We start from the raw sequence: 94,930 nt of genomic DNA on the forward strand, positions 1-94,930 counted from the left end.
ACCGTCGAGGAAGGCTATCCGCAATCATCCGTCGGCACCGAAATCGCCACCCGCGTCATGCAGCAGGCCTTCGATTATCTCGATGCGCCGATCCTGACGATTGCGGGCAAGGACGTGCCGATGCCCTACGCCGCCAATCTCGAAAAGCTGGCGCTTCCGAACGTCGGCGAAGTCGTCGATGCGGTGAAGGCTGTTTGTTACAAATAAGGGGAGGGTATCTCGATGCCGATCAATATCACGATGCCCGCCCTCTCTCCGACCATGGAGGAAGGCAATCTTTCCAAATGGCTGGTCAAGGAAGGCGATACGGTCAAGTCTGGCGATGTGATCGCCGAGATCGAGACCGACAAGGCGACGATGGAAGTCGAAGCCGTCGATGAAGGCACGGTCGCCAAGCTCGTCGTTGCCGCCGGCACCGAAGGTGTCAAGGTCAATGCGCTGATCGCCGTTCTCGCCGCCGATGGCGAGGATGTCGCCGCCGCCGCAAGCGGCGCGGGCTCGCCCGCTCCTGCGCAGAAGGCCGACGCCGCACCGGCCGCGAAGGCCGAGGCTGCCCCGGCCCCATCCGCTCCGGCTGCAGCACCTGTACCCGCCACGGCACCCGCATCGGTTTCACCAGACGGCAATCGCACCTTCTCTTCGCCGCTTGCCCGCAGGCTCGCCAAGGAGGCCGGTATCGACCTTTCGGCTGTCGCAGGCTCCGGCCCGCATGGCCGCGTCGTTAAGAGCGACGTTGAAGCCGCCGTTGCCGGCGGTGGCGCCAAGGCCGCCGCACCCGCAGCGTCCGCTCCGCAAGCTACTGCAGCTCCGGCTCCGGCCGCTGCAGCGTCGAAGAGCGCTTCCGAGGAGGCCGTGCTCAAGCTGTTCGAACCGGGTTCCTACGAGCTCGTGCCGCATGACGGCATGCGCAAGACGATCGCCCGGCGCCTGGTCGAATCCAAGCAGACGATCCCGCATTTCTACGTCAGCGTCGATTGCGAGCTCGATGCCCTGATGGCGCTGCGCGCTCAGCTGAACGATGCGGCGCCGCGCAAGGACAACGCTCCGGCCTACAAGCTCTCGGTCAACGACATGGTCATCAAGGCCATGGCGCTGTCGCTGCGCGACGTTCCGGATGCCAACGTCTCCTGGACCGACAACAACATGGTCAAGCACAAGTACGCCGACGTCGGCGTCGCGGTCTCGATCCCCGGCGGCCTGATCACCCCGATCATCCGCAAGGCCGAGCAGAAGACGCTGTCGGCGATCTCCAACGAGATGCGCGATCTCGGCAAGCGGGCCAAGGACCGCAAGCTGAAGCCCGAGGAATATCAGGGCGGCACCAGCTCGGTCTCGAACATGGGCATGATGGGCGTGAAGAACTTCGCCGCCGTCGTCAACCCGCCGCATGCGACCATCCTTGCGGTCGGCGCCGGCGAACAGCGGGTCGTCGTCAAGAAGGGTGAAATGGCCATCGCCACCGTGATGTCAGTCACGCTGTCGACCGACCATCGCTGCGTCGATGGCGCGCTCGGCGCCGAGCTGCTCCAGGCCTTCAAGGGCTATATCGAAAACCCGATGGGTATGCTGGTCTGACAGCTGGGCGGAGGCGGAAATGACCAAGACCGTTCTTTGTTATGGCGACTCGCTGACCTGGGGTTATGACGCCGAGACGATCGGCCGCCATGACTACAAGAATCGCTGGACGAGCGTGCTTCAGGCAGCGCTCGGCAGTGAGGCGCGTGTCATTGCCGAAGGCCTGAATGGTCGCACGACCGCCTTTGACGACCACCTCGCCGATTGCGACCGCAACGGTGCGCGCATTCTGCCGACGATCCTGCAGACGCACGCGCCGCTCGACCTCGTCATCCTTCTGCTCGGCACCAATGACATGAAACCGGTCGTGGCCGGCTCGGCTTTTGCCGCCTGCCAGGGCATCAGCCGGCTCGTGCGGTTGATCCGCAATCATGCCTGGCCCTTCGAGTTCGACGGGCCGGAGATCCTGATCGTGGCGCCGCCGGCGATCTGCGCGACCGGCAATGTGCCTTTCGCCGCATCCTTTCCCGGCGGCATCGAGGAATCGGCAAAGCTTGCAACGCTTTATCGCGATCTTGCCGACGAACTCGGCTGCGGCTTTTTCGACGGCAATTCCGTCGCCAGGACCACACCGATCGATGGCATTCACCTCGATGCGGAAAATACGCGTGCGCTCGGACGCGGGCTGGAATCGATCGTGCGGATGATGCTGGGGATCTGACCATGACCGCCTTCATCGCCCTGCGGCAGGCCTCACGGCGGGATGCCTCGGAGCTGGCGATCTTGGCGGATATTGCCTCGCACGGTTTTGCTTCCCGGCTCTGGTTCGCCGATGTGGCGAAAGGCATCAGCGACACGCCCTTGGAGCGGGGCCGGCTGAAGATGAGCGAAGAGGAAGTTGTCGGCGGCTGGCAGGATGCCGTCATCGCCGAGGCCTATGGCGAGGTCGCGGGTGTGGCGATCGGTCATGCGCTGCAGGAAGGCATAGGCGATATCGAGGCGACGATTCCGGCGACCAAGCCGATGCTCGCCTTGCAGAAAACGGTGGTCGGAAACTGGTTCGTCGGCAGTCTCGGCGTCTATCGCCATCTGCGCGGCATCGGCATCGGACGCAGGCTGCTGGAGGATCAGATCGACAGGGCCGATCGCCGCCCCGTCAGTCTCATTACCGCAAGTGATAACGAAGCGGCTTTGTCGCTTTATGGAAGAAACGGATTCCTGGAGGCTGCGCGCGCCGATGCCGTGCCGCTCTTCGAAAACAGCAAAAGACACGCGTGGGTGCTCATGACCCGCAGCGCAGCGTAACAAAGGCAGGAAACACATGGCTGAATCCTACGACATCATCATCATCGGCTCCGGCCCCGGCGGCTATGTTGCCGCCATTCGTGCCAGCCAGCTCGGCCTCAAGACCGCGATCGTCGAGCGCGAGCATATGGGCGGCATCTGCCTGAACTGGGGCTGCATACCCACAAAGGCGCTGTTGCGCTCGGCTGAGGTGCTCGATCACGCCAACCACTTCAAGGATTTCGGTCTCGTTCTCGAAGGCACGGTCAAGCCGGATGCCAAGGCCGTCGTCGGCCGCTCGCGCGCTGTTTCCGCCCGCCTGAATGCCGGCGTCGGCTTTCTGATGAAGAAGAACAAGATCGACATCATCTGGGGCGAGGGCAAGATTACCAAGCCGGGCGAAATCGTCGTCGGCAAGTCGTCGAAGCCCGCCGTCGAACCGCAGCACCCGCTGCCGAAGAACGTCAAGGGAGAGGGCATTTACGCCGCCAAACACATCATCATCGCCACCGGCGCCCGCCCGCGGGCGCTGCCCGGCATCGAGCCTGATGGGAAGCTGATCTGGACCTATTTCGAGGCGCTGAAGCCGGATGCGCTGCCGAAGTCGCTGATCGTCATGGGTTCTGGCGCGATCGGCATCGAATTCGCAAGCTTCTACCGCTCGATGGGCGTCGACGTGACGGTTGTCGAAGTCATGCCGACCATCATGCCGGTCGAGGATGCCGAGATCACCGCCATCGCCCGCAAGCAGCTTGAAAAGCGCGGCCTGAAGATCTTCACCAGCGCCAAGGTCACCAAGGTCGAGAAGGGTGCGGGCAGCATCACCGCGCATGTCGAGACGGCAGACGGAAAGGTCCAGCAGATCACCGCCGACCGGCTGATTTCCGCCGTCGGCGTTCAGGGCAACATCGAAAACCTCGGCCTCGAGGCGCTCGGTGTCAAGACCGACCGCGGCTGCGTCGTCATCGACGGTTACGGCAAGACCAATGTCGCCGGCATTTATGCGATCGGCGATGTCGCCGGACCGCCTATGCTGGCCCACAAGGCCGAGCATGAGGGTGTCGTCTGTGTCGAAAAAATCGCCGGCCTGCCGAATGTCCACCCGACCGACAAGGGCAAGGTCCCGGGCTGCACCTATTGCAATCCGCAGGTCGCCTCCGTCGGCATCACCGAAGCCAAGGCCAAGGAGCAGGGCCGCGACATCCGCGTCGGCCGCTTCTCCTTCGCGGCAAACGGCAAGGCGATCGCGCTCGGCGAGGACCAGGGCATGGTGAAGGTGATCTTCGACAAGAAGACCGGCGAACTGCTCGGCGCCCATATGGTCGGCGCCGAAGTCACCGAACTCATCCAGGGCTTTGTCGTCGCGATGAACCTGGAGACGACCGAGGAAGAACTGATGCACACCATCTTCCCGCACCCGACCGTTTCCGAAACGATGAAGGAAGCGGTGCTCGATGCCTATGGCCGTGTGCTGAACGCTTGATAATTTCCAAGGCCGCCCTTTATCCCGGGTGGCGTAAGGGCGGGCTCGCCCCCCGGGGTGGAGAAAACGAAAGGAAATCATCATGTCTATGGAGACGCAGGCCTTGCTGGTGTTTTTGCTGATTGGCCTGGTCGCAGGCTTCCTCGCCAGTCTGGTCGTCGGTGGCGGCGGCTTGATTAGGTGCCTGCTGAGCGGCATCATCGGCGCCTTTGTCGGTGGTTATCTGTTCAGCGCACTCGGCATTTCGCTGGGCATTGAAAACGCGCTGGTGGTGCAGATCATCCACGCCACCGTCGGCGCCATCGTCGTGGTGCTGATCGCCAGAGCGGTCGCTTGAGGCGCAACTGAAGGGCAGGGCAGAATGGAAAGTGTCGGCTGGATTTCGGCAATCATCATCGGCGGACTTGCGGGCTGGCTCGCCGGCAAGCTGATGGAGGCGCGATACGGGATTTTCCTGAACATCGTGCTCGGCATCGTCGGTTCGGTCGTCGCCAGCGCCGTCCTTGCCCAGTTTCATGTCGAAGTGGTCGGCGGACGGCTCGGTTATTTCGTGACGGGTTTCCTCGGCGCCTGCCTGCTGATATTCCTGGCGCGGCTGGTGCGGCGCTAAAGCGCGTCGCACTTAACTTGATTCATGCGATGCGCTTTAGCTCTTTGTTTTTGTGCATGTCGTTATCCGGGAACCGCCGCACACTTCCCGGCGACATGCATTAGATCCGGATGATTTGCCGCAAGGAGCGGTAGAAAGCTGATACTGCAATGGTGACCATTCTCGACACGATCAATCCCGACGCCAAGCGCGTGCGCCATCCCGAGAAGGCGCATCGGCCGGATACGGAAGTCATGCGCAAGCCGGACTGGATCCGCGTCAAGGCGCCGACCTCCAAGGGCTATGCCGAGACGCGCGCAATCGTGAAGGAGCATAAGCTCGTCACCGTCTGCGAGGAGGCCGGCTGCCCGAATATCGGCGAGTGCTGGGACAAGAAGCACGCCACCTTCATGATCATGGGCGAGATCTGTACCCGCGCCTGCGCCTTCTGCAACGTCGCCACCGGCAAGCCGAACGCGCTCGATATGGCCGAGCCGGAGAACGTCGCCAAGGCGGTCAAGGAGATGGGCCTATCCCACGTCGTCATCACCTCGGTCGACCGCGACGACCTGGAGGACGGCGGCGCCGAACACTTCGAAAAGGTGATCTGGGCGATCCGCGCGGCCTCGCCGATGACGACGATCGAGATCCTGACGCCGGATTTCCTGAAGAAGCCGGGTGCGCTGGAACGCGTCGTCGCCGCCAAGCCGGACGTTTTCAACCACAATATGGAAACGGTCCCCGGCAACTATCTGACGGTTCGCCCCGGCGCCCGCTATTTCCATTCCGTCCGTCTGCTGCAGCGGGTGAAAGAACTCGATCCGACCATGTTCACCAAGTCGGGCATCATGGTCGGCCTCGGCGAGGAGCGCAATGAAGTGCTGCAGCTGATGGACGATCTGCGCACCGCCGACGTCGATTTCCTGACGATCGGCCAATATCTGCAGCCGACCCGCAAGCACCACAAGGTCGAAAGCTTCGTCACTCCGGACGAGTTCAAATCCTACGAGACGGTCGCCTACAGCAAGGGCTTCCTAATGGTCGCCTCCAGCCCGCTGACCCGCTCCTCCCACCATGCCGGCGACGATTTCGCGCGGCTGAGGGCGGCGCGCGAAAAGAAGCTGCTGATGGCGGCGGAGTAAGATTTCGCGCTTGCTCATGGAAGCGGCTCCGGCGATCTTTCGCTGCGGTCAGACCGCTGGTAGACAATGCCTGCCAACCCTCTCTTTCGTCATGCTCGGGCTTGTCCCGAGCATCTGCCTTCAGTCGATAAGGCAGCAGATCCTCGGCACAAGACCGAGGATGACGCCGAGTAAGAGAGCAAGGTTAGTTAGCAAACTGACCGCAACGGTTTTCATCGCGTTTTTTCCCTGGGTTGCCGCCGATGAAAGACACATCCGATTTGAAAGCGACACTGACCGGAGCCGACCGTATCCTGGTGATCGGCTGCCCCGGCAGCGGCAAGAGCACGCTCGCAAAGCAGCTTTCACGAGCGCTCGAGCTTGATTACATCTCCATGGACCGCGACTTCTATTGGCTGCCCGGCTGGAGAAAGCGGCAGCGCGACGAGATCGATCGCCTGATCGCCACGGCCGTGGCGGAGAAACGCTGGATCATGGATGGCACCGGCCTCAGCTCCTTCCATCTCCGCCTGCCGCGCGCCAATGCTGTTATTTGGCTTCGGCTGCCCAGATCTGCATGCCTCCACGGCGTCGTCTCAAGAGCGTTTCGCTATTTCGGCCGCAACCGTCCCGAACTCCCTGCCGGCTGTCTCGAGCGCCTCTCTTTGGGCATACTTGCCTATATCTGGAATTTCGAGCGGGATGCCGTCCCTCTGATCGAGGCGGCACTTCGGGATGTCGCCGGTAAGCCGGTTCTTCAGCTAAAATCCCGTCGTCAGATGCGCGAGCTTCTTGATCTTCTCGGCCGGCCCGCTTAATTGCCGCCTATGCCGCAATTTGAAACCCATCGTCCCGTCCCGCACTCGCCCGATCAGATGTTCGACCTCGTTGCCGATGTCGAGCGCTATCCGGAATTTCTGCCGCTCTGCGAGGCGCTCGCCATCAGGAGCCGCAAGGAGCGCGACGGCAAGACCCTGCTCGTCGCCGATATGACGGTGGGATACAAGGCGATCCGCGAGACCTTCACGACGCAGGTGCTGCTGAACCGGGCCGAGCACGTCATCGAGGTCAAATATATCGATGGCCCGTTCAGATATCTCGACAATCGCTGGCATTTCGCCGAGACGCCGACCGGCGGCTGCACCGTCGATTTTTTTATCGACTACGAGTTCAAGAGCCGCATTCTCGGGGCGTTGATGGGCTCGATGTTCGACCGCGCCTTCCGCATGTTCACCGAAGCCTTCGAGACTAGGGCAAACCGGATCTACACGACGGCCTGAGGGGCTGTAGGCGATTCAGCCGGCGAGGAGCGAGTGCACCATTTCCAGCGCCGTGCGGACCGTTGCCAGCCGAACTTCGCTGCGGCCAATATCGCCATAGAGCATCTTTCGATGGATGAGCGCGCCGGCGCGTGACTTGGCGGCGAGATGCACGAGGCCGACGGATTTTTCCGCCGATCCGCCGCCGGGGCCGGCAATGCCGGTGACGGCGACGGCGATATCGGCGCGCGAGCGGCAGAGGGCGCCATGCACCATCTGCCGGGCAGTTTCCTCCGACACCGCCCCGAAGCGCAGCAGCGTTTCCGCCTGCACCCCAAGCAGCTCGATCTTGGCGGTATTGGTATAGGTGACGAAGCCGCGGTCGACGACGGCCGACGATCCCGATATCTCGGTCAGCGCCCCGGCGATCAGCCCGCCGGTGCAGGATTCGGCGGTTGAGACCATCAGCCCGGCAGCCGTGAAGTCACGGATGATCGTCTCCGCCGCTGACAGAATATCCTCGGGAAAAAGCCCCATCATTTCCCTCCGCGATAGACGACAGTCGCCGTGGCAATCGCCGCGATGCCTTCGCGCCGACCGACGAAGCCGATCGTCTCGTTGGTGGTCGCCTTGACCGAGCAGCGCTCGATATCGATGCCGAGATAATCCGACAGTTTCGCCCGCATGGCTTGGCGATGCGGGCCGACCTTCGGCGCTTCGGCGATCAGCGAGACATCGGCATTCATGATCGTGCCGCCGTGCTCGCGGACGATCCGGGCGGCATGCTCGATGAAGATCCGCGACGCTGCGCCCTTCCATTGCGGGTCGGACGGCGGGAAATGATCGCCGATATCGCCCGCACCGCAGGTGGCAAGCAGCGCGTCCGTCAGCGCATGCAGCGCGACGTCGGCATCGGAATGTCCCTTGAGCTTCTGGTCATGCGGAATGAACACGCCGCAGAGCGTGACGCCGTCGCCCGCTTCGAGCTGGTGCACGTCGTAGCCATTGCCGGTTCGCACATCGGGAAGCAGTGACGTTGACAGTTTGTCGTCGGCCATGGCGATATCCTTCTTGACCGTCAGCTTGACGTTGTCGGGCGTGCCCTCGACGATCGTCACCGGAATGCCCAGCCATTCCGCGATCGAGGCATCATCGGTGAAATCGCTTCGCCCGCTCGCTGCCGCTTTCTCATGCGCATCGAGGATCGTTTCGAAGGCGAAGGATTGCGGCGTCTGTGCGGCATAGAGGTGCTCGCGCGAAACCGTCGTCAGCACGGTGCCGGTATTGTCGGCGCGTTTCAGCGTGTCGGTGACCGGGATAGCCGGCAGCACCGCCTGCGCGCCGTCGCCGAGGCTCTCGGCAATGCGGTCGAGAAGCACGTGGTCGAAGAACGGCCGCACGGCATCGTGGATCAGCACATGGCTGATTTGCTTCTCCTTGAGATATCTGAGACCTGCCAGTACGGATTGCTGCCTGGTCGCGCCGCCATGCACCGTTTCGATCGGCGTTGCCGAGATGATGTGGCGGAAAGCTCTCGCAAACAGCGCCTCGTCATCGGGATGAATGACGACGACGATCTCGGTCGCCGCTTCCCATGTCATGAAGTTTTCAAGCGTATGCACGATAACCGGCTTGCCGCCGATCATGCGATACTGCTTGGGGCCTTCCTGAGAGGAGCCTGCGCGCTCGCCGCGGCCGGCGGCAACGATGACAATTCCAGCCGATATCGGTTGCTTAGAAGGCATTTGCAGCATAAATCCCCTAAAATATGCGGAATTGACCCGAGTGCTCTAACGTCTTGCTTTGGCCTTTTCCAGCATCTGCCCGAAAAATATCGATTTCGATCTCAGCCCCCTTGGCAAGCCGGGGAACAATGGCTAAAAATCATGCAGTTCCACAGTGTGCCCGAAAGATAATCATTTGATTTCCAAGGACCTCGCAGCGCCTTTCCGAGTAGGAGACGTCTCCGTGCGGAACCACGTCGTGCTGGCGCCGATGTCCGGCGTCACGGACATGCCCTTCCGCGAGCTCGCTTGGCGCTTCGGCGCCGGCCTCGTCGTCACCGAAATGGTGGCGAGCCGTGAACTGGTCAATGATACCGCCGAATCCTGGTCGCGGCTCAAGGCCGCCGGCTTCCGGCCGCATATGGTGCAGCTCGCCGGCCGCGAGGCGCACTGGATGGCTGAGGCGGCGAAGATCGCTGCCGATCACGGCGCCGATATCATCGACATCAACATGGGCTGCCCGGCAAAGAAGGTGATCGGAGGTTATTCCGGCTCGGCGCTGATGCGCGATCCCGATCATGCGCTCGGCCTGATCGAGGCGACGGTCAAGGCCGTCGACATTCCCGTGACGCTGAAGATGCGCCTCGGTTGGGACGAAAATTCCATCAACGCGCCCGACATCGCGTGCCGCGCCGAGGCGGCCGGTATCCAGCTGGTGACCATTCATGGGCGCACCCGCATGCAATTCTATGAAGGCCGCGCCGATTGGGATGCGATCCGCGCCGTCCGCGAGGTGATCTCCATTCCGCTGATCGCCAATGGCGATGTCGAAACTGCAGAGGACGCGCAGGAAATATTGCGCCGCTCCGGCGCCGATGCCGTCATGATCGGCAGGGGCTGTCAGGGCAGGCCGTGGCATGCCGGCGTTATCGCCGGTGGCGCCGAGCCGCACCGGCAGGAGATCGCCGATGTCGCCGTCGAACATTACGCGATGATGCTCCATTTCTACGGCGAGGCGGTGGCGGTTCGCCATGCCCGCAAGCATCTCGGCTGGTATCTCCAGCGTTTCGCCGCTGATCTCGCCGGTGGCGAAAAGGCAGCGATCATGACCTCACGAGATCCGCGCGAGGTGGCCGCGCGCCTTTACGATGCGCTGGCATCAACTGTTGTCGACAGCCGGGAGGCGGCATGACCAAGGATATGACTTCTCCGCCCGATCACGCCGGCGGAACCGTCGCCATGGCCGTGCTCAACGCCATCCAGAACCCTGTCGTCATGGTCGACGAATCCGGCTTCGTGGTTTTCGCCAATTGGGAGGCGGAGGCCTTCTTCGGCGCCAGCGCCCCGCATCTGGCGCGTTACCGCATCTCGACCTTCATTCCCTTCGGCAGCCCGCTGCTTGCCCTGATTGACCAGGTGCGCGAGCGCAAGGCCCCGGTCAACGAATATCGCGTCGACCTGAGCTCGCCGCGCCTCGGCCAGGACAAGCTCGTCGACCTCTATGTCGCCCCGGTGCTCAGCGAACCCGGCGCCGTCGTCATCGTCTTTCAGGAACGCTCGATGGCCGACAAGATCGACCGGCAGCTGACGCATCGCGCCGCTGCCCGCTCGGTCACCGGTCTTGCCTCGATGCTGGCGCATGAAATCAAGAACCCGCTCTCCGGCATTCGCGGTGCTGCCCAGCTGCTCGAGCAGTCGGCGGTCGACGACGACCGGGCGCTGACCCGGCTGATCTGCGACGAGACCGATCGCATCGTCTCGCTGGTCGATCGCATGGAAGTGTTTTCCGACGAACGCCCCGTCGACCGCATGCCGGTCAACATCCATTCCGTGCTCGATCATGTAAAGGCCGTTGCCAAGGCAGGTTTTGCCCGCAACATCCGCGTCACAGAGAGCTACGACCCATCGCTGCCGGCGGTCTATGCCAATCGCGACCAGCTCGTTCAGGTCTTCCTCAATCTGGTGAAGAACGCCGCCGAAGCGGTCGGCGACCGGCCGGAGGGCGAGATCATGTTGACGACGGCCTATCGCCCCGGCATCCGTCTCTCTGTTGCCGGCACCCGCGAAAAGATTTCGCTGCCGCTGGAATTCTGCGTTCACGACAATGGCCCCGGCGTTCCCGCCGATCTGTTGCCGCATCTCTTCGATCCCTTCATCACCACCAAGCCGAACGGCAGCGGCCTCGGCCTGGCGCTGGTCGCCAAGATCATCGGCAATCATGGCGGCATCATCGAATGCGACAGCCAGAACAGCCGCACGACATTCCGCGTTCTCATGCCGGCGTCCAAGGACGCCTCGCTCGAGGACGCCTCTATAGCAAGCTCGACAGGACCTTCTCGATGACAGCTACGATCCTCGTTGCAGATGATGATGCGGCCATCCGGACCGTGCTCAACCAGGCTTTGAGCCGCGCCGGCTATGACGTCCGCATCACCTCCAACGCCGCTACCCTCTGGCGCTGGATTTCGGCGGGTGAGGGCGATCTGGTCGTCACCGATGTGGTGATGCCCGACGAAAACGCCTTCGACCTGCTGCCGCGCATCAAGAAGGCGCGTCCCGATCTGCCCGTTCTTGTCATGAGCGCACAGAACACCTTCATGACCGCCATCAAGGCCTCGGAAAAAGGCGCCTACGACTATCTGCCGAAGCCCTTCGATCTGACCGAGCTGATCGGCATCATCGGCCGTGCGCTCTCCGAGCCGAAGCGCAAGCCGGCCAAGCTCGAAGACGATATGCAGGACGGCATGCCGCTCGTCGGCCGGTCGGCGGCGATGCAGGAAATCTATCGCGTCCTCGCCCGCCTTATGCAGACGGACCTGACACTGATGATCACCGGCGAATCCGGCACCGGCAAGGAGCTTGTCGCCCGCGCTCTGCACGATTATGGCAAGCGCCGCAACGGCCCGTTCGTTGCGATCAATATGGCGGCGATCCCACGCGACCTGATCGAATCGGAACTGTTCGGCCATGAGAAGGGCGCCTTCACCGGTGCGCAGACCCGCTCGACCGGCCGCTTCGAGCAGGCCGAAGGCGGCACGCTCTTCCTCGACGAGATCGGCGACATGCCGATGGATGCCCAGACCCGGCTGCTGCGCGTGCTGCAGCAGGGTGAATACACCACTGTCGGCGGCCGCACGCCGATCCGCACCGACGTGCGCATCGTTGCCGCCACCAATAAGGACCTGAAGCAGGCGATCAATCAAGGCCTGTTCCGCGAGGACCTCTATTACCGCCTCAATGTCGTGCCGCTGCGCCTGCCGCCGCTGCGCGACCGCGCCGAGGATATTCCCGATCTCGTGCGCCATTTCATCCAGCAGGCCGAAAAGGAAGGTCTTGGCTCCAAGCGCTTCGATCAGGAAGCGCTGGAACTGATGAAGGCCTATGCCTGGCCGGGCAACGTCCGCGAGCTGGAAAACCTCATCCGCCGTCTGATGGCGCTCTATCCGCAGGATGTCATCACCCGCGAGATCATCGACGCGGAACTTCGCTCCGATGTGCCCGACAGCCCGATCGACAAGGGGCCGATCCGCAACGGCTCGATGACGATCGCCCAGGCCGTCGAGGAGAACATGCGCACCTATTTCTCCGGCTTCGGGGAAAATCTGCCGCCGCCCGGCCTCTATGACCGTGTGCTGACGGAAATGGAATATCCGCTGATCCTCGCTGCGCTCACGGCAACGCGCGGCAACCAGATCAAGGCAGCCGATCTTCTCGGCCTCAACCGCAACACCTTGCGCAAGAAGATCAGGGAACTGGGCGTCTCGGTCTACAGAAGCTCCCGCACTGCCTGAATGAAAACTGGCTGAATGAAAACTGGCTGAATGAAAAGAGGGCGGCGGGCCCTCATGTTGCCCACCGCCCACTTCCTCCCGGCGTCCGCCGCCACGGTCGGGAGAGAATTGAATCTAGCTGAGCCGGGTCGCGGTTTATATCCAGGCGGACAAACAAAAGCGCAGTGTCATTCAATGGTCACAGAGCATTTGTGACATGCGGTTTGCCGCCAGGCGAATGTCATTGAAGTTGCTGCGCTCGTAGTCGCCGCGCCTGTGGATAAGCTGTGGATAATAGGTGGATGATCAGCGGGTGATAACGTCGCTGATCCACTTGCATGTTGCCAATCCGTTCCGAATCTCGTCATCTCCCTCTGCTGCTGTCGACCTCCGCCGCAAACGTCGTCGACTGCATGCTACGGGCGCTCCGACTCATGTCGTCGAGCGCCCTTTTTCTTTTCGGAAACTCCTCGCATATCGTCGCCCATGCCATAGATTACGCGAGTCGGTCATCGATCGATCGCGCGACGCCGGCGACGGGCCGGCACATTTTTTCGGGAGCTGCATGATGGAATATCGTCGTTTGGGAAAGTCGGGTCTGCAAGTGAGCGAGTTCTCTTTCGGCTCATGGGTCACATTCGGCAAGCAGGTCCATGGAGGCGACGCCGTCGAACTGATGAAGCTTGCCTATGACAACGGGGTGAACTTCTTCGACAATGCCGAAGGTTACGAAAGCGGCAAGTCGGAAATCGTCATGGGCGAGGCGCTGAAATCGCTTGGCTGGAGCCGCGACAGCTTCGTCGTTTCGAGCAAGGTCTTCTGGGGCGGCCAGAAGCCGACGCAGCGCGGACTGTCGCGCAAGCATGTGACCGATGCCTGCCATGCTGCATTGAAGAGGCTTCAGGTCGACTACCTCGACCTCTATTTCTGCCATCGCCCGGATATCGACACGCCGGTTGAGGAAACGGTGCGGGCGATGCATGATCTCGTCGTCCAGGGCAAGGTTCTCTACTGGGGGACCTCGGAGTGGTCGGCGCAGCAGTTGACGGAAGCCTACGCCGTGGCGCGCGACTTGCGCATCACGCCGCCGACCATGGAGCAGCCGCAGTACAACATCTTCGAACGTCAGAAGGTCGAGTCCGACTATCTGCCGCTCTATGACCTGATCGGTCTCGGCACCACGATCTGGTCGCCGCTCGCCTCAGGCGTCCTGACCGGCAAATACAATAATGGTGTACCGGCTGACAGCCGTATGAACCTGCCGGGATACGAATGGCTGAAGGAGAAGTGGTCGAGTGATGCCGGCCGCGAGCAGCTGAAACAAGTTGGTGAACTCGCAAAGCTCGCCGACGAGATCGGCATATCGATCACCCATCTGGCTTTGTTGTGGTGCCTCGCCAATCGCAACGTCTCCACCGTCATTCTCGGCGCCTCGCGCGCCAGCCAGTTGCAGGACAATCTCGCGGCGGTTTCGCACAGGCACAAGATGACGCCCGACGTGCTGAACCGGATCGACACGATTGTTGGAAACAAGCCGGAAGAACCCCGTCGTTTCTAAAGCCTGTGGCACAGAACGGTGCAGCGGTTTTGCGCGAACGACATGCATGAAAGCAGAGACCTGGAGCGCGAGAAGACCTGAAAAGGTCGCGACGCGCTTTAGGTGGAATAATCTTCCTTCGACGAGCTAGATCGAGCATCGTAGCGCGAACGGCGACGGGGCGTGCAGAGGCAGGGATGATGATGCGTTTTCTAGAAGTTTTCGCGATCGGAGGACTCATAGCGGCCGGGATTTTTCACGTCTGCATGCTCATCGCTTTCGAGCATTTGACAAGCAAGATCAACAAATACGGGCCGAACCTGGTCATTAAAAGGTCGAAGGCGCTCCCCAAAATTGACCCGAACAGCCCGTTTATTCCATCGGCGTTGAAGACTAGATTCCTGCTTTATAGGCAAGCTTGGGTGGTCGTTATAACGATCCTGATAATTCCTTTTGTTATTTACGCAGTGACGAAAGCCTATGCAAGCTAAGGCATTTTAGAGAGAAATGTATTGAGAGTTTTCCTGATTTTGCTGGCGGCTACCCTGTTCCTTATGGGTGCCTGGACCTTTATCCGGTTCAAAACGGCAGGACAAACATGGGAGGGCGTATATGACTGCAGTGATCGAGGGCCACTGAATGACGGTGAATTTATACGAGCAGCCGTATCGCAGAGCATCCAGGCCTCGAAAGCGTCGCCATTTTATCGACAGTCCTCAGGCTTGAGATCGAATTTAATATTTGCGGAGAAATTCATATTAGATAATCCCGGATGTTGCAGTATCTACCACGGAGATCCCAACGATTACTTCTCTCCTGAAGGATTTGAGGAGTATATGACGAGAACCGTGGCTAAGATTGTGAAAATTAAATTCATGAAAGAGGATCGATCCAATGGAGTGTATTTTGGAAGGACGGCGTCCTATTACGTGAAACTAGATGCTTGCGGAAATCAATTGGATTAGGCATGCGGAGATCGTCGTGATTGGTAGGGCTCGCGTGCAAGCTCCAACGCCTGACGTGCTGGACCGGATCGAGGGGATCGTCGGAAACAGACCGGAAAGGCGAGCTAACAACATGCATCAAAGGCAGAGCGGCATCAGGTCGATGGGCGCGGATCGTTCCCGATTCGCGCCTGTGCCACCGTTCGGCTTGTCGGATTAAGCGACCGCTTCCGCCTGACGAAGGAAGTTCTGGAGCTGGTCTTCTGGAACGAACGAACCGCCTGTCGTCCAGAGGATGTGCGTCGCCCGCGACATCTTCTCCTCGATGCCGTGTGCCGCTTGGAACCGCCGGCCTTCCTTGCTGCGCAAGAGGAAGTCCGGGCCTAGCAAGGCGGCGGCGGCCGAGGGCTCCAGCTTTTGCCTTTGGGTGGTCCACGCCATTCGAAGCAGCTTGAACAGATCGTCGTCGGCGGCGGTGTAGATGCCGGCGAGCATCTCGCGCATCACCGTGGCGACGAAGGCAGACATGCGGGCGACGGCCATGCCATCGGCTTCGGTCTTGTTCGTCAGGCCGACGTCGTAAACCGATACCAGCTCCTGCGAACCCGACATCATATGGACGAGGGCACAGGGCGACTGAACCGGCTCGACGAAGAACGCGTGCACGTTGTCGCCGAAGATCGCCTTGGCACCGAAGGTAACGCCGCCCGGCGCCCCACCGATACCGCAGGGCAGGTAGAGGAAAAGTGGGTTCTCCTCGTCGATGGTTATGCCACGCTCGTCGAGTTGCGCTGCCAGCTCCGACGCCGCCGCGCTGTAACCGAGGAACAGGTGCCGAGACTGCTCATCGTCGACGAAATAGATCGTCGGGTCGGCGTCGGCGATTTCGCGGGCGTTTTCGACCGCGGTCGTGTAGTCCGCCTCGTGCTGGATGACGTCTACCCCCAGCCGCCGGAGGCGCTCCACCTTCCAGGCCTTGGCGTCGGAAGACATGTGAACCGTGGCTTTGAAGCCGAGGGCGCGTGCGGCGATGCCGACGCTCAAGCCCAGATTGCCGGTGCTGCCCACCGCCACCGTATATCCGGAGAATAACGAACGGGCCTGTTCCGCTGCGAGCTTGCGGATGTCTTCAGCGTCGCCGAGCAGTCCGGCCTGACGGGCGAGACCCTCGGCAAACAGGAAAACCTCATAGACGCCGCCCCGAGCCTTGATGGAGCCCGCGACCGGCAGGTGGCTGTCGGCCTTGATGAAGACCTTGCCAAACTCTCTCTTTCGATAGCCGAGCGCCTCGCGCAGCTCCTTGAGTTCCACCAGTTCGGAGCGGATCTCGCCGTCCGAATCCTTAAGTTCCGGAAAGCACGCGGCAATGAGCGGCGCCAAGCGCTGCCAGTTCAGGCGCGCTCTGTGCACGTCGGCCGGCGAAACCGGCAGATCTGAAGTGTCGATCGCCTGTTTCCGATAGGCAGGATTGAGCCAGAGGGTGGGTCGGCCTGCAAGAACATCTTCCCGAGCGGGGTCGGCGGGCAGTATCGTCTTCATATGGATTTCCATTGCTTCGTGCGCCGCTGCTCTGCGCGGTCAGTGTTTCAGGACGCGTGCGAGGAAGGCGCGAGCACGGTCGTTTTTCGGATTGTCGAAGAACTCGTCCGGCTTTCCGACCTCGATGATCGAACCTTGGTCGATGTAGACGACGCGATCGGCGACCTCTCTTGCGAACCCCATTTCATGCGTCACGACCATCATCGTCATGCCTTCGGCGGCCAGTTCCCGCATGACGTCAAGGACTTCGCCGACCATTTCCGGATCCAGGGCGCTGGTGGGCTCGTCGAAGAGCATCAGATGCGGCTCCATGGCAAGCGAGCGTGCTATGGCCACGCGTTGCTGCTGGCCGCCTGACAACTGACCCGGATATTTGTCGGCGTGCGCCCTGAGGCCGACGCGGTCGAGAAGCTTCATCGCGGTCGCTTCGGCTTCTTCCCGCGACTTCTTGCGAACCCGCATCGGCGCGATGGTGATATTGTCCAGCACGCTCTTGTGCGGGAACAGGCCGAACTGTTGAAATACCATGCCGACGCCCTTGCGGATCGCCGCAAGCTCGCGTTCCCCGCCAAGCTTTCGATCCGCCTCGACGGGCATTTCGTAGCCGTCCACGACAAGGCTGCCGTTCTGGTACATTTCGAGGCCGTTGACGCACCGGATCAGGGTAGACTTTCCTGAGCCGCTGGCCCCCAGGATGACCATGACTTCACCGCGTGTGACGGCGAGATCGATGTCCTTCAGCACATGGTGAGCGCCGTAGAACTTGTTCATGCTTTTCATTTCGACGATGGCGTTCATCGTGATGTCTCCGTGTTGGATCGGCTCACCGGGTGCTCGTTGCCATGTGGTCTTCGAGCTTTCTTGCGGCATAGGTGATCATCGAGCCGACCAGGAAATAGGTGATGAGCAGGAACGAGAGGACTTCGAAGGTCCGGTCGCCATATTGCGGGTTCGCCAGGATCATCTGTCCTGCGCGGAGAAAATCCGTGAGCCCGATGATGAAGACGAGCGGCGCAGAGTTGAAGATGTCGAGCACGTTGCCAACCAGCGGAGCGACCACGACCCGGAGCGCCTGTGGCAGAACGATCGAGCGGTTGATGTCGAATTCGCTCATGCCGAGAGACCTAGCCGCCTCGGTCTGAGCGCGGGGAACCGCCTGAAGGCCGCTTCGCACGTATTCGGCGACGTAGGCGGAGTAGAAGATCGTGAAGCCGATCATGCCGCGCGCGACGTCGGCCAGTCCCCACTGCGGTGCAAGGACCGGCATGAGGATCCAGATCCAGTAGACGACGAGGATAAGCGGGACCGAGCGCATGACCTCGATATACCAGGTGCAAACGATCCGCAGGCTGGAGAGCCGGCTCTGCCGTCCGAACGCAAGCAGGATGCCGATCGGAAGGGACAGGACCGAAGTCACCAACGTCAGAAGGACACTGAGAAGAAGTCCGCCCCAGAGCCCCACGCCCGGAGGGGCCATCACTGCCACAACGACGATGAAGCCAGTGAACGCCGCGGCAGGCATCACCTTCCTGGATAGTGGCAGGTAGGACGTCAGCACCCAGCCCAGCACGGTCGCGGCGACGACGCCTGCGGCAGGCAGTGCATTGCCCAGATCGCCATGATCGACGATCAAAAGCAGCAACGGCACGAGAACCAGTACGAGACCGTGGTGAGGCTTGAACGAAAACACGCAGCCGAGGCCGGCGCCGAGTATCGCTCCGATGATCGCCGAAGCCGTCCATGCACGCCACGCCTGATCGGCGGGGAATACGCCGATCATCAACACCCGCAGGCTCGCTGCGATAATGTCCCACCTTGCCGTGGTGAGCGCCCAGTCAAAGATGGAATAGGCGAGCCAGAGAACGCTTGGAATGACCAGCAGCGAGAGGGCGACGTCGAAAGGTTTTCCAAAGAGGTTGTGACGGGTCCACTTTATGGAGGTGGTGATCATCGCGACACTCCCATTCGGTTGAGACGGCGGTTCGTCCAGTACACGGCTGAACTGATGATCCAGCTGAGGATCAGGTAGGACGCCATGACGATGATGATGCCTTCAAGGCTGTGACCGGTCTGATTGGCGATCGTTCCGTAGATGTTGAACAGGTCGGGATATCCGACCGCGATCCCGAGCGCGGTATTCTTGGTCAGGCTGATATACTGGTTGCCGAAGGAGGGGAGAACGACACGGAATACCTGAGGAAGGACGATGTCGTTGACGGTGTCGCGCCGGCTGAGGCTGAGCGATCCCGCTGCTTCCCACTGAGCCTTTGGAAGAGCGTCGATCGCGCCGCGGACGATCTCGGCGATGAAGGAAGCGCTGTTGACGACGACGGCAAGCAGGAGGGCCGCCATCTCAGGGCTTATGCTGGTTCCCCCGCTGGCCTTGAACTTGTTGGCGACAGGAAAATCGACGGCCATTCCGCCGGTCGCGATCAGCAGCCCGAAGCAGACGACCGCTGCGGCGATGCATATCCGCCGCATTCCACGGATGGGGTCGAACACCGCCCCCAGGACCGACACCCATGAGGCGATGGCGAGGATGAGCGAAAGGGTGGATGAGCCGCCGCTCCAGGAGAGGGTAGGAACGTATATGCCTTGCTGGCTGACGATAAGGCCGCCGTAAATCTTCGCTGCGGACGCCATCGGAGGAAAGCGCAGCACGACTGCGAAGTACCAGAAGACAAGCTGTATGAGCAGTGGTGTGTTGCGTACGAACTCCACGATCCAGAAACAGAGATTTCTCACCACCCAGTTGGTCGAGAGACGGCCGACGCCGAGCATCGTTCCGAGGATCGTGCTGAAAACGATCGCAAGCAGTGCGACCTTCACGGTGTTGAAGATACCTGTGACGAAAGCCGACGCGACCGACATGTCCGAAGAGAACTGGGCGAGGCTGGGGACGGCGCCTTGATCGGAGGTCAGCGTCCATCCTTCGCTGATGTCGAAGCCGGCAATGTTTGCCAGGAACGAGAAGCTGAACCGCATGCCCTTCTCGGAAAGGCCGGCCTTGACCGCGTATGCCAAGATGCCGAGCAGCATAACGACCAGGGCGACGATTCCCAGCTGGATCGCCTCGTGCCGGATGCGATTGCGCAGGCGCCGCGACGTCAGCCTATCACTCTCTGCCATGCCGTGCATCGCACTCGTTTCGTCGATTGTCATGTTCAGGCTCCAAGAGCTTGGGGGGCGAAACGTTGTGGTTCCGACCCCCGGCCGGCATCAGTTCCAGAGCGGCGAGTAGATGGCGCCACCCTGCGTCCACAAGGCGTTCGGCGTGCCCTTGCGGTCGAGATACATCTTGGTCTTCGGACCGAGGTTACGATCGTAGGCCTCGCCGTAGTTGCCGACGGCCTTGATCGCCTGAGCAATGAAGTCGTCGGAGAGGCCGAAGTCCTTGCCGTAGCCGCCGCCATTGCTGCCGAGGAACTTCTGAACGAAGGGGTCTTCGCTCTTCAGCTTTTCCGCCAGATTAGCCTGGGTAATCCCGGACTCCTCGGCCTGGAAGAGGCCGTATTCGATCCAGCGGAGCGCGTTGCGCCACTTGGAGTCGTTGGCAGCGACGAAGCCGCCGAACGGGGACTTGTCCAGCGTATCCGGGAGGATCAGATAGTCGGCTGGCTTCGGTGCGTTCCCCGCCCAGGCGGCAAGTGCGGACCGGTCGGTGCTCATCGCGTTGCAGCGACCCGAGTTGAGAGCGGAGAAGAGCTTTTCGAGGTTTTCGTAGGTCAGGACCTTGGAGTCCTTCCAGCCACGTGCCTTGAAGGCAGAAGCCAGAACGGTCTCGGTCGCCGATCCCTGGGTGGTGCAGATCGTTGCGCCATCAAGGTCTGCGAATTCCTTGATCCCGGCCTCAGTTTTCACCATAAGGCCGGTACCGTCGTAGAAGTTGATCGGCAGAAAATCGATCGCGATTGACGATTCACGCGCTGGTTTGATCGTGGTGTGGGCAAAGACCACGTCGACCTGACCGGTAAGCACTGCGTCAAAGCGGCTCTTGTCGGTCACCGTAATGAACTTGACCTTCGAGGCGTCGCCAAGAACGCCGGCTGCGACCGCCTTGCAGAAGTCGACGTCGAGCCCTTCCATCTGTCCAGTCGTGGTGTTGAGATACCCGAAGCCCGGAGCAGTATTGTCGGTGCCGCAGTTGAGCACACCGCGCTGCTTGACCGTGTCGAGAACGGAAGCGGAAGCATTGGCCGCCGTGAACGCAACGCCTGCGAAAACGCCGGCAGTCAGGATTTTGAGTAGTTTCATCGAAGTTCCCCTTTGGATCGCAGAGTGACGGTGACGCCAAATCAATGAGCGATGGCTCGATCGAAGGTTCGGTAAGACGCTAGTGGCGTTGTCGCCATTCTGAACGCGTCGTTCCCATATTGGCCAAGGTCTGGCGCGATCCCCGCTCCCAGTCCCATCAATTGGCAGACCGAAAGTAGGGGTGGGGTCTCTTCAAATCTACTTAATTCTCATGAGGTGATGCATTAGCAGATCTGTTGATTGTTGTGCCTCCATGCTACGCGGGTCTCTGATGCCGTCGTTAGCCACGCAGGCAATTGGAAGCGGGAACGTCGATATCGCGGTTTTCCAATACGGTTGGAACCACGCGCGCGGTCGACGCGCGAAACGATGCGGTATCGGTGAAGCGGCATTTATCGACGAGGCGCTCGCGGAGCGCTGACAGCGCCTCGATCAGGAGAGCGGCGGCTTCTCCGCCATCCGGTCCAGGAATGCTTGGAGAGCCGGGCTGCGCTTTTCCTCTTTCCGGAAGGCGAGAAATATCCTCCGGCGGATCTCCGGAACGAGCCTGCATACCCAGACGTCTTCGAGATCGTAGCTGGCGCGCAGGCCGGGCAGGATCGAGATGCCGTAGTTCTGCCGGATCAGGGCGATGGTCACCTCAAACCCTTTGCACCTCGCTACGATGTTGGGCTTGAAACCGCCTTCCTGGCAGGCATCCACCAGCATCCTCGTATAGGTGTCGGAAGCGGTGTCGATCGCCCACCGTTCCTCCCGAAGCTCGTGCAGGCCAACCGTCGGCCGCTCCGATAGCCTGTGATCCTTGGAGACCATGACGTTGAAGACGTCCTCCATGAGGAAGATCGTCTCGATGTTAGGGTCGAGTGCGCCGGTCGGCATGTTCAGGTCATCGATTATCGCCACGTCCGTCTGCCAGCTCCGCAGCGCGGCAACGCTTTCGCCGGGCTCCATTTCTTCGAACTGGACGGTGAGGTGAGGGTGCCGTTCGGCTAAATCGTAGACGACTTTCGGAATGACGGCGGCCGCTACGGAGGGAAACGCAGCCACCCGAAGCTCGCCGGAAACGACGCTTTTCAGTTCGGCGATGTCTGCTTTTGCGGATTCGATTTCGATGAGAATCTTCTCCGCGCGCAGCACGAGCTGCTGGCCGGCGGGTGTCATGACAACGCCCCGGCCGCGTCGCTCGACGAGCCGTATGCCAACCTCTTCTTCAAGCAGAGCGATTTGCTGCGACACGGCCGACGGCGAGATGTGTAAGGCTTCTGCCACCGCGGCCATGGTCTTGCGGATCGATAGTTCGCGTAGTGCCCGCAGACGTCCGACATCCATAACGACCTCCTCGCAGCTCCGAAATCATTAGCATGTCTGAACGTATAAGCAAATATTATTAACTTTTTCTGGTGTTTCGATCGATCTAGGGTCCGCCTCACGAATTCGAGGAATTGGAGAACTAGATGACCAACGCTGCAAGGGTGCATTTCAACACCACCGTAGAGGAGGCTGATCCACTCGTCGCCGATGCCCTCGCGTCCGAGCGGGCTCGCCAGCAGAACCAGATTGAGCTCATCGCTTCGGAGAATATCGTCAGCCGCGCGGTTCTCGACGCCTTGGGACACGAGATCACCAATAAGACACTCGAGGGCTATCCGGGCAATCGTTTTCACGGTGGCGGGCAGTTCGTCGACATTGCCGAGCAGGCCGCGATCGACCGCGCCAAGCAGCTGTTCAATTGCGGCTACGCCAACGTCCAGCCGCACTCGGGGACGCAGGCCAATCTGGCCGTCTTCTTCCTGCTTCTGAAGCCGGGCGAAAAGGTGCTTTCGCTCGACCTTGCGGCCGGCGGCCACCTGTCGCACGGCATGAAGGCGAACCTGTCGGGCCGCTGGTTCGACGCCAACAATTACAGCGTCAACCCGCAGAACGAGGTCATCGACCTTGATGAGATGGAACGCATCGCCGAAGAAATCCGCCCGAAGCTGCTGATCACCGGTGGTTCGGCATATCCGCGCGAACTCGACTTCGAGCGCATGTCGAAGATCGCCAAGAAGGTCGGCGCCCACTTCCTGGTGGATATGGCCCACATAGCCGGCCTCGTTGCAGGCGGCGTCCATCCTTCGCCGTTCCCGCATGCCGACATCGTGACGTGCACCACCACGAAGACGCTGCGCGGTCCGCGTGGCGGCCTGATCCTCACCAACAACGAGGAATGGTACAAGAAGCTGCAAGCCGCGGTATTTCCCGGCGTCCAGGGATCGCTGCACAGCAACGTTCTGGCCGCGAAGGCGATCTGCCTCGGCGAAGCCCTCCGCGACGACTTCAAGGTCTATGCTGGCCAGGTCGTGGCCAATGCGAAGGTCCTTGCCGAAACGCTTTCGGATCGCGGCGTTCGCATCGTTTCCGGCGGCACCGACACCCACATCGTTCTGCTCGATCTGTCGAGCAAGGGACTGATCGGAAAGCAGGCGGAGACACTGCTTGCCAAGGCGAACATCACCTCCAACAAGAACCCGATCCCCGGCGACAGTCCCCGTCCTCCGGAGTGGGTCGGCATGCGGCTCGGCTCGTCCGCAGCGACGACGCGCGGCCTGAAGGAAGAAGAGTTTCGGGTTCTCGGCCACGTCATCGCGGACCTCATCGACGCCGAAACGAAGGGTGAGGCGGACGAGATCGTCGGCGCGGCCAAGGCGAAGATCGCCGAACTGACAGAGAAGTTCCCGGTTTACGGTCACTAAGAATACGGAAATGCCGTGCCGGCATCTCGAAGTCCCTGCATTTTTTCGTAGACAGCTTGCTGGTCGAGCCTGGATGCAATGGAGCACCCCATGGGAATGGATAGATTCACACGCGCGGCGAACATCGACGGCAAAGAGTACGCCGCAGGGCTGCTCGAGCGCATCAAGGCCGACGTCGAGGCGCTGAAGGCAACGACAGGCGCCGTTCCCGGTCTCGCCGTCGTTCTGGTGGGGGACGATCCGGCAAGCGCAATTTATGTGGCTTCAAAGCAGCGCCAGACGGTCGCAGCAGGTATGAAGTCCTTCGAGTATCGGCTTGCTGCTGAAACCTCGCAGGTCGAATTGCTGGACCTCGTGCATCACCTCAACGTTGAGGCGGAAGTGCATGGAATTCTTGTACAGTTACCGCTGCCGGCACATCTCGATCCCGATGCCGTAATCCAGGCCATCAACCCCGACAAGGATGTCGATGGCTTCCATGTGTCGAATGCGGGCCGCCTTGCCACGGGCAACCCGGCGCTCGTTCCTTGCACCCCTCTGGGCTGCATGATGCTCATCAAGGATACGCTCGGCGACTACCTCTCCGGCCTTCATGCCGTCATCATCGGCAAGTCCAATATCGTCGGAAAGCCCATGGCGCAGATGCTGATGAATGCACACTGCACCGTCACGGTCGTTCACTCACAGACCAGGAACGCGGCAGAACTCTGCCGGGCCGCCGACATTCTTGTCGCCGCCGCCGGTAGAGCGGGCCTCGTTCGTGGCGATTGGATCAAGCCTGGCGCCGTCGTGATCGACGTCGGCATCAACCGCATCCAGGACGGCGAAAAATCGCGGATCGTCGGCGACGTGGCCTATGGCGAAGCCGGCCATGCGCGCGCCATCACGCCCGTGCCTGGCGGCGTGGGTCCGATGACGATCGCATGCCTGCTGTCCAACACGCTGACGGCATTCCGCCGCCACCACGCCATGCTCGCCGCGGCCTGAGAAGACGAACAAGGATAATCGACATGACCACCACGGTTCCTCGCTACGCTCTTCGTGTCGCATGCCCGTCGATCCGCGGCGTGACGGCCGCCATTGCCACCTATCTCTCGCAGAACGGTTGCAACATTTCCGACAGCGCACAGTTCGACGACGCGGACACCGGACGCTATTTCATGCGTATCGGCTTCCAGCCGCACGACGGACATACGCTTGACCAGCTTCGTGAAGGTTTCGAGCCGATCGCCGACAAGTTCGAGGCGAAAGCCGAATTCTTCGACGAGGGCGAAAAGAAAAAGGTGATCCTCATGGTGAGCCGCTTCGGACATTGCCTGAACGATCTCCTCTACCGCTGGCGGATCGGGGCGCTTCCGATCGACATCGTCGGCGTGATCTCGAACCACATGGACTACCAGCGGATCGTCGTGAACCACGACATCCCGTTCCACTGCATCAAGGTGACAAAGGAAAACAAGCAGGAGGCCGAGGGCAAGCAGATGCAGATCGTCGAGGCTTCAGGGGCCGAACTCATCGTCCTAGCCCGCTACATGCAGGTCCTGTCCGACGAAATGTGCCGCACGATGTCCGGCAGGATCATCAATATTCACCACTCCTTCCTGCCGAGCTTCAAGGGCGCCAATCCCTACAAGCAGGCGTTCGAACGGGGCGTGAAGCTCATCGGCGCGACGTCGCACTACGTGACGGCGGACCTCGACGAAGGTCCGATCATCGAGCAGGACATCGTCCGCGTCACCCATGCGCAGAGCGGCGAAGACTATGTCAGCCTCGGCCGCGACGTCGAAAGCCAGGTGCTCGCCCGGGCCATCCACGCCCACATCCACGGCCGGGTGTTCATCAACGGCAACAAGACCGTCGTATTCCCCGCGTCACCCGGATCCTACGCGTCGGAACGCATGGGCTGATTGCTGTATAGCAGCCAAGCTTTGAGTTCGATGAACATGGCGGTTCTGGTGCACCGCCCGATCTCTGATGGTCCGGGCAGGCCGGACTCCTACCCACGTTCCAATATTGCAACACGAGGTAAGTACCTTTCGAGTCTTGAGATCGAAACTCACAGCCCTAAAATCCGGAGCTGAAACACAGGGTCTTCAAACTCATGACCGACCATTCGATTGCGGCAATCCCATCAGACCAGCCGTTGCCGGCCGACGATCCCAATCGCACCCTAACAGTGGCGCTTCCGGACGATCCGGCGGTGCCACATATTTCGCAAGCGGGAAACATTTATACCGTCCTGATCTCCGGCGCGCAGACCGAGGGACGGTATTGTCTGATCGACATGCTGATTCCCGACGGCGGTGGCCCACCGCCTCACCGCCATCAGTTCGAGGAAATGTTCAGCCTCCTGGAAGGCGAGTTGGAGTTCACGTTTCGCGGCGAGACGCAAACCATCCGAGCACCTGCATCGATCAATATACCTGCCAACGCCCCACATCGGTTTGCAAACCGGTCGGGCAGGATGGCGCATATGCTGTGCATGTGCACACCCGCCGGGCAGGAGGACTTTTTCCTGGCGGTAGCGGATCGGATTTCCGATCGGCAGTCGTCGGCACCGACGCCCGACGCCGCCAGGCAGGCGGAGAAGAAGCGCCTCATGCAGGAGCTGGCCCCCAGGTACAGAACCGAGTTTCTGTAGAAAAATAAACGGGGTAGTCCCGGTGATGGGCAGCGGACGACCCGCAGGCCTATCTTCCAAAACAGCATCGAAATCCCTTGCGTCACTGCATGGTCGCGAAGGGTACGCGTGTGAGCAAGAAAGAGTGAACTATGACAAACGCGATCACAAACTTGGACGGATTCGGCTCCGTGACGGGAGTGCCAAAATTGCCGCAGGGCTTCCGCGACGTCTTTCGGAGCTACCGGGTGGAGGCGAACGGCATCGACCTGCATGCCGTGATCGGCGGGGAGGGACCGCCTCTTCTTCTGCTCGGCGGCTGGCCGCAGAACTGGTTCGCCTGGCGGTATCTGATGTTGCCGCTCAGCCGTGATTTCACCGTGATCGCGGTCGATCCGCGCGGTGTCGGTCTATCCGAAAAACCTGCCGACGGATATGACGTCGACACGCTGGCCGCCGATATGTTCGCACTGATGGACACGCTTGGTCATACCAGGTTCTCGATGGTCGGGCACGACGTCGGACTGTGGGTCGGCTATGCGATGGCGACCGACCGCCCCGACCGCTCCGAGCGCATCGAACGCATCGCGCTTGGCGAGGCCATCGTTCCGGGCTTGTCGCCATCGCCACCGCTGCTCAGCGACGATCGTTGGACGAGCGACTTTCTGTGGCACTTCAATTTCAATCGGGCGCTGGGCGTCAACGAGCGACTGGTCGAGGGACGGGAAGACCTGTATTTCGGCTATCAGTTCGACACCAAGGCCGGCTCCGTCGCCGCGTTTCCCGCCTATGGCAAGGAGTTCTACATTGAAACCCTTCGTCGGGTGCCCGGCGCACTGAAGGCCAGCTTCGACTACTATCGGGCGATCGATGAATCGATCCCGCAGTATCGTCGGCGCAAAACAACCAAGATTGAGGTTCCCGTCCTTGCGTTCGCCGGCGCCTTGGCCTGCGGGGATATGGTCGCGAACGAATTGCGTTCCGTGGCACTGAACGTCGAGTCGGCGGTCATTCCCGACTGCGGTCACTATCCGGCAGAAGAGCAGCCGGCTGCGCTGCTGGATGCCTTGCAGCGTTTCCTTCGGCTCCCTTCATCGTCATAAGTAGCCTCAGCGTCTGGTCGAGGGCGGAAATCCGGAATCGACCAGAGGTTATTTCGGTGATTGTCCGTCCCGGAAGGCCTCAGCGAATTCCGCCACGATCGCCTTGATCAGCCGCCCGGTGATTCGATCCTTCTGCCAAAGAGCGGTCATCTCCACGGGCGATGGCTCCCAATCAGGCAGGACGCGAACAAGTGCGCCCGATGTCAGTGCGCTCTCGATCATGAAGTTGGGCAGGTTGACCACGCCAAGACCTGCAATCGCCGCTTCGATGAGGATTGTCTGTCGGTTCGCTGCGAAGCCGATCCTGGGAGTGACGGTCGCTGTCAGGCCGTCACGACGGCGCAAATCCCATTCCACCAGGTCGCGACGGATCGCCAGAGCAGGGACATCCTTCAGATGGTCCGGCTCCTTGATTTCGCAATGCGCCGCCAGATATCCGGGGCTGGCTACCAGAGTCCGCGGCACGGTCGCGATCTTTTTGAACGCAAGTCCGGAGTCGGCAACCGCTCCCATTCGGACAACAAGGTCGTAACCTTCCTCGATCAAGGACACCCTGCGGTCGGCAAGTGTCATCTCGATGACGACGTCGGGATACCGAGCCTTGAAGCGGATCAAGGCCGGCGCGAGAACTTCCGTCGCCATGTCGGGTGGCAGGGAAAGCCGGACCGCCCCCGACAAGGCGACCTTCTCATCCTGGACCCCAGCGACTGCCTCCTCGGCCAGCAAGAAGGCGTCGCGGCTTCGGTCGTAGAGCTGCTGACCACTGTCGGTCAGAACGACGCCCTTTTTGGTCCGGCGTACGAGGCGGACGTTTAACGCATCCTCCAATGCGGAAAGGCGCCGAGACAGCGTGGCCTTGGAAATGCCCGTCGCTCGCTCCGCGGCTCCGAAGCCGCCAGCTTGAACAATACGAATGAACAGCGCGAGGCCGTCGAAATCTCCGAACGTTTTCATGTTTCAATTATGAAACATAACATCGGCATTTTTCAAGTCTCCCGCAATTATCGTTTCATTCGTAAATTCATAACCGAGCGATGACGCTCTTCAATGCCCAAGGAGATCACATCATGTCCCAGCTTTTCACCCCTGAGAATTCCGCGTTGCTGCTGATCGATCATCAGGTCGGCCCGATGAAACTGATCAACAACATTGACGTCGAGCAGGCCAAGCGCATGTCGCTGGCCCTGGCGAAAGCCGCCAAGATTCTCGGCATCCCCGTCGTTCTGACGTCGAGCCAGGAAGATCGTCTTCAGGGACCGCTGCTGCCGGAGCTGCAGGAAATCCTTCCGGAAGCCTTCGACAAGCGCGTCAAGCGCGAAGGCGTCGTCAATGCCTGGACCGACGCAAACTTCAAGGCCGCGGTAGAAGCGACCGGCCGCAAGAACCTGATCATGGCCGGCGTCACGACCGACGTCTGCCTCGTCTTCCCGGCGATCGACGCCGTCAGCGATGGCTACAACGTGCAGGCAGTCATGGACGCTTCCGGTTCGCCGTACGAACTGTCCGAAGACATGTCGCGCCGCCGTATGCAGGACGCAGGCGTCGTCTTGACGGCAACCAACACGATGATCGCGGAACTCGCCCAGAACTGGAGCACTCCGGAAGGGCAGAAGCTGATCCAGTTGTTGTTTACCGAGGTCCTGCCGCCCATCCAGTAATCCAAACCGAGCCGCCGAAGCCGCCGCTGAAGCAAGGAAAAAGAACATGACCATACATGCAATACCCATCTCAGGGACCGGCATCGTATCGCCCGAAACGCATCTGGTACGAGCACACGGTCCATTTCAGCTCCGCCGCATCCGTCCCGGCATCTCGTTCGGACAAGCTGGCGACGCGGGCTTCGGCGGACTTGGAGTAATCGACCACGCAAAGCTGCAACCCGGCCTTGTCGTCGGGATGCACGAGCATCGCAACGACGAGATCATCAGCTACATGCGCGCCGGTCGCATGAAGCACACCGACTCTGCCGGACGGAGCGAGGTCCTGTCTTCGGATCGTCTGATGGTGATGAACGCAGGCCGGGGCTTCTCCCACGAAGAGGAAGTCGTGGGCGCCGATCAAATCGAGATGCTGCAGATTTTCGTCAGGCCCGAGGCGTCGGACCTCACACCTGACGTTCAGTTCGTCGATCTTGACGAGTCCGGCCGTGACGGTTGGTGGCGCCTCCTCACGGGGCCGGTCGGTTCGACAGCGCCAACCGTCGTTCGTCAGGCCATCTACCTCTACGATACCCATCTGGCAGCGGACGGCACCATCGAACTGCCTTCATTGGAAGGCTTCGATCGCTGGTTCTACGTCTTCCGTGGAGAGGTCACTGCGGCGTCGCAGAAGGTCGGGGCGCAGACCGCGCTGATCGTTGGGCCGGACGACCCGCATTTCAACGTGACGGCCAGCGTGGATTCGGACCTGGTGGTCTTTCTCGTCGACCGAAACGCGAAATTCTCGCGTGAGGGCACCATCAGCGGATAAGACTGCGCCGCCCGCAAATGACTTCTCCGACATTGGAGCAGTCATTCCCTTGCTGGGATTTACCGCACCGGCGCCAGTCAATCTTCATTGTGATCCAAAAGGGAGCTTCCACTGCTGAGACACGGCGATGTCTCTGCCGAGGAACCGCTCGAACGCAGATGTGGAAGTGGAGTATGTGACCATGTCCGAAGGAACAGCCGTCGTCCCCGGAGCCGCAAACGGCACCGAACGGGCTTATACGAAAGTTCTCGTCCCGCTCCTGGTCGTCGCGGCCGTCCTCGTTCTTGTGGGGGTGAGTTCGCAGCGTTGGGACAAATGGACGGCTGGAGCGGACACCCAGTCGACCGACAACGCCTACGTCCGCACAGAATTGAGCCGCCTCAGCGCGCGCGTCGCCGGCAATGTCAGCTCGATCAATGTAAGCGACTTCGACCACGTGAAGGCTGGCGAACTCCTGCTTCAGATCGATCCCTCCGACTACGAGGCCAAGCGTGAACAGGCCAAGGCGGCGCTCGACGCGGCGATCGCACAGCTCGGCAACTTGGACAATCAGAAAAATCTGCAGAGGGCGGCGATACGGCAGGCCGAAGCACAGTCAACGGTCGCAAACGCGAACGCGGCTCTGGCGAAGATGGAGGCGGACCGACAGGTCGCTCTCATGCAAAAGGGAGCGGGAACGCAGCAGAAGAACGAACAGGCGCAGGCCGCGCTGCAGTCGACCGCAGCGACGGCTCTCGCGACCGATGCCGCCGTCGTGTCGGCAAAGGCCCAGCTCCAGTATATCGAGGGGCAGACGCTCCAGCTCGCCGCCAACGTGGAGGCGGCAAGGGCCGCCTTGAAGACGGCCGACCTTGCTTTGTCGTACACCAAGATCACGGCGCCGTTCGACGGCGTCGTCAGCGAGCGACAGGTCCATGTCGGCGACTACGTAACGGTCGGAACGAATTCCATCGCTATCGTCCTGCTGCCCGCCGTCTATCTGATCGCCAACTTCAAGGAGACCCAGCTCTCCCGAATGAAGGAAGGGCAGCCCGTCACCGTGACCGTCGATGCGCTTCCCGGCGAATCCTTCACCGGCAAGCTCACCCGACTTTCGCCGGCGTCCGGATCGCAGTTCGCGCTGCTGCCCGCAGACAACGCCACCGGCAATTTCACCAAGGTCGTCCAGCGGGTTCCGGTCCGCATCGACTTCGACGCCTCGCCGGTGCTCGAGCGCTTGCGGTCCGGGATGTCGGCGGTGGTTTCCGTATCTGTCGGCGAGCAGGGCTCCTGACGTCATGGGCTACATCTTTCGACTTTCGTTTCGCGGAACGGAGAGGACGACGCACCCTCCGATCCTTGCTGTGTGCGCCGTCCTCCTCGGTCCCTTCGTGGTAGGATTCCACAGCCGCCTGTTCGGAACCGGCCTCGTCGATCTGCGCGGAGAGTTCGGTCTCAGCGTCGACGAAGGCGCGTGGCTGAGCACGCTCGCGACGGCGCCCCAGATCGTGCTCGCCCCCGCCGTGGCCTGGCTTGCGGCAGCATATGGCATCCGCCGCGTCATGGCTGGCCCGGCGCTCCTGTACGCGGCGGTTTCGCTGGTGATCCCCATCGCACGGGGCTTCGAGTCCTTGGCGTTCCTTCATATCGTCCACGGCACGCTGCTCGGCGTCTTCGTTCCCGCGACGCTGATGATCATCTTCAAAAACCTGCCGATGAAATGGTGGATATCGGCGATTGCGATCTACGCGTTCCGTGGTGCGTTCACGGCAAATTCGGGGACAGCCCTGGTGGACTTCTACGTGCAGCATCTCGGATGGCAGTTCATATACTGGCAGGACGTCGTCCTCGCACCGATCCTGGCACTGCTTGTCTTCGGTGGGGCTCCCCACGAGCCCGTGAACCGCGATCTCGTCCGCCGGGCGGACTGGAGCGGGATGCTGTTCCTCGGCTCTGGGATGGCGCTGATATTCGTGGCGGTGGACCAAGGCAATCGACTAGACTGGTTCGCCAACGGCTTCGTCATCGCGTCTCTCGCAGGCGGATTTCTGCTCGTCGTCGCCTTCTTCGTCAACGAGCTTTTCGTCACGCATCCGTGGGCGAGTATCGGGGCGATCGGGGCGCGGAACGTCGTGCTGCTCCTCTCGATCGCACTGCTTTACCTGATGAGCGGTCTGTCGAACACGAGCCTGATCCCGAACTATCTCGCGACCGTCGCAGGGCTTCGTCCGGAACAAATCGGCCAGACGTTGCTCCATTGGACGTGCATTCCGCTGCTCGTCATGACGCCGATTGCGGTGTGGGCGCTGCATCGCACCGACGGACGGTTCTTGCTGCTGATCGGCCTGTGCTGCTTCGCGGCGGCGGCGTTCATCGGCACCGGTCTGACGGGCGACTGGAGCGGCGACAATTTCCGGACGATGTGCGTGCTTCAAGGCGTCGGACATATACTGACGTTCCTTCCGATCATCGTCCTCACGGTCGCGAACGGCGATCCCAAGAAAGCGATCGCCGTTGCGGCATATATCCAGGTGATCAGGCTGCTCGGCACGCAAACGGCGCAGGCCCTGATGACGACCTATCTGCGCAAGAGCGAGCAGATTCACTCCTATTTGACCGGGCTCAACGTCGAACGCGGTTCGGAAGCGTCGATATCCGCGCTGTCGGCGCTCTCCCAGAAGATGGCGAGTGCTGGACAGGCCATCGCGCCGAGCCGCGGCCTGACGGTGCTGGGGCAGCATGTGCAGAAGCAGGCAAACGTATTGTCCTTCATCGACGCCTTCTGGCTGACGTTCTTGTGCGCCGTCGGTGGCCTCGCCATCCTCGCCTTCGTCACCAAGGCGCCAAAGGGGCCGCTCACGGTGTAGCGTCTGGTAATGATGGAGCGTGCAGGAACCGGATGCCTGAGCTCGGCTTTTCCCACGACATGCGACGGCCCACGCCTATCCGCGGCTTGACAATGTGACGGGCCGCGTTGCATTTTCGCCACATTGCGTTGCTTAAAGGTCACGCAAGGGTTTTGGACATTCGCTCCCGATCGAGTCGTTGCAGCGCTGGCTTTCTTGAGCCGGCGTTCTTTGGTTTCGATCGGTTGGCGAGGGCGGCAGGTGCCGTCTGAAGAGAGGCCGAATGACGCAGGATGGGGTATCGCCGGCGGCGGCGGGCGAGGCGGTGACCACGGTGACCGATCGCCGCGCCCTTTTTGCCGTGCCAGGCCTGGTGCTTGCCGGCGGCGCGCTTCTCTGCGCCACGGCGACACTTTTCGTGCTGCTCGGCCTCACCCCGATCGCCCCGAGTTCGCACGTCGTCATCACCTCGGTGATCGTCAATTCCTTCTTCGTCCTGACGCTGCTGGCGCTGATCGCCCGTGAGGTGGCAAGGCTGCTCAAGGCGCGTACGCGGGGCAGGGCGGCGGCGCGCCTCCACATCCGCATCGTCGTGCTTTTCTCGATCGTCGCGATCACCCCGGCGATCCTCGTCGCCATCTTCGCCAGCATCACCCTGAATGCCGGTCTCGACCGCTGGTTTGCGCTGCGAACCCAATCGATCGTCAGCTCGTCGCGCAATATCGGCCAGGCCTACATGATGGAAAACGCCAGCTACCTGCAGGGGCAGACGGTTTCCATGGCCAACGACCTGGAGCGCAACCGTGCGCTCTACACTCTCGACCGGACGGGTTTTGCCGACCTGATGACGCGCCAGGCGAGGGGCCGCGGCCTGCTCGGCTCCTTCCTCGTCGAGCGCGACGGTTCGGTGATCGTTCAGGCCGACATCGCCACCGAAAAGCCGTTGCCGGCGATCCCGCAGGACGCGCTTGAGAAGGCCGCGGCCGGCCAGCCGACACTGATTCCGCCCGGCGTCACCAACCTTGTCGGTGCCATCATCAAGCTCGATGCCATCCAGGGCACCTTCCTCTATACGGTGCGCGCCGTCGATCCCAAGGTCATGGGCGCCATGCGCATGATGGAGGAGAACGCCACCGAATATCGGTCGATGGAAGCCAACCGCTTCTCGCTGCAGATCGCCTTCGCCGTGCTCTATATCGGCTTCGCGCTGATCGTGCTGCTCGCGGCGATCTGGACCGCGATCGCCGTTGCCGACCGGATCGTTCGGCCGATCCGGCTCTTGATCACCGCGGCCGACAGCGTGGCATCGGGCAATATGGATATCGTCGTGCCGGTGCATGCCGTCGATGGCGACGTCGCCAATCTGTCGCGCACCTTCAACAAGATGATCTCGGAAATCCGCACCCAGCGCGACGAGATCCTCGAAGCCAAGGACGAGGTCGACGACCGCCGCCGCTTCATCGAAGCGGTGCTGTCTGGCGTCACTGCCGCCGTCATCGGCGTCGAACAGGATCGCCGCATCGCCATCGTCAACAGTTCGGCCGAAACGCTGATGTCGCTGTCGGCCGATGAGATGCTCGGCAAGCAGCTGGTCGACATCGCGCCGGAGGTCGACCACGTGCTGACCGAGGCGGCGTCGCGTCATCGCGGCGATTTCCGCAAGCAGATCGCGCTGGTGCGCGGCGGGACTGTGCGGACGCTGAGCGTGCAGGTCACCCGCGAGGAAGTGCGCGATCAGAGCGAATCCTATGTGATCACGCTCGACGACATCACCGACCTGGTCATCGCCCAGCGCTCGACCGCCTGGGGGGACGTCGCAAGACGCATCGCCCATGAGATCAAGAACCCGCTGACGCCGATCCAGCTTTCCGCCGAGCGCATCCAGCGCCGCTACGGCAAGCAGATCGACCCGGACGACCGAACCGTGTTTGATCAGTGCACCGATACGATCATCCGCCAGGTCGGCGATATCGGCCGCATGGTCGACGAATTCTCCGCCTTCGCCCGCATGCCGAAGCCGACCAAGGAGCCGAGCGACCTGCGCGATATCTTGCGCGACGCGATCTTCCTGCGCGAGATGGGCAACAACCACGTCACCTTCGGGCAGGATTTCGGCGAGCAGCCGCTGGAGGGCCTGTTCGACAGCCGCATGCTCGGCCAGGCTTTCGGCAATCTGATCAAGAATGCCGTCGAAGCGATCGAGGCCGTTCCGATGGACGAACGCGACGAACGCAAGATACTCGTCCGAGCCACTTTCGACACCGGCCGCGACCGCTTCACCGTCGATGTCATCGACAATGGCCGCGGCCTGCCGGTGGAGAACCGCCACAGCATTCTGGAACCCTATATGACGATGCGTGAGAAGGGCACCGGCCTCGGTCTCGCCATCGTCAAGAAGATCATCGAGGAACATGGCGGGCAGCTTGAGCTGCACGATGCGCCCGCCGATTTTGACCGGGGAAGAGGGGCCATGATCCGCGTGCATCTGCCACGCCGGGATCCGACGCCTGCCTCTCCCGCAGCCAATGACAAGGAAAGCGTTTATGGCCTCTGATATTCTTGTCGTCGACGACGAGCACGATATTCGCGAGATCGTTTCCGGCATTCTCTCCGACGAGGGACACGAAACGCGCACGGCCCATGACAGCGACAGCGCGCTGGCGGCGATTTCCGACCGGGTGCCGCGGCTGATCTTCCTCGATATCTGGATGCAGGGCAGCAAGCTCGACGGCCTGTCGCTGCTCGACGAGATCAGGACCCGCCATCCGGAATTGCCGGTGGTGATGATCTCCGGCCATGGCAACATCGAGACCGCCGTCTCGGCGATCAAGCGCGGCGCCTTCGATTTCATCGAGAAGCCTTTCAAGGCCGACCGGCTGATTCTGATCGCCGAACGGGCGCTGGAGAATTCCAAGCTTAAGCGCGAGGTCTCCGAGCTGAAGCGCCGCACCGGCGACGCGCTGGAGCTGATCGGTACCTCGGTTGCCGTTTCGCAGCTGCGCCAGACCATCGAGAAGGTCTCGCCGACCAACAGCCGCATCATGATCCTCGGCGCATCCGGCTCCGGCAAGGAGCTGGTGGCGCGGATGATCCACAAGAAGTCGACCCGCGCCAGCGGTCCTTTCGTGGCAATCAACGCTGCCAACATCACGCCCGACCGCATGGAAGTGGCGCTGTTCGGCACCGAGGGAACACCCGGCCAGGCCCGCAAGATCGGCGCGCTCGAGGAAGCCCATCGCGGCATCCTCTATCTCGACGAAGTCGGCGAGATGCCGCGCGAGACGCAGAACAAGATCCTGCGCGTGCTGGTCGATCAGCAGTTCGAGCGGGTCGGCGGCTCCAAACGCGTCAAGGTCGATGTCCGTATCATCTCCTCGACCGCCTATAATCTCGAGAGCCGTATCGCTGAGGGATGGTTCCGTGAGGATCTCTATCATCGCCTCGCCGTCGTGCCGGTCCGCGTGCCGGCCCTGGCCGAGCGGCGCGAGGACATTCCCTTCCTCGTCGATCAGCTGATGCGGCAGATTTCCGAGCAGGCCGGCATCCGTCCGCGCCGCATCGGCGACGATGCCATGGCCGTGCTGCAGGCGCATGATTGGCCTGGTAATATCCGCCAACTGCGCAACAATATCGAGCGGCTGATGATCCTTGCCCGCACCGATGGGCCGGATGCGCCGATCACCGCCGACATGCTGCCGACCGATCTCGGCGACATGCTGCCGAAGGTTTCGGCCAAGAACGACTATCACATCATGACGCTGCCGCTGCGCGAAGCCCGCGAGATGTTCGAGAAGGATTATCTGATCGCCCAGATCAACCGCTTCGGTGGCAATATCTCGCGCACTGCGGAATTCGTCGGCATGGAACGTTCGGCGCTGCACCGCAAGCTGAAGTCGCTCGGCGTCTGATCTTTCCGGCGCGGCCGAGGCCGCGCCGCATTCCCTTATAGCTTTCCGCAAGACCAGGTTTCCCATGCCGAGAATTGCCTATGTGAATGGCCGTTACGTCAAGCATTCCGATGCCAGCGTGCATATTGAGGATCGCGGTTATCAGTTCGCTGACGGCGTCTATGAAGTCTGCGAGGTGCGCCACGGCTATATCGTCGATCTCGCCCGCCATCTGAACCGTCTCGACCGTTCACTCGGTGAGCTGCGCATCGCCTGGCCGATGGGCCGGGCGGCGCTGACGCAGGTCATTCGCGAGACGCTGCGCCGCAACCATGTCCGCAACGGGCTTTTCTACATGCAGGTGACGCGCGGTGTGGCGCGCCGTGATCATGTCTTTCCGACCGAGGGAACGCCGCCCTCGCTTGTCATCACTGCCAAGAGCACCGACCCTAAGATCATTGCCGCCAAGAATGCCAATGGCATCAGGGCGATCACCCTTGTCGACAATCGCTGGGACCGCGTCGACATCAAATCCGTCGGCCTGCTGCCGAATGCCATGGCCCGCCAGCAGGCCAAGGAGGCCGGTGCCCAGGAAGCGATCTATGTCGACGGCGACGGCATGGTGAAGGAAGGGGCGGCGACCAATGTCTGGATCGTCGATCGGGATGGAATGCTGGTGACGCGGCCGGCCGAACACGGCATCCTGCGCGGCATTACCCGCACCACCTTGATGGATGTCGCAGCCAGGCTCGGGTTGCAGATCACCGAGCGAAACTTCTCGGTTTCCGAGATGCTCGCAGCCCGCGAGGTCTTCCTCACCGCAGCCACAAGTATTTGTTTTCCGGTCGTTTCCGTCGATGGCCAGACGATCGCCAACGGTCATCCGGGCAGCGTTTCGCAGAAAGTCCGCGAGGCCTTTTTCGACGTTGCGGAAAAGATTGCGATTTGATACCAAGATTTGCTGGACGGGTGAAATGAGGCGCCGGTCTTGCGGGTGAGGTTGATTGATATTCTACCGGCCGGATCAGGTCGGCAATAAAGAAAGAAGCGGCGCGATGGCGGAACGTTCTCAGAATCTCCAGGATTTATTTCTCAATACTGTTCGCAAACAAAAGATTTCCCTGACAATCTTTTTGATCAACGGCGTGAAACTCACGGGCGTTGTTACGTCTTTCGACAATTTCTGTGTTCTTCTTCGCCGTGACGGCCATTCGCAGCTCGTGTATAAGCATGCGATCTCGACGATCATGCCGGGCCAGCCGATGCAGATGTTCGAGAGCGAAGAAGCAGCGTCCTAACAGGATCAGCCGTCATTTCGACACGCGATACCAAGAACGATTCGATCATCCCTGAGGCCGCCAAGCACAGGGACGACATGCGCGCGACCGTCGTCGTGCCGGTCCTGAAATCGCGCAGCCGCGGCGGCCAGAGCGAATCGGCTTCGACCCGCACGCCGGAAAGCCGCCTCGAAGAGGCGACAGGGCTTGCCCAGGCGATCGACCTCGATGTCGTCACCGGCTCGATCGTGCCGGTCAATGATCCGCGACCGGCGACATTGCTCGGCACCGGCAAGATCGAGGAGATCAAGGCGCTGCTCAACGAGCGCGATTCCGGTCTCGTCATCGTCGATCATCCGCTGACGCCGGTGCAGCAGCGCAATCTCGAAAAGGAATGGAACGCCAAGGTCATCGACCGCACGGGCCTCATCCTTGAAATCTTCGGCCGCCGCGCCTCCACCAAGGAAGGCACGCTGCAGGTCGATCTCGCCCACCTGAATTATCAAAAAGGTCGGCTGGTCAGAAGCTGGACCCACCTTGAACGCCAGCGCGGCGGCGGCGGCTTCATGGGCGGCCCGGGCGAAACCCAGATCGAAGCCGACCGGCGGATGCTGCAGGACCGCATCATCAAGCTCGAACGCGAGCTGGAGCAGGTTGTGCGCACCCGCCAGCTCCACCGCGCCAAGCGCCGCAAGGTGCCCCACCCGATCGTGGCGCTGGTCGGCTATACCAATGCCGGCAAGTCGACGCTGTTCAACCGCATCACCGGCGCCGGCGTGCTGGCCGAAGACATGCTTTTTGCCACGCTCGACCCGACGCTTCGGCGGATGAAGCTGCCGCACGGCCGCACCGTCATCCTGTCCGACACCGTCGGCTTCATTTCCGACCTGCCGACCCATCTGGTCGCCGCCTTCCGGGCGACGCTGGAAGAGGTGCTGGAAGCCGATCTCATCCTGCATGTCCGCGACATGTCCGACGCCGACAACCAGGCTCAGAGCTCCGACGTGATGCGCATCCTTGGTGATCTCGGCATCGACGAGGCGGAAGCGGACAAGCGGCTGATCGAGGTCTGGAACAAGATCGACCGGCTGGAGCCCGAGGTGCACGACACCATGGTGCAGAAATCATCAGGCGCCAGCAACGTCGTCGCGGTCTCAGCCGTCAGCGGCGAGGGCGTCGACACGCTGATGGACAAAATCAGCCGCAGGCTCTCCGGCGTGATGACCGAAGCGACCATCCGGCTTCCTGTGGACAAACTGGCGCTGCTCCCCTGGCTTTACGACCACGCGATCGTCGACGCCCGCGAGGACAATGAGGACGGCTCAATCACGCTCGACCTGCGTCTCTCCGAAACCGAAGCCACCGAACTCGAACGCCGCATCGGCAACGGCCCGAAATCTTCGAAGGAAGATTGGGAGCGGTGAGGTACTCCCTTCTCCCCAGCGGGGAGAAGGTGGCCCGAAGGGTCGGATGAGGGGGCCGCACGGCACACACTTCATGCTGCCCTTCGCTTGCGCTCAGCGCATTCGCTCCTGTCGTCGCTCACCCCCTCATCTGCCTGCCGGCATCTTCTCCCCGCTGGGGAGAAGGGAGATGTGGCAACGCTGTGCCCCCTCAGCCCTGACCGTCACAGCCGGCTCAATCGCGTTCCCGTTGACAAACTGGTGCTGCTGCGGCTCTATGACCACGCGACGACGCCGCATCCACCAGCAGCGGTGGCATGGATCCTCGGCTCAAGGCCGAGGATGACGGAGAGTGGGGTTGGCTTCTTGCCAAACTCGGCCCGACCTATTCAGCCACGAGCGCTCGCTCAATCGCCTTCGCCGCCTGCCAGATCTCCTCCATCCGCTCAAGACTGGCCGCCTCCAGTGTCTCGCCTTCTTTATCAAGAACATGCTCGATGTGACTGAACCGACGCCGAAATTTTGTATTCGTCCCGCGCAACGCCTGTTCCGGATCGGTCTTCACATGCCGGCCGATATTGACAACCGCGAAGATCAGATCTCCCAACTCGTCGCTGACCTTCGCTCGATCGCCCTCGCTTAATGCCACCCGCAATTCGGCGATTTCCTCCTCGATTTTGTCGAGGATCGGTTCCGGCGCCGACCAGTCGAAGCCGACCTTGGCGGCACGTTCCTGCAGTTTCAGCGCTTCTGTCAAAGCCGGGAAGCTGCGTTGTACAGACCCCAGGAACCCGCCCTTGAAATCCTCGGTAATCCCGCGCCTGGACCGCCGCTCGGCACGCTCGCGTTTTTCCGCCTGCTTGATCTCGTCCCACTGGATCTTCACCGCATCGGGCGTATCGGCCGCCGAGCGGGCGAAGACATGCGGGTGGCGGCGGATCATCTTGGTGGTGATGGCGTTAACGACGTCGCCGAAGGAGAATTCGCCAGCCTCCTCGGCCATGCGGGCATGGAAGACCACCTGCAGCAGCAGGTCGCCCAATTCGTCGCAGAGATCGTCCATATCGCCACGCTCGATCGCGTCGGAGACCTCATAGGCCTCCTCGATCGTATAGGGCTTGATCGTCTCAAAATTCTGCTCAATGTCCCAGGGACAGCCGGTTTCGGGATGGCGCAGTGCCGCCATGATCTCGATCAGCCGCGAAATGTCTTTGGAAGGTTCCATGGTGCCTCGGTTAAGCGGCCTCAGTTTAAAGGGATGTCGTTGGCGCTCTTCGACGACTGGTAGGTGGTGGAAAGCGCGTCATAGCGCGCCTTGATGCGGGCGGTCTGCGCAGCGAGCGCGGTCTTGAGCGGTGCCTCTTCGGTCTCGACGAGATCGGCGATGGCAAAGCTGTTCCAGAAGGCGTTCTGCCTGCGATAGCCGCCGGGTTCAAGCCCGAACACCTCCTTCAGGATCTTCAGGTCGTGCGGAATGGCGAAGGCATCGCGGGAATCTTCGTGGCTGAAAAAATAATAGAAATTGTCGAAGCCCGCCCAGGTGATCGCCGACATGCACATGGTGCAGGGTTCGTGCGTCGACAGAAAGATCAAATCCTTGGTCGCCGGCTTGTCGCCAAGCTCGTAGAAGCGTTTCAGCGTATGCACTTCGCCGTGCCAGAGCGGATTGTCGAGCTCGTTGTTGGTCTCGGCGACGACGAGCGACAGATCGGATTTGCGCAGGATCGCCGCGCCGAACACCTTATTGCCGAGTGAAACGCCGCGCTCGGTCAGCGGCAGGATATCGTCTTCGACAACGGAAAGCAGGCGAGCGGCGATGGTTTTGTCAGGCATTGATCTCTCCGGTTTTCCCTCAGTCTATCGCCTCGGCGGCGCAAGTGAAATGCGCCAAACGCCGGTGGACGTCGTTTGTCACAGGCTTTACAGTGCAATGCAGCAAATGCGCTCACATGTGCTGTTTTGGTCAGCATGGGTGACTTTTCTCAAATCGCGGATGAGACGAGCAAAAGAATACGCGCTGGCTGGGGCTTTCGAATTTCTGTTCCTTCAATCCCTTGTCGATCAAGGGCATATTCTGGCAACTTCGAAGTGGATTGATGATGTCTCCCAAGACTGAGCAGCTTTCGGTATTTCCAGCCTTCTTTCGCGTGGAAGGCCAGAAGACGGCTGTCTTCGGCAATGGCGACGAAGCGTTCGCCAAGGTGCGGCTGCTCTTGAATACACGGGCGCGGATCGTTGCCTATGCCGGGAGGCCGGAAGCCGATTATCATGCCTTCCTGATCGCCAACCGCATCGAGACCGTGCGCGCCGGCTTTTCCGCCGAACAGGTCGAGGGATCGGCGCTGGTCTTTGCCGCCACCGGCAATGAGGCTGACGACCGCGAGATCGTCGATGCCGCCCGCACTGCCAGAATTCCGGCCAATGCCGTCGATCAGCCCGATTACTGCGATTTCTTCACGCCGGCGCTGGTCAATCGCGCCCCCGTCGCCGTTGCGATCGGCACCGAAGGGGCAGGGCCGGTTCTGGCGCAGATGATACGCGCGCAGATCGACCAGCTTCTTTCCCCCTCGCTCGGCCGGCTTGCAGGCCTGGCGACAAGCTACCGCAAGGTCGTCGAGCAATTGATTCCGCGTGGCGTTTCCCGCCGCGTCTTCTGGCGCCGTTTCTTCTCCGGCGCCGTTGCCGATGCGGTCGCCAATGGCAACCTGCCGCAGGCCCGCCACTCTGCCGATCGGCTGCTGGGTTCGATGGACAAGGTCGCCGGCCATGTCTGGCTGGTTGGTGCCGGTCCCGGTGCCGAGGATCTGCTGACGCTGCGCGCCCAGCGCGTGATGATGGAAGCCGACGTCATCGTCTATGACGCGCTGGTGCCGCAGGCGATTGTCGATATGGGCCGCCGCGATGCCGAGCGTCTTTCCGTCGGCAAGCGCAAGGGCTGCCATTCGAAATCGCAGGAAGAGATCAACGACCTGCTGGTCGACCTCGGCCGCCAGGGCAAGCGCGTCGTCCGCCTGAAAGCCGGCGATCCGCTGGTCTATGGCCGGGCAGGGGAAGAGATGGCGGCAATGCGCGCCGCCGGCATCACCTATGAGGTCGTGCCCGGTATTACCTCGGCTTTCGCCGCCGCTGCCGATTTCGAACTGCCGCTGACGCTGCGCGGCGTTGCCTCTTCGCTGGTCTTCACCACCGGCCATGATTTGACCGGCGACGTGCTGCCCGATTGGGCAAGCCTTGCCGTCTCCGGCGCGACGATCGCCGTCTATATGGGCCGTACGGTTGCCGCCTCTGTTGCCGAGCGGCTGATGCAGGCCGGCATTCCCGCCGAGACCACCGTCGCCGTCATCGAAAATGCCAGCCGCACTGACCGCCGCCTGCTGCATGGCACGCTCGCCGATCTGCCCGATCTGCAGCACCGCGACGAGCTGACCGGTCCTGTCATGGTCATCATCGGCGATGCTGTCGCCGGTGCCAATTTCGAACTGTCCGAGCCGCTGGTGCGTGCGAACGCCCGGCTCGAGGAACTTGCAAGGAGCTGAACATGGTAGACAAGGTTCTGACGGCCAACCGGCTGACGGACGGCATTGCCGTCTGGCTGGATGCGAAGGGCACGTGGTCCACCTCGCTGCAGGAGGCGCTTGTCGCCCGCACTAACGAAGCTGTTGAAGCGCTTGAGGTGATCGGCAAGAAATCCTATGCCGACAACGAAGTCGTTGACGTCGCCGTCGTCGAAGTCCAGGACACCAACGGCAGTCTCTGGCCGCTTCGCCTTCGCGAGCGCATCCGCGCCCAGGGCCCGACCATGGAATATGCACCGGGCTACGCTCCGGCCGATCCCGAATTCATTGCAGTCTGAGGAAGACGATGTACCGTTACGACGAATTTGACCATGCCTTTGTCAGCGAGCGCGTCGAGCAGTTTCGCGACCAGGTTCAGCGCCGCCTTTCCGGCGAACTTGCCGAGGATGCGTTCAAGCCGCTGCGCCTGATGAACGGCGTCTACCTGCAGCTCCACGCCTATATGCTGCGCATCGCCATTCCCTACGGCACGCTGAGCGCCCGCCAGCTGCGCATGCTCGCCCATATCGCCCGCACCTATGACCGCGGCTACGGCCATTTCACCACGCGCCAGAACCTGCAGTTCAATTGGCCGAAGCTGTCGGACATCCCCGATGCGCTCGCCGATCTCGCAAGCGTCGAGATGCATGCGTTGCAGACCTCGGGCAACTGCATCAGAAACGTCACCGCCGATCATTTTGCCGGTGCCGCCGCCGATGAGATCGCCGATCCGCGTCCCTATGCCGAAATCCTGCGCCAGTGGTCGTCGGTCCACCCGGAATTCTCCTTTCTGCCGCGCAAGTTCAAGATCGCCGTCACCGGCGCCGAGCGCGACCGCGCCGCCATCCAGGTCCACGATATCGGCCTGCACCTGAAGAAGAATGACAAGGGCGAGATCGGTTTTGCCGTCTATGTCGGCGGTGGCCAGGGCCGCACGCCGATGATCGCCAAGCTGATCCGCGACTTCCTGCCCGAGGAAGACCTGCTCTCCTACACCACGGCGATCGTGCGTGTGTACAATTTGCACGGCCGCCGCGACAACAAATACAAGGCCCGCATCAAGATCCTCGTGCACGAAACCGGTGCCGAGGAACTGGCGCGCCAGGTGGAAGTCGAATTCGCCGCACTGAAGGATAGCGAGCTCAAGCTGCCGGAACAGGATGTCGAGGCGATCGCCAGCTATTTCGCGCTGCCGGATCTCACCGAGCGCGCCGAAGGCTGGGAAAACCTCGCCCGCTGGAAGAAGGCCGATCCGGATTTCGCCCGCTGGGTCCAGCAGAACGTGCAGCCGCACAAGAACCCCGATTACGGCATGGTGACGATCTCGCTGAAGCCGATCGGCGGTATTCCGGGCGACGCCACCGACGCGCAGATGGATGCGATCGCCGATCTCGCCGAGGAATATGCCTTCGACGAAATCCGCGTCAGCCATGAGCAGAACCTGATCCTGCCGCATGTCGCACTTGCCGATCTCGAAGCCGTCTATCGCGGCCTCGTCGCCATCAATCTGGCCGAAGCCAATGCCGGCCTGATCACCGATATCATTGCCTGTCCCGGGCTGGATTACTGCGCGCTCGCCAATGCGCGCTCCATTCCGCTGGCCCAGGAAATCTCCCGCCGCTTCGGCAATGCCGAACGCCAGGCCGAGATCGGTGAGCTGAAGATCAAGATCTCCGGCTGCATCAATGCCTGCGGCCACCATCATGTCGGCCATATCGGCCTGCTCGGTGTCGAGAAGAAGGGTGCCGAACTCTATCAGATCACGCTCGGCGGTTCCGGCGACGAACATACCTCGATCGGCGAAATCATCGGCCGCGGCTTCGAGCCGGACCGGGTGACGGACGCGATCGAGACGATCGTCGACACCTATCTCGGCCTGCGCCTCGATCCGTCGGAGATCTTCCTTGCCACCTACCGCCGCGTCGGGCCGCAGCCTTTCAAGGCTGCGCTCTACGGCGCAACCGCCGAAGCGGCATAAGGAGGCGATGATGACGAAGATCTGGAGAGAAACCGGTTTTGTCGAAAACGATCCCTGGGTGATCGAGGCCGACGAGGTGAAGGCTTCAGGCGAGCAGAAGCCGCTGCTCAGCCTCGACGAGCTGATCGCCAAGGCCGACGAAAGCAACGATGTCGGCCTCGGCGTGCTGATCAAGCCGGCCGACGACGTGCGCCGGCTGGAGCCTTACCTCTATCGCCTCGAAATCGTTGCCGTCGCCTTTCCGGCCTTCAACGACGGACGGGCCTTCAGCCATGCCTCACTGCTGCGCCAGCGCCTCGGTTATACCAACGAACTGCGCGCCGTCGGCGACGTGCTGATTGACCAGGTGCCGCTGATGCTGCGCGTCGGTATCGACAGCTTTTCCGTCAGCAACGCCACCGCGCTGAAGCGGCTGGCGGAAAACCGTCTCCCCGCCATTCCACATCATTATCAGCCGGCGGTGCGTGACGCCGAAGCCGGCAAGGGCTATAGTTGGCGCCGTCAGGCGAAGCCGGCCGCATAAGCGACCGATCCGCCGTTCTAAAGCATGTCGCGCAAAAGTGTGAAGCGGTTTTGCGGTAACGACATGCGCAAATGAAAGGCTTAAAGCGCATAGCGATCTGAAAGATAGCGACGCGCTTTATAATGAGCGGAACGGTAGCATGAAGACATTCGAAGTGGGGGTGATCGGTGGCGGTCTCGCCGGCATGGTCGCGGCAGTCGCGCTCGCCCGCGGCGGCCGCAGCGTGGCGCTGGTGGCGCCCGTCGCCGCCAAGGAAGACCGGCGCACCACGGCGCTGATGGATCAGTCGATCCGCTTCCTCGACCGGCTGACAGTCTGGGAAAAGCTGCGCCCGGCAGCCACGCCTCTCACCAGCATGCGCATCGTCGACGGCACCGACCGGCTGCTGCGCGCGCCGACGACCACCTTTCGCGCCGCTGAGGTTGGCCTCGATGCCTTCGGCTACAATTTCCCCAACAAGGCGCTGATCGACGTCCTCGAAAAAGCCGTCGCCGCCGAGGGCAATATCACCCGCTTCACCGATATGGCCGAATCGATTGCGCTCTCAGCCGAGGCCGTGTCGATCACGCTTGCCGGCGGCGAGACGCTGTCAGCCGATTTTGCCGTTGGTGCTGACGGCCGCGGCTCGAAGCTGCGCGAGACGGCAGAGATCGGCGTGCGCAACTGGTCCTATCCGCAATCGGCCATGGTGCTGAATTTCGCCCATTCGCTGCCGCACCAGAATACCTCGACCGAATTCCACACCAAACACGGCCCCTTCACACAGGTGCCGCTGCCGGGGAACCGCTCCAGCCTCGTCTGGGTGCAGGAGCCCGCCGAGGCCGCAAGCCGCATGGAATTGCCTCTGGCCGAACTCGGTCTCCTTGTCGAGGCGCGCATGCAGTCCATGCTCGGCAAGGTCGATGTGGAGGAGGGCGTCCAGGTCTGGCCTCTTTCCGGCATGATCGCCCATCGCTTCGGCAAGGGGCGCATCGCGCTGATCGGCGAGGCCGCCCATGTCTTCCCGCCGATCGGGGCGCAGGGGCTGAACCTCAGCCTGCGCGATATCATGGCGTTGACCGAGATCCTCTGCGACAGGATCGAATTGCCGGTGCCGGCCGATGCCGGCGAAAGCTTCGACCGCAAGCGCCGCGCCGACATCATGACGCGCACTGCCAGCGTCGATCTTCTCAACCGCTCGCTCCTGTCGGATTTCCTGCCGGTGCAGATGCTGCGGGCTGCCGGCCTGCATATCCTCTCGGCTTTTCCGCCGCTGCGCAACATCATCATGCGCGAAGGCATCGAGCCCGGCCGCGGCTTGCGCGATATTCCGGGTGCGCTACGGGAGAAGCTGAAACGGAAGAAGGCCTGAGCGGATCACCACCAGCCAGAGCGAAACGCTGGCCACCGAAAGCATCGTGGTGATCAGGATCGTTGCCGATGCGCGCTCCTGCCACACGCCATATTGCTGGCCGATGACGAAGACGTTGGTCGCCGTCGGCAGGCAGGCAAGCAGCACGGCGGCGTGGATCCACACCGGCTCGAATCCGCCGACCGCTGTCAGTGCCAGCAAAACCGCGATCGGGTGCAGGATCAGCTTCGCCGGGACGATGTAACCGATTTCCACGGGAACCCGCTTCAGCGGCCGCAGCGCCAGCGTCACGCCCATCGCAAACAGCGCGCAGGGCGCCGCCGCCTGGGCGAGGTAATCGACGAGGCGCTGAAACGCCAGCGGCTGGTCGAGATGCAGGGCAGCCACGGCAAAACCTGCTGCCGTCGACAGGATGAAGGGGTGCAGCGCCACTTTTCGGGTGATATCGGCGGCAAGCCGCCCGGACGAACGTTTGTCGTCGCCGGCCGCCGCCATCAGCGCTGGCGCCACGATGAAATGCAGCGCATTCTCGAAACAGATGATCAGCGCCACCGGCACAGCAGCGCCGTCGCCGAGCGCAAGCAGCGCCAGGCCCGGCCCCATATAGCCGATATTGCCATAGGCCCCGGCAAAGGACTGGATGGTGCAATCGGCAAGCGAATTGCCGCGCAGCACGCGGCCGATGGCAAACAGCAGGATGAACACCGCGTAGGTCGCGGCGATATCGGTGACGATGAAATCGACCCGCGTCAGCTCTTCGATCGGCGTGCGCGAAACGAGCTTGAAGAACAGGGCGGGCAGGGCGGCATAGATGATGAAGGTGTTCAGCCATCCAAGTGCTTCGGCCGGCTGCTTCGTTGCCTTGGCGGCGGCATAGCCGATCAGGATCAGGCCGAAGAACGGCAGGAGCAGGCTGACGATATCGGCCAAGAGGCTTTCCAGTGCGCGGGGATTACAGGCGGGTAGGGATCCGATTTTAAGCAATTTCAGCCAAAGTGCACAGCGGTTTTGCTGGAGTTGCGTGAAAACAAAGAGATAGAGCGTTTTCGTCGTTCGAAGAAAGACGGAAACGCTCTAATTCTATTGAGGCCTAACCCAACAAGCGGTCAGTAGTCCCAGAAGGCCGGTACCCAGCGAAAGGCGTCGCCGTCGACCGCCACCCGGCCGACGGACGGGAACGGCAGGTGAGTGGCCACCAGTTGCTCGCCGGTCTCCGCCAGTTCCCGTAAAAGACGGACCCGAACGCGAGCCGCCTCCTCGGGGTCGTGTTCGAAGCCGTTATACCAGTCGGGGTGTTCAAACCCGACTGCGAACACGGCGTCGCCGGCAAACATCAGCCGGTCCCCACCGGACGCGATGCGGATTACGCTGTGCCCGGGGGTGTGGCCGCCGGTGCGATGGACGACCACGCCCGGCGCCACCTGGTACTCCTCGTCGAACAGCCGCAGATGACCGCTGTATTCTTTCGCGAACCGCTTGGCAGCCGCCCGAAGCGCGTCCGGGAACCCCGGCGGCATGGAAACGTGGGAGAAATCGGGCGCCTCCCAGAACTTGACTTCGGCGGCGGCCACGTGGATCCGCAGGTCCGGACGCAGCTGGTCCTTAACCCCGTCGACGAGCAGACCGCCAATGTGGTCCATGTGCATGTGGGTCAGCACCACGTCGGTCACGGCCGCAAGATCGATGCCGGCGGCCTCCAGTCGCCTGATCAACTGTCCGGCTCGCGGCAAGTGCAAGTCAGGATCGACCCCCAGCCCGGCGTCGAGGAGTATAGTCTGGCCGCCGCTGCGCACCACTACGACGTTGAGCGCCCAATCCAAAGCGTCCAGCGGCAGGTACATGTCTTTCAGCCAGGCCGCCCGGGCGGCCGGATCGGCGTTGTGGCCCAGCATCGCGGTTGGGAGCGGTAGCACACCATCACTGACCACCAGCACCTCAATCTCGCCGATATTAAGCGCGTAGCGCGACGGAACCAACTCGTCGAGCCGAGGGCCTATCTTTGTCTCAAGGTTCATGTTCGTCTCCTTCTGACCGCCGCCTTAAACACGGCACCGACGACGCTACAGGGAGGCCTGTTTTCGGTCGATTGGGTCGAGGGATAGGCCTGGTAGGGCCAAGGACAGGGCGAGCTATACCACCGCATAGGTCTGTCATTCAGGTTGCGGGGCGTCGAACAACCGGAGCGGATCGATCGACCGGTCGCGCTTGAACTAGCCGATCTGCATCAGGATCGGGAAGGTCTGCTGAAACCAGATGGCCACATCACTGACCCATCCGAACAGGAAGGCGAGGCCGGTCAGTACAAGGAAGACACCCATCACCTTTTCCACCGTGCCGAGATGGCGGCGGAAACGCGACAGGAAGCGCATGAAGGCGCCGGAAAAGCCGGCGGCAATCCAGAAGGGGATCGCCAGCCCGAGCGAATAGACGGCGAGCAGCCCGGCACCGGAGCCGACCGTCTCGCGCGAGGCGGCGACACCGAGGATCGCGCCGAGCACCGGGCCGATGCAGGGTGTCCAGCCGAAGGCGAAGGCAAGGCCCATGACATAGGCGCCCGTCAGCGTCGCCGGCTTGCCGCCGCCCTGGAAACGCGCCTCGCGGGCAAGAACTCCGATTCGGAAAAGCCCAAGGAAATTCAGCCCCATGACTATGATGATCAGCCCGCCGAGCTTCGACAACAGGTCGAGATGCTGGCGAAGCGCCATGCCGATGCTGGAGGCACCGGCGCCGAGCGCCACGAAGACCGTGGCAAAGCCGAGCGTGAAGAGCAGGGCAGAGAACAAGACACCGCGCCGGACATCGGGTGCGACGGCAACCGCACCGCCGCCGCGGAACTGCTCGACTGAAATGCCGGCCATATAGCAGAGATAGGGTGGGACGAGGGGAAGCACGCAGGGCGAAAGAAAGGAAAGCGCTCCGGCAATCAGCGCGCTCCACAGGGAAATATCGGCAATCGACACGCATTCTCTCCGGCTGCAATCTGCATGATGTTCCTAGCTTTGCGAGGCCGGGATTGCCAATCACCTTTTTGCGCTTGGCCAGCCCCGAACCACAAATGGGAGAATAGCGGCCTGTCCGGATCTTGCGATCAGAAGCGACAGGCCGCCGCCGGAGAGCGCTATTTCAGCGGCAGAAACAATTCCACAACCGCCTCATGCTCCGGCGCCTCCGGAAAGAGGCTGAGCCGCTGGCAATAGATCGGGAAATCGCGTGTTTCTTCACCGCTCAGCGGAAGCCAGTCACGATAGAGATAGAGCGCGGCGGGCTCCAGATTGTCGGTGTTGCCGACGACGCGCAGCACCGCGCAACGCCCGCCAGGGATTTCGCCGGCTTTGATCTGCGCGCCGTTCGGCTCGATCTGTTGGTCGGTCCCGACACAGAGGTCCACGCTGTAATCGGCAGGCGAGGCAGGACAACGCTCGGACCGCCAGACATTGAAGGTCGGATTTGTCTTGGGGTGCAGGCCGGCGGCCTGGCGCCAGGCGATGAACCGCTGGATGGTGGTGCCGAGCGTCGCCGGGTCGCCCCTGTGCTCGATAATCGCCACCGGCGTGGTGGGCACATCGCGAATCGTCACGTCGTCAGTGGTAAAACTCTTCAGCATTCGCTTGCTCCTTGCGTTGTCGAGAGGCCCGAAGGCCGCAAGCCACGGCTCCCAGTCGGGAGATTTCCGGAACGACGAAGGCGATTGCCCGAACCGTTGTCGAAAGGCGCGGGCGAAGGCATCCGGTGCATCGTAACCGGCATCCATCGCTATCTCGGTGACGCTTTGCGCATCCCTGTAGGCCAGCCGGTGCGAAGCGCGCTTCATCCGGGCAAGCTGGATATAACGATGCACGGATAGACCGAAGGTCGCCGTGAACTGCCGGTGAAAATGAAACTTCGAGAACGCCGCAACACCGCTCACCGTTTCCAGGTCCAGATCGTCGTCCAGATGCCGATCTATGTGATCCAGCACCCGCTGCATCCGGTCATGGTAGTTTTGAAGCGCCGCCTTCATCGTTCGGTCCTCCGTGGCAGCATGAGATAAGCGCATGCCGACACGACGCGCTCGACCGATCTTGCGGTTTTCTCATAGGGCGCAGAACCTTGCCAAGGATTCGATGACAAACTCGCCGCCGATTTCTCGTGGTGATCTGGCTCGCCTCCTTGCGAAAGTGGCCGCGCGCAAGCTACGCCGTGGATATGTGCGTTACGTCCGCAGGGTAGTGCGCTGCGTCTGCAAGGTATGCGCCTTGCGTCCGCAAGAAATGTGCCGACTGCCGGAAAAAGCCGAATTTTTCGGTTGACCGCAATGGGTCGCCTGCCTATGTTCCGCCCACTTCCAGCCGGGGTGCTTCACCCGCGGAGCGGGAGAGCGTAGCTCAGCTGGTAGAGCAACTGACTTTTAATCAGTAGGTCTCGGGTTCGAACCCCGACGCTCTCACCATTTCTAATCTTCAAGATGACGGCCGCTAGCTGAGATCGGCAATTAAAGGCGTCGCTGCTGTTGCGCACTTGCGCGTATGGTCTGGAACGCAATCATAGCCGAGCGCAGAATCCTCCGACGGTTCAAAAATCAGCTTCGTCACAGGAACCAACTTCCACTGCGGTCCGTTTTCTTCTCATCAACAAGCAGGAGAAATCGATCATGGATTGGAATCGTGTTGAAGGAAATTGGAAGCAGGCGAAGGGCAAAATCAAGGAGCAGTGGGGCAAACTCACGGACGACGATCTCGACCAGATTGCGGGCAAGCGGGATCAGCTGGAAGGCAAGATCCAGGAGCGGTATGGCATCGAAAAGGACCGTATCAGAAACGATGTCGATGCCTGGTATGGCCGCCAAACTTGGTGAGTAGCTGAACAAAAGCCCGGCGAAAGCCGGGTTTTTGCTGCCGAAGGAACCAGCTCCGTCAGGTCCTTTAGAGCGATCAAGTCGGCCGGATGTTCATGAATATCCCTCAAAACCAGTAGAAGTGCGCCGATGGACAAGACCCCGAAAACGGCAATCCGCGGAATGATGTTGTACATACTGGCTCTTCTTGTCCTGGGCGTTTTGGCCGGCGCCGCCTACACAATCTATGGCCATCCGGCCGATCCATCCGAGCGACCGGCGGCTGAGACGATTCCGCAAAAAGCCACGGCTCCGCAGTGAGGCAGATCACACCAAATATTTGATTGATTGCCTTTCGAGAACGAACCGTGACCCGGCAAAGCACTTGCCACATCGGCTTCCCACCCGGTCAGGTCGTGTTGAAACGGCCGGGCTCCACGACAAGAAAACAGCAAGAGGCAAACAACATGGCTTTGGAAAGCAAGGCAGAGATTCCTGTCGCAAGTCGTTCCAACCAGTAGAGATCTCTATTTATAGGGAGAACAACCTGCGACAGGCCAAATCGACAGCATGCACGCCCGATCAATTGGCTTCCCGGAAGCACTTGAGCCCCTATATCGCCCTCGGACAGTCGGACAGCGGGAGTTTGCGGATGATGGAGCATGCAGTGGTGATCGCTGGAGGAGGGCCGACGGGCCTGATGCTGGCGGGCGAATTGGCCTTGGCGGGCGTCGATGTTGCGGTCATCGAACGCCGGCCGAACCAGGAGATCGTCGGTTCGCGCGCCGGCGGTCTGAGTGCCCGCACGCTCGAAGTTCTCGATCAGCGCGGCATCGTCGAGCGGTTCCTGGTGGAAGGGCAGATCGCCCAGGTCACCGGATTTGCGGTGACGCGGCTGGATATAAGCGATTTTCCCACCCGGCATAATTATGGTCTGGCGCTACGGCAGAAGCATATCGAGCGCATTCTGGCCGGCTGGGTCGGTGAGTTGCCGGTGCTGATCTATCGCGGCCGCGAACTGACGTCTTCTCTGCAAGACGACACCGGCGTCACCATCGAACTCTCCGATGGTTCTTCGTTGAGGGCAGGCTATCTGGTCGGCTGCGATGGCGGCCGCAGTCTGGTTCGCAAGATGGCCGGCATTGAATTTCCGGGATGGGATGCAACGACCAGCAATATTCTCGCCGAGGCCGAGATGGAGGAGGAGCCGCCACTCGGCGTCCATCGCACGGCGCTCGGCATGCATGCCTTCGGCCGGGAGCAATATGAAATTCGCGATGGCAAGGTCGTCTTTGCCAGCGAAGGTCCGATCAATGTCATGGTGACGGAAAACAATGCCGGCGCCACGAGCGAACCGACGCTCGGCGATCTCAGGCAAGCCTTGATCGCCGCCTGCGGAACGGATTACGGTATCCATAGTCTGACCTGGATTTCCAGGTTCACCGACATGTCGCGGCAGGCTTCGGCCTACCGCAACGGCCGCGTTCTCCTGGCCGGCGATGCCGCGCATGTGCATTCTCCGGTGGGCGGGCAAGGCCTCAACACCGGCGTGCAGGATGCCGTCAATCTGGGCTGGAAGCTGGCCCAGGTGGTGAGGGGAGTATCGCTTGAAAGCTTGCTCGACACCTATCACGCCGAGCGGCATCCGGTGGCCGCCCGCGTGTTGCGCACGACAATGGCGCAGGTCGCCTTGCAACGGACCGATGATCGCACCGAAGCCTTGCGAGACATTGTCTTGGAACTCCTTGCCATGGACGAGCCGCGCAAGGAGATTGCCGCCGAAATGTCAGGCCTGGCGATCCGTTACGACCTCGGCGACGGGCATCCGCTGCTCGGCCGCCGTATGCCCGACCTCGACCTCACGACGCCCGATGGCCCCCTGCGCGTCTATGCGCTACTCCACAATGCGCGGCCACTGCTCTTGAATCTCGGCGAACCCGGCAGCCTCGATATCGCGCTGGGGTCTGGCCGCGTCCAATGGGTTGACGCCACCTACGAAGGCGCGTGGGAACTGCCGGCGCTGGGGGTGGTCTCAGCCCCAACCGCAGTGCTGATCCGGCCCGATGGCTATGTGGCCTGGGTGGGCGAGGGAACGCCGGACGGCCTTCGCGAGGCGATGAACACCTGGTTCGGGCAGCACGACTAAAGCGCGTCGCGATCTTTCAGATTCGCTCCTCGCGCTTTAGGTCTTTGTTTCTACGCATGTCGTTAGCGCAAAACCGCTGCACACTTTTGCGCGACATGCTTTAGTAAAAGCCGCAAACCCGGCTAGGCGGCAAGCGACATCGAACCGCAATCCGATAGCGTCTCGGCTTCCGGCATCGGTTTGCCGCGACGCTCCCATGTCCGGCGGCTGATGCCGAAAGCCTCCCAGGGGCGCGCCTGGCTGAGAGAATTGGCGAGATAATCGGATCTGGTCAGCGCCCCTGCGGCGCGGCGTTGCTGCTCTTTCCGGCTTCGGTCGCGCTGCCGCCGCTTTTGCTTTTGAAGTCTTGCTCTTTTCCCTTTCGCCACATCGAAGGCGCCGATGGTGCGGGTGTCGAGGGCGCAGCGCTCCGAGTAGCTCAAATGCAGAGCGTGGCCGAGCGCGTCGGCCGACAGCGAGGAATACCGCACCTTCGTTCGCTCGTAGATCACCTCCTCGATGTCGGCTTTCCCAGCCCATGGCAGCCAGCGTGCCGCCCAGCCGAGCACGACGTCGACAAAGGCGTCCTTGAATTCCACGAGGGCGAGGCTGGCGATCACCTCGACATAGATCAATGCGTCATCCGCCTCGGGCACGATGTCGCCGTGCCGATACCTTATCAATTTCTCGATCTCGCGCATCCGGCCGCGGAAATGGTTCCAACGACCGCCCCGCGCGCGGCGCTGCACGGCCTTGTAACCCAGCAGGCAGTCGCCAACCTTGATGGCTGAAACATCCCGCGCAAGCCCATCCGGCCGATCCGCTTTTGCAGCCCGCTTCTTGGATTGAGTGGCTTCATCTGCGGCAGTAGGACGATCCATCGATTTCCCTCGCGATCGGCTCGGGGAGGCCGAAACGCTTGACTGCAAAGGAAGCCGAGGGGGGTGATCCACACATCATTCGGTGGATTGTTGACAAAACCGCGATGGATCCCGGCGCGACCCCGATGCTTTCACCAAGGCCTTTCGAAGGGCGTGCGAGATTGCTTGTCTGGCCACCCCGACCTGGCACCTTGTCGCGCAAGTGAAACGTTCGTCCTCACCTTCAATAACTGCAGGAACGCGCATTGCCGGGCCTGAAACCACCCGTGCAGGCCGGGTTTACCGATGTATCCCGTTGATACTGAAAATCTTCGCGCTCGTGCTTGCCAGTCAAGGTGCAGGAAGACGTGATCGCGGACACACCGATCAGCGTTCCGGCGGCCACCAAAGTGAGAAATCGCTTCATTGAACGTCTCCTTGCGAGGTTGATCCTGATCACAATCTACCATGCCCTTACGTTGGTTTGTGGAGCCTTGAAGCTAGATCGCTGATCAATTCACTCAAGATAATCTTATCGAGCTATTCTGTCGTTATGGAAGTAGTTGCCGATGGTTTTAGCGAAATGAAGCCGTTTTTGTCTTGAATGAATCATGGTTTTTCAGTAATATTATCCCATAAAAAAGTACTATAAATGGGAGGATACTATGTCTGAAGCTCGGTTCGATCCGGTTTTGCTTCATCGCCAGCATTTCATCGCTGAGATCACGTGTCTCGATGAAATCTTCGATATTCTCGGTGAATGGCCGGAGGACAAACGAGGTCTGGCATATGACACGCTGTTAAAGGCCTGCAGAGACACCGCCAGCGGCCGTTTCCCGCTGAGTGCTGCGCGCGAGAATTTTCGGCGGTTTCTGAAGATGTCGGGTGTGCTGGCCAAGGTCGAAGCTGCACCCAAATTCGAGCAACTGATGGGCGATCGAAATATCGGAAATGCCTGATGATACTGAGTAGGCAGGGGCGCGCCGTCACATCATGTGCGGCGCGTCTTGCGTTCTATGTCGGCTGCCCGGCGGAGCCTTCGCCACAAAGCGTCACGACACGCGAGAGGCGGATGGCTTCCGGTGAGGGGGCGACGGGATATCAAACAAGGCCGCCATTCGCCCAGTCGCATCGGAAGACCATCACAGGCTTGGAAAACCCCTTGAGCCGACGGCGCGTGGCGTGGCCGAACAGATCGGCAGCACCATACTCCCGAAAGATATTCTCCGAGACGAGGATCTGGTCGCTGGCGGCAGCCGCGCAGAGGCGCGCAGCAAGCTGCACGGTCGAGCCGAAGAGGTCATTGCTGTCCTCGACCGGTTCGCCGCAATCCAGCCCGATGCGGATGTGGATCGGCTCGGTATTTCCGCCGTTGTGACGCTTGAATTCCTGCTGGATCGTCATGGCGCATTCGACGGCGGCCGCGGTGGTGGAAAAGGCGGCCATGATGCCATCGCCGGTGTGTTTCACTTCCCGGCCTGAGCTGTGGCCGAGGCATCGGCGCACGATCGCGTCATGGGCCCTCACCATTTCGGTGCCGATGCGGTCGCCGAGCCGCGCCGTCATCTCGGTCGATCCGACGATGTCGGTAAAGAGGATTGCCCGGTGGCCGGGATCCACATCAGCCGAGGATTGGCCAAGCGTCGGCTCGGGGTCATGAATTCGGCCGAGAAAAGCCTCGACCGCTGATAATGCGACCTCGACGACCTCGTTGGCAACGAAGCCGTGCGCCTCGCGATGCACACATTGAGCGGTTTCCATGTCAGGCGCGTCGACGAGACAAAAGGGGGTCCCGCGCTGCTGGTCGAACCAATAGGTGAGAAATTTGACGCCGTAGCGATCCTGAATGTCGAGATCCATGCGATGCGCCCGGGAAACGTCTGCCGCTGACGTTCCCTCAAGAAAATGCCGGTCCATGAAGATAGGCATCACGCGTCCTCCCAGATCCGCCGCGTGCAAGGCGTGGCATTGTACGATCTGGATGCGGTTGCGTCCACCTTTGGGACAATCAATATCCGATCATTTCGGTCTGTTGCTTCCAGCAATGCCGATGAATTGCTGTCATTTCTATAGAATACTAGCGAAAAGATTGATTTTAATGAGTAGGTTGGAAGGGAAAAGCCTGATATTTACCATAATCTATCGTTTGATAACGGATTGTCGGGTCTCAGAGCCGATCGGGACGCTTCAAACGTTGCATGTTCTCAAAGCGCCTAGCTGCAGGGATGAAAAGACATGTCTGTTCCTGCAGGGGAGGCGGCCCACCAACGGCACGCAAATTGCATTGTTACTGGTACGCTCACCGAAATTGGGAAAAGCTGTAGCAAAGTGAGACAGACGGCAAATTTTCGACCGGTCGGCTTGGCCTCATTGGGGCTCGGCCATTATGCCGTTATTAACTCTGTGTGGGATGCCGCGCGCACGCTGCTGCACGAATGGCCGGTGGATGACGGCGAAGACTATTTCGAAGCCGTGAAATCCTGCCTGGATGCGATCATCGGCGACCTTCCGCCGGATGAGGTGCGGGCATCCTTCATCAGGGCAGCGCAGGAAGCCGGCATTTCCGTCATCGAAGCTGCGGATTGAATGCCCGCCGTGTTTCGCCACCTGGCCCCGGCTTGCTCCCCGTTGAACATCCAATTTCCTCTCGACTTGACTTTTGCGGCTGAAGTTCTATTTTAGAACAAATCAGGAACATCGGAGATGGTCATGACGCATACGGAACAGGTGATCACCAACGCCCTAGCTCTTGTCGAAGCGTCCCGCGCGGCCCGCGAGCGGGATCAGCTGCGGCGCGCCGCCTGGCAGAGAAAGGTCGAACTCAGCCGGCCGCTGCCGCCCTTGCCGCGTCCGGTTCAGTTGCCATTGGCGCTGAACTGATGCAGCCGGCAATGATCTTGCAACCCGAGCCGGCTTGGCTCGATCCAGCCCGGCCCGATGCAGCTTGGCCCGATCCGGCGTGGCCCGATGCAGCGTGGGAAGTCGAAGCCGTGCTTGCCTGGCATGACGACAATGCCAAGGCGGCGATCCGCTCGCTGCTCGACGACTGCAAACATCTGCGCCAGCAACTGGCGCTGGCGGAGAGGGCGATCAGCCGGGGGATGACCCGCGGTTGGACGCCGCGATACGAGCGCGATGCCCTCTGAAACATGACAGCGCCGCGCATCTTTGGAGTTCGGCGATCGACCCGAAAGCGGGCGATCGGCAGCCCGGAACAGAATGGTTTCAGGCCGGGTCCGCCCAAAATTTGGCGTCTGCTCCAGGCCGCTCACGCATCATGCTCCAAGGCCGACATTTGCCAGATAGGCCTCGAGGGCCAGGGCATCAGACAATCCGACGATGGCGCCGACATATCCGTCCGGACGCACGAGCACCCAGTCGCCTGGGGTCAGAGCGTAGGCGTCACGGAAGTGCCCGGCTTTATCAACGACATCGCCGCGCCGGCCGATCCTGTGGATGTGCAATCCGTCGCGCGGCAGCACGCTGACTTGCTCGACCTCATAACCCAGCAGGGTCCATTGGGCGCCGCTGAACAGCTCGAACAGACGTCTCGGCTGGCCGGCCGCACCCGTGAGCGGCGCATCCGGCGCGCGGTCGCCCGCCAGCAGGCCGCCGCGCCGCTCCGGCTTTTCCAGCGCGATGGAGGATTCGGGATAGCCGATATCCAGCTGATGGACCTCGCGGCCGCGCCGCATCTCGCCCCGCTTGAGTTGGTCGAGAAGACTTGTGGCAAGACCGAGCATCGCCGCGGCGACCGGGCGACGCTCTTCTTCATAGCTGTCGAGCAGTGCATCAGGGGCGCCTGCAGCGACCGCTGCCAGCTTCCATCCGAGATTATAGGCGTCCTGCACGCTGGTATTGAGACCCTGTCCACCGGTCGGCGGATGCGTATGGGCGGCATCGCCGACCAGGAACACGCGGCCGAGCCGGTAGTGATCGGCAAGCCGGGCGTTCATGGTGAAGGCCGATGCCCAGGAGACCGAGTGGACGTGAATATCGTCGCGGCCGGTGCGCTCCGCGACCAAGGTGGTCAATCCCGCCGCAGAAAGATCGATCTCGCCTTCGAGCGGGATGGGTCCCTGGATCTGGAACAGCTCGGTTCCCGCCAGCGGGCAAAGCGCGATCTGGCGCTGCATGTCGCCTTCGCCGAAGCGATGCCAGGCGTCGCGCTCCAAGCCCGTCAGCATTACATCGGTGACGATGGCACGCACGCCGAGCGTCTTGCCGGGAAAACCGATATCAAGCGCGTGGCGCACGAAGCTGCGCCCGCCATCCGCGCCGATGAGCCATCGCGCCTGAATGGTCTTTTCGCCGGATGGTCCCGTGAGCCGCGCCGTGACGCTTGCCTCGTCCTGTTCGAAGCCGATGAGTTCGCAGCCAAATTCCGGCCGGTGCCCCAGTTCGAGCAGGCGCTCGCGCATCACGCCTTCAGTCAGGAACTGCGGCACCATCAGCGGAAGGTGGTAGGGCTCGGCCGGCGTCGGCTCCCCACCCAGCACGGCTTCGGATTCGCTGAAGCTTCCGTCGTCGCGATATTCCCGCTGGAGGGGATAGGCGCCGCCGAGCGCAACGATCCGGTCGAGAATGCCGAGATCCTCGAACACCTCCTGCGTTCTTGGCTGAATTCCCTTGCCGCGGGAGCCGCGGAACGGGTCGTTCGATTTCTCGATCAGGCGGAAGGATACGCCGCGCCGTGCCAGCTCGATCGCCAGCGTCAGGCCGGCCGCACCGGCGCCTGATATCAGCACGTCGACTGTAAAATTCTGTGTCATCGCCATCTCCATATGTGTATTATGCACATAATAGGAGAATCGATATGGCGTCAACAATAAACGTGCAAAATACACATATGTCCGAAAAGCTGCGCGAGTTGCATGGGGCGTTGATCGAGATCGTCAGCGTCATGAACCGGCCCCAGCGTGATGAGCAGATGGTCCGCGAGGCCGGCATTTCGCTCGATCGCGCCCTGTTTCCGCTGCTGGTCACGGTGGAGCGGCTTGGTCCGATCGGGGTGGTCGAACTCGCCGATCGCGCCGGGCGCGACTACACCACCGTCAGCCGCCAGGTCGCCAAGCTTGAGAGTCTCGATCTGGTGGAGCGGCGCGGCAGTACTGCGGATCGTCGCGTGCGCGAGGCGGTGATAAGCCAGAAGGGCAAGGCGATGACCGATCGCATCGACGCGGCGCGTGAGCGCATGGGCCGCGCCATCTTCGAAAGCTGGGCCGAGCACGACTTCAATGAGCTGGTGCGGCTGATGCGGAGGTTCGCCCATGATATCAGTGGCGATATCGGCAATGGCGCCGGGGGGCCGCCGACAGAGGGCGGCTGACGGCCCGAGAGACTATGTCAAAGGACTTTGGCGGCCGTGACCTCGACTTCCACGAGGAATTCGGGGCGTGCGAAGCCGCTGACGATGATCAGCGTCGAGGCCGGCTTCGGATCGAGTGTATAGCGATCCCGCACGGCCATATAGGCGGGAAAATCCTCGCGCTTCGTCACGAAGCCTGAGATGCGGATGACGTCGGCAAAACTCATGTCCGCATCAGTGAGAATTGCTTTGATCGCCTCGAAGCAAAGCTCTGCCTGCGCGCCGATATCCTCCGGCACCGTCTCGTCGAGACCGATTCCGAGCTGCCCCGAGGTTACGAGCAGCGAGGCGCCCGGCGGCACCAGCAGACCGTGATTGTAATTTCCGAACGGACGCCGGACAGACGACGGATTGAAAATCTTCTTCATAGGCATTTCCTTGGTGCAACGAGGATGCTGCGGGCTCTTAAAACCGCTCCATCGCCGTCTTCACCTTCTCCAAAAACCTGGCCCGGCTTTCCGGCGTGCAGTTGTTCATATCGTAATGGGCAAGAAAGGTAACCGGCCGCAGCGGATTGATCTGCGCCCTCAGCACACGCTTGACGATTTTCTTCGGCGGGTTGCCGGCGGCGAAGGCGCGAAATGGCGTCGCGCCGTATGTCAGCACGGCCGCGAGTTTCCGGATGTGGCGCAGCCGCGATTCCACCTTGCCGTCGACCAGTTCGAAGGAGACGCCGGGAAGCCAGACGCGGTCAAAATAGCCCTTCAGGATCGCCGGGAAACCGAAATTCCAGATCGGCGTCACCAGCACCAGCGCTTCGGCCTGCTTCAGCCGCTCGACATAGGGTTTCACCAGCGCGGTATTGCCGGGATAGTCGTGATAGGCGAGCCGGTCGTGTCGGGAGAGCACCGGATCGAAATTCTCGGCATAGAGATCGCACGCATCCACCGCGTGACCGGCCTCTCGCAGGCTTTCCAGCGTCTGTTTGTAGAGCGCTTTGCCGTAGCTTTCCTCGACCGGATGCGAATGAAGGACGAGAACTCTCATCAGGCCTCCATGACGCTCGCGAGCCCCGGGAAGAGATAATTCTTGCCGGCATTGAAATCGAAATCGGGATTCTCCCAGGCGATCATCTTGCCGGGGTTCAACAGCCCCCTCGGGTCGGTTTCCTGCTTGAAGGCGAGCTGTACCTTGTCGGTGCGCTTCATGCCACCTTCTTCAAGCGTATAGCGATGCGGATTGAAGATCGGGCAGCCGTGATCCTGGTGGATCTTGATGATCTCCTCCAGGCGCTCCTCCGTGGTGTAGCGCACCAGCGGCAGGCCGGAGCATTGGATCTGCCCGTCGAACCTGATGAATTCGAGATGTCCAGGCACTTCGTCGCCGAAGATCTCGACCATCTTGGCGACCTTGGCGACGTGATCCGGGCCCGGATACTGAACCTGCAGATAGGTGAAGCCGGGATCGACCTTCAGCGCACGCAGCGTCGTGTGGTTCCAGGCAAGCTCGTAGGCATGCGGAATACCTTTCATACTTTCGACCGTGTCGGAGCGGAAGATGATCTCGCCCTTGTGAGCGGCTGAAAAGGCGAGGAATGCATCCATCGAATGCGGCGCGATCATCAGCACGACCACCGACTGGCCCTCGCGGATATACGGCCTATGGCGGGTGAAATAGTCGTGCGGGATCGGTGCCGCGATCGGCGCGATTTCCTTGACGAGGATGCCGTTGCATTTGGCCAGCGCATCCGAGAAGCGCACCGATGCCATGAAGTCGTCATAGCCGACAAGCACGTCGACCCAATCATAGGCAGGGGCGAGCGGCATTTCGATTTCGGTGATGATGCCGTTGGTGCCGTAGGCATGGCTGACCTTCTGCAGGTCCCAGCCGGTCAGGTCGAGCACGCGCGGCTCGGCCTCCATGGTGACGACGCGCAGACGCAGAATATTGCCGAGATCGCGCAGACCGCCCCAGGTGATCGAGCCGACGCCGCCGGAGCCGCCGGCGATAAAGCCGCCGACCGTTGCCGTCTGCGCCGTCGACGGGTGGAAGCGTAGTTCCTGGCCGGAATGCGCCTTGGTCTGCTTGTCGAGCTGGGCAATGACGATGCCCGGTTCGCAGATCACCCGGCCGGGATGGATTTCCTTGATCTTGTCCATGGCGGCAAGGTTGAGCACGATGCCGCCGGAAAGCGGCATGGCTTGGCCGTAATTGCCGGTGCCGGCGCCGCGCGGCGTCACCGGCACGCCGTGCGCGAAGGCGACCTTCAGGGTCCGGATGACCTCGTCTTCGTTTTTCGGGGTGACGACGAGATCGGCCGTGACATTGTCGAGCTGCGCCTTCAGGATCGGCGAATACCAGTAAAAATCGCGGCTCTTCTGGCGCACCAGCGCCGGATTGTCCTCGACGGCAATGCCTTCGAGTTGCGTTTTGATCGTCTGATAATCCGGCATGTCATGCTCCAACGACGCTGTCGAGTTCACGATAGTCCGGCAGGCTGCGGTCGATCACCTTGCCGCGGCGAAGCACGACGCGGTCAGACTGCGGACGGGAAAGAAATTCGCTCCAGCGCCGGGCGCTGAAGAGCACGAGGTCGGCCAGGGCGCCGACGGCGATGCGCCCCTTGTCGGGCCGGCCGAGAATATCCGCAGGCGAGGTGGTGACGACGCGCGCGGCCGTATCCAGCGGGTGATCGAGATGCAGGATGCGCACCGCCTCGCGCAACACCTCGACCGGGTCGAGATCGCCATAGGCATAAAAGGGATCACGCGTGTTGTCGGAGGAAACTGCCGTCGCAACGCCGGCCGCCGCCAGTTCCTTGAACAGGGTGACGCCGCGCCAGCGAGGCGTTCGGCCGGGATAGCGGTCTTGTAGATAGAGGTTACACATCGGCAGCGAGACGATGGAGATGCCAGCTTTCGCGACGAGCTCGACCGTGCGTTTTGCCGTTTCCTCGTCCTGCCTTGCGAGCGAGCAGCAATGGCCTGCCGTCACCTTGCCGTCGAACCGGTTGCGCAGCACGGCTTGCGCGATCGCCTTCAGCGTCTCGGCGGCGGGATCGTCGCTCTCGTCGACATGAAGATCGACGTCGAGGCCGTTATCGGCGGCGGCCCTGAAAAGTACATCGAGCTGGCTGTCGAGATCGGCGGTCATCCGGGTGACGCCGCCGAAAAGCCCGCCTTTTTCGCTGAGGACGGCGACCAGGTCGGTGAAATAGGCCGCGTCCACCATATTTTCCAGCGGGAAGAGCGCCACCGCCTGCAGCGCGATCCGGTCTTTCCAGGCCTCGCGCATCTCGGCAAAAACCTCGAAGGAAATGCGGTGCTGCGGCGCCAGCGAATCGAGATGCGTGCGGATCAGGCTGGTCCCGTGCGCATAGGCCGAGCGCAGCGAGAATTCCATGCGCTTGCTGACATCCGCCGCCGACCAGTACGCCTCCCGGTCCGTCCGCACCGCGTCCAAGGCGCCGATGAAGGTGCCGTCGGGATTGGCGTTGCGCGGCCAGATATGGCCCTTGTCGAGATGGGTGTGCATGTCGGTGAAGCAGGGCCAGACCATGCCGTCCTTCAGATCGGACCTTGGCAATTCCACCGGCGCGGCACCCGCCGGCAGCAGTGCGGAGATCACGCCATCGGCGATGACGATATCCGCCTTGACCAGCCCCTCGATCGCAGGCGCGTCAAATCCCTCGACGGTAACGGCGGGCAGGGTCGCATTGCTCAGCACGAAGCGGCCGGCATTGGGTGGCGAAAGGAAGGAATGGGTCATCAGTTTTCCCGTTTCAGGCTGCTCTCATGCCAACGGTGCAGGGCGAGCCAGGAAATGAACGAGGTGACGGCGAAGATCGCGACGCCAAGCAGGGAGAGCATCAGCAGCGCGGCGAAGAGGCGCGGAATATTGAGCCGGTACTGTGCTTCGAGCAGCCGGAAGGCGAGGCCGGAGCCGGCGCCCGCCGAGCCGGCCGCAAATTCTGCGACGACGGCGGCAATCAGCGCCAGCCCACCGCCGATCCTGAGGCCCGTCATGAAATAGGGTTGGGCGGCGGGCAGCTTGAGAAAGAGCAGTGTCTGCCAGCGCGAGGCGCCGTAAAGCTCGAAGAGGTTGATCAGATTGTGGTCGACGCTCTTCAGCCCCTGGACCATATTCGAAAGGATCGGGAAGAAGGCGACGAGGAAGGCGCAGATCAGCAGCGCCACCTGGGTCGACGGCGCATAGATCAGGATCAGCGGCGAGATCGCCACCACAGGCGTCACCTGTAGGATGACGGCAAGCGGATAGAAGGCAAGCTCGATCCAGCGCGACTGCACCAGGAAGATCGCAAAGCCGACGCCGCCGACAAGGGCCAGCATCAGCGACAGCAAGGTGATCTTGGTGGTGACCCAAAGCGCTGGGGCAAGCGTGCCCCAGTCCGTCACGAAAGCGTTTGCGACGGCGGCCGGACCCGGCAGGATATAAGGCGGCACGCCTGAGAGCTTCACATAGGCGTACCAGATCAGGATCAGCAGGCCGATAACGAGGAAGGGGATGGCGATGCGCAGCGCAAGATCGCGGCGCCTTGCGCCTGCGGCGTTGGGACTGGCATTTGCCGAAAGCTGAAGGGGCTGCAGCGACGTATCCGTTTGGTCACGCATCAATGCTCTCCCGCCGCGTTGATTGCCCCGATCAGCGAATGGGAGACCGCCTCACACGCCCTCCGGTATTCCTCCGAGGTGCGGTAATGCTCGTCGCGTTCCAGGCTGGTGGTCAGCGGAACATCGGCATGCACACGGCCGGGCCTTGCCTTCATCACCACGATGCGGTTCGAAAGATAGGCGGACTCATAGACCGAATGGGTGACGAAGATGACGGTGATGCCGGTCGTCTTCCAGAGCCGCAGCACGTCGTCGTTCAGCCGCTGCCGGGTGATTTCGTCAAGTGCGGCGAAGGGCTCGTCCATCAAAAGCAGCTTCGGTTTGGTCACCAGCGCGCGGGCGATCGAGACGCGCATCTTCATGCCGCCGGAAAGTTCGCGTGGATAGGCTTTGGCGAAATCCTGCAGGCCGACGGTCGTCAGCGCCTGCATGATCTCTGCATGTGCTGCCGCCTTCGAAACGCGCTTCAACCTCAGCGGCAGATGGACATTGTCGAACACGTTCTTCCACGGCATCAGCGTCGGCTCCTGGAAGACGAAGCCGATATCGCCCTCCGGCAGGCCCCTGGAATTGATGCGCGAACTCGGCCAGTCGATCGTTCCCGACGTCACGTCGCCAAGGCCGGCGATGATGCGCAGCGCCGTCGACTTGCCGCAGCCGGAAGGGCCGAGCAGGCTGACGAACTCGCCGCTTTCGACGGTGAGCGACATGTCGGAAAGCGCGATGGTGCCGCTGGAAAAGACCTTCGAGACCGACTGCATCACGACCAGCGGCCGCTTGCGCTTCTCTTGTGGGGATAAGGCCTGGGCTTCTGCTAAGGGCATTGCCTGTCTCATACATGCGAGGAGGATGTGGTCCGCCACTTCAGGCGGACCATCGGCCGACGTCGCAGGACCTACTTCTTCATCGCCATTCCGATGTTCTTGCAGACGAATTTCGTCGTGAAGGCCTTGGTGTAGTCGGTCTCCGGCTTGAACACCTTGATCGCTACCATCTCGTCGAAAAACGCCTTATAATGCGCGTCGGTGATGCAGCCGATGCCCTTGTCCAGGCTGTCGCCGGATTCGATGATGCCGTATTCCTTCATCTTGGCGATGGAGTAGGCGATCTGCCCATCCGTCATTTCAGGATTGTCCTTCTTGATCAGCTCGTTCGCCTTGCTGTTGTCGCCGTAGAGATAGTTGTACCAGCCTTCGATCGAGGCATCGACGAAGCGTTGGACGACATCCGGCTTCCTGTCGACCATCGTCTGCGTGGTGGTGATCATCGTCGAATAGGGCGAATAGCCGTTATCGGCGAGCAGGAAGACCTTCGGTTCGAAGCCGGCCTGCTTCTGGATCTCGTAGGGCTCGGAGGTGAGGTAACCCTGCTGGGCGGATTGCTTGTCGGCAAGGAACGGCGCGGCGCTGAAATTGTAGGGCTTGTACTGCTCGTCCTTGAAGCCCTTGAAGTTCGCCTTCATCCATTCGAAATAGGTGAGGTAACCGTCCTTGCTGAGAAACAAGGTCTTGAGCTTGGCGAGATCCTCGAATTTGTCGATACCCGCATCCGGATGGGCGATCAGGACTTGCGGATCCTTCTGGAAGATCGCCGCGACATCGACCAGCGGAATGCCCTGTTCGACAGCCGATACCTCGCCCTGCGGCCCACCCATGTAGAAATCGATCTTGCCGGAGATCAGCAGCGCGCTGTTGGCCGCGTTCGGGCCGCCCTGCACGATCGTGACGTCGAGGCCGTGTTTCGCATAGGTGCCGTCGGCGACCGCCTGGTAAAAGCCGCCGTGCTCGGCCTGTGCCAGCCAGTTCGTTCCGTAGCTCACCTTGTCGGCCGCATGCGCCGTAACGGCAGCGGCGAGCGCGCCGCCAAGGCCCATGAGCGCGGAAAAGACCGTATTCTTCAGTGCATTGGGCATGATCAGCATTCCCCTTTTGAGTTCGCAACGCCGGTGATGACGTCGGATTTTCTTCATTTGAGCGATTGCTTTGCTGTTTGAAAAGCATCAAATTTCGTGCGCAATGATGCCTTTTTGGCATCTCAGCAACGGCCTGTTCCAAATTTGCGCTGTCTGCTTCAATTTTATGCAACGAGGTTGCGATGCTGCACTCCAGAAAGCTTCTCTATATCAACGAGATTGCCCGCTCGGGTTCGATCCGTAAGGCGGCAGCGCGCTTGAACGTCGCCTCGTCGGCGATCAACCGGCAGATATTGGCGCTGGAGGCGGAGATGGGGGCGCCGCTTTTCGAACGCCTGCCGCGCGGCCTGCGCCTGACGGCGGCCGGTGAACTCTGCATCGAACATATTCGCGAGGTGCTGAAGAATTACGAGCGGCTGGAGGGCCGCATCCGCAGCCTGAAGATGCAGCAGGCCGGCAAGGTCCGTATCGTCACCACGGTTGGGCTTGCCGCCGGGCCGTTGCCTGACATCGTTTCCCGCTTCCAGTCGGAGCATCCGCGAGTCTTCATGCAACTGCGCAACGATGCCGGCACGATGACCGTCAATCCGGTGCTTTCGGGAGAAGTGGATATCGGCCTCGGCTTCAATATTCCGGCCACACCCGGTATCCGCGCGCTCGGCAGTTTCGACATCCCGATCGGCGTCGTCCTGCCGCCCGGCCATCATCTGATCGGGCCGGGTCCGATCAACCTTGCCGACATCGTCCAGGAACGCCTGGTGCTGGCCCAGCAGGGCACCAGCCTGCGTGAGGTGATCAATCTGGCCTTGGCGCGCCTCGACGTGCATGTCGAGCCGGTGCTTGAAACCAATGCCTCGGAGATGTTGAAGAAGCTGGTCAAGTCGGGGGCGGGGCTGACGATCCTCAACCCGCTCGACGTCATCACTGAGTGCCGGCAGGGCGAATTGGTCTTCCGGCCGATCGCCGAGCCGCATGCGCGCCACCAGCCGATGAAACTTTTTGCCCGTGCCCGTGCGCCGCTCGATTCCGCCACCAGCCTGTTCGTCGAATATCTGCTCGCCGAACTTGCCGGCCTCGTGCAGGAACTGCAGGCCAAAGGTCATATCGCGATGGAAAAGCCTGTCGCCCCGTAGGTCGCTTTCATCCGCACTATTGTGAATAGAGGTTGGAAAGCGGGTAGCGCTTCAGGTCGGACAGCAACTCGATGAAGCCGCTGACCTGATGGCGGCAGATCGCTTTGCCTTTCTCCACCGTTCCGCGCGAGGCGTCACCAACGACGCCGGCCGGATTGAGGTCGTGGGCGATCCAGGCAAGCGAATGCGGCGGCAGCGGCTGGATATATCGCGATTGTCCGCGCATCCATTCGGCCTTGGAGGTGAAATTCTGCGCCTTGTCCATCCGCACCAGATCGGGGCGGAAATGCAGCATCAGCGAGGTCTCGACCTCGCCGCCATGGATGCCGTATTTCAGCTCGTCTTCGCTGATCATGCCTTCGGGATGCCCGAAGCGGCCCCATTGCGTCGAGACGACAGCCATCTGATAGCGGACGCGCAACTCGCGCGCGACGATGCTCATAATGTCGACATTGCCGCCATGCGAATTGACGATGACCATCTTGCGGATACCGGCTTCGGCAACCTTGGCGCCGATCGCCGTCCAGACAGGAATGAGCAGCTCCGCGCCGAGCGACAGCGTTCCCGGCCCGTAGATATGTTCGTTCGCCTTGCCGATCTCCTGCGTCGGCAGGACCAGGAAATCGAGGTCGTCGGGCTTCTGCTGTCGCAGTTCGGCCAGCATGCCGTTGGCGATCGCCACATCGGTCGCGATCGGCAGGTGCGGGCCGTGCTGTTCGGTCGAGGCGATCGGCAGGATGGCAATGGTCGTATCGGGTGAAAGTCCGGCGAAATCGGAGCTGTTCAGTTCGTTCCAGTAAAATGGCATTGCCATCGCCACACCTCTCATTGCCGTTTCAACAGTGAGTAGGAAATATCGCTGCACGCGAAAAGCATCAATTTGCGCCCGCACCGATGCCTTTTTGCGGATGATGCAGCGATGGCGGCCGTGCAGAGGGCAGGGGGCCAGCATTGCATGAGCTGGATGCGGCTAGGAATTCACTGAAGCCATTGCGCCGACGCGTCTGCAATGGTTTGCTGGCGCCTCTGCAATTCAACGCTCTCCGGTGATTCCCAATGTTCGATATTCTGTGGCGCGGCCTGGCGATCGGCGCCGGCGCAACCATCCTCATGGACCTCTGGGCGATCGTGCTCACCAAGTTTTTCGGCCAGACGGCGCCCAACTGGGCCCCGGTCGGCCGCTGGTTCTGGCACCTTCGCCGCGGCAAGATCTTTCACGACAGCATCGCCGATGCCGAGCCCTATGCGCATGAGCTGGCGCTCGGCTGGATCAGCCACTATGCCGTCGGCATTCTCTATGGCGTGATCTTTGCGCTGATCATGGGGCAGGGCTGGCTTGCCGCCCCGACATTCCTCCCCGCCTGGATCTTTGGCATTCTCACCGTCGGGGCAGGATGGTTCCTGCTGCAACCCGGCCTCGGCATCGGCTGGGCCGCTTCCAAACATCCGACCCCGAACAAGGTGCGGTGCTTCAATCTGCTGGCGCATACGGTGTTTGCGTTGGGGCTCTACGGTACGGCGCTGATCATTCGCTGAGATCGCGGCCTGCCCCTCATTCGCCTGCCGGCACCTTCTCCCCGCCTGCGGGGAGAAGGGGATATGTGGCGACCTCTCGGTTCCCCGCTACCTCTCGCAGGGCACGTCCCCTCTCCCCGTCAGAACGGGGAGAGGGCTAGGGTGAGGGGCATCTTTGCGGTCCGAACCTCGCCCTACCGCGCCGCCCAATTGGCGCCGCGGCGGAAGATGGTCTTCATCTCGGGCACGTCGAATTCCTTGGCCTGGTGGCCGAGCGAGGAATAGAAAACCCGGCCCTTGCCGTATTTCCGCTTCCAGACGACGGGCATGACGACGCCGTCGATCCAGTAGGCGTGGTCGCCGGTGAACTTCGTCGTCGCCAGAACCTCGTTCGAGGGGTCGACATGCATGTAATATTGCTCCGATGTATAGGGGAAATCGGCAATACCCTGCATTAGCGGATCGTCGGGCCGGGTAATGTTGACGGTATAGTCGATGATGTTGCCGGGGTGAGCCACCCACTGGCCGCCGATGATGAACTGGTAGTCGACCGAATCGCGGAAGGCATCGCCCGCGCCGCCGTGATAACCGGCGATGCCGACGCCGCTCTCGATGGCGGCGGCGAGGTTCTTGACCTCCTCCTTCTCGATCTTCGACATCGTCATGATCGGCACGACGAGGCTGAGATCGTGGACGGAAGGGTCTGCAAGCGCCTCGGTGCCGTGTTCGAGATAGACCTTGAAGCCGTCCTCCTCGAGCATGGTCTTGATGACTTCGGCGCATTCCTGCGGCTCATGGCCGCTCCAGCCGCCCCAGACGATCAGTGCTTCACGCATAGTCTTTCCTCCTGAAATTATTTCGCCAGCCGTCCGCCGACGATGGAATCGGACAAGGGGGCAGGGCGCTCCGTTGCCGTTGATATCGTCACCGTCCTGCCGGTCGCAGCCGCGGTGTGGAACGCTTCCATGACCTCGAGCACGTGCAGCGCCAGATCGCCATTGGCCCGATGCGGCCGGTTGGAGCGGATCGCATGCGCCATGTCGGCGACGCCGAGCGAGCGGTAGTTGCCGTCGGCATAGGGTGCAGTGACCGGCTGGTCCTCGAATGAACCGCCCTTCTTCAGATATTCGACAGGGCCTTCAAACTTGTTCGGATCGGGCACAATCAGCGTGCCCTCGGTTCCGTAGACTTCCAGCGGCACATGCTTGTGGCCGGCGACATCGAAGCTCATGGCGATCTGCACGACGGCGCCGTTCTCAAAACGCATCATGCCGGCGACATGCGTCGGTACATGCACGGGAATATGTTCGCCGTTGCGCGGCTCACTGGTGATCAGCCGCTCTGTGCGCGGCGTCGTCGCAAAGCCGGCAACCTCGGACACCGGCCCGAGCAGATTGACGAGATCGGTGATGTAATAGGGGCCCATATCGAGCATCGGCCCGCCGCCGACTTCGTAATAGAAGGCCGGGTTCGGATGCCAGCGCTCATGGCCCGGGCACATGAAGCTTGCCGAGCCGCCGACCGGCTGGCCGATGACGCCCTGGTCGATCAGCGCGCGGGCCGTCTGGTGGCCGCCGCCGAGAAAGGTATCGGGGGCAGCGCCGATGCGAAGATTCCGCGCTTTGGCGGCGTCGGCCAATTTTTTCCCTTCTGCGAAATTAATCCCGAGCGGCTTTTCCGAATAGGTATGTTTGCCGGCTTCGAGCGCCTGCAGCGCAACCGCGACATGGGCTTTCGGGATCGTCAGATTGACGATGATCTCAACCTTGGGGTCGGCGAAAAGCTCCTCGACCGATCTGGCGGGAACGTTGAACTCCTTAGCCTTCGCCTCGGCCAATTCCCGGTTGAGATCGGCGACGCCGCGGATGTCGAGAATGGGAAAGGATGCCATCGCCTTGAGATAGGCGCCCGAAATATTGCCGCATCCGATGATGCCGACACCGACTTTTTCCATGAAGTCCTCCATTCATCTTGATTGTGCTGCTCGTCAGAGCGCCGGCCCTGTCGTGTTCCAGGGCGATTCGTAGAGTTCGTAGAGCGCCACCGCCGCCGCACCCTGGGCCCAGAAATCGTCGGTCGAATCGTCGAAGACGAGTTCGCTGACGCCGCGCAGCGACGGCGGGATGGCGAGCGCATAGGCATCGCGCAGGCTGTTCAAAAACGGTTCGCCGAGCGCCAGGCTCGACCCCACCAGAATGACCCGCGGCGGCGCAAACAACGTCACGATGTTGGCAATCGTCAATCCCACCGCTTCGCCGGCGCGGATGGCAGCACCGATCAGCCGGTCGTCATCGGCCTTGATCAGCGCCTGGGCATGGTTCATACCGCGCCCGAGCCGGATTGCTTCGGCAAAACGCCCATCGGCCTGCTGTTCGCCGAGGATTGCGCTTTCGCCGGCCTGGCTGGACAGCCGAACGACGCCATTTGGCCCCATGCCGAGCACGAGGTCGCCGAGATTGTGGCTGAGGCCGCCGGCGCCGCGAAACAGGCTGTTGCCGTGCAGGACGCCGAGCCCCAGCGTCTGCTCCAGTGAAATCAGCACCATATCCTCAAGATCGCGGGCTTTGCCGAACCAGTGATGGCCGAGCGTGATCGCGTGAGCGTCGCTTTCGACGATGGTTGGCGTCGAAAGCCGCGTCGACATCTCGGAGGCGAAATCGACATTGGTGTCGCGAAAGATCGGGCTGCTGCGGATATAGCCGGTGCGGTGCTCGATGACGCCGGGAAAACCGAGGCAGACGCTGTCGACGTCTTCAAGCGACAGCCCGGCATCGACGACACAGCGCCTGACGCCATCCTCGACCAGATCGGCAATGACACCGATCGGCTGCCGGTCGAGACGGATCGGCAAAGCCAGCTTCGACAGCACGTCGCCGCGGAAATTGGTGACGACGAAGACCATCCGGTTGGCGGCGATCTTGCCGCCAACCACCCGCGCCGCATCCGGATTGAGCTCCAGCGCCACGCGCGGCCTGCCGCGCACCGCCTCATTGCGGATATCGCCCTCGTGACGCGGCAGGATCAGCCCGTCGTCGAGAAGCGAGGCGGTGATGGCGGAAACCGTGGTGGTGGAGAGTTCGGTGCGCTCGCTGATCTCGATCCGCGAGATCGGACCATGGCGCCGGACGGTATCGAGCACGTTCAAGCGATTGATCGCGCGCATTAATTCGGGATCTGCGGTCTTCATGAGAACTAGCCAGGCAAGCGTTTCGTTGGGCGGAACCCAAATATTTATAACGGGGTACGAAATAAATAGCGGGCAATTTCGCGGTCATGTCAAGCGCATTTGATAAAAATAGCGGCATTGGGTTGACATTGGATGAAAGCTCCGGTGAATTAATCCGCATAGGGGAAAAATTGTGAGGATAGACCCCTGGGAGGAAAATCAATGAATTTTATGCTGAAGAACGCCGCTTTCGGCGGCAGGCGCATTGTATCCATGGCCGCGGCAGCCGGCCTGTTGCTGGCGGGAGCGGGCGCCGCCTCGGCGACGACGGTGGTGAAATGGCTGCATCTCGAGCTCGACCCGAAAAACGTCGCGGCCTGGGAAGACATCGTCAAGAAATACGAAGCCCAGCACCCGGACGTCGATATCCAGATGCAGTTCCTCGAAAACGAGGCCTTCAAGGCGAAGCTCCCGACATTGCTGCAATCCGACGACGTGCCGGATTTCTTCTTCAGCTGGGGCGGCGGCGTCTTGAAGCAGCAGTCCGAGACCGGCGCGCTGCTGGATGTGACGGCAGCCCTCGATGCCGATGGCGGCAAGCTGCGCAACGCCTATACCCCGGCCTCGGTCAACGGCCTGACTTTTGACGGCAAGACCTGGGCCATTCCCTATAAGGTCGGTCTGGTCAGCTTCTTCTACAACAAGGCGCTGTTTGCCAAGGCCGGCGTCAAAGCCGAGGACATCAAGAACTGGAGCGATTTTCTCGCCACGGTGAAGAAGATCAAGGCGGCAGGCATCGTGCCGATCGCCGGCGGCGGCGGTGAGAAATGGCCGATCCATTTCTACTGGAGCTATCTCGTCATGCGCGAAGGCGGCCAGAAGGTCTTCGACGCGGCCAAGAACGGCGAGGGCGAAGGTTTCCTCGATCCCGCCATCATCAAGGCCGGCGACGATCTCGCCGAACTCGGCAAGCTCGAACCTTTCCAGCCCGGCTATCTCGGCGCGACCTGGCCGCAGACGCTCGGCGTCTTCGGTGACGGCAAGGCGGCGATCATCCTCGGCTTTGAAGCAACCGAAGCCAATCAGCGCAAGAATGCCGGCGACGGCAAGGGTCTGGCACCCGACAATATCGGCCGTTTCGTCTTCCCGACGGTCGATGGCGGCGCCGGCAAACCGACGGATACGCTCGGCGGTCTGAACGGCTGGGCCGTCACCAAAAAGGCCTCCAAGGAAGCGATCGATTTCCTCGCTTTCCTGACGAGTGCGGAGAATGAGCGGGCGATGGCCAAGGCCGGCATGCTTCTGCCCGTTGCCGTCGGCGCCGATGATGGCGTCGTCAACCCGCTGCTGGCCGAATCGGCCAAACAGCTTGCAGGTTCGACCTGGCATCAGAACTTCTTCGACCAGGATCTCGGTGCTGCCGTCGGCCGTGTCGTCAACGACGTCTCGGTGGAAATCGTCTCCGGCCAGATGAATTCCAAGGACGGCGCCCAGATGATCCAGGACGCTTTCGAACTGGAACAATAACCAGCGCCCGCAGACCCTTCCCGGCGCTCCCAGCTAAGAGCGGGAGCGCCGGCATTGCTGCCGACGATATGCGAAAGCAGGACCCATGGCCAATATTTCTGTCCCCTCGATGACCTCAGCCGTACGGCCGGCCCGAAAAGCCGCAAACAGCAGGAGCTCGGTCGCCCATGACCGGCTGACGGTGCTGTTGATCTTTCTGCCGCCGGCGCTCTTGTTGTTCACGCTCTTCGTCATCCTGCCGATGGGCGAGGCGGCCTGGTACAGCCTCTACAAGTGGAACGGCTACGGAACGCCGACCGAGTTCATCGCGCTCCGCAATTTCCAGGTTCTGTTTCGAAATGCGGCTTTCACCCAGGCGCTGTTCAATAACGGCCTGATCATCGTCATCTCGATCTGCATCCAGGTGCCGCTGGCCATCTGGCTTGCGACAATGCTGGCCCACCGCATTCCCGGTGTCGTCGGCTACCGCCTGATCTTCTTCCTGCCTTATGTGCTGGCCGACGTTGCCGCCGGCCTGATCTGGCGCTTCGTCTATGATGGCGACTACGGCCTGTTTGCCGCTATTTCCAACTTTTTCGGTTTCGCCAACCCCTACGTGCTCGCCGACAAGGATGTGGCGATCTATGCCGTGCTCGGGGTCATCGTCTGGAAATATTTCGGTTTTCACATGATGCTGTTCATCGCCGGCCTGCAATCGGTCGACAAGAGCGTGCTGGAGGCAGCCGAAATCGACGGCGCCACCGGCTGGCAGAAGTTCCGCTATGTCACGCTGCCGCTGCTCGGCTCGACCTTGCGCCTGTCGATCTTCTTTGCCGTCGTCGGCTCGCTGCAGCTCTTCGACATGATCATGCCGCTCACCGGCGGCGGGCCGTCCAACTCAACGCAGACGATGGTCACCTTCCTCTACACCTACGGCGTCATGCGCATGCAGGTCGGCCTCGGCAGCGCCGTCGGCGTGGTGCTGTTCATCATCTGCGTCACGCTCGCCTTCGGTTACAAAAGGATCTTCATGCGCCATGACTGATATGAGCTCTTCCATCCGCATGCGCACCTCCACCCGCGTCTATCTCTACGTGTCGCTGAGCCTGATTGCCGCGATCGTGCTGGTGCCGCTGCTGACGACGGCGCTCGGCGGCTTCAAGACGCTGGGCGACCTGCGCACCAACCCCTTCGGAATGCCGACGGAATGGCAATGGGCAAACTATACCGACATTCTGTTCGGCGAACGCTACTGGCTGCAGATCGGCAATTCGCTGGTTATTGCCGCGCTCACCGTGCTCTTGACGCTGATCGTCTCGTCGATGGCGGCCTTCGCCTTTGCCCATGTCCGCTTCTTCGGCTCGTCCTTCCTGCTCAACTATTTCCTGCTCGGCCTGATGTTTCCGGCGGCAACCGCAATCCTGCCGCTCTTCATCCGCATCCGCGATCTCGGCCTGCTCGATACCTATTGGGGCGTGGTTCTGCCGCAGGTGGCCTTCGGCCTCGGCATGAGCATCCTTTTGTTTAGAAACTACTTTCGCAACCTTCCGGAAGAATTGTTTCAGGCAGCCTTCGTCGACGGCTGCGGTTATCTCAGATTCTTCTGGCATATCTCGCTGCCGCTTTCCCGGCCGATCGTCGCCACCGTCAGCATCATCTCCTTCGTCGGCAGCTGGAACAGCTACATCCTGCCGCTGATCATGCTGAACTCCGAATCCAAATATCCCTGGCCGCTCGGCATCATGGTCTATCGCGGCGAGTACGGTACCGAATGGCAGCTGGTGCTGGCCTTCATCACACTGACCATCCTTCCCACCATCATCGTCTTTTTCGTCGCCCAGCGACACATCATCGCCGGCCTGACCGCCGGCGCTGTCAAGTCCTGAGCCGAACCCTTGGAGGTGCATTTATGGCATCCGTTGAACTGAACGATATCCGTAAGACCTATGGCGCCGTCGATGTCATCCATGGCATCTCGCTCAATATTCAGGATGGGGAATTCGTCGCCTTGGTCGGGCCTTCCGGCTGCGGAAAATCGACGCTGCTGCGGATGATCGCCGGCCTCGAGGAAATCACCGATGGCGAGATCTCCATTGGCGGCAAGGTGGTCAACGCCATGACCCCACGTGAACGCAACATCGCCATGGTCTTCCAGTCCTACGCGCTCTATCCGCACATGACCGTGGCTGAGAACATGGGCTTCAACTTGAAGCTCGCCGGCGTGGCCAAGCCGCAGATCGAGATCCGCGTCGCCGAGGCCGCGCGCATGCTCGACCTTGCCCAACTGCTCGACCGCAAGCCGGCCCAGCTTTCCGGCGGCCAGCGCCAGCGCGTTGCCATGGGCCGCGCCGTCGTGCGCAATCCGGCCGTCTTCCTGTTCGACGAGCCGCTCTCCAACCTCGATGCGAAACTCCGCGTGCAGATGCGCTCGGAAATCAAGACGCTGCACCAGAAGGTGAAGACGACCTCGATCTACGTCACCCACGACCAGATCGAGGCGATGACGCTCGCCGACCGCATCGCCGTGCTCAATCAGGGCAGGGTGGAGCAGCAGGGCACGCCGCTCGAACTTTACCGGAAGCCCGCCAATCTCTTCGTCGCCGCCTTCATCGGATCACCGGCGATGAACATGCTCGACGGCACCGTGGAGGGCGAAAACGGCGAACCCGCCGCCCGCCTCGAAGACGGCACGGCAATCCGCATCGCGCCCGACCGCAAGGTCAAGCGCGGTCAGGCCGTCACCATCGGCCTGCGCCCCGAACACCTCGTTCCCGGCATATCAGCCGGAACGCCGCTTGCCGGTCGCACCATGCTGGTCGAACCCACCGGCGCCCAGACCCATGTGGTTTTCGACCTTGCCGGACAGCAGGTGACCGCCATCGTCGACGGCGAATACCCCGTCCGTTACGGCGCCGTGTTCGAAGCAAGCATTGCCAGCGACCAGGTGCACGTTTTCGACCGCGGCAGCGGCGTGGCGCTCTGAAGCGGATCGCTTGTCGTTATGGCAAAACTGCTGCGCGTTTTTTGCGCGACATGCCGTAGGCGCGAATTCACGATGCCGGACAACGACAAAACCGCCGAGCAAGCCCGGCGGTCCTAACTGCTGATAAAGACAGCCAGCGACTATTCCGCCGCGATCCGCGAGACGCCGTTGGCCTGGACGATCTTATCCAAGAGCGCCAGTTCTTCCTGGGTGAGATCCGTCAGCGGCGGCCGCACCGGGCCGGGGTTCTGCCCAAGGACGCGGAGGCCGGCCTTGATGATCGAGACGGCATAGCCCTTCTTGCGGTTGCGCAAGGCGACGAAGGGGAAGAAGAAGCCCTTCAGGATCTCGTCGACGGTCGCTTGATCGCCGGTGCGCAAGGCGCCATAAAAGCGCTGGGCCAGCGCCGGCACGAAGTTGAAGACCGCCGAGGAATAGGTCGTCACGCCGGCGGCAAAATAGGCCTGGGCATAGACCTCATGGGTCGGCATGCCGCCGACATAGACCAGACGGTCGCCAAGCAGCGTCGTGATCTCGATGACCTTGTCGACATCGCCGACGCCATCCTTGAAACCGATCAGGTTCGGGCATTCGTCGGCAAGCCGGGCAATGCTTTCGGCTGTCAGGACGGCATTGTCGCGATTATAGACGATGACGCCGATGCCGACCGATTGGCAGACCGCCTTGACGTGGGCGACGAGGCCGGCCTGTTCCGCAAACATCAGATAGGGCGGCAGCAGCAGCAATCCGTCGGCGCCGGCCTTCTCGGCCGCCTGGGCGATCTCGATGGCGAGCGACGTGCCGTAGCCGGTGCCTGAGATGATCGGCGTCTTGCCGGCCGAGGCCTTGGCGGCCCTGATAACCTGCGGAATCTCGGCCGGATTGAGGGAGAAGAACTCTCCGGTGCCGCCGGCGGCAAACAGCGCAGCCGCATCGTAGCCCGCAAGCCACTCGACATGGCGGCGGTACTTCGGCTCGTCGAATTTCAGCTGATCGTCAAAATGCGTCACCGGAAACGAGAGGAGACCGCTACCGACGGCCTTCTTCAATTCAATCGGGTTCATCATCAAGTCCTGTTCTTTGTTGAATGTTGACCGTTCAGGCGCTTTCGAGCGTCTGCAGAAGGGCTGCGATATAGCCGTAGCAAAAGGCAAAGGCGGTGGCGGAAGGGTCCTTGCCGCTGACCGTCGGCACGTGGTCGGGCATCAGCATATATTTGTAGCCGACCTCTTTGTAGATCCTGGCCGAGCGGACCATGTCCATGTCGCCCTCGTCGAGGAAGGTTTCCATGAACGAGAGCTTGCCGCCGCGTATGTTGCGGAAGTGAACGTTGAAGATCTTGTTGCGCTGACCGAACCAGCGAATGATGTCGTCGATCTCCTCGCCGGGATTTTCAAGCATCTCGCCGATCGAGCCCTGGCAGAAATTGAGGCCGTGATAGGGGTTTTCGCGCATCAGCACGAATTTCTTCAGGCCTTCGACAGTGCCGAGCACCCGCGTGACGCCGCGATAGCCGGGCGGCGTATAGGGATCGTGCGGATGGCAGGCGAGCCTGACGCGATTGCTTTCGGCAACAGGAACGACGCGTTCGAGGAAATAATCGATCCGTTCCCAGTTTTCGTCTTCCGATAGAACGCCGGCAAGGCCGGGCTCGGCCTGCTGATCCGTCTTGTCCCAGCGGAAGCTGGCATTCATCGATCCGCCGCGTCCCGGTTCATCGGGTGTGCGCGGAATGCCGATCAGATTGAGATTGTATTTCACCGCAGGAATGCCGGCCGCCGCTGTATTCTCGATCAGCTTGCAGACGGCGTCGATCTGCCTGTCGCGATCGGGGCCGGCGAGCAGGATATCGGGATAGGAAGCCTTCTCGATCGGCTGCGAGGGCAACGGCAGTTGGATCATGTCGAGGATCAGGCCGAAGCTTTCAACCTTGTCGCGATGGCGCTCGAGGTCGGAGAGCGTCCACCTGCTCGGTTTTCCCGGCGGGTCGGCGTTGATATGCTTCACACCCAGTTGCGCGAAGATACGATAATCGTCGTCATCCCGCGCTGCGACCTGCGTTCCCAGATACATTTGAGTCTCTTTCGAAATTACACAATGTCATATGACATAATATGAATTTCTGAGAGAGTCGAGCCCTATTGCTGCTCGGAGAGCATCCGATAGCGACGCTGGCTGGCCATCATATGGGCGCGCATCGCCTGGCGGGCGCGATCCGGATCCTGATCGGCGATGGCCGACAGGATTTCAACATGTTCGGCATAAACCTTTTGCAGATAGTCGCGGTCATTGGCCTCCGGCAGCGTCGGAAACTGGCCGCGGGGGATGGCCTTGGGGCCGAATTGGCGCAGGACATCGACATAGAATCGGTTGTTGGTGGCGGCGGCAATCGCCATGTGGAACGCATAATCCGCCTCCACCGTCTGCTGTCCGGTCTCGATCAGATTTGCCATTCTGCGGTTGGCTTCACGAATGGCCGCCTCCTGCTCGGCGGTGCGGCGATAAGCAGCAATTGCCGCCGCTTCACCTTCGGCCGCCATGCGAAACTCCAGCAACTCAAGGGTTTCAGGGATGCTTTTGATTTCCACCGGCGTCAATGACAGGAGAGAATGCGCTTTCGGATCGGCGACAAACACCCCTTTGCCCTGGATCGGCTTGACGAAGCCCGCCGACCTGAGATCGGCGATCGCCTCGCGCACCACGGTGCGGCTGACGCCGAAGGTCGCTTCAAGCTGCGGCTCGGTCGGCAGCTGGTCGCCGACCCGCAGCTTCCCCGTCTCGATCTGCGCCCGCAGCTGGTCGATGACCTGTTGTGCCAGTCTTTCTCGCCCACGGCTGAGTGTCGTCATTTTTCCGTTCCCCAATCCCTTTGCACTCAAGTCTCCCGCTCGGGCCTTGTCAACCGTATCAGACTTCGATAGATCATAATACGACATACGGGCGACATAATATGTCTCCTATAGTAATCCAGGGAGGAGTGACAATGAAGCATTTTTCTAAAGGCTTGTTCGTCGGCGCCGTTTTCGGCGCCTTGACAATCGCCGCACCGCAGCTGCAGGCCGCCACCCCGCAGGACCAATTGGTGATCGGGACATCGCTGGCTCAGGTTCTGTCCCTCGATCCGCAGCAGGCGACCGAAGGCAAGGCCGTCGAGATCATGTCCAATCTTTACGACCGGCTGGTCGCCAGCACGGCTGATGGTAAGATCCTTCCGCAGCTGGCGGAAAGCTGGAAGGTTGACGACAAGGGCATCACATTCACGTTGCGCAAGGCCAATTTCGCCTCCGGCAACCCGGTGACATCGAAGGACGTGGTCTATTCTCTGGCGCGGCTCTTGAAGATGGATCAGGCCGCTGCCGCCAACCTCAAGCGCGTCGGCTATGACAAGAACAATGTCGAAAAGCTCGTCAAGGCGGTCGACGACCAGACGGTGCGGATCGATCTCTCCGACCAAGTGACGGCGGAGCTTCTGCTCTACCGGCTGACGACGACGACGACCAGCGTGGTCGACAGCGTCGAGGTCGAGAGCCACGCCGTCGACAATGACTACGGCAACGCCTGGATGCGGACGCATTCGGCCGGCTCCGGTCCGTTCACCCTCAATCGCTGGTCTCCGAACGAGCTTGTCATTCTCGACGCCAGCAAGGGTTATGTCGACGGCGCTCCGAAGATGAAGCGCGTCATCGTCCGCCATGTGCCGGAAAGCCAGGTCGAGCGGCTGATGCTGGAGCGCGGCGATATCGATATTGCCAGTGCGCTCACGGCCTCCGATCTTGCGACGTTCCAAGCCAAGCAGGGCTTTGCCATCCAGCGTATTCCGACAGGCGGCTTCTACGTTCTGTCGATGAATGCCGGCAACCAGTACCTCGCCAATCCCAAGGTCCGCGAGGCGATTGCCTACGGCATCGACTACAAGGGCATCGAGAAGACGATCATGGGGCCTTACGGACGGGCGCGAACCGTTCCCGTTCCGGAGAACTTCGAATATGCGATCCCGAGCCCGGATTGGCAGCTCAACGTTGAGAAGTCCAAGCAGCTGCTGAGCGAGGCAGGCTACAAGGACGGCTTTTCGCTGACGCTGAAGACCATTGCGCAAACGCCGCGCATCGATCTTGCCACCGCCATCCAGGCATCGCTTGCCCAGGTCGGCATCAAGATCGACATCCAGCAGGGCAACGGCTCGGAAATCATTGCCGCCCATCGCGCCAGGGATTTCGATCTGCTGATCCCGCAGACCAGCGCCTACATGCCGAACGTGCTGGGGTCGATGGAGCAGTTTTCCTCCAATCCCGACAACTCGAAAGAGGCCAACAATGCCGGCAATTTCGTCTGGCGTTCGGCCTGGGACATCCCCGAGCTGACGGCGCTGACCGCAAAAGCATCGATGGAGCCGGACGCCAAGAAGCGCGGCGAACTCTACGTTCAGATGCAGAAGATGTTCGTCGAACAGAAGCCGGCCGTGCTGCCGATGTTCGAGCGCTTTGAGCCGATCGTCCTGACCGGCAAGGTCCAGGGATATATCGGACATCCGTCTCAAATGACGCGTCTTGAGAACGTGACCAAGGTCGAAACCCAGTAAAGACTCTTAAGGCAGCCGATCATGAAGGAACTCTCCGTAGCCGAATTTGGCCGACGCCTGGCGCATTTGCTGGTCAGCCTGTTCATTCTCCTCTGTGTGACCTTCGTGATCGGCCGCGTTCTGCCCACCGATCCGGTCGGCGCGATTGTCGGCGAGCTCGCCGATCCCGCCGCCTATGCGGCGATGCGAGCCCGCCTGGGGCTCGATCTGCCGATTTACCAGCAGTTTTTCCTCTATCTGAACGGGCTGGCGCATGGTGATTTCGGCACTGCCGTGCTCACTGGCAATCCGGTCTCCTCAGACCTCGCCCAGGCGTTTCCGGCAACCTTCGAACTGGCGACGCTGGCGGTGATCATTTCGACATTCGTCGGTGTGCCGCTCGGCCTGGTCGCGGCATTGTTTCGCGACAGCTTCATCGACAAGACGGCCCGGGTGGTCGCGCTCGTCGGGCATTCGATCCCGGTCTTCTGGTTCGGCATCGTCGGGCTCGTCATCTTCTATGCCGGCCTCAACTGGGTCGGCGGGCCGGGCAGGATCGATGTCTTCTACGAAGGCCTCGTCACACCGCGCACCGGCCTGTTGCTGATCGACAGCCTGCTGCAGGGCGAGACGGAAATCTTCTGGAATGCGCTCAGCCATATCATTCTGCCTGCCATCATCCTCGCCTATGCGGCGATGGCCTACATCACCCGTATGACACGCAGCTTCACCCTGGAGCAGTTGAGCCAGGATTATGTCATCGCAGCCCGTGCCAAGGGTGTGAGCCCCTTCGGCACGATCTGGCGCCACGTCCTGCCGAACATTGCCGTGCAGCTGATCACCATCCTGGCCATTTCCTATGGCGGGCTGCTCGAAGGCGCTGTCGTCACCGAGATCGTCTTCTCCTGGCCGGGCATCGGCCAGTACATGACGAACGCCCTCATGATCGGCGACATGAACGCCATCGTGGCCGGCACTATCATCGTGGGATTCATCTTCATGCTGTTAAACTTCCTCGCCGACGTCGCTTACGCCGTCTTCGATCCGCGCATGCGGGAGGCGGCCCGATGAGTGACGCCATCCGCAGCGACATTCAGATCCGCCCGCCAAGCGTGTCGAACCGCATCGCGGCGTCGTTTGCGCGCGCCGGCCGCAAATTGGCTGCCGAGCCGCTTGGCCTGGCCGGTTTCGTCATCCTCGGCTTGCTGTGCCTGATCGCGATCTTCGCGCCGCTTCTGGCGCCTTATGATCCGGTCGTGCAGTCGCTTGGCGATGCCTTACATGCCCCGAGTCTGGCGCATTGGGCCGGCACCGACGAATTCGGCCGCGACATTCTAAGCCGCCTGATCTTCGGCACGCGCATCACCATCCAGACCGTGCTTTCGATCTCGCTGATCGTCGGGCCGATCGGCCTGCTGATCGGCGTCGTCGCCGGCTTCTTCGGCGGTCGCACCGACGCGCTGCTGATGCGTGCCACCGATATCGTTCTGTCCTTCCCGTCGCTGATTCTGGCGCTGGCTTTTGCGGCAGCGCTCGGCGCCGGCCTGACCACGGCAATCATCGCGATCTCGCTGACCGCCTGGCCGCCGATTGCCCGGCTGGCGCGCGCCGAGGCGCTGGTCGTCAGAAACGCCGACTATGTGGTCGCCGCCCGCCTTTATGGCGCCTCGCCGTTGCGCATCCTTCTTCTCTATATCGCGCCGATGTGCGTTCCTTCAGTCATCGTTCGCCTGACCCTTAACATGGCCGGCATCATCCTGACGGCAGCCTCACTCGGCTTTCTCGGCCTCGGTGCGCAGCCGCCGGCGCCGGAATGGGGCGCGATGATCTCCAGCGGCCGCAAGTTCATGCTGGATTACTGGTGGGTTGCCGTGATGCCGGGTGTCGCCATCCTTCTCACCAGCCTTGCCTTCAACATCGCCGGAGATGCTCTGCGCGACCTTTTGGATCCTCGCCATGCCAGATCGTGAAATGAATGACCATGATCTGCAACCCGTTCTGTCCGTCAAAGGATTGAGCGTTCGCTTCGGGCGCGGCGCCGTGCCCGCCGTCTCCAATGTCAGTTTCGACGTCGGGCGCGAACGTGTCGGCATCGTCGGAGAATCCGGTTCCGGCAAATCGACGACGGGCCGCGCCATCATGCGCCTGCTGCCGCCGGCAGCGGTCGTCACCGCCGAGCGCCTGGATCTCGGCGGCGATCCGTTGCTTTCCAAGAGCGAGCGGCAAATGGGCGCGCTTCGCGGCAAGGATATCGCGCTGATCATGCAGGATCCGCGTTATTCGCTGAATCCGGTGCTATCGATCGGCAAGCAGGTCGCCGAGGCCGCACGCCTTCACCTCGGTCTTGGCAAGGCCCAGGCGCTTGACGCTGCCCGCGCCATGCTGGAGCGGGTGCGCATCAGCGATGCGGACCGGGTCATGGCGCTTTATCCCCATCAGATATCCGGCGGCATGGGTCAGCGCGTGATGATCGCCATGATGCTGCTGGCGCGGCCGAAGCTGGTCATTGCCGACGAACCGACCTCGGCGCTCGATGTCAGCGTTCGCAAGGACGTGCTGCTGTTGCTCGATGAATTGGTGCGCGAGAACAATTCCGGCCTGCTGTTGATCAGCCACGATATTCGCATGGTGGCCGCCTTCTGCGAGCGCATCATCGTCATGTATGCCGGCCGCATCGTCGAGACCCTGACCAGTCTCGACGATGCGCGCCATCCCTATACCCGCGGGCTGATAGCCGCGCTGCCCGACCCGAAGAACCCGGTTCGCCGGCTGGCGGTTCTCGACAGGGCCAAACTCGATCTGGAGACGGCGCAATGATCAATGTCCGCGACCTCGATGTCGTCTTTGCCTCCGGCAAATCGAGCAATCACGTCGTCAGGGGCATCAGTTTTCAGGTCAAGCAGGGGGAGACGCTGGGCATTGTCGGCGAATCCGGCTGCGGCAAATCGACGGTGCTGCGTTGCCTTGCCGGAATGGAGGCCGGCTGGACCGGGCAGATCGAGCTCGGCGGCAGACCGATTGGCAAGCAGCGCTCCCGCGAAGAGCTGAAATTTGCCCAGATGGTGTTTCAGGACCCGTACGGATCCCTGCATCCGCGCCATCGCATCGGCACCGCCTTGGCCGAACCGTTACGCGCCATGGGCCATTCCGATATCTGGTCGAAGGTCGAAAAGGCCTTGATCCAGGTGGGACTGCCGGCGAGCTTCGCCAATCGTTTTCCGCACGAGCTTTCCGGTGGTCAGCGGCAGCGCGTGGCGATTGCCCGGGCGCTGATCCTGTCACCGCCGATCCTGCTGCTCGACGAGCCGACATCGGCGCTCGATGTCTCGGTCCAGGCCGAAATTCTCAACCTGCTTGCCGATCAGCGTGAGGAAAAGGGACTGACCTATCTGCTCGTCAGCCACGACCTCGCCGTCATCGCCCATATGTGCGACCGTGTGTTGATCATGAAGAACGGTCTTTTCGTCGACGAACTGACCAGAGAGGATCTGCAGGCCGGCGTCACGCATGATGCCTATGCGCGCGAACTGTTCGAAGCGAGCTTCATCGAAGCCTGATATTTCGGCTGACGGCTGCGACGCTACCCCTTTCGACGAGATGGCAGGCTAGCTCGACGCGGCGCCGAGGGGCGGCAAGGCCGAGCATCATGTCGCGCAAGAGATCGAGCGCGGTGGCGCCGAGTTCGCGCATCGGAATATGCACCGTCGACAGCGGCGGAGCGAGAAAGGCCGACTGCGGCAGGTCGTCGATGCCCATGACGGAGATATCCTGCGGTACGGCATAACCCATCGCCTGCAACCCGCGCACGGCGCCATTGGCAAGACTATCGCCCGCCGTCAGAACGGCGGTGAAGGAGAGGCCTTTGTCGCGGACAAGTCGGGTGAGAGCCTCGGCGCCGAGTTCCGGCAGCCAGTCGTCGACCTCGAGCACCAGATCGGCATCGGCCTTCAGCCCATGATGCTGCAGGGCATCGCGCCAGCCTTCCAGGCGCCGCTCGATCGTTCGCCGTCCCGGCCGCAGCATGAACAGGATGCATTCATGCCCCGCCTTGATCAGGTGCTCGGCGGCAATGAAGGCGGCCGAGCGGTTGCAGGGCGTCACACTCGAAAGCCGCATATAGGGATCGTCGCTATTGACGAGCACGACGGGTTTGCCGAGACCGGCGGCTGCCGCCAGCATATCCTCCTCATCGACGGTCAGGATCAGCATGCCGCCGAAACTCGGATCATCCCGCATCTCGGCGACGACGCGCGCTTCATCCCCCTTGTCGGCGACCGGACGCATCGCCAGCTCGATGCCGAGGGCCGCCGCACGCGCATTCAAGCCTTCGAGCACATAGAGCGTGAACTGATTGCGGACATAATCGATCATCGCCGCGCCGGAGGCGACGAGCATGACCTTTTTGCCGGCAACGCTTCCCGGCACGGCGTAGCTGACGGCACTTGCCGTTTCCAGCACCAGCTTGCGGATATCAGGCCGGACGCCTTTTTCGCCGGCCAAGGCGCGAGAGACCGTGCTGATCGACACGCCGCACCGGGCGGCGATATCGTCGAGACGCGTGCGCCGGCCTTTTTTCTCGTCCGCTGCCATGTCGTTCTCCTCGCTCCCATTCCTTTATGCAAAAATCTTTCAGATTGCGCAAACACAATGCCTATGCACAATTGCCCAAGAGGAGCCGCGGCAAGCGGCAGAGCAGGGAGGCTTTGAAGATGCGGCTTACCGCCAGTCCATGCGCCGGCGTTTCCGACGTCCCACGGCTCGAACGAGCTGAAGCATGACCGCTGAGAAATCCCATCTTCGCCGCGCCACCGGCAAGCAGAGCCCGATCGTCTATTGGCAGCTCGGCCATCTCTCGCAGCAGCGCTACGACGTCGCCGACCGGCCGATGGAAGGCAGGATGGATCCGTTTTTCTTCGTCACCAAGACGAAGAACTTCATCCCGCACGAATATCCCTGTCGCACCGAATTCAAAAAATCCTTCTCCGGCGGAAGACCGCAACCGACCGCCGAATTCGAACCTGTCCGCTGGTGGTTGCCCTTTGCCTCGCCGCGTGTCGATCTCTCCGGCTTCTGGTTTCGCCCGTCCCGCATCGGCTGCTGGGCACGCACCTTCCTCGATGCCCGTTCAGCCGGGCGAGCCACGCTTCGCCTGTCGACCTGCGGCGGCGCCATCCTCTTCGTCAATGGCCGCGAGCAGGGCTTCATGGGGCCCTACCAGCGTAATCTGGAAGCCCAGCAGCTTTTCGAGGTCGAACTGACGGCGGGCCTCAACGAGATCCGCGTCTATTTCGACGATCTCGCCGAGCGCGACGCCCGCTTCTATTTCCAGCTGGATTATCTCGACGGGCCGGAGGTCGAAACATCGATTCCCGTTCCGATCGCCGCCGTTGCTGCAGACACGCTGGAGGCGATCCTCGAAGGCATGCGCTTCGACCGCACCGCCTATCTCGGCGAGGATGTGACGATCCTTTTCCCCGTGCCGCTGCCGGTGGCGCTGAGCTGCCATGTCGAGATCGAAGGCGACTTCATGTCGAGCGAGCGCTTCGATTATGATTTCTCGCTGGAAGCGGGCGCTACCAAGCTGGCGCTTGGCACCTCGGCTGATATGCCCGCCGATTTCCGCCATTTCCGCATCACCTTCAAGACAGGCGAACTTTCCCTAGGCCGCACCCTTGGCGTCGAGATCTGTCATCCTCACCGCCAGGGGCAAGCGCCCGCCGCTCTGGAGGACCGCGTCGCCGAGGCGCTTGGAGAAGTCGCCGCCCATTCCGAGCCCGACACGGTCTGCGCTTTCGCGCGTCTGGCGTTGGGGCAGGGCGGCGAGGAAACCGAGGCGATGATCTCGGCCATGCTTCCGGTCATCGAGGATTGCCACGACTGCGCCGACTTCGTGCTGGTGCCGCTGCTCTTTGCCTATACCCGCTGGAGCGATCTGCTGTCGCAAGGTCTGCGCGACAGGATCCAGCAAGCGGTCCTCAATTACCGCTATTGGATGGACGAGCCGGGCAACGACGTTCAATGGTATTTTTCGGAAAACCATGCGCTGCTCTTCCACACCGCCGCCTATCTCGGCGGCCGGCTTTTCCCCCAAGCCGTCTTCGTCCGCTCCGGCCGCACCGGCGCCGCGCAGATGAAGGTCGGCGAAGAGCGGGTCCGCGCCTGGCTCGATCATTTCGAGCGCTGGGAGATGGCCGAGTGGAATTCCGTTCCTTATTTCCCGATCGACCTCAAGGGGCTGACGGCGCTTGCCGCCTGCGCGCCGGACGAGACGATCCGCGCCCGGGCGAATGCCAGCATTGTCCGGCTGATGGCGATCGTCGCCCGTTCGGCCCATCACGGCATGCTGACCGGCAGCCAGGGCCGCTCCTATGAACACACGCTGCGCCCCGGCCGCTCGGTCGAACTGTCGGCCATTTCTAGGCTGCTCTGGGGCCGCGGCTGGTATGGCCGGCGCGTCCACTCCCTGCCGCAGCTTGCCGTCTGCATCCGCGATCACGGCCTACGTTTTCCAGAAGCACTTGCCGAAATCGCCGCGCACCAGTCCGACGATGCCCAGGAATGGACGTTTTCGCAAGGCGAGAACTGTTTCGCCGCGCTCTATCACTACAAGACGCGCGACACCGCACTCGGCACCATCGCCCATTATCGCCCCGGCGCCTGGGGTTATCAGGAGACGGTGCTGCATCTGCGCTTAGGTGACCGGCCGGAAGCGCAGATCTGGATCAACCATCCCGGCGAAACCAGCCAGTTCGGTTACGGCCGGCCGAGCTTCTGGGGCGGCTGCGGAACGCTGCCGCGTGTGCACCAATATCGCGATCTGGCGATCCTCGATTTCGAGATCCACGAGGGCCAGCCGGATTTCACCCATGCCTGGTTCCCGCTCGAAGCCTTCGACGACACGGTGGTCGACGGCAATCTGGCGCTTGCCCGCGCCGGCAACGGGCTTGCGATGCTGATCGGCAACGGTGTGCTCGAACCGGTGAAACACGGCCCAACGACGGATGTCGAGCTGCGCCTCTCAGGCCGCAACGGCCGCTGGATCGTTCGTCTCTCCGATGTCGGCCGCGAAGGCAACCTTGATGGCATGCTGACGCGTTTCGCGACGCTTTCGGCCCGCCGCGACAACGAGGGCGCATTGGTCCTGGTCGATCCGGACTATGGCCAGGTCGTCTTCGAGGCGGACGGCACCGTGCGCGCAGAAGGCCGCATTCTTCGCCCGTCGGACTGGTCGGTGCGGGGAGACGCGGTACATCTTGAGATACCAGGCAGGCAGCCTCGGCGCGCGGCCTCATAGACGACATGCCCGGCAGGTGGAGGATCCGGCCGGACACAGCAATTCATCGGTCAGGAGGAGGAGAAAATGACCAGAATGAAATCGATCGGCGCGGCTTTGGCTGCTGTTCTCATGAGTTCCGTTGCGGCGCACGCCGGCGACGTGCGCATCATGTGGTATTCCGACGGCGGCGAAGGCGCTGTCGTCAAGGACCTGCTGGCGCGCTTCTCCAAGGCCAACCCCGACATCAACGTCATCCTCGACGAGGTCTCCTATGACGTCGTCAAGGAACAGCTGCCGGTGCAGCTCGAAGCCGGGAAGGGGCCCGACATCGCCCGCGTCACCAATCTGAAGGCGCAGGCGCAGCACTGGCTCGATCTTCGCCCGCTGCTGGCCGACGCGAAATATTGGGACGACAATTTCGGCGCCCAGGCCGACTGGATGCGGCCCGACGGCTCGAACGCCATCACCGGCTTTATGACGCAGCTGACGCTGACCGGCGGTTTCGTCAACAAGACGCTGTTCGAACAGGCCGGCGTCGAAATCCCCGGCCCGAAGGCCACCTGGGATGATTGGGCGGCGGCCGCCAAAAAGGTCGCCGACAGCCAGAAGGTCTTCGCCATGGCGATCGACCGCTCCGGCCACCGCGTCTCCGGCCCGAACATTTCCTATGGCGCCAACTATATCGCCGCCGACGGTAAGCCGGCGCCGATCGATCAGGGCGCCAAGGAATTCCTCAGCCGCTTCGTCAAGTGGAACGAGGAGGGCATCGTCAACAAGGATGTCTGGGTCAGTGCTGCCGGCACCACTTATCGCGCCGCGGCCGAAGACTTCATCAATGGCGGCCTTGCCTATTATTACTCCGGCAGTTGGCAGATCTCGGGCTTCGCCCAGAAGATTGGCGACAGTTTCGATTGGGTGATGGCTGGAAGCCCGTGCGGCACAGCCGCCTGCACCGGCATGCAGGGCGGCGCCGGTCTGGTCGCCGTCAAATACACCAAGAACCCGAAGGACGTCGCCAAGGTAATGGATTACCTGGCAGGCGCCGACGTGCAGAAGGAATTCGCCGAGCGCAGCCTGTTCATTCCGGCGCACAAGGCGGTGGCTGCCGGCCAGATGGACTTCAAGACCGACAATCCGCATGTGCAGGCGGCTCTGAAGGCCTTCGTCGAATCCGCCGGCCAGACGGCTGCACCGGCGATGAAGCTGCCGGGCTGGAAGTGGTCGGACGCCTATTACAGCGCCATCGTCGCCCGCATCAGCCAAGTGATCGCCGGCGAAATGAAGCTCGACGACGCCTATACCCGCATCGACGAGGACATCAAGGCCAAGGTTGCCGGCAACTGACGGGCGGACAGATGGCGGGAAAGACGGTTTCTTCCGAACCACCGGTGAAATCAGGTCTGCGGCAGGCGCTCTCGGCGCCTGTCCAGCTTGCCATGGGGCTGGTTGACGTTCCCATGCGCGCCTGGCAGAAGCTGACGGGGCTGAACGGCATGGCGGGCGTCTTCCTTGCGCCCAACATGCTGATCTTCACCGTCTTCGTGCTGCTGCCGCTGGTCATCAACTTCCTCTATTCGACGACAAGCGGCAGCGGCATCTTCCTGCAGAACAGGACCTATGTCGGCGCCGACCAATATCGCATCCTGTTCGATTGTGGCTCTTATCTCGACCCTTCGACCTGCGCCGCCGATACCTTCTGGGCGGCCGTGCGCAACACCGCCGTCTTCGTTGTCTTCCAGGTGACGGCGATGCTGATCGCGGCACTGGCAACGGCGTTGATCCTCAACCGCGAGCTTTCCAATCGCGGCTTCTGGCGCGCCGTCTTCTTCTTTCCGGTGCTGCTGTCGCCCGTGGTCGTCGGCCTGATCTGGAAGTGGATCCTGCAGCGCCAGGGCCTGCTGAACTACGCGCTGAGCCCCTTCGGCTTCGAACCCTTCTCCTGGCTCAGCGATCGTTTCTGGGCCTTCTTCTTTGCCGTCTTCGTCTCGGTCTGGGCGCATATGGGCTTTTACGCGCTGATCCTGCTCGCCGGCCTGCAGGCGATCCCGCGGGATCTCTATGAGGCTGCTGCCATGGACAAGGCGAGCCCCACCCGCATTTTCCGGCGCATCACCCTGCCGCTGCTGATGCCGAACCTCATCGTCGTCCTGGTCCTGGCGCTGATCCGCGCCGTGCAGATCTTCGACGAGGTCTTCGTTCTCACAGGCGGTGGGCCGGGCACCAGCACCATGTACATCACCCAATATATCTACGAGACCGGCTTTGCGAGTTCGTTGCGCAATCCGGGGCTTGCGTCGGCCGCCTCGATCCTGATGGGCATCGTGCTCGTCATCCTGACGCTGGTCCAGCTTGGCGCCAGCAGCCGCAACGAGAAGAAGGGAACACGCCAATGAGCGCCGTCGGCTCGTTCCTGCTGCGCCGCCGCGGCCGCGGCTGGCACTGGACGGATGTCGTCACCTGGATCTGGCTGATCTCGGGCGTCTTCCTGATGTTCGGCCCGGCCGTCTGGCTGGTCTTTTCCTCCTTCAAGACGCCGGCCGCCCTTGCGGAGTTCCCGCCATCCTTCCTGCCCTATGTCACCGAACAGGCCGTCGTGCCGGGCTACGACAAGCCGCTGCCGCTCTATACCGTGACGATGCCAGATGGCAGCAGCCGGGTGCTCGCCGAAGTCCGCCGCATCGGCATCATCGGCCAGATGGTCGATCCGAAACAGCCGGGTGAAATCGTCAAGGCTAATATCAAGGACCGCACCCCGGTGCGCAAAGTCGAATTCGCCGCCGGCAACTACACCGAGCCGTTCCAGCGCTTCGATTTCTTCCTCTTTCTGCGCAACTCCGTCTTCGTGACGGTCATCGCGACGGCCATCACGCTGCTGGTTAATTCCATGGCCGCCTTCGCGCTGTCGAAATACCAGTTCCCCGGGCGCACCGCCGTCATGCTGATGATCCTGGCAACATTGATGGTGCCGCTCTCAGTGATCGTCGTGCCGCTCTATTCGGTTATCGGCACACTGAACCTGTTCGACAGCCTCTGGGGCGTCATCCTGCCGACGGTCGCCACCCCGACCGGCGTCTTCCTGCTGCGGCAATATATGCTGACCATCCCCGACGAGCTGATCGACGCCGCGCGCATGGACAAGGCCAGCGAATGGCAGATCTATTGGCGCATCATCCTGCCGCTGTCGGCGCCGGCGCTGGCGGTGCTGGCGATTTTCTCGGTCGTCTGGCGCTGGAACGACTTCCTCTGGCCGCTGATCGTGCTGTCGCGCAAGGAGCTCTATACGCTGCAGGTCGGCCTCAACGTCTATGCCGGCGAGCTCAATGTGCAATGGCACTACATCCTCGCCATGACGGTCGTCTCGATGATCCCGGTGGTGCTGATCTTCGTCTTCCTGCAGCGCTTCATCACCACGGGCATTGCCGGCTCGGGACTCAAATAGTCAAACAGGAGAGTGCATGAGCGGGCTCGAGCTCAGGAACATCGTCAAGAATTTCGGCGCCGTCGAGGTCATCCGCGATGTCTCGCTTGCCGTCAACGACGGCGAGTTCGTCGCATTCGTCGGCCCGTCCGGTTGCGGGAAGTCGACGCTGCTGCGCCTGATCGCCGGCCTCGACAAGCCGACTGCCGGCACCATCGCCATCGACGGCACGGATGTCACCGAGATCGGCGCCGCCGACCGCGGCCTTGCCATGGTCTTCCAGTCCTATGCGCTCTATCCGCATATGAGCGTGCGCGAAAATCTCGCCTTCGGTCTCGAGAATACCAAGGTGGCCAAGGCCGAGATCGAAGCGCGCATCACTGACGCCGCCCGCATGCTGGAGATCGAGCCTTTCTTGCAGCGCCGTCCGGGCCAGCTCTCCGGCGGCCAGCGTCAGCGCGTCGCGATCGGCCGCGCCATCGTCCGCCGCCCGGACGCCTTCCTGCTTGACGAGCCGCTTTCCAATCTCGACGCCGAGCTGAGAGTGAGCATGCGCGCCGAGCTTGCCGCCCTTCACGCCCGCCTGAAGGCAACGATGATCTACGTCACCCACGATCAAGTCGAGGCGATGACGCTTGCCGACCGCATCGTCGTGCTTCGAGGCGGCAGGATCGAGCAGGTGGGAACGCCGCTGGAACTTTACAACACGCCGGCCAACCGCTTCGTCGCCGGCTTCATCGGCGCGCCGCACATGAATTTTCTGGAAGGTGCGATTATCGGCCATGAGAACGGTTTCGCCGAGGTCGAAACCGTCGGCGGCCATCGTCTCTCGGTGGTTGCCAAAGAGGTGCGCCCAGCCGGCGAAAGGGTCAGCATCGGCATCCGGCCGCAGCACATCACCCTTGCCGATGGAACTGCCGCGCAAAAGCTGGACACCCGCATCACCCTTGTCGAGGAACTGGGTTCGGAGACCGTCGTCCACGCCGACGCAGGTGGAAAGAAGTTGATTGCCGTCTTTGCCGGCCAGCAACGGATGAAATCAGGCGACAGCTTGCCGCTGCATCTCGACCCCGCCGTGCTGCACCTCTTCGGCGAGGACGGCCGGCGTTTGTCCTGAGGCGCGAATCGCTAGAAAATTGCGAAAGAGAGTATTAATTCCAGCAAGAGTTTTTATTGTCGAAATTGCAGGAGTTGAGGGTTCGTGGTGACGGTATTTCGAAATTTATTGGTTGCTGTGTCTGTAGCGTTTTCTTTCTATGTCGGTGCGTATCTGTATTCTCCGCCATATCGGCCGAATTACATTTTTGCTGAGCCGAATTATTTGAATTTTTATTTTTGGAGCAACGGTGAAGGAAAGTTTCAGTTTCGGGATATTTTAAAAAATAGTGAATACAAATTCGACAAGGTCTGTGCATCCGGCGAGGGTGGGGTTCCACCTTATGAAGTACGGAATTCGAAACCGGTCTCAGGTGTTGAATTGAATGATCCTCTAAGCATGAGTTATCTCAGCCTGTATCTGCTTGGAGAAGGATCGTATTCGGTAATGAACTTCGATCCTTTGGATGTCGCAATCGATTGGCCATTTAGCGGTTGCCAGCCTATCGAAGGATTAAGCTTGGAGATTCATGCAAGAAATGGATACGCGGGAATTACCTACACGATAAGGCAGAAGACTTAATCCAAGACTCGTAATTTATTTAAGGTCATCGCGATATTTCTCTGCACACCAGTAGCAAAACGATAGCGCATGATTTTACAACTAAAACTTGATTAATAAATTCTGATTTGGTAGATAATTTTCTCGACGGCAAACCTGTGGCAAGCCCGATCTTTTAAGTAGCAATACTAATAGAAATGTGATTTTGGTGAGTGATATTCGCCTTGGAATTGGCTGCTATCCGATTTTAATAACTATTGTTGCGAGTTATATTTATTTAAAATCCATTCTTGAAAAGAAATTCAACCGACAAGAAATTATATTCTCATCGCTGATAATGAGTATATTTTTGGCGTCCATTATATATTACCTGAATGGAACTGTATCAACGCAGCACTTCGTTGCGTCGCAGGTGATGGCCACAGTGTTTTTCTTTCTTCTGGTGCAGATGGCGATGAGCAATGCGGCGGTCAATCCCGGACCGGTTTTGCTAGATGGCGGAGCGCGCCACACAACGCTTGCCGCAATAGTTTTGCTTCCAGCTCCAGCTTTGTTGATCGGTGACTATGTGATGGCGCATATATCCCCACGCTGCACCGGAGCAAAATGCGCCGCTTTCGAATTTATATTTGGATCGGACGAGATTTTCACGGTGTTTTATTGGTTGAATACCATAGGATCGGTTTTGCTAATTTCAGGCGTGGTTTCCATTATCATTTTAACGCGACGCTTTCCGAATAAATAAATACTCGGAGGAAGAATGGCAGACGAAATAAAATCGAATGACGGCCTATTTCACAATGTCAGTTTCTGTCGTTCAATCCAATTTTATGAATGATGCCAAACCCGATAAGCCAGCGGATGAATTGTTCTGTTCAAGGCCAGCGGCTTTTCAGCACTCTGCTAGCAAAAGTCCAAAAGAAACGGCCCGGGCCGAAGCGCGAGCCGGGAATTTTCAAATCAAGACAGCTTTATCGGCTGTTCTTGTGGCTCTGTTGACCAGCTTTTACAGGCTGTTCATGGCTGCCGCCGCGGGTCCCGTTGGACTGCGCGTCGCTGCCACCTGAAGAGGAGCTGCGGGCGTTGGAGTCGTTCTTGTGACTCTGCTGCCCAGCTTTGACGTGCTGTTCTTGGGTTCCACCTTGGTTTGCCATCCGGTTCTCCTTCGGTTTGAACGAGGCCACGTCGACCTCGAGGGAAGTGTAATAGCCCCGTAAATCTCCGGACACGATCTCCCACTTAACAAGTGTGCGAGGTAATGTGCCCATTATGACCAGTCACAGTCCTAAGATAGAAGTCCTGTCCGGCCCTGAGCGCCGCCGTCGCTG

At 61.3% G+C, this 94,930-nt stretch carries 95 protein-coding genes and 1 tRNA gene (1 of these 96 only partly in view); 61 read left to right on the plus strand and 35 right to left on the minus strand.

Annotation, left to right across the window (positions count from 1 at the left end; genetic code table 11):
• The 10 genes from GR197_RS11625 to GR197_RS11670 all read left to right on the plus strand — a co-directional run.
• Positions 1 to 207 carry the end of a pyruvate dehydrogenase complex E1 component subunit beta gene (locus tag GR197_RS11625; RefSeq protein ID WP_164009485.1) on the plus strand. It extends 1,179 nt beyond the left edge of the window, so 207 of the gene's 1,386 nt are visible here — the last part of the coding sequence; the start codon falls outside the window, past its left edge; the stop codon is at positions 205 to 207.
• 15 nt (positions 208 to 222) lie between these two features.
• Complete coding sequence (locus tag GR197_RS11630; RefSeq protein WP_164009487.1) at positions 223 to 1,575, plus strand: pyruvate dehydrogenase complex dihydrolipoamide acetyltransferase; 1,353 nt, start codon at positions 223 to 225, stop codon at positions 1,573 to 1,575.
• 19 nt (positions 1,576 to 1,594) lie between these two features.
• Positions 1,595 to 2,236, plus strand: coding sequence for an SGNH/GDSL hydrolase family protein (locus GR197_RS11635; RefSeq protein ID WP_164009489.1), 642 nt, complete (start codon positions 1,595 to 1,597; stop codon positions 2,234 to 2,236).
• A 2-nt stretch (positions 2,237 to 2,238) separates the two neighbouring features.
• A complete protein-coding gene (locus GR197_RS11640; RefSeq protein WP_164009491.1) occupies positions 2,239 to 2,820 on the plus strand; it encodes a GNAT family N-acetyltransferase in 582 nt (193 codons plus the stop codon).
• A gap of 16 nt (positions 2,821 to 2,836) precedes the next feature.
• The gene (lpdA, locus tag GR197_RS11645) at positions 2,837 to 4,282 is read left to right on the plus strand and encodes a dihydrolipoyl dehydrogenase (protein ID WP_164009493.1); all 1,446 of its coding nucleotides are present in this window, start codon (positions 2,837 to 2,839) and stop codon (positions 4,280 to 4,282) included.
• An 82-nt stretch (positions 4,283 to 4,364) separates the two neighbouring features.
• Entirely contained in the window at positions 4,365 to 4,619 is a 255-nt protein-coding gene (locus tag GR197_RS11650) for a GlsB/YeaQ/YmgE family stress response membrane protein (protein ID WP_085737168.1), read from the plus strand.
• Between the two features lie 24 nt (positions 4,620 to 4,643).
• The gene (locus GR197_RS11655) at positions 4,644 to 4,892 is read left to right on the plus strand and encodes a GlsB/YeaQ/YmgE family stress response membrane protein (RefSeq protein WP_012757333.1); all 249 of its coding nucleotides are present in this window, start codon (positions 4,644 to 4,646) and stop codon (positions 4,890 to 4,892) included.
• Between the two features lie 149 nt (positions 4,893 to 5,041).
• Positions 5,042 to 6,013: a lipoyl synthase gene (lipA, locus tag GR197_RS11660; protein WP_003559117.1), complete on the plus strand. Its 972-nt coding sequence runs from the start codon at positions 5,042 to 5,044 to the stop codon at positions 6,011 to 6,013.
• A 242-nt stretch (positions 6,014 to 6,255) separates the two neighbouring features.
• Positions 6,256 to 6,810 carry an AAA family ATPase gene (locus tag GR197_RS11665; RefSeq protein WP_164009495.1) on the plus strand — a complete coding sequence of 185 codons (555 nt, stop codon included), beginning with the start codon at positions 6,256 to 6,258 and terminating at the stop codon, positions 6,808 to 6,810.
• 9 nt (positions 6,811 to 6,819) lie between these two features.
• A complete protein-coding gene (locus GR197_RS11670; protein ID WP_164009498.1) occupies positions 6,820 to 7,272 on the plus strand; it encodes a type II toxin-antitoxin system RatA family toxin in 453 nt (150 codons plus the stop codon).
• Positions 7,273 to 7,287: 15 nt separating this feature from the next.
• On the opposite strand, the gene GR197_RS11675 is transcribed toward GR197_RS11670, so the two are convergent.
• Both GR197_RS11675 and GR197_RS11680 read right to left on the minus strand, forming a co-directional pair.
• On the minus strand, positions 7,288 to 7,788 hold the full coding sequence (locus tag GR197_RS11675) for a CinA family protein (protein WP_164009500.1): 501 nt from the start codon (positions 7,786 to 7,788) through the stop codon (positions 7,288 to 7,290).
• Positions 7,788 to 9,005, minus strand: a complete 1,218-nt coding sequence (locus GR197_RS11680) for a bifunctional 2-C-methyl-D-erythritol 4-phosphate cytidylyltransferase/2-C-methyl-D-erythritol 2,4-cyclodiphosphate synthase (protein WP_164009502.1) — start codon at positions 9,003 to 9,005, stop codon at positions 7,788 to 7,790. The genes GR197_RS11675 and GR197_RS11680 overlap by 1 nt, the downstream gene beginning before the upstream one ends.
• A 145-nt stretch (positions 9,006 to 9,150) precedes the next feature.
• On the opposite strand from GR197_RS11680, the gene dusB reads away from it, so the two are divergent.
• From dusB to GR197_RS11700, 4 genes are all read left to right on the plus strand, one after another.
• On the plus strand, positions 9,151 to 10,167 hold the full coding sequence (gene dusB, locus GR197_RS11685) for a tRNA dihydrouridine synthase DusB (protein ID WP_164009504.1): 1,017 nt from the start codon (positions 9,151 to 9,153) through the stop codon (positions 10,165 to 10,167).
• Complete coding sequence (locus GR197_RS11690) at positions 10,164 to 11,318, plus strand: two-component system sensor histidine kinase NtrB (RefSeq protein ID WP_164009506.1); 1,155 nt, start codon at positions 10,164 to 10,166, stop codon at positions 11,316 to 11,318. Before dusB ends, GR197_RS11690 begins: the two co-directional genes overlap by 4 nt.
• Complete coding sequence (gene ntrC, locus GR197_RS11695) at positions 11,315 to 12,766, plus strand: nitrogen regulation protein NR(I) (RefSeq protein WP_164009508.1); 1,452 nt, start codon at positions 11,315 to 11,317, stop codon at positions 12,764 to 12,766. The genes GR197_RS11690 and ntrC overlap by 4 nt, the downstream gene beginning before the upstream one ends.
• Before the next feature lie 547 nt (positions 12,767 to 13,313).
• Positions 13,314 to 14,303 (plus strand): potassium channel beta subunit family protein, encoded by a 990-nt coding sequence (locus GR197_RS11700; RefSeq protein WP_164009509.1) that lies wholly within the window; start codon positions 13,314 to 13,316, stop codon positions 14,301 to 14,303.
• Positions 14,304 to 15,442: 1,139 nt separating this feature from the next.
• On the opposite strand, the gene GR197_RS11705 is transcribed toward GR197_RS11700, so the two are convergent.
• The 6 genes from GR197_RS11705 to GR197_RS11730 form a co-directional block, all read right to left on the minus strand.
• A complete protein-coding gene (locus GR197_RS11705; RefSeq protein ID WP_164009510.1) occupies positions 15,443 to 16,765 on the minus strand; it encodes a D-serine ammonia-lyase in 1,323 nt (440 codons plus the stop codon).
• A 39-nt stretch (positions 16,766 to 16,804) separates the two neighbouring features.
• Entirely contained in the window at positions 16,805 to 17,563 is a 759-nt protein-coding gene (locus tag GR197_RS11710) for an amino acid ABC transporter ATP-binding protein (RefSeq protein WP_164009512.1), read from the minus strand.
• A gap of 25 nt (positions 17,564 to 17,588) precedes the next feature.
• Positions 17,589 to 18,716: an amino acid ABC transporter permease gene (locus GR197_RS11715; protein ID WP_164009514.1), complete on the minus strand. Its 1,128-nt coding sequence runs from the start codon at positions 18,714 to 18,716 to the stop codon at positions 17,589 to 17,591.
• Positions 18,713 to 19,927, minus strand: coding sequence for an ABC transporter permease subunit (locus tag GR197_RS11720; protein WP_164009516.1), 1,215 nt, complete (start codon positions 19,925 to 19,927; stop codon positions 18,713 to 18,715). Before GR197_RS11720 ends, GR197_RS11715 begins: the two co-directional genes overlap by 4 nt.
• A 57-nt stretch (positions 19,928 to 19,984) precedes the next feature.
• On the minus strand, positions 19,985 to 21,019 hold the full coding sequence (locus GR197_RS11725; protein ID WP_164009518.1) for a transporter substrate-binding domain-containing protein: 1,035 nt from the start codon (positions 21,017 to 21,019) through the stop codon (positions 19,985 to 19,987).
• 432 nt (positions 21,020 to 21,451) lie between these two features.
• Positions 21,452 to 22,348 (minus strand): LysR family transcriptional regulator, encoded by an 897-nt coding sequence (locus GR197_RS11730; RefSeq protein WP_164009520.1) that lies wholly within the window; start codon positions 22,346 to 22,348, stop codon positions 21,452 to 21,454.
• Positions 22,349 to 22,473: 125 nt separating this feature from the next.
• On the opposite strand from GR197_RS11730, the gene glyA reads away from it, so the two are divergent.
• The 5 genes from glyA (at position 22,474) to GR197_RS11755 (ending at position 27,474) form a co-directional block, all read left to right on the plus strand.
• Positions 22,474 to 23,751 carry a serine hydroxymethyltransferase gene (glyA, locus tag GR197_RS11735; protein WP_164009522.1) on the plus strand — a complete coding sequence of 426 codons (1,278 nt, stop codon included), beginning with the start codon at positions 22,474 to 22,476 and terminating at the stop codon, positions 23,749 to 23,751.
• Between the two features lie 90 nt (positions 23,752 to 23,841).
• On the plus strand, positions 23,842 to 24,738 hold the full coding sequence (gene folD / locus GR197_RS11740) for a bifunctional methylenetetrahydrofolate dehydrogenase/methenyltetrahydrofolate cyclohydrolase FolD (RefSeq protein ID WP_164009524.1): 897 nt from the start codon (positions 23,842 to 23,844) through the stop codon (positions 24,736 to 24,738).
• Between the two features lie 23 nt (positions 24,739 to 24,761).
• Positions 24,762 to 25,658, plus strand: a complete 897-nt coding sequence (gene purU, locus GR197_RS11745; RefSeq protein ID WP_164009526.1) for a formyltetrahydrofolate deformylase — start codon at positions 24,762 to 24,764, stop codon at positions 25,656 to 25,658.
• Positions 25,659 to 25,852: 194 nt separating this feature from the next.
• Positions 25,853 to 26,392 (plus strand): cupin domain-containing protein, encoded by a 540-nt coding sequence (locus GR197_RS11750; protein WP_164009528.1) that lies wholly within the window; start codon positions 25,853 to 25,855, stop codon positions 26,390 to 26,392.
• 131 nt (positions 26,393 to 26,523) lie between these two features.
• Entirely contained in the window at positions 26,524 to 27,474 is a 951-nt protein-coding gene (locus GR197_RS11755; RefSeq protein ID WP_164009530.1) for an alpha/beta fold hydrolase, read from the plus strand.
• 48 nt (positions 27,475 to 27,522) lie between these two features.
• Here the strand turns inward: GR197_RS11755 and GR197_RS11760 are convergent, their stop codons facing one another.
• Positions 27,523 to 28,428: a LysR family transcriptional regulator gene (locus tag GR197_RS11760; protein WP_164009532.1), complete on the minus strand. Its 906-nt coding sequence runs from the start codon at positions 28,426 to 28,428 to the stop codon at positions 27,523 to 27,525.
• Positions 28,429 to 28,541: 113 nt separating this feature from the next.
• On the opposite strand from GR197_RS11760, the gene GR197_RS11765 reads away from it, so the two are divergent.
• The 9 genes from GR197_RS11765 (at position 28,542) to hflX (ending at position 39,356) form a co-directional block, all read left to right on the plus strand.
• Positions 28,542 to 29,132, plus strand: a complete 591-nt coding sequence (locus GR197_RS11765; RefSeq protein ID WP_164009534.1) for an isochorismatase family protein — start codon at positions 28,542 to 28,544, stop codon at positions 29,130 to 29,132.
• A gap of 46 nt (positions 29,133 to 29,178) precedes the next feature.
• Positions 29,179 to 29,943, plus strand: coding sequence for a pirin family protein (locus tag GR197_RS11770; RefSeq protein WP_164009535.1), 765 nt, complete (start codon positions 29,179 to 29,181; stop codon positions 29,941 to 29,943).
• 181 nt (positions 29,944 to 30,124) lie between these two features.
• Entirely contained in the window at positions 30,125 to 31,216 is a 1,092-nt protein-coding gene (locus tag GR197_RS11775; RefSeq protein ID WP_164009537.1) for an HlyD family secretion protein, read from the plus strand.
• Positions 31,217 to 31,220: 4 nt separating this feature from the next.
• Complete coding sequence (locus GR197_RS11780; protein ID WP_164009539.1) at positions 31,221 to 32,789, plus strand: MFS transporter; 1,569 nt, start codon at positions 31,221 to 31,223, stop codon at positions 32,787 to 32,789.
• Between the two features lie 262 nt (positions 32,790 to 33,051).
• On the plus strand, positions 33,052 to 35,322 hold the full coding sequence (locus GR197_RS11785) for a sensor histidine kinase NtrY-like (protein ID WP_164009541.1): 2,271 nt from the start codon (positions 33,052 to 33,054) through the stop codon (positions 35,320 to 35,322).
• Positions 35,312 to 36,676 carry a sigma-54-dependent transcriptional regulator gene (locus GR197_RS11790; RefSeq protein WP_164009543.1) on the plus strand — a complete coding sequence of 455 codons (1,365 nt, stop codon included), beginning with the start codon at positions 35,312 to 35,314 and terminating at the stop codon, positions 36,674 to 36,676. Before GR197_RS11785 ends, GR197_RS11790 begins: the two co-directional genes overlap by 11 nt.
• Positions 36,677 to 36,740: 64 nt before the next feature.
• Positions 36,741 to 37,604, plus strand: coding sequence for a D-amino-acid transaminase (locus tag GR197_RS11795; protein ID WP_164009545.1), 864 nt, complete (start codon positions 36,741 to 36,743; stop codon positions 37,602 to 37,604).
• A 106-nt stretch (positions 37,605 to 37,710) separates the two neighbouring features.
• Positions 37,711 to 37,953, plus strand: coding sequence for an RNA chaperone Hfq (gene hfq, locus GR197_RS11800; protein ID WP_003539403.1), 243 nt, complete (start codon positions 37,711 to 37,713; stop codon positions 37,951 to 37,953).
• 77 nt (positions 37,954 to 38,030) lie between these two features.
• On the plus strand, positions 38,031 to 39,356 hold the full coding sequence (gene hflX, locus GR197_RS11805; protein WP_164009547.1) for a GTPase HflX: 1,326 nt from the start codon (positions 38,031 to 38,033) through the stop codon (positions 39,354 to 39,356).
• A gap of 364 nt (positions 39,357 to 39,720) precedes the next feature.
• Here the strand turns inward: hflX and mazG are convergent, their stop codons facing one another.
• Positions 39,721 to 40,560 carry a nucleoside triphosphate pyrophosphohydrolase gene (gene mazG, locus GR197_RS11810; RefSeq protein WP_164009550.1) on the minus strand — a complete coding sequence of 280 codons (840 nt, stop codon included), beginning with the start codon at positions 40,558 to 40,560 and terminating at the stop codon, positions 39,721 to 39,723.
• 20 nt (positions 40,561 to 40,580) lie between these two features.
• Positions 40,581 to 41,168 (minus strand): deaminase, encoded by a 588-nt coding sequence (locus GR197_RS11815; protein WP_164009552.1) that lies wholly within the window; start codon positions 41,166 to 41,168, stop codon positions 40,581 to 40,583.
• Here GR197_RS11815 and GR197_RS11820 point away from each other — a divergent pair.
• The 6 genes from GR197_RS11820 (at position 41,152) to GR197_RS11845 (ending at position 46,741) form a co-directional block, all read left to right on the plus strand.
• Positions 41,152 to 41,451, plus strand: coding sequence for a hypothetical protein (locus GR197_RS11820; RefSeq protein WP_164009554.1), 300 nt, complete (start codon positions 41,152 to 41,154; stop codon positions 41,449 to 41,451). The two genes, GR197_RS11815 and GR197_RS11820, sit on opposite strands and share 17 nt — an antisense overlap.
• The gene (cysG, locus tag GR197_RS11825) at positions 41,435 to 42,871 is read left to right on the plus strand and encodes a siroheme synthase CysG (RefSeq protein ID WP_164009556.1); all 1,437 of its coding nucleotides are present in this window, start codon (positions 41,435 to 41,437) and stop codon (positions 42,869 to 42,871) included. The genes GR197_RS11820 and cysG overlap by 17 nt, the downstream gene beginning before the upstream one ends.
• A 2-nt stretch (positions 42,872 to 42,873) precedes the next feature.
• The gene (locus GR197_RS11830; RefSeq protein WP_164009558.1) at positions 42,874 to 43,188 is read left to right on the plus strand and encodes a DUF2849 domain-containing protein; all 315 of its coding nucleotides are present in this window, start codon (positions 42,874 to 42,876) and stop codon (positions 43,186 to 43,188) included.
• A gap of 8 nt (positions 43,189 to 43,196) precedes the next feature.
• On the plus strand, positions 43,197 to 44,867 hold the full coding sequence (locus GR197_RS11835) for a nitrite/sulfite reductase (protein WP_164009560.1): 1,671 nt from the start codon (positions 43,197 to 43,199) through the stop codon (positions 44,865 to 44,867).
• Between the two features lie 10 nt (positions 44,868 to 44,877).
• Positions 44,878 to 45,390 (plus strand): DUF934 domain-containing protein, encoded by a 513-nt coding sequence (locus GR197_RS11840; RefSeq protein WP_164009562.1) that lies wholly within the window; start codon positions 44,878 to 44,880, stop codon positions 45,388 to 45,390.
• Positions 45,391 to 45,529: 139 nt separating this feature from the next.
• Positions 45,530 to 46,741 carry a UbiH/UbiF family hydroxylase gene (locus tag GR197_RS11845; RefSeq protein ID WP_164009564.1) on the plus strand — a complete coding sequence of 404 codons (1,212 nt, stop codon included), beginning with the start codon at positions 45,530 to 45,532 and terminating at the stop codon, positions 46,739 to 46,741.
• Here GR197_RS11845 and GR197_RS11850 read toward each other — a convergent pair.
• The 4 genes from GR197_RS11850 to GR197_RS11865 form a co-directional block, all read right to left on the minus strand.
• Positions 46,709 to 47,671, minus strand: coding sequence for an AEC family transporter (locus tag GR197_RS11850; protein ID WP_164009567.1), 963 nt, complete (start codon positions 47,669 to 47,671; stop codon positions 46,709 to 46,711). The genes GR197_RS11845 and GR197_RS11850 overlap by 33 nt on opposite strands.
• 176 nt (positions 47,672 to 47,847) lie before the next feature.
• Entirely contained in the window at positions 47,848 to 48,756 is a 909-nt protein-coding gene (locus tag GR197_RS11855; RefSeq protein ID WP_164009569.1) for an MBL fold metallo-hydrolase, read from the minus strand.
• 195 nt (positions 48,757 to 48,951) lie between these two features.
• Complete coding sequence (locus tag GR197_RS11860; protein WP_164009571.1) at positions 48,952 to 49,701, minus strand: cytochrome c biogenesis protein CcdA; 750 nt, start codon at positions 49,699 to 49,701, stop codon at positions 48,952 to 48,954.
• A 158-nt stretch (positions 49,702 to 49,859) separates the two neighbouring features.
• On the minus strand, positions 49,860 to 50,741 hold the full coding sequence (locus GR197_RS11865) for an AraC family transcriptional regulator (protein WP_164009573.1): 882 nt from the start codon (positions 50,739 to 50,741) through the stop codon (positions 49,860 to 49,862).
• 353 nt (positions 50,742 to 51,094) lie between these two features.
• On the opposite strand from GR197_RS11865, the gene GR197_RS11870 reads away from it, so the two are divergent.
• From GR197_RS11870 to GR197_RS11880, 4 genes are all read left to right on the plus strand, one after another.
• Positions 51,095 to 51,170 (plus strand) — tRNA-Lys (locus GR197_RS11870).
• Between the two features lie 201 nt (positions 51,171 to 51,371).
• Positions 51,372 to 51,575: a CsbD family protein gene (locus GR197_RS11875; protein ID WP_164009575.1), complete on the plus strand. Its 204-nt coding sequence runs from the start codon at positions 51,372 to 51,374 to the stop codon at positions 51,573 to 51,575.
• 129 nt (positions 51,576 to 51,704) lie between these two features.
• On the plus strand, positions 51,705 to 51,875 hold the full coding sequence (locus GR197_RS31960) for a hypothetical protein (RefSeq protein ID WP_204330171.1): 171 nt from the start codon (positions 51,705 to 51,707) through the stop codon (positions 51,873 to 51,875).
• A 331-nt stretch (positions 51,876 to 52,206) separates the two neighbouring features.
• Positions 52,207 to 53,700 (plus strand): FAD-dependent monooxygenase, encoded by a 1,494-nt coding sequence (locus tag GR197_RS11880; RefSeq protein WP_164009577.1) that lies wholly within the window; start codon positions 52,207 to 52,209, stop codon positions 53,698 to 53,700.
• Between the two features lie 122 nt (positions 53,701 to 53,822).
• Here the strand turns inward: GR197_RS11880 and GR197_RS11885 are convergent, their stop codons facing one another.
• Together GR197_RS11885 and GR197_RS11890 are read right to left on the minus strand one after the other, a co-directional pair.
• Positions 53,823 to 54,560, minus strand: coding sequence for a hypothetical protein (locus tag GR197_RS11885; protein WP_164009579.1), 738 nt, complete (start codon positions 54,558 to 54,560; stop codon positions 53,823 to 53,825).
• Positions 54,561 to 54,783: 223 nt separating this feature from the next.
• Entirely contained in the window at positions 54,784 to 54,966 is a 183-nt protein-coding gene (locus GR197_RS11890; protein ID WP_164009581.1) for a hypothetical protein, read from the minus strand.
• Between the two features lie 238 nt (positions 54,967 to 55,204).
• Between GR197_RS11890 and GR197_RS11895 the strand changes: the two genes are divergently transcribed.
• Positions 55,205 to 55,498, plus strand: coding sequence for a DUF982 domain-containing protein (locus tag GR197_RS11895; RefSeq protein ID WP_164009583.1), 294 nt, complete (start codon positions 55,205 to 55,207; stop codon positions 55,496 to 55,498).
• Positions 55,499 to 55,640: 142 nt separating this feature from the next.
• On the opposite strand, the gene GR197_RS11900 is transcribed toward GR197_RS11895, so the two are convergent.
• The gene (locus tag GR197_RS11900; protein WP_164009585.1) at positions 55,641 to 56,468 is read right to left on the minus strand and encodes a nickel-binding protein; all 828 of its coding nucleotides are present in this window, start codon (positions 56,466 to 56,468) and stop codon (positions 55,641 to 55,643) included.
• A 399-nt stretch (positions 56,469 to 56,867) separates the two neighbouring features.
• Between GR197_RS11900 and GR197_RS11905 the strand changes: the two genes are divergently transcribed.
• The 3 genes from GR197_RS11905 to GR197_RS11915 all read left to right on the plus strand — a co-directional run bounded on the left by GR197_RS11905 (position 56,868) and on the right by GR197_RS11915 (position 57,685).
• Positions 56,868 to 57,125 carry a DUF982 domain-containing protein gene (locus GR197_RS11905; RefSeq protein WP_164009682.1) on the plus strand — a complete coding sequence of 86 codons (258 nt, stop codon included), beginning with the start codon at positions 56,868 to 56,870 and terminating at the stop codon, positions 57,123 to 57,125.
• A 123-nt stretch (positions 57,126 to 57,248) separates the two neighbouring features.
• Entirely contained in the window at positions 57,249 to 57,419 is a 171-nt protein-coding gene (locus GR197_RS11910; protein ID WP_164009128.1) for a hypothetical protein, read from the plus strand.
• The gene (locus tag GR197_RS11915) at positions 57,419 to 57,685 is read left to right on the plus strand and encodes a hypothetical protein (RefSeq protein ID WP_164009587.1); all 267 of its coding nucleotides are present in this window, start codon (positions 57,419 to 57,421) and stop codon (positions 57,683 to 57,685) included. The genes GR197_RS11910 and GR197_RS11915 overlap by 1 nt, the downstream gene beginning before the upstream one ends.
• 129 nt (positions 57,686 to 57,814) lie before the next feature.
• Here the strand turns inward: GR197_RS11915 and GR197_RS11920 are convergent, their stop codons facing one another.
• Entirely contained in the window at positions 57,815 to 59,311 is a 1,497-nt protein-coding gene (locus tag GR197_RS11920; RefSeq protein WP_164009589.1) for an FAD-dependent oxidoreductase, read from the minus strand.
• 44 nt (positions 59,312 to 59,355) lie between these two features.
• Between GR197_RS11920 and GR197_RS11925 the strand changes: the two genes are divergently transcribed.
• Positions 59,356 to 59,868, plus strand: coding sequence for a MarR family winged helix-turn-helix transcriptional regulator (locus tag GR197_RS11925; protein ID WP_164009592.1), 513 nt, complete (start codon positions 59,356 to 59,358; stop codon positions 59,866 to 59,868).
• 17 nt (positions 59,869 to 59,885) lie between these two features.
• Here the strand turns inward: GR197_RS11925 and GR197_RS11930 are convergent, their stop codons facing one another.
• The 7 genes from GR197_RS11930 to GR197_RS11960 all read right to left on the minus strand — a co-directional run bounded on the left by GR197_RS11930 (position 59,886) and on the right by GR197_RS11960 (position 66,390).
• Positions 59,886 to 60,275: a RidA family protein gene (locus GR197_RS11930; protein WP_164009594.1), complete on the minus strand. Its 390-nt coding sequence runs from the start codon at positions 60,273 to 60,275 to the stop codon at positions 59,886 to 59,888.
• 37 nt (positions 60,276 to 60,312) lie between these two features.
• Complete coding sequence (locus tag GR197_RS11935) at positions 60,313 to 60,894, minus strand: NAD(P)H-dependent oxidoreductase (protein ID WP_164009596.1); 582 nt, start codon at positions 60,892 to 60,894, stop codon at positions 60,313 to 60,315.
• Positions 60,894 to 62,300, minus strand: a complete 1,407-nt coding sequence (locus tag GR197_RS11940; RefSeq protein ID WP_164009598.1) for an FAD-binding oxidoreductase — start codon at positions 62,298 to 62,300, stop codon at positions 60,894 to 60,896. Before GR197_RS11940 ends, GR197_RS11935 begins: the two co-directional genes overlap by 1 nt.
• Before the next feature lies 1 nt (position 62,301).
• The gene (locus GR197_RS11945; RefSeq protein ID WP_164009600.1) at positions 62,302 to 63,615 is read right to left on the minus strand and encodes a cytosine deaminase; all 1,314 of its coding nucleotides are present in this window, start codon (positions 63,613 to 63,615) and stop codon (positions 62,302 to 62,304) included.
• Positions 63,615 to 64,478, minus strand: a complete 864-nt coding sequence (locus GR197_RS11950; RefSeq protein WP_164009602.1) for an ABC transporter permease — start codon at positions 64,476 to 64,478, stop codon at positions 63,615 to 63,617. Before GR197_RS11950 ends, GR197_RS11945 begins: the two co-directional genes overlap by 1 nt.
• Positions 64,478 to 65,302 (minus strand): ABC transporter ATP-binding protein, encoded by an 825-nt coding sequence (locus tag GR197_RS11955; protein WP_164009605.1) that lies wholly within the window; start codon positions 65,300 to 65,302, stop codon positions 64,478 to 64,480. Before GR197_RS11955 ends, GR197_RS11950 begins: the two co-directional genes overlap by 1 nt.
• A 71-nt stretch (positions 65,303 to 65,373) precedes the next feature.
• Positions 65,374 to 66,390 (minus strand): ABC transporter substrate-binding protein, encoded by a 1,017-nt coding sequence (locus GR197_RS11960; protein ID WP_164009607.1) that lies wholly within the window; start codon positions 66,388 to 66,390, stop codon positions 65,374 to 65,376.
• Between the two features lie 182 nt (positions 66,391 to 66,572).
• Between GR197_RS11960 and GR197_RS11965 the strand changes: the two genes are divergently transcribed.
• Positions 66,573 to 67,523, plus strand: coding sequence for a LysR family transcriptional regulator (locus GR197_RS11965; protein ID WP_164009609.1), 951 nt, complete (start codon positions 66,573 to 66,575; stop codon positions 67,521 to 67,523).
• A 16-nt stretch (positions 67,524 to 67,539) separates the two neighbouring features.
• Here GR197_RS11965 and GR197_RS11970 read toward each other — a convergent pair whose 3' ends face one another.
• A complete protein-coding gene (locus tag GR197_RS11970) occupies positions 67,540 to 68,337 on the minus strand; it encodes a creatininase family protein (RefSeq protein WP_164009610.1) in 798 nt (265 codons plus the stop codon).
• A gap of 242 nt (positions 68,338 to 68,579) precedes the next feature.
• On the opposite strand from GR197_RS11970, the gene GR197_RS11975 reads away from it, so the two are divergent.
• On the plus strand, positions 68,580 to 69,059 hold the full coding sequence (locus tag GR197_RS11975; protein ID WP_012557618.1) for a DUF2938 domain-containing protein: 480 nt from the start codon (positions 68,580 to 68,582) through the stop codon (positions 69,057 to 69,059).
• A 173-nt stretch (positions 69,060 to 69,232) separates the two neighbouring features.
• Here GR197_RS11975 and GR197_RS11980 read toward each other — a convergent pair whose 3' ends face one another.
• From GR197_RS11980 to GR197_RS11990, 3 genes are read right to left on the minus strand one after another with little or no spacing between them, the layout of a single operon-like run.
• Positions 69,233 to 69,874 (minus strand): ThuA domain-containing protein, encoded by a 642-nt coding sequence (locus GR197_RS11980; RefSeq protein WP_164009612.1) that lies wholly within the window; start codon positions 69,872 to 69,874, stop codon positions 69,233 to 69,235.
• Positions 69,875 to 69,891: 17 nt separating this feature from the next.
• Positions 69,892 to 70,992, minus strand: a complete 1,101-nt coding sequence (locus GR197_RS11985) for a Gfo/Idh/MocA family protein (protein WP_164009614.1) — start codon at positions 70,990 to 70,992, stop codon at positions 69,892 to 69,894.
• A 33-nt stretch (positions 70,993 to 71,025) separates the two neighbouring features.
• On the minus strand, positions 71,026 to 72,225 hold the full coding sequence (locus tag GR197_RS11990; RefSeq protein ID WP_164009616.1) for an ROK family transcriptional regulator: 1,200 nt from the start codon (positions 72,223 to 72,225) through the stop codon (positions 71,026 to 71,028).
• A gap of 201 nt (positions 72,226 to 72,426) precedes the next feature.
• Here GR197_RS11990 and GR197_RS11995 point away from each other — a divergent pair, with 201 nt between their 5' ends.
• From GR197_RS11995 to GR197_RS12010, 4 genes are all read left to right on the plus strand, one after another.
• Positions 72,427 to 73,731: an ABC transporter substrate-binding protein gene (locus GR197_RS11995; protein ID WP_164009618.1), complete on the plus strand. Its 1,305-nt coding sequence runs from the start codon at positions 72,427 to 72,429 to the stop codon at positions 73,729 to 73,731.
• Positions 73,732 to 73,816: 85 nt separating this feature from the next.
• Positions 73,817 to 74,755 (plus strand): carbohydrate ABC transporter permease, encoded by a 939-nt coding sequence (locus GR197_RS12000; RefSeq protein WP_164009620.1) that lies wholly within the window; start codon positions 73,817 to 73,819, stop codon positions 74,753 to 74,755.
• Entirely contained in the window at positions 74,748 to 75,596 is an 849-nt protein-coding gene (locus GR197_RS12005; protein WP_164009621.1) for a carbohydrate ABC transporter permease, read from the plus strand. Before GR197_RS12000 ends, GR197_RS12005 begins: the two co-directional genes overlap by 8 nt.
• A 23-nt stretch (positions 75,597 to 75,619) precedes the next feature.
• Positions 75,620 to 76,693, plus strand: coding sequence for an ABC transporter ATP-binding protein (locus tag GR197_RS12010; protein ID WP_164009623.1), 1,074 nt, complete (start codon positions 75,620 to 75,622; stop codon positions 76,691 to 76,693).
• Between the two features lie 140 nt (positions 76,694 to 76,833).
• On the opposite strand, the gene kdgD is transcribed toward GR197_RS12010, so the two are convergent.
• From kdgD to GR197_RS12025, 3 genes are all read right to left on the minus strand, one after another.
• Positions 76,834 to 77,760 (minus strand): 5-dehydro-4-deoxyglucarate dehydratase, encoded by a 927-nt coding sequence (gene kdgD, locus GR197_RS12015; RefSeq protein WP_164009625.1) that lies wholly within the window; start codon positions 77,758 to 77,760, stop codon positions 76,834 to 76,836.
• A 31-nt stretch (positions 77,761 to 77,791) separates the two neighbouring features.
• Positions 77,792 to 78,766: a mannonate dehydratase gene (locus GR197_RS12020; RefSeq protein WP_164009627.1), complete on the minus strand. Its 975-nt coding sequence runs from the start codon at positions 78,764 to 78,766 to the stop codon at positions 77,792 to 77,794.
• Between the two features lie 65 nt (positions 78,767 to 78,831).
• Positions 78,832 to 79,542 carry a FadR/GntR family transcriptional regulator gene (locus tag GR197_RS12025; protein ID WP_164009629.1) on the minus strand — a complete coding sequence of 237 codons (711 nt, stop codon included), beginning with the start codon at positions 79,540 to 79,542 and terminating at the stop codon, positions 78,832 to 78,834.
• A 134-nt stretch (positions 79,543 to 79,676) separates the two neighbouring features.
• On the opposite strand from GR197_RS12025, the gene GR197_RS12030 reads away from it, so the two are divergent.
• The 5 genes from GR197_RS12030 to GR197_RS12050 are packed head-to-tail and all read left to right on the plus strand — an operon-like array spanning position 79,677 to position 84,808.
• Positions 79,677 to 81,272: an ABC transporter substrate-binding protein gene (locus tag GR197_RS12030; RefSeq protein ID WP_164009631.1), complete on the plus strand. Its 1,596-nt coding sequence runs from the start codon at positions 79,677 to 79,679 to the stop codon at positions 81,270 to 81,272.
• 21 nt (positions 81,273 to 81,293) lie between these two features.
• Positions 81,294 to 82,322: an ABC transporter permease gene (locus GR197_RS12035; protein WP_164009633.1), complete on the plus strand. Its 1,029-nt coding sequence runs from the start codon at positions 81,294 to 81,296 to the stop codon at positions 82,320 to 82,322.
• The gene (locus tag GR197_RS12040; protein WP_164009636.1) at positions 82,319 to 83,221 is read left to right on the plus strand and encodes an ABC transporter permease; all 903 of its coding nucleotides are present in this window, start codon (positions 82,319 to 82,321) and stop codon (positions 83,219 to 83,221) included. Before GR197_RS12035 ends, GR197_RS12040 begins: the two co-directional genes overlap by 4 nt.
• A 1-nt stretch (position 83,222) precedes the next feature.
• Positions 83,223 to 84,068, plus strand: coding sequence for an ABC transporter ATP-binding protein (locus GR197_RS12045; protein ID WP_164009684.1), 846 nt, complete (start codon positions 83,223 to 83,225; stop codon positions 84,066 to 84,068).
• Positions 84,065 to 84,808 carry an ABC transporter ATP-binding protein gene (locus GR197_RS12050; protein ID WP_164009638.1) on the plus strand — a complete coding sequence of 248 codons (744 nt, stop codon included), beginning with the start codon at positions 84,065 to 84,067 and terminating at the stop codon, positions 84,806 to 84,808. Before GR197_RS12045 ends, GR197_RS12050 begins: the two co-directional genes overlap by 4 nt.
• On the opposite strand, the gene GR197_RS12055 is transcribed toward GR197_RS12050, so the two are convergent.
• Entirely contained in the window at positions 84,795 to 85,841 is a 1,047-nt protein-coding gene (locus GR197_RS12055; protein WP_164009640.1) for a LacI family DNA-binding transcriptional regulator, read from the minus strand. The genes GR197_RS12050 and GR197_RS12055 overlap by 14 nt on opposite strands.
• A gap of 184 nt (positions 85,842 to 86,025) precedes the next feature.
• On the opposite strand from GR197_RS12055, the gene GR197_RS12060 reads away from it, so the two are divergent.
• The 7 genes from GR197_RS12060 to GR197_RS12090 all read left to right on the plus strand — a co-directional run bounded on the left by GR197_RS12060 (position 86,026) and on the right by GR197_RS12090 (position 94,347).
• Complete coding sequence (locus GR197_RS12060; protein WP_164009642.1) at positions 86,026 to 88,545, plus strand: hypothetical protein; 2,520 nt, start codon at positions 86,026 to 86,028, stop codon at positions 88,543 to 88,545.
• Positions 88,546 to 88,611: 66 nt separating this feature from the next.
• Positions 88,612 to 89,871, plus strand: a complete 1,260-nt coding sequence (locus GR197_RS12065; protein ID WP_164009644.1) for an ABC transporter substrate-binding protein — start codon at positions 88,612 to 88,614, stop codon at positions 89,869 to 89,871.
• An 11-nt stretch (positions 89,872 to 89,882) separates the two neighbouring features.
• Positions 89,883 to 90,920: a carbohydrate ABC transporter permease gene (locus tag GR197_RS12070; protein ID WP_164009646.1), complete on the plus strand. Its 1,038-nt coding sequence runs from the start codon at positions 89,883 to 89,885 to the stop codon at positions 90,918 to 90,920.
• The gene (locus tag GR197_RS12075) at positions 90,917 to 91,966 is read left to right on the plus strand and encodes a carbohydrate ABC transporter permease (RefSeq protein WP_164009648.1); all 1,050 of its coding nucleotides are present in this window, start codon (positions 90,917 to 90,919) and stop codon (positions 91,964 to 91,966) included. Before GR197_RS12070 ends, GR197_RS12075 begins: the two co-directional genes overlap by 4 nt.
• Before the next feature lie 16 nt (positions 91,967 to 91,982).
• Positions 91,983 to 93,062, plus strand: coding sequence for an ABC transporter ATP-binding protein (locus tag GR197_RS12080; protein ID WP_164009650.1), 1,080 nt, complete (start codon positions 91,983 to 91,985; stop codon positions 93,060 to 93,062).
• Between the two features lie 84 nt (positions 93,063 to 93,146).
• On the plus strand, positions 93,147 to 93,623 hold the full coding sequence (locus tag GR197_RS12085) for a hypothetical protein (protein ID WP_164009652.1): 477 nt from the start codon (positions 93,147 to 93,149) through the stop codon (positions 93,621 to 93,623).
• 187 nt (positions 93,624 to 93,810) lie between these two features.
• Entirely contained in the window at positions 93,811 to 94,347 is a 537-nt protein-coding gene (locus GR197_RS12090; protein WP_164009654.1) for a hypothetical protein, read from the plus strand.
• A gap of 226 nt (positions 94,348 to 94,573) precedes the next feature.
• Here the strand turns inward: GR197_RS12090 and GR197_RS32745 are convergent, their stop codons facing one another.
• Entirely contained in the window at positions 94,574 to 94,756 is a 183-nt protein-coding gene (locus GR197_RS32745) for a hypothetical protein (RefSeq protein ID WP_164009656.1), read from the minus strand.
• Positions 94,757 to 94,930 lie beyond the last annotated feature (174 nt).

This window comes from Rhizobium phaseoli (assembly GCF_010668805.1).
Classification (GTDB): Bacteria; Pseudomonadota; Alphaproteobacteria; order Rhizobiales; family Rhizobiaceae; genus Rhizobium; species Rhizobium phaseoli_A.

Bases quoted from the DNA above. Each gene is read 5' to 3' on its own strand.
- GR197_RS11670 (WP_164009498.1), top strand. From the start codon at position 6,820: ATGCCGCAATTTGAAACCCATCGTCCCGTCCCGCACTCGCCCGATCAG.
- GR197_RS12020 (WP_164009627.1), bottom strand. From the start codon at position 78,766: ATGTATCTGGGAACGCAGGTCGCAGCGCGGGATGACGACGATTATCGT.
- GR197_RS12000 (WP_164009620.1), top strand. From the start codon at position 73,817: ATGGCCAATATTTCTGTCCCCTCGATGACCTCAGCCGTACGGCCGGCC.
- GR197_RS32745 (WP_164009656.1), bottom strand. From the start codon at position 94,756: ATGGCAAACCAAGGTGGAACCCAAGAACAGCACGTCAAAGCTGGGCAG.
- GR197_RS11900 (WP_164009585.1), bottom strand. From the start codon at position 56,468: ATGCCTATCTTCATGGACCGGCATTTTCTTGAGGGAACGTCAGCGGCA.
- GR197_RS12035 (WP_164009633.1), top strand. From the start codon at position 81,294: ATGAAGGAACTCTCCGTAGCCGAATTTGGCCGACGCCTGGCGCATTTG.
- GR197_RS12030 (WP_164009631.1), top strand. From the start codon at position 79,677: ATGAAGCATTTTTCTAAAGGCTTGTTCGTCGGCGCCGTTTTCGGCGCC.
- GR197_RS12055 (WP_164009640.1), bottom strand. From the start codon at position 85,841: ATGGCAGCGGACGAGAAAAAAGGCCGGCGCACGCGTCTCGACGATATC.
- GR197_RS11775 (WP_164009537.1), top strand. From the start codon at position 30,125: ATGTCCGAAGGAACAGCCGTCGTCCCCGGAGCCGCAAACGGCACCGAA.
- GR197_RS11730 (WP_164009520.1), bottom strand. From the start codon at position 22,348: ATGGATGTCGGACGTCTGCGGGCACTACGCGAACTATCGATCCGCAAG.
- GR197_RS12025 (WP_164009629.1), bottom strand. From the start codon at position 79,542: ATGACGACACTCAGCCGTGGGCGAGAAAGACTGGCACAACAGGTCATC.
- GR197_RS11680 (WP_164009502.1), bottom strand. From the start codon at position 9,005: ATGCTGCAAATGCCTTCTAAGCAACCGATATCGGCTGGAATTGTCATC.
- ntrC (WP_164009508.1), top strand. From the start codon at position 11,315: ATGACAGCTACGATCCTCGTTGCAGATGATGATGCGGCCATCCGGACC.
- GR197_RS31960 (WP_204330171.1), top strand. From the start codon at position 51,705: ATGGACAAGACCCCGAAAACGGCAATCCGCGGAATGATGTTGTACATA.
- GR197_RS11980 (WP_164009612.1), bottom strand. From the start codon at position 69,874: ATGCGTGAAGCACTGATCGTCTGGGGCGGCTGGAGCGGCCATGAGCCG.
- GR197_RS11830 (WP_164009558.1), top strand. From the start codon at position 42,874: ATGGTAGACAAGGTTCTGACGGCCAACCGGCTGACGGACGGCATTGCC.
- GR197_RS11975 (WP_012557618.1), top strand. From the start codon at position 68,580: ATGTTCGATATTCTGTGGCGCGGCCTGGCGATCGGCGCCGGCGCAACC.
- purU (WP_164009526.1), top strand. From the start codon at position 24,762: ATGACCACCACGGTTCCTCGCTACGCTCTTCGTGTCGCATGCCCGTCG.
- GR197_RS11895 (WP_164009583.1), top strand. From the start codon at position 55,205: ATGTCTGAAGCTCGGTTCGATCCGGTTTTGCTTCATCGCCAGCATTTC.
- GR197_RS11760 (WP_164009532.1), bottom strand. From the start codon at position 28,428: ATGAAAACGTTCGGAGATTTCGACGGCCTCGCGCTGTTCATTCGTATT.
- GR197_RS11985 (WP_164009614.1), bottom strand. From the start codon at position 70,992: ATGGAAAAAGTCGGTGTCGGCATCATCGGATGCGGCAATATTTCGGGC.
- GR197_RS12010 (WP_164009623.1), top strand. From the start codon at position 75,620: ATGGCATCCGTTGAACTGAACGATATCCGTAAGACCTATGGCGCCGTC.
- GR197_RS11995 (WP_164009618.1), top strand. From the start codon at position 72,427: ATGAATTTTATGCTGAAGAACGCCGCTTTCGGCGGCAGGCGCATTGTA.
- GR197_RS11880 (WP_164009577.1), top strand. From the start codon at position 52,207: ATGATGGAGCATGCAGTGGTGATCGCTGGAGGAGGGCCGACGGGCCTG.
- GR197_RS11910 (WP_164009128.1), top strand. From the start codon at position 57,249: ATGACGCATACGGAACAGGTGATCACCAACGCCCTAGCTCTTGTCGAA.
- GR197_RS11840 (WP_164009562.1), top strand. From the start codon at position 44,878: ATGACGAAGATCTGGAGAGAAACCGGTTTTGTCGAAAACGATCCCTGG.
- GR197_RS11795 (WP_164009545.1), top strand. From the start codon at position 36,741: ATGCCGAGAATTGCCTATGTGAATGGCCGTTACGTCAAGCATTCCGAT.
- GR197_RS11820 (WP_164009554.1), top strand. From the start codon at position 41,152: ATGGTTTTGTCAGGCATTGATCTCTCCGGTTTTCCCTCAGTCTATCGC.
- GR197_RS11655 (WP_012757333.1), top strand. From the start codon at position 4,644: ATGGAAAGTGTCGGCTGGATTTCGGCAATCATCATCGGCGGACTTGCG.
- GR197_RS11650 (WP_085737168.1), top strand. From the start codon at position 4,365: ATGTCTATGGAGACGCAGGCCTTGCTGGTGTTTTTGCTGATTGGCCTG.
- kdgD (WP_164009625.1), bottom strand. From the start codon at position 77,760: ATGATGAACCCGATTGAATTGAAGAAGGCCGTCGGTAGCGGTCTCCTC.
- GR197_RS11885 (WP_164009579.1), bottom strand. From the start codon at position 54,560: ATGGATCGTCCTACTGCCGCAGATGAAGCCACTCAATCCAAGAAGCGG.
- glyA (WP_164009522.1), top strand. From the start codon at position 22,474: ATGACCAACGCTGCAAGGGTGCATTTCAACACCACCGTAGAGGAGGCT.
- GR197_RS11690 (WP_164009506.1), top strand. From the start codon at position 10,164: ATGACCAAGGATATGACTTCTCCGCCCGATCACGCCGGCGGAACCGTC.
- folD (WP_164009524.1), top strand. From the start codon at position 23,842: ATGGGAATGGATAGATTCACACGCGCGGCGAACATCGACGGCAAAGAG.
- GR197_RS11640 (WP_164009491.1), top strand. From the start codon at position 2,239: ATGACCGCCTTCATCGCCCTGCGGCAGGCCTCACGGCGGGATGCCTCG.
- GR197_RS11770 (WP_164009535.1), top strand. From the start codon at position 29,179: ATGACCATACATGCAATACCCATCTCAGGGACCGGCATCGTATCGCCC.
- GR197_RS11720 (WP_164009516.1), bottom strand. From the start codon at position 19,927: ATGACAATCGACGAAACGAGTGCGATGCACGGCATGGCAGAGAGTGAT.
- GR197_RS11920 (WP_164009589.1), bottom strand. From the start codon at position 59,311: ATGACACAGAATTTTACAGTCGACGTGCTGATATCAGGCGCCGGTGCG.
- GR197_RS11955 (WP_164009605.1), bottom strand. From the start codon at position 65,302: ATGCCCTTAGCAGAAGCCCAGGCCTTATCCCCACAAGAGAAGCGCAAG.
- GR197_RS11815 (WP_164009552.1), bottom strand. From the start codon at position 41,168: ATGCCTGACAAAACCATCGCCGCTCGCCTGCTTTCCGTTGTCGAAGAC.
- GR197_RS11930 (WP_164009594.1), bottom strand. From the start codon at position 60,275: ATGAAGAAGATTTTCAATCCGTCGTCTGTCCGGCGTCCGTTCGGAAAT.
- GR197_RS12065 (WP_164009644.1), top strand. From the start codon at position 88,612: ATGACCAGAATGAAATCGATCGGCGCGGCTTTGGCTGCTGTTCTCATG.
- GR197_RS12060 (WP_164009642.1), top strand. From the start codon at position 86,026: ATGACCGCTGAGAAATCCCATCTTCGCCGCGCCACCGGCAAGCAGAGC.
- GR197_RS11630 (WP_164009487.1), top strand. From the start codon at position 223: ATGCCGATCAATATCACGATGCCCGCCCTCTCTCCGACCATGGAGGAA.
- GR197_RS11765 (WP_164009534.1), top strand. From the start codon at position 28,542: ATGTCCCAGCTTTTCACCCCTGAGAATTCCGCGTTGCTGCTGATCGAT.
- GR197_RS12075 (WP_164009648.1), top strand. From the start codon at position 90,917: ATGAGCGCCGTCGGCTCGTTCCTGCTGCGCCGCCGCGGCCGCGGCTGG.
- GR197_RS12045 (WP_164009684.1), top strand. From the start codon at position 83,223: ATGAATGACCATGATCTGCAACCCGTTCTGTCCGTCAAAGGATTGAGC.
- GR197_RS11925 (WP_164009592.1), top strand. From the start codon at position 59,356: ATGGCGTCAACAATAAACGTGCAAAATACACATATGTCCGAAAAGCTG.
- GR197_RS11960 (WP_164009607.1), bottom strand. From the start codon at position 66,390: ATGCCCAATGCACTGAAGAATACGGTCTTTTCCGCGCTCATGGGCCTT.
- GR197_RS11665 (WP_164009495.1), top strand. From the start codon at position 6,256: ATGAAAGACACATCCGATTTGAAAGCGACACTGACCGGAGCCGACCGT.
- GR197_RS11970 (WP_164009610.1), bottom strand. From the start codon at position 68,337: ATGGCAATGCCATTTTACTGGAACGAACTGAACAGCTCCGATTTCGCC.
- GR197_RS11950 (WP_164009602.1), bottom strand. From the start codon at position 64,478: ATGCGTGACCAAACGGATACGTCGCTGCAGCCCCTTCAGCTTTCGGCA.
- cysG (WP_164009556.1), top strand. From the start codon at position 41,435: ATGTCTCCCAAGACTGAGCAGCTTTCGGTATTTCCAGCCTTCTTTCGC.
- GR197_RS11790 (WP_164009543.1), top strand. From the start codon at position 35,312: ATGGCCTCTGATATTCTTGTCGTCGACGACGAGCACGATATTCGCGAG.
- GR197_RS12050 (WP_164009638.1), top strand. From the start codon at position 84,065: ATGATCAATGTCCGCGACCTCGATGTCGTCTTTGCCTCCGGCAAATCG.
- GR197_RS11725 (WP_164009518.1), bottom strand. From the start codon at position 21,019: ATGAAACTACTCAAAATCCTGACTGCCGGCGTTTTCGCAGGCGTTGCG.
- GR197_RS12040 (WP_164009636.1), top strand. From the start codon at position 82,319: ATGAGTGACGCCATCCGCAGCGACATTCAGATCCGCCCGCCAAGCGTG.
- GR197_RS11750 (WP_164009528.1), top strand. From the start codon at position 25,853: ATGACCGACCATTCGATTGCGGCAATCCCATCAGACCAGCCGTTGCCG.
- mazG (WP_164009550.1), bottom strand. From the start codon at position 40,560: ATGGAACCTTCCAAAGACATTTCGCGGCTGATCGAGATCATGGCGGCA.
- GR197_RS12080 (WP_164009650.1), top strand. From the start codon at position 91,983: ATGAGCGGGCTCGAGCTCAGGAACATCGTCAAGAATTTCGGCGCCGTC.
- GR197_RS11875 (WP_164009575.1), top strand. From the start codon at position 51,372: ATGGATTGGAATCGTGTTGAAGGAAATTGGAAGCAGGCGAAGGGCAAA.
- hflX (WP_164009547.1), top strand. From the start codon at position 38,031: ATGCGCGCGACCGTCGTCGTGCCGGTCCTGAAATCGCGCAGCCGCGGC.
- GR197_RS11945 (WP_164009600.1), bottom strand. From the start codon at position 63,615: ATGACCCATTCCTTCCTTTCGCCACCCAATGCCGGCCGCTTCGTGCTG.
- GR197_RS11705 (WP_164009510.1), bottom strand. From the start codon at position 16,765: ATGAAGACGATACTGCCCGCCGACCCCGCTCGGGAAGATGTTCTTGCA.
- GR197_RS11675 (WP_164009500.1), bottom strand. From the start codon at position 7,788: ATGGGGCTTTTTCCCGAGGATATTCTGTCAGCGGCGGAGACGATCATC.
- GR197_RS11990 (WP_164009616.1), bottom strand. From the start codon at position 72,225: ATGAAGACCGCAGATCCCGAATTAATGCGCGCGATCAATCGCTTGAAC.
- GR197_RS12070 (WP_164009646.1), top strand. From the start codon at position 89,883: ATGGCGGGAAAGACGGTTTCTTCCGAACCACCGGTGAAATCAGGTCTG.
- GR197_RS11755 (WP_164009530.1), top strand. From the start codon at position 26,524: ATGACAAACGCGATCACAAACTTGGACGGATTCGGCTCCGTGACGGGA.
- GR197_RS11890 (WP_164009581.1), bottom strand. From the start codon at position 54,966: ATGAAGCGATTTCTCACTTTGGTGGCCGCCGGAACGCTGATCGGTGTG.
- GR197_RS11835 (WP_164009560.1), top strand. From the start codon at position 43,197: ATGTACCGTTACGACGAATTTGACCATGCCTTTGTCAGCGAGCGCGTC.
- lpdA (WP_164009493.1), top strand. From the start codon at position 2,837: ATGGCTGAATCCTACGACATCATCATCATCGGCTCCGGCCCCGGCGGC.
- lipA (WP_003559117.1), top strand. From the start codon at position 5,042: ATGGTGACCATTCTCGACACGATCAATCCCGACGCCAAGCGCGTGCGC.
- GR197_RS11780 (WP_164009539.1), top strand. From the start codon at position 31,221: ATGGGCTACATCTTTCGACTTTCGTTTCGCGGAACGGAGAGGACGACG.
- GR197_RS11700 (WP_164009509.1), top strand. From the start codon at position 13,314: ATGGAATATCGTCGTTTGGGAAAGTCGGGTCTGCAAGTGAGCGAGTTC.
- GR197_RS12005 (WP_164009621.1), top strand. From the start codon at position 74,748: ATGACTGATATGAGCTCTTCCATCCGCATGCGCACCTCCACCCGCGTC.
- GR197_RS11855 (WP_164009569.1), bottom strand. From the start codon at position 48,756: ATGAACCTTGAGACAAAGATAGGCCCTCGGCTCGACGAGTTGGTTCCG.
- GR197_RS11940 (WP_164009598.1), bottom strand. From the start codon at position 62,300: ATGCCGGATTATCAGACGATCAAAACGCAACTCGAAGGCATTGCCGTC.
- hfq (WP_003539403.1), top strand. From the start codon at position 37,711: ATGGCGGAACGTTCTCAGAATCTCCAGGATTTATTTCTCAATACTGTT.
- GR197_RS11915 (WP_164009587.1), top strand. From the start codon at position 57,419: ATGCAGCCGGCAATGATCTTGCAACCCGAGCCGGCTTGGCTCGATCCA.
- GR197_RS11635 (WP_164009489.1), top strand. From the start codon at position 1,595: ATGACCAAGACCGTTCTTTGTTATGGCGACTCGCTGACCTGGGGTTAT.
- GR197_RS11785 (WP_164009541.1), top strand. From the start codon at position 33,052: ATGACGCAGGATGGGGTATCGCCGGCGGCGGCGGGCGAGGCGGTGACC.
- GR197_RS11710 (WP_164009512.1), bottom strand. From the start codon at position 17,563: ATGAACGCCATCGTCGAAATGAAAAGCATGAACAAGTTCTACGGCGCT.
- GR197_RS11965 (WP_164009609.1), top strand. From the start codon at position 66,573: ATGCTGCACTCCAGAAAGCTTCTCTATATCAACGAGATTGCCCGCTCG.
- GR197_RS11715 (WP_164009514.1), bottom strand. From the start codon at position 18,716: ATGATCACCACCTCCATAAAGTGGACCCGTCACAACCTCTTTGGAAAA.
- GR197_RS11935 (WP_164009596.1), bottom strand. From the start codon at position 60,894: ATGAGAGTTCTCGTCCTTCATTCGCATCCGGTCGAGGAAAGCTACGGC.
- GR197_RS11865 (WP_164009573.1), bottom strand. From the start codon at position 50,741: ATGAAGGCGGCGCTTCAAAACTACCATGACCGGATGCAGCGGGTGCTG.
- GR197_RS11845 (WP_164009564.1), top strand. From the start codon at position 45,530: ATGAAGACATTCGAAGTGGGGGTGATCGGTGGCGGTCTCGCCGGCATG.